This window comes from Streptomyces sp. NBC_01465 (genome assembly GCF_036227325.1).
Classification (GTDB): domain Bacteria; phylum Actinomycetota; class Actinomycetes; order Streptomycetales; family Streptomycetaceae; genus Streptomyces.
Genome location: NZ_CP109467.1, coordinates 9023707 through 9138776, shown reverse-complemented (window position 1 = coordinate 9138776; position 115070 = coordinate 9023707). Strand labels below are relative to the sequence as shown.

General features: G+C 67.4%; 102 protein-coding genes, 5 pseudogenes and 2 CRISPR repeat arrays (1 of these 109 running past the window's edge). Of the genes and pseudogenes, 45 read left to right on the top strand and 62 right to left on the bottom strand.

Features of this window, described 5'->3' with window-relative positions; all coding sequences use genetic code 11:
* Positions 1-807 precede the first annotated feature (807 nt).
* On the top strand, positions 808-3330 hold the full coding sequence (locus tag OG707_RS42400; protein WP_329112861.1) for a DEAD/DEAH box helicase: 2523 nt from the start codon (positions 808-810) through the stop codon (positions 3328-3330).
* Between the two features lie 298 nt (positions 3331-3628).
* On the opposite strand, the gene OG707_RS42395 is transcribed toward OG707_RS42400, so the two are convergent.
* Positions 3629-3889 (bottom strand): hypothetical protein, encoded by a 261-nt coding sequence (locus OG707_RS42395; protein ID WP_329112863.1) that lies wholly within the window; start codon positions 3887-3889, stop codon positions 3629-3631.
* Between the two features lie 146 nt (positions 3890-4035).
* On the opposite strand from OG707_RS42395, the gene OG707_RS42390 reads away from it, so the two are divergent.
* Positions 4036-5883: a hypothetical protein gene (locus OG707_RS42390; RefSeq protein ID WP_329112865.1), complete on the top strand. Its 1848-nt coding sequence runs from the start codon at positions 4036-4038 to the stop codon at positions 5881-5883.
* Between the two features lie 258 nt (positions 5884-6141).
* Here the strand turns inward: OG707_RS42390 and OG707_RS42385 are convergent, their stop codons facing one another.
* The 3 genes from OG707_RS42385 to OG707_RS42375 all read right to left on the bottom strand — a co-directional run bounded on the left by OG707_RS42385 (position 6142) and on the right by OG707_RS42375 (position 7199).
* Complete coding sequence (locus tag OG707_RS42385; protein WP_329112867.1) at positions 6142-6381, bottom strand: hypothetical protein; 240 nt, start codon at positions 6379-6381, stop codon at positions 6142-6144.
* Between the two features lie 55 nt (positions 6382-6436).
* On the bottom strand, positions 6437-6661 hold the full coding sequence (locus OG707_RS42380) for a DUF6207 family protein (RefSeq protein WP_329112869.1): 225 nt from the start codon (positions 6659-6661) through the stop codon (positions 6437-6439).
* A 124-nt stretch (positions 6662-6785) separates the two neighbouring features.
* Positions 6786-7199, bottom strand: coding sequence for a hypothetical protein (locus OG707_RS42375; RefSeq protein WP_329112871.1), 414 nt, complete (start codon positions 7197-7199; stop codon positions 6786-6788).
* 258 nt (positions 7200-7457) lie between these two features.
* On the opposite strand from OG707_RS42375, the gene OG707_RS42370 reads away from it, so the two are divergent.
* A complete protein-coding gene (locus OG707_RS42370; protein WP_329112873.1) occupies positions 7458-8435 on the top strand; it encodes a tyrosine-type recombinase/integrase in 978 nt (325 codons plus the stop codon).
* Positions 8436-8539: 104 nt separating this feature from the next.
* Here OG707_RS42370 and OG707_RS42365 read toward each other — a convergent pair whose 3' ends face one another.
* Positions 8540-10444, bottom strand: a complete 1905-nt coding sequence (locus tag OG707_RS42365) for a hypothetical protein (RefSeq protein ID WP_329112875.1) — start codon at positions 10442-10444, stop codon at positions 8540-8542.
* Between the two features lie 179 nt (positions 10445-10623).
* On the opposite strand from OG707_RS42365, the gene OG707_RS42360 reads away from it, so the two are divergent.
* Positions 10624-10752, top strand: coding sequence for a hypothetical protein (locus OG707_RS42360; RefSeq protein ID WP_329112877.1), 129 nt, complete (start codon positions 10624-10626; stop codon positions 10750-10752).
* A 101-nt stretch (positions 10753-10853) separates the two neighbouring features.
* Here OG707_RS42360 and OG707_RS42355 read toward each other — a convergent pair whose 3' ends face one another.
* Both OG707_RS42355 and OG707_RS42350 read right to left on the bottom strand, forming a co-directional pair.
* Positions 10854-11042 carry a hypothetical protein gene (locus tag OG707_RS42355; RefSeq protein ID WP_329112879.1) on the bottom strand — a complete coding sequence of 63 codons (189 nt, stop codon included), beginning with the start codon at positions 11040-11042 and terminating at the stop codon, positions 10854-10856.
* 193 nt (positions 11043-11235) lie between these two features.
* On the bottom strand, positions 11236-11493 hold the full coding sequence (locus OG707_RS42350) for a hypothetical protein (RefSeq protein ID WP_329112881.1): 258 nt from the start codon (positions 11491-11493) through the stop codon (positions 11236-11238).
* Positions 11494-11989: 496 nt separating this feature from the next.
* Here OG707_RS42350 and OG707_RS42345 point away from each other — a divergent pair, with 496 nt between their 5' ends.
* The 4 genes and pseudogenes from OG707_RS42345 to OG707_RS42330 form a co-directional block, all read left to right on the top strand.
* Positions 11990-12670, top strand: a complete 681-nt coding sequence (locus OG707_RS42345; RefSeq protein ID WP_329112883.1) for a hypothetical protein — start codon at positions 11990-11992, stop codon at positions 12668-12670.
* Entirely contained in the window at positions 12667-13206 is a 540-nt protein-coding gene (locus tag OG707_RS42340) for a hypothetical protein (RefSeq protein WP_329112885.1), read from the top strand. Before OG707_RS42345 ends, OG707_RS42340 begins: the two co-directional genes overlap by 4 nt.
* A 313-nt stretch (positions 13207-13519) precedes the next feature.
* Positions 13520-13963, top strand: coding sequence for a hypothetical protein (locus OG707_RS42335; protein ID WP_329112887.1), 444 nt, complete (start codon positions 13520-13522; stop codon positions 13961-13963).
* 65 nt (positions 13964-14028) lie between these two features.
* Positions 14029-14283 (top strand): annotated as a pseudogene (locus OG707_RS42330) (IS5/IS1182 family transposase); the annotation flags it as partial.
* Between the two features lie 7 nt (positions 14284-14290).
* On the opposite strand, the gene OG707_RS42325 reads toward OG707_RS42330, so the two are convergent.
* The 3 genes from OG707_RS42325 to tap form a co-directional block, all read right to left on the bottom strand.
* Positions 14291-14506, bottom strand: coding sequence for an e9imm peptide (locus OG707_RS42325; protein ID WP_329112889.1), 216 nt, complete (start codon positions 14504-14506; stop codon positions 14291-14293).
* 117 nt (positions 14507-14623) lie between these two features.
* Positions 14624-15181 carry a telomere-protecting terminal protein Tpg gene (gene tpg / locus OG707_RS42320; RefSeq protein WP_329112891.1) on the bottom strand — a complete coding sequence of 186 codons (558 nt, stop codon included), beginning with the start codon at positions 15179-15181 and terminating at the stop codon, positions 14624-14626.
* A gap of 9 nt (positions 15182-15190) precedes the next feature.
* The gene (gene tap, locus OG707_RS42315; protein ID WP_329112893.1) at positions 15191-17434 is read right to left on the bottom strand and encodes a telomere-associated protein Tap; all 2244 of its coding nucleotides are present in this window, start codon (positions 17432-17434) and stop codon (positions 15191-15193) included.
* Positions 17435-17649: 215 nt separating this feature from the next.
* Here tap and OG707_RS42310 point away from each other — a divergent pair, with 215 nt between their 5' ends.
* On the top strand, positions 17650-17916 hold the full coding sequence (locus OG707_RS42310) for a hypothetical protein (protein ID WP_329112895.1): 267 nt from the start codon (positions 17650-17652) through the stop codon (positions 17914-17916).
* 114 nt (positions 17917-18030) lie between these two features.
* Here OG707_RS42310 and OG707_RS42305 read toward each other — a convergent pair whose 3' ends face one another.
* Positions 18031-18213 (bottom strand): hypothetical protein, encoded by a 183-nt coding sequence (locus tag OG707_RS42305; RefSeq protein WP_329112897.1) that lies wholly within the window; start codon positions 18211-18213, stop codon positions 18031-18033.
* Positions 18214-18817: 604 nt separating this feature from the next.
* On the bottom strand, positions 18818-19531 hold the full coding sequence (locus OG707_RS42300) for a hypothetical protein (protein WP_329112899.1): 714 nt from the start codon (positions 19529-19531) through the stop codon (positions 18818-18820).
* An 872-nt stretch (positions 19532-20403) separates the two neighbouring features.
* Between OG707_RS42300 and OG707_RS42295 the strand changes: the two genes are divergently transcribed.
* A complete protein-coding gene (locus tag OG707_RS42295; protein WP_329112901.1) occupies positions 20404-20631 on the top strand; it encodes a hypothetical protein in 228 nt (75 codons plus the stop codon).
* A 2-nt stretch (positions 20632-20633) separates the two neighbouring features.
* Positions 20634-21560: a helix-turn-helix domain-containing protein gene (locus OG707_RS42290; protein ID WP_329112903.1), complete on the top strand. Its 927-nt coding sequence runs from the start codon at positions 20634-20636 to the stop codon at positions 21558-21560.
* 253 nt (positions 21561-21813) lie between these two features.
* Here the strand turns inward: OG707_RS42290 and OG707_RS42285 are convergent, their stop codons facing one another.
* Entirely contained in the window at positions 21814-22107 is a 294-nt protein-coding gene (locus OG707_RS42285; protein ID WP_329112905.1) for a DUF1330 domain-containing protein, read from the bottom strand.
* Positions 22108-22295: 188 nt separating this feature from the next.
* Between OG707_RS42285 and OG707_RS42280 the strand changes: the two genes are divergently transcribed.
* A complete protein-coding gene (locus tag OG707_RS42280; protein ID WP_329112907.1) occupies positions 22296-23198 on the top strand; it encodes a LysR family transcriptional regulator in 903 nt (300 codons plus the stop codon).
* Between the two features lie 139 nt (positions 23199-23337).
* Here the strand turns inward: OG707_RS42280 and OG707_RS42275 are convergent, their stop codons facing one another.
* Positions 23338-24060 (bottom strand): dienelactone hydrolase family protein, encoded by a 723-nt coding sequence (locus OG707_RS42275; protein WP_329112909.1) that lies wholly within the window; start codon positions 24058-24060, stop codon positions 23338-23340.
* A 404-nt stretch (positions 24061-24464) separates the two neighbouring features.
* Here OG707_RS42275 and OG707_RS42265 point away from each other — a divergent pair, with 404 nt between their 5' ends.
* Positions 24465-25238 (top strand): class I SAM-dependent methyltransferase, encoded by a 774-nt coding sequence (locus OG707_RS42265; RefSeq protein WP_329112911.1) that lies wholly within the window; start codon positions 24465-24467, stop codon positions 25236-25238.
* Between the two features lie 50 nt (positions 25239-25288).
* Here the strand turns inward: OG707_RS42265 and OG707_RS42260 are convergent, their stop codons facing one another.
* The gene (locus OG707_RS42260; RefSeq protein ID WP_329112913.1) at positions 25289-25678 is read right to left on the bottom strand and encodes a GNAT family N-acetyltransferase; all 390 of its coding nucleotides are present in this window, start codon (positions 25676-25678) and stop codon (positions 25289-25291) included.
* 305 nt (positions 25679-25983) lie between these two features.
* On the bottom strand, positions 25984-26916 hold the full coding sequence (locus OG707_RS42255; RefSeq protein WP_329112915.1) for an NADP-dependent oxidoreductase: 933 nt from the start codon (positions 26914-26916) through the stop codon (positions 25984-25986).
* 89 nt (positions 26917-27005) lie between these two features.
* Here OG707_RS42255 and OG707_RS42250 point away from each other — a divergent pair, with 89 nt between their 5' ends.
* The 4 genes from OG707_RS42250 to OG707_RS42235 all read left to right on the top strand — a co-directional run bounded on the left by OG707_RS42250 (position 27006) and on the right by OG707_RS42235 (position 32155).
* Entirely contained in the window at positions 27006-27941 is a 936-nt protein-coding gene (locus OG707_RS42250; RefSeq protein WP_329112917.1) for an AraC family transcriptional regulator, read from the top strand.
* Between the two features lie 138 nt (positions 27942-28079).
* Positions 28080-29351, top strand: a complete 1272-nt coding sequence (locus OG707_RS42245; protein ID WP_329127557.1) for an IS3 family transposase — start codon at positions 28080-28082, stop codon at positions 29349-29351.
* A gap of 359 nt (positions 29352-29710) precedes the next feature.
* Positions 29711-30376, top strand: a complete 666-nt coding sequence (locus tag OG707_RS42240; RefSeq protein WP_329127554.1) for a hypothetical protein — start codon at positions 29711-29713, stop codon at positions 30374-30376.
* 57 nt (positions 30377-30433) lie between these two features.
* Positions 30434-32155 (top strand): hypothetical protein, encoded by a 1722-nt coding sequence (locus OG707_RS42235; protein WP_329127553.1) that lies wholly within the window; start codon positions 30434-30436, stop codon positions 32153-32155.
* Here OG707_RS42235 and OG707_RS42230 read toward each other — a convergent pair.
* Positions 32121-32537, bottom strand: coding sequence for a nucleotide triphosphate diphosphatase NUDT15 (locus tag OG707_RS42230; RefSeq protein ID WP_329128237.1), 417 nt, complete (start codon positions 32535-32537; stop codon positions 32121-32123). The genes OG707_RS42235 and OG707_RS42230 overlap by 35 nt on opposite strands.
* Positions 32538-32570: 33 nt before the next feature.
* Positions 32571-33851, bottom strand: a complete 1281-nt coding sequence (locus tag OG707_RS42225) for a pentapeptide repeat-containing protein (protein ID WP_329127551.1) — start codon at positions 33849-33851, stop codon at positions 32571-32573.
* A 309-nt stretch (positions 33852-34160) separates the two neighbouring features.
* Here OG707_RS42225 and OG707_RS42220 point away from each other — a divergent pair, with 309 nt between their 5' ends.
* A complete protein-coding gene (locus tag OG707_RS42220) occupies positions 34161-35672 on the top strand; it encodes a UvrD-helicase domain-containing protein (protein WP_329127549.1) in 1512 nt (503 codons plus the stop codon).
* 95 nt (positions 35673-35767) lie between these two features.
* Positions 35768-36895, top strand: a complete 1128-nt coding sequence (locus OG707_RS42215) for an ISAs1 family transposase (protein WP_329127547.1) — start codon at positions 35768-35770, stop codon at positions 36893-36895.
* A 136-nt stretch (positions 36896-37031) separates the two neighbouring features.
* Here OG707_RS42215 and OG707_RS42210 read toward each other — a convergent pair whose 3' ends face one another.
* The 5 genes from OG707_RS42210 to OG707_RS42190 form a co-directional block, all read right to left on the bottom strand.
* Positions 37032-37523: a hypothetical protein gene (locus OG707_RS42210; RefSeq protein ID WP_329127545.1), complete on the bottom strand. Its 492-nt coding sequence runs from the start codon at positions 37521-37523 to the stop codon at positions 37032-37034.
* 98 nt (positions 37524-37621) lie between these two features.
* Positions 37622-37822 (bottom strand): hypothetical protein, encoded by a 201-nt coding sequence (locus OG707_RS42205; protein WP_329127543.1) that lies wholly within the window; start codon positions 37820-37822, stop codon positions 37622-37624.
* 282 nt (positions 37823-38104) lie between these two features.
* On the bottom strand, positions 38105-38425 hold the full coding sequence (locus OG707_RS42200) for a hypothetical protein (RefSeq protein ID WP_329127542.1): 321 nt from the start codon (positions 38423-38425) through the stop codon (positions 38105-38107).
* Between the two features lie 299 nt (positions 38426-38724).
* Complete coding sequence (locus OG707_RS42195) at positions 38725-39285, bottom strand: YrhB domain-containing protein (RefSeq protein WP_329127540.1); 561 nt, start codon at positions 39283-39285, stop codon at positions 38725-38727.
* 81 nt (positions 39286-39366) lie between these two features.
* Positions 39367-39765 carry a hypothetical protein gene (locus OG707_RS42190; RefSeq protein WP_329127539.1) on the bottom strand — a complete coding sequence of 133 codons (399 nt, stop codon included), beginning with the start codon at positions 39763-39765 and terminating at the stop codon, positions 39367-39369.
* A 64-nt stretch (positions 39766-39829) separates the two neighbouring features.
* Between OG707_RS42190 and OG707_RS42185 the strand changes: the two are divergent.
* Positions 39830-40063, top strand: a pseudogene (locus OG707_RS42185) (NF041680 family putative transposase); the annotation flags it as partial.
* A gap of 126 nt (positions 40064-40189) precedes the next feature.
* Here OG707_RS42185 and OG707_RS42180 read toward each other — a convergent pair.
* Positions 40190-40417, bottom strand: coding sequence for a hypothetical protein (locus OG707_RS42180; protein ID WP_329127537.1), 228 nt, complete (start codon positions 40415-40417; stop codon positions 40190-40192).
* 294 nt (positions 40418-40711) lie between these two features.
* On the opposite strand from OG707_RS42180, the gene OG707_RS42175 reads away from it, so the two are divergent.
* The 5 genes from OG707_RS42175 (at position 40712) to OG707_RS42155 (ending at position 46179) form a co-directional block, all read left to right on the top strand.
* A complete protein-coding gene (locus OG707_RS42175; RefSeq protein WP_329127535.1) occupies positions 40712-42295 on the top strand; it encodes an ISL3 family transposase in 1584 nt (527 codons plus the stop codon).
* A 159-nt stretch (positions 42296-42454) separates the two neighbouring features.
* On the top strand, positions 42455-42853 hold the full coding sequence (locus OG707_RS42170) for a hypothetical protein (protein WP_329127534.1): 399 nt from the start codon (positions 42455-42457) through the stop codon (positions 42851-42853).
* Positions 42854-42985: 132 nt separating this feature from the next.
* Positions 42986-44080: a DUF4037 domain-containing protein gene (locus OG707_RS42165; RefSeq protein WP_443071466.1), complete on the top strand. Its 1095-nt coding sequence runs from the start codon at positions 42986-42988 to the stop codon at positions 44078-44080.
* Between the two features lie 307 nt (positions 44081-44387).
* Complete coding sequence (locus OG707_RS42160) at positions 44388-45590, top strand: M20 metallopeptidase family protein (RefSeq protein WP_329127533.1); 1203 nt, start codon at positions 44388-44390, stop codon at positions 45588-45590.
* Between the two features lie 283 nt (positions 45591-45873).
* Positions 45874-46179: a hypothetical protein gene (locus OG707_RS42155; RefSeq protein WP_443071465.1), complete on the top strand. Its 306-nt coding sequence runs from the start codon at positions 45874-45876 to the stop codon at positions 46177-46179.
* A 52-nt stretch (positions 46180-46231) separates the two neighbouring features.
* Here OG707_RS42155 and OG707_RS42150 read toward each other — a convergent pair whose 3' ends face one another.
* From OG707_RS42150 to OG707_RS42095, 12 genes are all read right to left on the bottom strand, one after another.
* Positions 46232-46528: a hypothetical protein gene (locus OG707_RS42150; protein WP_329127531.1), complete on the bottom strand. Its 297-nt coding sequence runs from the start codon at positions 46526-46528 to the stop codon at positions 46232-46234.
* Complete coding sequence (locus tag OG707_RS42145; protein ID WP_329127209.1) at positions 46525-46719, bottom strand: toxin-antitoxin system HicB family antitoxin; 195 nt, start codon at positions 46717-46719, stop codon at positions 46525-46527. The genes OG707_RS42150 and OG707_RS42145 overlap by 4 nt, the downstream gene beginning before the upstream one ends.
* A gap of 244 nt (positions 46720-46963) precedes the next feature.
* Positions 46964-50526: a CRISPR direct-repeat array (repeat unit 28 nt; unit sequence GGAAGATCCCCGCAGGCGCGGGGTCGAC).
* A gap of 18 nt (positions 50527-50544) precedes the next feature.
* Positions 50545-50853, bottom strand: coding sequence for a type I-E CRISPR-associated endoribonuclease Cas2e (cas2e, locus tag OG707_RS42140; RefSeq protein WP_329127530.1), 309 nt, complete (start codon positions 50851-50853; stop codon positions 50545-50547).
* Entirely contained in the window at positions 50850-51857 is a 1008-nt protein-coding gene (gene cas1e, locus OG707_RS42135; protein WP_329127529.1) for a type I-E CRISPR-associated endonuclease Cas1e, read from the bottom strand. The genes cas2e and cas1e overlap by 4 nt, the downstream gene beginning before the upstream one ends.
* 6 nt (positions 51858-51863) lie before the next feature.
* Positions 51864-52616 carry a type I-E CRISPR-associated protein Cas6/Cse3/CasE gene (gene cas6e, locus OG707_RS42130; protein WP_329127527.1) on the bottom strand — a complete coding sequence of 251 codons (753 nt, stop codon included), beginning with the start codon at positions 52614-52616 and terminating at the stop codon, positions 51864-51866.
* A gap of 5 nt (positions 52617-52621) precedes the next feature.
* Positions 52622-53419, bottom strand: a complete 798-nt coding sequence (cas5e, locus tag OG707_RS42125; protein ID WP_329127526.1) for a type I-E CRISPR-associated protein Cas5/CasD — start codon at positions 53417-53419, stop codon at positions 52622-52624.
* A complete protein-coding gene (cas7e, locus tag OG707_RS42120; RefSeq protein WP_329127524.1) occupies positions 53416-54570 on the bottom strand; it encodes a type I-E CRISPR-associated protein Cas7/Cse4/CasC in 1155 nt (384 codons plus the stop codon). The genes cas5e and cas7e overlap by 4 nt, the downstream gene beginning before the upstream one ends.
* Positions 54571-54661: 91 nt before the next feature.
* On the bottom strand, positions 54662-55279 hold the full coding sequence (gene casB, locus OG707_RS42115; protein WP_329127522.1) for a type I-E CRISPR-associated protein Cse2/CasB: 618 nt from the start codon (positions 55277-55279) through the stop codon (positions 54662-54664).
* A 127-nt stretch (positions 55280-55406) separates the two neighbouring features.
* A complete protein-coding gene (casA, locus tag OG707_RS42110; protein ID WP_329127520.1) occupies positions 55407-57113 on the bottom strand; it encodes a type I-E CRISPR-associated protein Cse1/CasA in 1707 nt (568 codons plus the stop codon).
* Positions 57114-57392: 279 nt separating this feature from the next.
* Positions 57393-60278, bottom strand: coding sequence for a CRISPR-associated helicase Cas3' (cas3, locus tag OG707_RS42105; protein ID WP_329127519.1), 2886 nt, complete (start codon positions 60276-60278; stop codon positions 57393-57395).
* Positions 60279-60518: 240 nt separating this feature from the next.
* Positions 60519-62438: direct repeats of the CRISPR family, unit length 28 nt; unit sequence GGAAGATCCCCGCAGGCGCGGGGTCGAC.
* A 280-nt stretch (positions 62439-62718) separates the two neighbouring features.
* Positions 62719-63711 (bottom strand): hypothetical protein, encoded by a 993-nt coding sequence (locus OG707_RS42100; protein ID WP_329127518.1) that lies wholly within the window; start codon positions 63709-63711, stop codon positions 62719-62721.
* Between the two features lie 8 nt (positions 63712-63719).
* On the bottom strand, positions 63720-64076 hold the full coding sequence (locus OG707_RS42095) for a nucleotide pyrophosphohydrolase (protein ID WP_329127516.1): 357 nt from the start codon (positions 64074-64076) through the stop codon (positions 63720-63722).
* Positions 64077-64168: 92 nt separating this feature from the next.
* On the opposite strand from OG707_RS42095, the gene OG707_RS42090 reads away from it, so the two are divergent.
* Positions 64169-66067: a DNA/RNA helicase domain-containing protein gene (locus tag OG707_RS42090; RefSeq protein WP_329127514.1), complete on the top strand. Its 1899-nt coding sequence runs from the start codon at positions 64169-64171 to the stop codon at positions 66065-66067.
* Between the two features lie 138 nt (positions 66068-66205).
* On the opposite strand, the gene OG707_RS42085 is transcribed toward OG707_RS42090, so the two are convergent.
* Entirely contained in the window at positions 66206-67105 is a 900-nt protein-coding gene (locus OG707_RS42085; protein ID WP_329127512.1) for an alpha/beta fold hydrolase, read from the bottom strand.
* 85 nt (positions 67106-67190) lie between these two features.
* Between OG707_RS42085 and OG707_RS42080 the strand changes: the two genes are divergently transcribed.
* From OG707_RS42080 to OG707_RS42065, 5 genes are all read left to right on the top strand, one after another.
* Positions 67191-67775, top strand: coding sequence for a TetR/AcrR family transcriptional regulator (locus OG707_RS42080; RefSeq protein ID WP_329127511.1), 585 nt, complete (start codon positions 67191-67193; stop codon positions 67773-67775).
* Positions 67772-67936, top strand: coding sequence for a hypothetical protein (locus tag OG707_RS42075; protein WP_329127510.1), 165 nt, complete (start codon positions 67772-67774; stop codon positions 67934-67936). The genes OG707_RS42080 and OG707_RS42075 overlap by 4 nt, the downstream gene beginning before the upstream one ends.
* Positions 67933-68142, top strand: coding sequence for an ATP-binding protein (locus tag OG707_RS42565; protein ID WP_443071464.1), 210 nt, complete (start codon positions 67933-67935; stop codon positions 68140-68142). Before OG707_RS42075 ends, OG707_RS42565 begins: the two co-directional genes overlap by 4 nt.
* Positions 68143-68152: 10 nt before the next feature.
* Entirely contained in the window at positions 68153-68536 is a 384-nt protein-coding gene (locus tag OG707_RS42070) for a barstar family protein (RefSeq protein ID WP_329127509.1), read from the top strand.
* 319 nt (positions 68537-68855) lie between these two features.
* A complete protein-coding gene (locus OG707_RS42065; RefSeq protein WP_329127507.1) occupies positions 68856-70535 on the top strand; it encodes an HNH endonuclease in 1680 nt (559 codons plus the stop codon).
* 479 nt (positions 70536-71014) lie between these two features.
* Here the strand turns inward: OG707_RS42065 and OG707_RS42060 are convergent, their stop codons facing one another.
* From OG707_RS42060 to OG707_RS42035, 6 genes are all read right to left on the bottom strand, one after another.
* Positions 71015-71377: a hypothetical protein gene (locus OG707_RS42060; RefSeq protein WP_329127505.1), complete on the bottom strand. Its 363-nt coding sequence runs from the start codon at positions 71375-71377 to the stop codon at positions 71015-71017.
* A gap of 157 nt (positions 71378-71534) precedes the next feature.
* On the bottom strand, positions 71535-72293 hold the full coding sequence (locus OG707_RS42055) for a hypothetical protein (RefSeq protein ID WP_329127504.1): 759 nt from the start codon (positions 72291-72293) through the stop codon (positions 71535-71537).
* A gap of 580 nt (positions 72294-72873) precedes the next feature.
* Positions 72874-73371, bottom strand: coding sequence for a hypothetical protein (locus OG707_RS42050; protein ID WP_329127502.1), 498 nt, complete (start codon positions 73369-73371; stop codon positions 72874-72876).
* Positions 73372-73444: 73 nt separating this feature from the next.
* Positions 73445-74179 carry a hypothetical protein gene (locus OG707_RS42045; RefSeq protein ID WP_329127500.1) on the bottom strand — a complete coding sequence of 245 codons (735 nt, stop codon included), beginning with the start codon at positions 74177-74179 and terminating at the stop codon, positions 73445-73447.
* 212 nt (positions 74180-74391) lie between these two features.
* Positions 74392-74574, bottom strand: a complete 183-nt coding sequence (locus OG707_RS42040) for a hypothetical protein (RefSeq protein WP_329127498.1) — start codon at positions 74572-74574, stop codon at positions 74392-74394.
* A 223-nt stretch (positions 74575-74797) separates the two neighbouring features.
* Positions 74798-75571, bottom strand: a complete 774-nt coding sequence (locus tag OG707_RS42035; RefSeq protein ID WP_329128235.1) for a hypothetical protein — start codon at positions 75569-75571, stop codon at positions 74798-74800.
* A 274-nt stretch (positions 75572-75845) separates the two neighbouring features.
* On the opposite strand from OG707_RS42035, the gene OG707_RS42030 reads away from it, so the two are divergent.
* Entirely contained in the window at positions 75846-76217 is a 372-nt protein-coding gene (locus OG707_RS42030; protein ID WP_329127497.1) for a DUF6193 family natural product biosynthesis protein, read from the top strand.
* Positions 76218-76574: 357 nt separating this feature from the next.
* Here OG707_RS42030 and OG707_RS42025 read toward each other — a convergent pair whose 3' ends face one another.
* Positions 76575-77696, bottom strand: a complete 1122-nt coding sequence (locus OG707_RS42025) for an NADAR family protein (protein WP_329127496.1) — start codon at positions 77694-77696, stop codon at positions 76575-76577.
* A gap of 59 nt (positions 77697-77755) precedes the next feature.
* Between OG707_RS42025 and OG707_RS42020 the strand changes: the two are divergent.
* Positions 77756-78448 (top strand): annotated as a pseudogene (locus tag OG707_RS42020) (transposase); the annotation flags it as partial.
* A 25-nt stretch (positions 78449-78473) separates the two neighbouring features.
* On the opposite strand, the gene OG707_RS42015 reads toward OG707_RS42020, so the two are convergent.
* The gene (locus OG707_RS42015) at positions 78474-78791 is read right to left on the bottom strand and encodes an Imm51 family immunity protein (RefSeq protein WP_329127494.1); all 318 of its coding nucleotides are present in this window, start codon (positions 78789-78791) and stop codon (positions 78474-78476) included.
* A gap of 159 nt (positions 78792-78950) precedes the next feature.
* On the opposite strand from OG707_RS42015, the gene OG707_RS42010 reads away from it, so the two are divergent.
* Positions 78951-79424 carry a hypothetical protein gene (locus tag OG707_RS42010; RefSeq protein WP_329127492.1) on the top strand — a complete coding sequence of 158 codons (474 nt, stop codon included), beginning with the start codon at positions 78951-78953 and terminating at the stop codon, positions 79422-79424.
* 209 nt (positions 79425-79633) lie between these two features.
* On the opposite strand, the gene OG707_RS42005 is transcribed toward OG707_RS42010, so the two are convergent.
* The gene (locus OG707_RS42005; protein WP_329127490.1) at positions 79634-80014 is read right to left on the bottom strand and encodes a DinB/UmuC family translesion DNA polymerase; all 381 of its coding nucleotides are present in this window, start codon (positions 80012-80014) and stop codon (positions 79634-79636) included.
* A gap of 304 nt (positions 80015-80318) precedes the next feature.
* On the opposite strand from OG707_RS42005, the gene OG707_RS42000 reads away from it, so the two are divergent.
* From OG707_RS42000 to OG707_RS41990, 3 genes and pseudogenes are all read left to right on the top strand, one after another.
* Positions 80319-80654, top strand: coding sequence for a hypothetical protein (locus OG707_RS42000; RefSeq protein WP_329127489.1), 336 nt, complete (start codon positions 80319-80321; stop codon positions 80652-80654).
* 11 nt (positions 80655-80665) lie between these two features.
* Entirely contained in the window at positions 80666-84154 is a 3489-nt protein-coding gene (locus tag OG707_RS41995; RefSeq protein WP_329127488.1) for a tetratricopeptide repeat protein, read from the top strand.
* A gap of 289 nt (positions 84155-84443) precedes the next feature.
* Positions 84444-84865 (top strand): annotated as a pseudogene (locus tag OG707_RS41990) (transposase); the annotation flags it as partial.
* A 266-nt stretch (positions 84866-85131) separates the two neighbouring features.
* Here OG707_RS41990 and OG707_RS41985 read toward each other — a convergent pair.
* The 8 genes from OG707_RS41985 to OG707_RS41950 form a co-directional block, all read right to left on the bottom strand.
* Entirely contained in the window at positions 85132-88704 is a 3573-nt protein-coding gene (locus OG707_RS41985; protein ID WP_329127486.1) for a hypothetical protein, read from the bottom strand.
* A gap of 422 nt (positions 88705-89126) precedes the next feature.
* Entirely contained in the window at positions 89127-89894 is a 768-nt protein-coding gene (locus OG707_RS41980; RefSeq protein ID WP_329127485.1) for a transposase, read from the bottom strand.
* Between the two features lie 7 nt (positions 89895-89901).
* Positions 89902-90240, bottom strand: coding sequence for a hypothetical protein (locus OG707_RS41975; RefSeq protein WP_329127483.1), 339 nt, complete (start codon positions 90238-90240; stop codon positions 89902-89904).
* 133 nt (positions 90241-90373) lie between these two features.
* Positions 90374-90883: an RICIN domain-containing protein gene (locus tag OG707_RS41970; RefSeq protein WP_329127481.1), complete on the bottom strand. Its 510-nt coding sequence runs from the start codon at positions 90881-90883 to the stop codon at positions 90374-90376.
* Positions 90884-91341: 458 nt separating this feature from the next.
* Positions 91342-93540, bottom strand: coding sequence for a hypothetical protein (locus OG707_RS41965; RefSeq protein ID WP_329127480.1), 2199 nt, complete (start codon positions 93538-93540; stop codon positions 91342-91344).
* A gap of 6 nt (positions 93541-93546) precedes the next feature.
* Positions 93547-94353, bottom strand: a complete 807-nt coding sequence (locus OG707_RS41960) for a GrpB family protein (protein ID WP_329127479.1) — start codon at positions 94351-94353, stop codon at positions 93547-93549.
* A complete protein-coding gene (locus OG707_RS41955; RefSeq protein ID WP_329127478.1) occupies positions 94334-97528 on the bottom strand; it encodes a hypothetical protein in 3195 nt (1064 codons plus the stop codon). The genes OG707_RS41960 and OG707_RS41955 overlap by 20 nt, the downstream gene beginning before the upstream one ends.
* The gene (locus OG707_RS41950; protein WP_329127477.1) at positions 97525-98451 is read right to left on the bottom strand and encodes a hypothetical protein; all 927 of its coding nucleotides are present in this window, start codon (positions 98449-98451) and stop codon (positions 97525-97527) included. The genes OG707_RS41955 and OG707_RS41950 overlap by 4 nt, the downstream gene beginning before the upstream one ends.
* 332 nt (positions 98452-98783) lie before the next feature.
* Here OG707_RS41950 and OG707_RS42560 point away from each other — a divergent pair, with 332 nt between their 5' ends.
* Positions 98784-99011: a hypothetical protein gene (locus OG707_RS42560; RefSeq protein WP_443071463.1), complete on the top strand. Its 228-nt coding sequence runs from the start codon at positions 98784-98786 to the stop codon at positions 99009-99011.
* Between the two features lie 198 nt (positions 99012-99209).
* Here the strand turns inward: OG707_RS42560 and OG707_RS41940 are convergent, their stop codons facing one another.
* From OG707_RS41940 to OG707_RS41920, 5 genes are all read right to left on the bottom strand, one after another.
* A complete protein-coding gene (locus OG707_RS41940) occupies positions 99210-99974 on the bottom strand; it encodes a hypothetical protein (RefSeq protein WP_329127476.1) in 765 nt (254 codons plus the stop codon).
* A 277-nt stretch (positions 99975-100251) separates the two neighbouring features.
* Positions 100252-105072 carry a putative T7SS-secreted protein gene (locus OG707_RS41935; protein ID WP_329127475.1) on the bottom strand — a complete coding sequence of 1607 codons (4821 nt, stop codon included), beginning with the start codon at positions 105070-105072 and terminating at the stop codon, positions 100252-100254.
* Complete coding sequence (locus tag OG707_RS41930; RefSeq protein WP_329127474.1) at positions 105072-105686, bottom strand: hypothetical protein; 615 nt, start codon at positions 105684-105686, stop codon at positions 105072-105074. Before OG707_RS41930 ends, OG707_RS41935 begins: the two co-directional genes overlap by 1 nt.
* Entirely contained in the window at positions 105683-106117 is a 435-nt protein-coding gene (locus OG707_RS41925) for an SseB family protein (RefSeq protein WP_329127473.1), read from the bottom strand. Before OG707_RS41925 ends, OG707_RS41930 begins: the two co-directional genes overlap by 4 nt.
* Before the next feature lie 201 nt (positions 106118-106318).
* The gene (locus OG707_RS41920) at positions 106319-107302 is read right to left on the bottom strand and encodes a hypothetical protein (RefSeq protein WP_329127471.1); all 984 of its coding nucleotides are present in this window, start codon (positions 107300-107302) and stop codon (positions 106319-106321) included.
* 163 nt (positions 107303-107465) lie between these two features.
* Between OG707_RS41920 and OG707_RS41915 the strand changes: the two genes are divergently transcribed.
* From OG707_RS41915 to OG707_RS42550, 5 genes and pseudogenes are all read left to right on the top strand, one after another.
* Positions 107466-108494, top strand: coding sequence for a NucA/NucB deoxyribonuclease domain-containing protein (locus OG707_RS41915; protein ID WP_329127470.1), 1029 nt, complete (start codon positions 107466-107468; stop codon positions 108492-108494).
* A gap of 69 nt (positions 108495-108563) precedes the next feature.
* On the top strand, positions 108564-108779 hold the full coding sequence (locus tag OG707_RS41910; RefSeq protein WP_329127469.1) for a hypothetical protein: 216 nt from the start codon (positions 108564-108566) through the stop codon (positions 108777-108779).
* An 18-nt stretch (positions 108780-108797) separates the two neighbouring features.
* Positions 108798-109289: pseudogene (locus OG707_RS42555) on the top strand (DUF6461 domain-containing protein); the annotation flags it as partial.
* A 427-nt stretch (positions 109290-109716) separates the two neighbouring features.
* Entirely contained in the window at positions 109717-111087 is a 1371-nt protein-coding gene (locus OG707_RS41905; RefSeq protein WP_329127467.1) for an ISL3 family transposase, read from the top strand.
* The gene (locus tag OG707_RS42550) at positions 111023-111352 is read left to right on the top strand and encodes a transposase (RefSeq protein WP_443071519.1); all 330 of its coding nucleotides are present in this window, start codon (positions 111023-111025) and stop codon (positions 111350-111352) included. The genes OG707_RS41905 and OG707_RS42550 overlap by 65 nt, the downstream gene beginning before the upstream one ends.
* 10 nt (positions 111353-111362) lie before the next feature.
* On the opposite strand, the gene OG707_RS41900 is transcribed toward OG707_RS42550, so the two are convergent.
* On the bottom strand, positions 111363-111893 hold the full coding sequence (locus tag OG707_RS41900) for a hypothetical protein (protein WP_329127466.1): 531 nt from the start codon (positions 111891-111893) through the stop codon (positions 111363-111365).
* A gap of 277 nt (positions 111894-112170) precedes the next feature.
* Here OG707_RS41900 and OG707_RS41895 point away from each other — a divergent pair, with 277 nt between their 5' ends.
* Complete coding sequence (locus tag OG707_RS41895) at positions 112171-113364, top strand: HEAT repeat domain-containing protein (protein WP_329127465.1); 1194 nt, start codon at positions 112171-112173, stop codon at positions 113362-113364.
* A gap of 194 nt (positions 113365-113558) precedes the next feature.
* Here the strand turns inward: OG707_RS41895 and OG707_RS41890 are convergent, their stop codons facing one another.
* Both OG707_RS41890 and OG707_RS41885 read right to left on the bottom strand, forming a co-directional pair.
* Positions 113559-113912: a hypothetical protein gene (locus OG707_RS41890; protein WP_329127463.1), complete on the bottom strand. Its 354-nt coding sequence runs from the start codon at positions 113910-113912 to the stop codon at positions 113559-113561.
* Between the two features lie 224 nt (positions 113913-114136).
* Positions 114137-114790, bottom strand: coding sequence for a nucleotidyltransferase domain-containing protein (locus tag OG707_RS41885; protein ID WP_329127462.1), 654 nt, complete (start codon positions 114788-114790; stop codon positions 114137-114139).
* Between the two features lie 198 nt (positions 114791-114988).
* Here OG707_RS41885 and OG707_RS41880 point away from each other — a divergent pair, with 198 nt between their 5' ends.
* Positions 114989-115070, top strand: partial view of a histidine phosphatase family protein gene (locus OG707_RS41880; RefSeq protein WP_329127460.1) — the start only. 569 nt of this gene lie beyond the right edge of the window; the window shows 82 of its 651 coding nt (coding positions 1-82); it begins with the start codon at positions 114989-114991; the stop codon falls past the right edge of the window.

Genomic DNA, 115070 nt, shown 5'->3' with positions numbered 1-115070 from the left:
GCCATGGCGCTGCGCGCCATGCAAGCGAGCCAGGTCGCTGCGCTCCCTGGCCGTCCCCCCGCTTCGCGGGGGATGGCCGGTTCGCTTCGCTCACCGTCAACTGCGGGGAATCGGGCCCGCGTTGCGGGCCCGGGCCGGCCTTCGGCCGGCCTGTGGCTTCCGCTGCGCTGCAGCCACTTCGGGCGGGCTGCGCTTCGCGCAGTCCGCCTGCGGGCCTGTCGGCCCGAGCAGCAGCGAGGCTACTCCCAGGAGCCGCCGTGGATGTTGAGGGCGGCTCTGCAGCTGAAATCGGTGTCGATCGGCACTTCCCACCGGTCAGCGGACTCTTGTAGGGCTCTTCTTACTTCTTCGTGGGGGCGGCCCCAATGGGTGCGGGAGACTTCCTCCCACACGGTCCGGATCTTCATTGCCTGCTCGACTAGGCTTAGAAGATCTGCTTCCGGTGAAGATTTCTCCATCTCGCTCTCCCTTCAAACAGCTGTTCTGGTCTCTCGGGTGTCCTCTCAGCGGGGCGTGCCGATCGGTGGTTGCGAGCCGGAGTGTAGTGGCGTCCGGGATGCGGCAGAAGTGGTTCTGTTCAGGTTCCTCAAGGCGTGTGTTTCATTTTATTGATCGGATAGACTCTGGAATCGGAGCGCACCTCTCCAGGATGCTCGGGAGAAGGTGTAGATCCGCCGAATGGGCTTTGTCGGTGCTCGGCGAGGCCGCGCAGCGAGTGTCAGTCCAACCGGGGCTCTTATTGTCCGTCTACGTGACGGCTTCCTACGCTCCGATCGACCGTATGGCATCCAGGAGAAGGCAGGCGCAATGTCGACCACGCACCGCGCCGATCAGCGGGGGGCCGCCCAGCGGGAAGCCATTGACGCGGTCCTGCGTGCGCTCGAGTTGCCTGCCGGCTCGCTGGTGCCCGAACGAGGGCTTCGCACGCAGGTGATCATGGCGACCGGGTCCGGGAAGACCCGGGTGGCGGTCCGCAGCGCGGAGGAGCTCCATGCGGGCCGTGTGTTGGTGCTCGTGCCTTCGCTGGACCTGCTCGCCCAGACCGAGACCGCGTGGCGTGAGGGAGGCCGGCGGGGGCCGGTGATCGGGGTGTCCTCGCTCCGTGGTGAGGAGGCGTCCTTCCCCCACACCACGGACGTGGACGAGGTGGTGGAGTGGACGAGGGGTCTGGAGAAGGTGACCGTGTACGCCACGTACGCCAGCCTCGGACTCGGCACGCTGGAGCGGGCGCACGCCGCGGGCCTGGCGGCCTGGGACCTGATCGTCGTGGACGAAGCCCACCGCGTTTCGGGCCGGATCGGGAAGCCGTGGGCGGTCGTCCACGACAATCAGAAGATTCCCTCCCTGCGCCGTCTCTACATGACCGCCACGCCCCGGTTGTGGCAGCTCGGGGACGAGGACGAGACCGGCGCGCCGGGCGAGCTGGTCGCGAGCATGGACGATAATCCGGACGGGCCGTTCGGTGGCCGGTGCTTCACGCTGACGCTCTCGGAGGCCATCGACCGGGGTATCTGTGCCCCCTACCAGGTCGTATGCGTGGACGTCACTGACACCGCGCTCCAGGCTGTGCAGCTCCTGGGCGCGGAGGGCCGGTCGGTAGAGGTGCGCGGGGCGCGGCTCGCCGCTCTGCAGACCGCCCTGGTGAAGGCGTCGGCACAGGAAGGGTTCTGCCGCACGCTGGTCTTCCACCACCTGGTGAAGGAGGCCGAAGCGTTCGCGGCCGGCCTCCCCCAAATCGCCGCGCAGCTGCACGCATCCGACCCCGAGCTGTACCCGGCCACGATCTGGGCCAACTGGCTGTGCGGGGATCACAAGCCGCTCCACCGCCGCCGGCTTCTTGGAGAGTTCGCCGCCGGGATCGCTACGGACGGCACCGTGGTGGAGAAGTGCTTCCTGTGCTCGGTGAAGGTGCTGGGCGAGGGTGTCGACACCAAGCACTGTGACTCCGTGTATTGGGCGGATGTGCGCGGGTCTATGCCCGACCTGGTCCAGGCGGTGGGGCGGGCGCTGCGGATGCAGCCGGGCGAGGGCAAGGTGGCTTCGCTCGTGGTGCCGGTGCTGCTCGGACCGGGCGAGAGCGCGGACAGCATGCTCACCAGCCGGGCGTTCGGCGGGCTGGCCAAGCTGCTGGAGGCGCTGCGGGCGCACGATGCCCGGATCGTGGAGACCCTCGCGGAGCAGCAGGCACCAAGTGCCTACAAGCCTGCGGTGCAGGACGAGAGAGGGATGAGCAGGGCGGGGAGCGGCGAAGGGTCTGACGGCGTGAGTGCCCCCGCGAAGGCCCTGCTGAAGTTTTCCACGCCCCGCGATCCCGCTGCCCTGGCTGCGTTCATCAACCTGCGCGTCCTCAATCCGGAACACGAGCACTGGCGGCGCGGCGTGGAAGCGGCCGTCATCTACGCCCGCGAGCGCGGCGACCTGAAGGTGCCGTTCACGTTCCGCGTGCCCGCCGTCGACGACCAGGAGGCGAAGGGCGAGGGGTGGCCGGCCTCGCTCGCGGGGTTCCCGCTGGGGCAGTGGACCGCTGATGCGCGCCGGTCCTACGCCCGCGGGGACATGGACCAGGACCGCGTTGCCCAGCTGGAGAAGCTCGGCATGATCTGGTCCCACTTCGACGTCGCGTGGCAGGAGGGACTTGCCGCCGCGCGCGGGTGGGCCGCCGAGAACGGGCACCTCCTGGCGCCGCTGGGCGCCACCTTCCAGGGCGCAGCGGTGGGCATCTGGCTGAAGAACGCGCGGGCCGCCGCCCGCAAAGCGCAGGACAACGAGCGACGGCGCGCGCAGGGGCTGCCGGTTCAGTCGTCGGCCGGGGCGCTGTCAGAGACGCGGCGCGAGCAGCTGGAGGACATCGACGCATCCTGGTGCCCGTCATGGCCCGTGGCGTGGCAACGGTGCTTCCACCTGGTGCGGCTGCACCTGAACGCGGGCCAGGCGCTGCCCATCGCAGCGGGCGAGGTCCTGCGTCAGGGCGAGGACCTGGGGCGGTGGGTGACGTCGGTGCGGGACAAGTGGGACCAACTCACCAGCGTGCAGCAGTGGATGTGCGAACACGTCCTCGGGATCGAGCCTGCGCCCGAGGAGGAGAAGCCGAAGCGGCCCCGTACGCAGGCCGACAAGTGGACCGCCCACCTTGGTGCGGCCCGGCAGTTCTTCGAGCGCGAGGGCCACCTCAAGGTCCCCCGCAAGCATGTCGAGACCGTGCTCTCCGAGGACGGCCGAGAGGACCAGTACCGCCTCGGGGCGTGGGTCAGCAACCAGCGGAGCCGGGCCGCCGCGCTGACCTCGGAGCGGATGGGGCAGCTGTCCGAGGTCGGGATGCGGTGGTCCTGATGATGGACGTCGTCGTCACCGCGGCCGCCACACTCGCGGCCAGTTAACTGCTCGGGGGCTGCGTCCCTGGCGGCGTACGGGCGACTGGGCGACCGACCAGGTCCGCTTCACCGGAGCGTGGGGCCGAGGCGGCACCGTGCGGCAGGCTCTCGTCGTCCTGGTCCACGTCGTCACCGCGCCGCGCACCAGCTGGCGCATCGGCACACCGGCACACCGGCATCGTCTGGCCCGAAGGCCCGCATCAGCGATGCTGACGCGGGCCTTCGGCGTGGCGCAGGCATGCTCAACGCCGTCGGGGTCAGTCGTCGTCGGGGGCGGTCGGCGAAGGCGGTGCGGTCCGGTTCAGGAGGCGTTCACGGTGGCTGCGCCGGTCTCTCCACCACTCCAGGCGGTCGCGAGAATTCTGGGGAAGTGCGGCCTGCAGGATCAAGGTGAGGGCACCGGGCAGCGAGGCGGCCAGGAGGATCCACCAGGGCGCGCCAGATGCGGAGAGCGCGACGGGCGGTGCGGACGAGGCGAGGCCGGCCCCGAGCAGGGACGTGGTGTTGGGGGCGGGCATGTGGGCCTCCTGACGCTGATTGGAGGGCCCAACGTGACAGTTGCTGCGATAGTCCATTCGAGGTCTTCGGCGTCGTCGCAGGTCGCTGCCGATTAACCACGGACAACCGGCGTATTGGCGCCGGACAAAGCGAACGGGGGCAGGCCATGGCACGGCCGTTAGGACCGCCGAAGGGCCGTACGGCCGCGGCGAACACGTTCGCCATGTGGCTGCGCACGATCATCGGCGACAAGACGGGAGCCGACCTCGAGGAGCGGTTCCACTACAAGAGCTCCGCCTGGTCCGACTACCGCCAGGGCAGGACCCTCATCTCCGAGGAGTTGCTGCGCACGCTCGTCGAGACGTACGTCAGCGGACCGGGTGAACAGGCGGAGGAGTTAGCCACCGGCAAGCGGCTGCTGGATGCGGCGCGGGAGGCCGCACAGCTCCTGGACGCCCCGCCCGGACAGCGCTCCGCGCCGCCGGCGGGCCGCAGCGAGGGCCGGGTCGACCTCGTCGATGCCCTGGTACGCCTCGACAACGCCCGGCAGTTGCAGATCGACGCGATCCAGAAACTCGCCGATTCCGAGCGCACCCGCGACCACTTCGAGCGCATCGCGGCCGCCCTGCAGGAGAGGTGCGACCTCCTGGAGGCCGAACTCAAAACGGTCCGCATCCAAGCCCGCGAGGAAGCCCGCACCGAGCTGCGCAGAGAACTCGACCTGTCGGTCGAATACCGGCGCCAGGCCGACGAGAAGCTCGCGCAGGCCCGACGGACCGAAGAGCACGCCCGCACCCTGCAGGCCACCGCCACCCAGAACGTGACCCGGGAGCGCATCGTGCTGCGCGAGGCCGAACAAGACGAGGCATCCGAGACCGAAGAGGAGCTGCCCGCCCCGGTGGTGTCCATCGCCGAGGAGCTGGGACTGCTGCCCCTGGACCTGATACCCGATCTAATGCGGGTCGGCCAGGAACGGCTCGACGACCAGGACCAGGAACTGGCTGCACTCGACGAGAAGATCGGTCTCAGCACGACAGAGGGCGATGACGGACACGAGAGCGAGGAGAGCGGCGGCACGGTCCTCCAAGGCGAGGTGGCCCGTGACTCCTCATCCGCGAGCGCACCAGCCACAAAAGAACAGGGGGACGTCCACGCCGACGCAGCGGACCAGCCGGATCCGGGAGTTGTCCGCGGAGAACAACCGGAGAACCCGGAGAACTCTGTGACCAGCAACGATCCTGCATCAGGTTCTCCGGACAACGACGATGGGACGACCGGAGAACCGGCCGACCTGCGACAGGACGAAATCCTTCTCGGCCTCCTCGCGGACGCCATCACATGGACCTTGTTCGGCGAGGCCCTGCGCCACCTGCACACCCGGGCAGGGACCGAAGCTCCCTCTCTCACCATCCTGGCCGCGGTCGTACGCGGCGATGGCAACGAGGGAGGCACCACAACCATGCTTGAGCAGCGAGTCGAGAGCTGGCTCAAGGGGGAGCCGATGTACTCGCACCACTTGAGCCGGTTGGTACGGAGCATGGGGGCGAGCAATCTGGAGGCCGAGGCGTTCCTCCTGGCCCGCGAGCGCATTGTCGCCGCCGAGAATGAACAGACGCAGCACCCTCAACCGGCGAACATCTCCGGACTCAGGAGAAAGACGGCCTGGACCATCGCTCTCGTGACGTCCCTGCTGATGGGCGGGCCCACGGCCGCCTGGACGGCCGGTGTGCAGGCGCACCCCGGAATCTCCGTCTGGCAACTGATCCTTTACGCGATCGGCACCTTGGTCGCCTTCTGCCTGGTGGGATTCCTTGGCGTCGGGATGATCATCACTGCGCTGGGGGTGGAAGGCTCAGCGGCCGAGGACGCTCCTGCGACCTTCATCTTGATTGTCGGGCTTCTGGCTGGCCTTGCTGGTCTCGTCGCGCCGTGGGTCATCGGTACGGACGTCCTCGGCCACTGGCTCGCCGACCAGGTCGGGCTGCTCCCCGCACCGTCCGGGAAGCACGGCTGACCCGGGTAGCCGTGAGAGGAGGGCGTGCTCCCCACCCGCGTGCAGCGTCAGCGCCCGCAGTGCGGGCACCGTGTGCTCGCACTGCGCCCTCGGGTGGCGATGGGTTCGCCCATCTCGCGCAGGCGCCCCGGTGGTAGAAGACGGTCGAGGTCGAGAGGCCGACCGCTTCCGCGAGTTCGCGTATGGAGGGCTCCTCGCCGTACTTGGCGACGTACGCACGCGAACTGCGCAGGATCCGGGTCTGACTGTCCGCGATCATCACGAGTTTTCCCCCAGCGCTCCGGTGCGGGCCAGCTCCTTCAGCGCGACCCGGGCCGCGGGCGTGCCCGCCGGACTCTCCCAATAGGGGTGCGAGGCGATCCTGCGGGACAACTGCAGCAGGCGCCGGCGCTGTGCCGCCGAGCCGGTCGACTGTGCCTCGGCGGCGAGCTCGGCGTAGGTGCGATACCAGTGGGTCTGGGCCTCCAGGAGGTCCGCGGGGAACGGGTGCGAGGTCATACATTGATTGCAACACCTGTTCGAATTTGAGGTCAAAGAGACGCGCGGGACCCGACTACTCGGCGCCTTCCTCGGTCTCCGGGGGCAGCGGGGATGCGTCGCCGTACAGGTAGGCCCACACCCCCTCCTCCCCCGGCACTCGGTACGGAGCCGAAGGGCCGGTGAGATTCCGGCCGGAGACCAGGGACCAGGCCACGGCGAGGGTCGTCTCCTCGTCGGCCGACTGCACGGTGATGCGGGCGAGGCCGGGCTGGGACAGATACGCGGGGCGGGGGCTCATACCCGGGCGGACGCAAGGATCCCGTGCCACGGTTCGGGAAACGGTGCGGAGTTCACCCTCTGGTGTAGCGCTGCTGGTCAGGGTTAGTCGGAACCCACGTAGGAAGGGTGCGGTTCCTGGTCCATCAAGTGATCACGAGCAGCATGATCCACATTACCGAGGCCAGGATCGGCAGCCCGTAGACCATGAAGGGCCACGTTCTAAGCCCCGGCTCTCGGCACGCCGCTTCAGTCTCGGCAACGTCAGGAAACCTGTCGATGACGCGCTGCTGGATCGCAGTGCAGAACTTGAGATGCCGATGCCCAACGAAGAGCCATGTCAGGGTCAATGCGATCCCGAACGCTGCCATGACACGTGCTGGTGTGTTCATCCCGTCTGGTTTTGCGATGGTGCTGTAGGCCACGGCAAGCAGCGACTGAGCGATGAGAAACAAGTTGCCCCGCTGGAAAAGCAGGATCTCTTCATGGAGCACGTGTCCCCATAAGCGGGCGTCAGCTGCTTTCTCTTGCTCTGGGTTCGTGTGGCCGTCCGGTGCCATGCCGCAGACGTACCCACTGCGTGATCGGAGGTATCGCTTCCGCTGCGCCTGAGGCACCGCACGACTGGGTCCGCTGAGTAAACGACTCGATTGAATGAGAGCGGTCACCGGTTGATCCTCCCGGCCTCCCCGGTCCCAACCAAGGGTCTCGCATTGCAGATAACTCCCCTGTTATCTGCAGTCCGTGGCTCTCCGACCAGCAGGAACGTCCCCGCCGCACTGCGCGAAGAGGACCTGTTATCTGTGGCAAGGAGATCCGTGGCAACCGTCGTCCCCCTCAAGACCGGCTCCACAGCGGCGACGGTGCGCACCGCCGCCGACCGTTACCTCGACTCCCTCACCGTGGCGAACACCCGCCGGGCCTACACCACGACGCTCGGCAAGGTCGTCCCCGAGCTCGGCGAGGGCCGGCCGCTGACGGCCGTCGCCGACGACGAGGTCGGCCAGGCGCTCGAACAGCTCTGGGGCACCGCGGCCGCCAGCACCTGGAACTCCCGCCGTGGCGCGGTCGGCGGCTGGCTCTCCTGGTGCCACGAGGCGGGCCTGCAGCCGCCGCACATCCCGGCCTGGTGCAAGCGGATGCCCGACCCCGCCTCCGAGACTCCGGTCCGCTCCAAGACCGCCATCGACCGCCTGGTCGCGCGGCGCGATGTCGACCTGCGCGAGAAGACCACCTACCGGATGCTCTACGAGACCTGCGCCCGCGCCGACGAACTGCTCGGCATCAACATCGACGACCTCAACCTCACCGCCCGCCAGGCCCCGGTGAAGGCCAAGGGCGCCAAGGCCGTACGCCGGCGAGGCCAGGCCCGCGAGGACTACGCCACCGAGACGATCTACTGGGACGCCGGCACCGCCCGCCTCCTCCCCCGCCTGATCGGCGCACGCAACCGCGGCCCGCTGCTCGTCACCCACCGCAAGCCCGGCCCCGGCAAACTCCTCACCCCGCGCGACGTCTGCCCCGACACCAGCCTGGCCCGCCTCTCCTACGGCCAACTGCGCGCCCTGCTCGACCGGCACACCTGCGTCGGCGGCGAGGAAGGCACCGGCAGGGACCCCCACGAGTTCCGCCACTCCGGGCTGACTCACCTCGGCGAACAGGGCGTCTCCCTGCTGCTGTTCATGGCGAAGTCCCGCCACAAGTCGGTCAGCGCAGCCCGGAAGTACTTCAAGCCCGGCGCGGCCGCCCTCGCCGAAGTCACCAGCCTGCTCGCCCCCAGCGACAGAAGCCGCTGAACCACACCTCCTTGCCGGCAGGCCTGGCAAGAAGGTGTGGGCCGTCGACAAGTTCCGGCAGAGCTCCTCATTCGCGCCGACCCGCGGCTCTGATCTGTGCCCTTTTACGAGACGTAGCGGGCGAGGAAGCGATGTGATTCCAGGGTGTCGGGGTGGTCGGCGCCCAGGACGCGGGTCAGGTCGGTGATGAGGTCGGTGTACAGCTGGACGGTCTGCTCCCGGCCTCCGGTCTGCCCGACGTAGAAGGCGTGCTGGCGGCGTGCTTGCAGGGTGTAGGGGTGGTCGGGGCCGAGGGCACGGGTCAGTTCAGGGATGAGGTCGGTGTACAGCTGGACGGCCTGCTCCCGGCCTCTGGTCTGCCCGACGTTGAGGGCGTGATGGACGCGTGCTTGCAGGGTGTTGCGGTTGTCGGCGCCGAGGACGCGGGTCAGTTCAGGGATGAGGTCGGTGAACAGCCGCACGGCCAGCTCCCGGCCTCCGGTCTCCCCGATGTTGAAGGCGTGCTGGCGGCGTGCTTCCAGGGTGTTGCGGTTGTCGGCGCCGAGGACGCGGGTCAGGCGGGGGATGAGGTCGGTGTACAGATGGACGGCCTGCTCCCGGCCTCCGGTCTGCCCGACGTAGAAGGCGTGCTGGAGGCGTGCGGTCAGGGTGTTGGGGTGGTCGGCGCCGAGGATGCGGGTCAGGTCGGTGATGAGTCCGGTGAACAGCCGCACGGCCTGCTCCCGGCCTCTGATCTGCCCGACGTAGAAGGCGTGCACGCGGCGTGCGGTCAGGGTGTCGGGGTGGTCGGCGCCGAGGATGCGGGTCAGTTCAGGGATGAGGTCGGTGTACAGCTGGACGGCCTGCTCCCGGTCTCCGGTCTGCCCGACGTTGAGGGCGTGATGGAGGTGTGCTTGCAGGGTGTTGGGGTGGTCGGGGCCGAGGGCGTAGGTCAGTTCAGGGATGAGGTCGGTGTACAGCTGGACGGCCTGCTCCCGGTCTCCGGTCTCCCCGATGTTGAAGGCGTGCTGGCGGCGTGTATCCAGGGTGCCAATTGGGCTGTCGGCGAGTGCGAAGGTGACCCGCCAGTCCTCGTCTGGGTTGTCTGGTGGCTTGTCCTGGACAACCTCGGCACTGGTCTCGTTGAGTTGGCTGGTCACGCGGGTCAGAGCGTCGTTGTCTTCGTCGTTGACCGCGCTGGCCCGGGCGAGGACGGCGTCGATGTCGTCGCCGTCTGGATCTGCTGATCTGGGCTGCTGGAACGACTCCTCGTACAGGGTGGGCAGCGTGTCGAGGGGTGAGGCGGGGTCACCGGCGCGCAGTCGGTCAAGTTCGTCGGTGAGCTGGCGCAGTTGGTCCGTTACGCGCACTGCGAGTTCCTCGGCCTGGCGCTGTTTTTCCTCCGCGCGCTGGAGTTCGGCGTGGGCGCGTTTCTCCTGCTCTTCGGCGCGGGCGAGCTTGCGCTCAGCGTTTTCCAGGGCCTCGCTGCGCGGCTGGGTGCGCAGCTGGTCGCGTTCCTGGGTGAGGTCGGCGACCCGACGGTCCAGTTGGCGGATCATGTTGATCAGGACCATGACGAGCTTGTCGGAGTTGTTCTTTGCCCGCTCGACCTCCGCCTGCTGCTCCAGCGAGCGGGTCAGCCGGTCATAGGTCTCCAGCTGGCGGACCTGCGCGGCGGCGAGCTCCACCGCATACGCCGGACCAGACGCGGCAGGCGTTCCGGGGACGGTGCGAGGGGCGGGGCGCAGCGCCTTCTCCCGCAGGGCCAGTGCTTCTTCCCGGCGGCGCTCACGCAGCTCGGCGCGGACCGTTGACTTGATCAGGGCGGCGATGAACGTCTCGGTGGGGACTTTCCCGGCGAGGTAGACGCCGGTCTGCGCCTTGCTCACGTGGATCTCGGCGCCGAGAGCGGCGAGGGTCTTGCCGCTCGCGTCCACGTGGCCGCGCAGTACGACGGCGAGCTGCCGGGCCGCGGGGTTCTCGGCGCGGATCGGGCCCCACGGCCTGCCACCGCCGGCTTTCGATGTCACGCGAGCCCCCGCCCCGGGGCTGTGTCTTGTCCGGGCTGTCCTGGACAAAAGGCCCCTGGTCCGGAACTTACCTGCGTTGTCCGGCCCCTGACTCCCAGACGACCCAATCGATCCGCACAGTCACCTCCCATCAGCCGCCGGACGCACCGTCCCCGCAGCCCCCAATGGGGAGGCCCGCCATGCACGACACCCTCAACACCGTCATCGAAGCGCTCAACGCCCTGACCGCGCTCGCCCAACTCGCCCTCGAACTCCACCGCGCCCGCAAGACCCAGCGCGACGACAGCGACCAGCACCACGAAGACTGACCGTCACCGGACCCTCTCCCCGAGGCCTCCCCGTCCCCAGCGACTACTGACCTCAAGACGCGACGAAGCCCCGGACCTCTAGGTCCGGGGCTGCACGTGCGTCAGCGCCCAGTGCTGTCCGGGCTGTCGAGTAAGGGCTTCGCATAGGCGACGGCTTCGTCAGGGTGCGTGGCCGTGCGGAGCTTGACCCACGCGGCGTTGTGATCGATGCCCGTCAAACGGGAAAGCCGCCTGGCCTGCCAGGAAGTGATGGGAGAGAAGATCCAGCGACGCTTGGCGAGTTGATTCATGCGGCGATCCATACCCTCACCACACGCCACCGACCGTCAGCCGTCGGACCGGCGTACCCGGTCATCTACCGATAGACCAACCGGTCCATCGATCGATCCTCGTGCAGATCGATACTGCGAAGCAGCGATCCCTACGTAGATCCCTATCGAGCTGTATTGCTACCTCCCTGCCTACTCGATCTCCGCAGGTTGCTCAGCGATCACCGGGATCGGTCGCGGGCGGGGATGCGCGGCTGAGGTGTTCACGGTGGCGGCGCCGATCGCGCCACCACTCAAGGCGGTCCTGGGAGTTCTGCGGGAAGACCGACTGCAGCATCAGAGCCATGGCGCCGGGCAGGGTCGCGACCAGGAGAGCCCACCAAGGTGCTCCGGAGACGGCAAGGGCCGCGGGCGGCACGGAAGACGCTGCGCTGATGCCCAGCAGAGCTGTGGCGCGATGGCGTTGAGGCATGACGACGTCCAAAGAAGAGATCTCTGGACAGGTCAGGAGCTCCATCTTCACCGATGGCGACACATGGCGCGGCAGGTTTGGCCAATTCAGGCGGACGGCATCCCCGTCGCTCGCTGGAAAGCAGCCCCGGCGCGGGGGTCTGCGTCTTCGCTCAGCCATCTCCACCCATGCTGAGTAGTTCAAGCACGGCAGGACGTCCTCGAAGTGACGTCCTCTCGGTGGCATGACTGGTCTGGCTGCCTGGTGCGATACCCCCAGCGCGCCTGCGGCTCTTCCCAGCGGCCTGTGTCGTGTGTACGCAGATGCGGCAGGCGGTTGTTGCGAATAGGCGCGCTGCCGTACTCTGTATACGGAGGCGTCGTTTCGACGGATGGGAGTGGTGGTGGCTGAGTCTGCAGGGTCCCCTACTGTCCGCCCCTGGCCGGTCGTGGAGTGGAGGGATGTCCTCAGTGCCTACACGCCAACGGATCCGCCGACAGAGGCGCGTCTGCGTACGTTGCGTCGCAATGCCATCGTTTCGGAGGGCGTCCAGGGTCTGCTCAAAGCTCACACGGGCCGCTTCAGTGGAAAGCTGTCCCTCTTTTGCGAGCTGAACCTTGACGCGGCTGTGTTGTCACGCCGCGGACTGGCCGATCTCGCAGGGCAGTACCGTGCCGCAGCCAGCGGCCTGGAGGAGGGCCTGCAGCGGCTGCTTGTCGAGCACAGCGTGCAGATAGCCGAACTCATCCGCCCCACCGAACCCCGCAGGCGTGAAGCCTGGCGGGTTCTGGCGCAGTTCAGCGAGGCAGTCGCCGCGGCCCGCGAGCACCTTCAACCGGTCCCTGGCGAGGATGCCGTGCCAGGAATCCTTGAGGCGCGCATGGGGCAGTGGGTGCGCTTCGTCGCTTCCACCGGAACAGGCCGCTACGACGTGCCCTGGCAGATGGTCCGCTCCGCGGACCTCTCGGTCGGTGATCCCGCCGTCCTCTTCCGCGAGCTGCTGCCCAATGGCAACGCGGTCCTGCGTCTGCAGGCCGGCCTCGACATGAGCCAGGCCGAGCAGGCCGATGAGGGCGACGAAGCGCTGCACCCTCTCGAGGCGCGGGCGTTGCGTCGTTCCCAGTCGCCTGCCGCCAGAAAAGCTCTCCTGGCCTCTCTGGAGGAAGAGGAGCCGCTGGTGAGGCGGGTGCTGGGGTGAGCGATGTCCGGTGGCATCCTGCGACCCGAGCGGACCGGCAGGCGCTGCAGCACTTCACCTGTTGTCCCGACACCGACCATCCGCGCAAGGACGCCTGCGAGCAGCCCTGGGCCCACGAGGTCCAGGGCTATCTGCGTCAGCATGCGCTGCCCTGGTGTCTGCGCAACCCTCCGGCGCGTGACCAGCGGCTGCTTCTGCTGGAAGACGGGCCTGCGCTGGTGGGGGCTGCTGTGCACGCGCTGACCGATGAGGACGACCCGCAGGGGGTGCGTGATCGGGCCATCGTCGTCTACGCCGTCGCGCTTGCTTATCAGGGCAAGGAGCTCTCCGACGGGGGGCGAGCTTCCCATGCCGTGTTGGACGCGGTGGTCGAGGACGCCGTCTCCCGCCACGAAGAGGGTGCCTTCATCGTCCTGAATGCCCTGGTGGATCCGTCCAACGTTTCCTCCAGCGCCTGTCTGCGCAGGTACGGGCTACTCCCCCGCGGGCGCGACGAATCCGGAGAGTTCATCCTCCACAGCGGCAGAATCAGCTGAGCCACAACCCCACCCTGCAGCTGGGCGTGGGAGGGCATGAGGACCACGGCCCACCGGGGGCCTCTCCCTGTCCGAGCGTGCGCCTCTGCCTCACTGTGCAGGTGGTCGCGTAGCTGGATCACCCTCACTGCGCTCACCCAGCTGAGCCGAGTGTGACTGAGTCTTTTCGTTGGCCGGTTGAGCGCTTCGCGATACGGCCTTTGCAGATGACAGGGCTCGGGCGTGGCAGGAGCCAGGCTGGGAAAACGAATCGACGGCCCTGCGCTCCACAGGCGAGGATGCGGGACTATCGCTCACCCTGCCCGGAGGGCCCGTGGGATCCAGAGATGCCGACATTGACTTCACTTTCACGTCCCCGACCACCGTGCGGGCCGTTGTGGACACCCTCGCCGGGGCGGGCTGGTCCGCGGTCCTGCAGCCTGGGGGCGTTGCGTACATGCTCAACGATGCGGACGACATGTACGACTGGCACGACAGCGCGCCCGACGGCATCGGCGAGGTAGTAACGCTGCTGGATGCGCCGGAGAACCTGCCCTACGCGGTGGCCCTCAACGTCTACCACCGGGAAGCGGGGACAGGCGGCATGCTCATGTTCCTGCCTGGCCGCACGGACGTCTCCTTCGTGCCCACCATCGACCGTCGCCGCATCCCGGCGGCGCCGGAATTTACCGACCTCGCCTGGTACCTGCATGCCCTTGTCCCGCCCCTCGTCCCGGCAGGGCTCGAAGGGTACAAAGCCACAGAGATCCGGTACTAACAACGCCGGCTCAACTCAGCTCAGCCCCCAGCAACAGGCGCTACACCCATCGTCTTTGCCGCGAGTACCTACAACGTCGCGGCATCCCACACACGATCCCGGAGAAGACCGGCAGCCAAGCCGCCCGTCTGCGCAAAGGCTCACGCGGTGGACGGCCACCCGGCTTCGACGAGGACCGCTACAAGAAGCGCAACACCGTCGAACGGGCCATCAACAAGCTCAAGAACCACCGAGCTGTGGCCACGCGCTACGACAAGCGCGGCGACGTCTTTCTCGGCACCGTCACCGCAGCCGCGCTCGTCATCTGGCTCCGGACCTGAGGCCGTTTCACAGTGCGAACGGCTGGTATGCCAGAGCCCGGTCAACCACCTCCGCAGCGGTTGGCTCCTGCCCGTCCTTGGGCCAGAAGATCAGACCGGATACGTAGCCAGTCGGGCAGGCGAGAGCTCTGTCGAGCCGGTCCAGCACCCGGGCCATCTCGTCCTCGTCGCACTCAACGTCCATGACCTTCTGCACCAGCGTGATCGCCGTCTCGCGAGTCATCGGCAACTGCACCCACCCTTCATGAGCAGCAGCACCCTACTGAGTCACATGATCGGCCGGACAGCTCCCAGGACGCCCAGTCACACCGAGAGACCATCGATGTCACCGTCGCGGCCGTCACAAACCGAGCTCGATGTAGTCGATGTCGGTGAGTTCGACTTGGAGTCCGGCGGCGCGGCGGCCGCGGTCTTTGAAGTAGACCTCTTGGAGTGCTTCGGCGGCGATGTTCTGGAGCTGTTGTTCGGTGGCTCCTTGCTCCTGGGCGGTGAAGAGGCGGGCGGCGTAGGTCGGGGGAAGGTGCTGGGCGATGAGGCGCAGGCGTCCGTCGTCGGTGGTGCCTGGTGCTGCGGTGAATCCGAACCGGGCCCGGGTTTCGATCGTGATGCCGCCTGCTGTTGCGGCCTTCTTCTTGGCCCTGGCTCTCACGCGGGGCTGCCATTTCTTGCGGACCTCCCCCGACAGGCGGGTGGCGAGGTCCTTGCGGGGCCGCTTGAGGGTGCCTTTGAGGTAGCGCTCCACGGTGCGCTGTGAGATGCCCAGGAGCTGCGCTACGGCTTGGGTGGAGCCGGAGTTCTGCTTGACGAGGTAGCGCATCTGCGCGCCGGCGCTTTGGGGGATCGGCCGGGTCGCGGTGCCCGCGATGGCCTTGTCGAGGCTGTCGCCCAGGATGCCCATCTCGGTGTCCTACTCTCCGTCGTCGATCGCGTCGGTGCCCTTGATGTGGGTGGCGGGGTTGTGGCCTTCGTCGAGCATCGTGACGGCCCACATCAGTGGTTGGGTGCCCTGGTGCTTGACCATGCCGGGGCTGACGCCGAGGCGGAATCCGCCCGGGGCGGGCTTGCCGTCGTCGGTGTGCGGGAGGACGTCCAGCGGGGAGGGCCCCTCGGAGAGGTAGACGGCGCAGTCGGACAGGATTGCGATGGGCAGCAGTGCGTCCTCGCCCAGCGTCAGGTGGCCGGCCGGGGGTGCGTCCTGCTGGGTGGCCAGGGCTGTTTTGAGGATCTTGCGGTGCATGCCGGTGCGGGCCTTGGCGATGACTTCGGCCCGGATGTGGGGGCTCCATGCCACGCGCTTGAGGGCCGGCCACGGCTCGCCTGGCGGGATCTTGGTGTCCTTGTTGCGTTCCCTCAGCTTGCCGATGCCGCCCTTGACGGTCGACTTGATCGCGGACAGCACGGCGAGCATCGCGGGGTCGCTGTCCTGGTGCACGGCCATCGCGTCGAGGAACTCCTGCTCCCCCATGCCTGAGACGACGCCGAGGTCGGCCATGGTCGCCTTGTAGGCCTCGGCGAGGCGCTTGTACCAGGGGTCCAGGTAAGGCCCGGACTCGCGGCGCAGGTAGGCCTCGGTCGGGGTAAGGGTGGCGGGCAGCTGGTAGGTGTCGATGAGTTCGCCTGCGTAGGCGAGCGTGGAGGTGGAATACCAGGCAGGTCCCGTCGGGCGCTCACCGCGGAAGGTGAAGGGGTTCGGCAGCCGCGGGTCCATAGTGATCGCGGACAGATCGACCCGCCAGGTCCCGGGAATCGTCTTGTCGAACACCGGACGGGTCACGTGGATGGGCTCGGACAGGCCGACGGTCAACCGGTTGGCGGCGGCGAGGAACGCGGTGTTCACATCGATGCCGACCGCCCATGCCCGGGTGGCCTCCAGGTCGGTGAGCAGTTCCACGTCGCGCACCCAGTCATACGCCTCCTCGTGGAAGACGTCGTCGTCGGTCCGCTCACGGCCCTTCAACGCGGCAACGACCAGCGGGTGCTCGTCGGGTGCTTCGGGCAGAGCGGGCGGCAGAGGGCCGGGCAGGGAGCCGGGCATCGCACCAGAGACCCAGGTGCCGCTCTCCTCGTCCTTGACCGCCCGGGTCGGCGGGCGCAGCGATGTCATCAGTTCCAGGCTCGAGACGGCTGTGGACCCGCGGGGGGTCAGCACCCGTGTCGCGTAGGTGCCCAGGACCCGGGCGACCTCGGGGGCTTGCATCTGGTCGGTGTCGCCCCAGGAGCGGGTGTCCAGTGCGTCCCAGGGCAGGATGGCGAACTGCACGCACTGGCGCTGCTCGCCGCGCCGGAACACCCGCGCCCATGGCCCGAAGCCGCGTTGGGTGAGCTCCCACTTGGCCTGGGTGATCTCCTTGATGACTTTGTGGTTCTCGGGCAGGCGCAGCCCACGCCGGTCCTCCAGGCGCAGTGGCAGTCCCAGGTGCTGGGCGGCGGATGCGGTGAGCACGATCAGTGGGTCGCCGTCCATGCCCGATCGGTGCAGCCGCGGTGAGCCGAGCCTCGCCTCGCGCAGTGTCCACTCGACCAGGGCCGGGATCGTCCTGGCCGGGCATTCCAATACCAACCCGCCGACGCAGTACAGCGAACCGTCGCCATCCAGCACACCGAGCGGACCGTTGGCGAACCGCGGATCAACCGCGTCCAGGGCCGGGGCAGCCTTCGCAGCCACCGCCCTTGTCGGTGGCTGCGCCGTCGACCTGGCTGGCTTCGCTGTCGGCTGGCGGTGGGGCGTCGTCGGCAATCCGGCGACCGCTACAGGTTCCGCCAACTCCCCAGCCACACCTACAGATGCTGCCGTGGGCTGCACCGGGCCACAAGACAGGCCGGTGGTCGGGCCGGGAGGCAGGTCGGTGGACACTTCGGCCGGAGGCGGTGTGGCGGGCGCCGTGGCGGGCGGGGCGGGGAAACGCGCGGCAAGGCCTTCCAAAAGCCGGGCATAGGCAGCCCGCTTCGGCGGCCGCGGATCTGTCCTGCCGCTCTCCCAGTTCCCCACCGCTTCCCGGCGGGCGTTGAGCGCCGCAGCGATCTGGGCCTGGCTCAACCCGGCCGCCTCACGCAGGCGTCTGCGTTCCTCAGGCCCCGGAAGATCGTCCTGCGCAACCTGCTCCAACAGTGCATCGACTGCACCGAACAAGTCGTTCTCACCAGCGGACACCAAGATCACCTCCACCCCCACCCTATACACCAACCGCACATCGCATCGCGCATGAAACGCGCATCAACAACACTGAAAACTCGCGGCGCGCGCGGCAGGTGGCCCGTTTCCAGGCCACTGGAAGTACGCCTTCGGCTCGGAGTTCGCGAGTCAGAGAGAGCTCTTGTCCCACGCCCGGCGGGCGGTGAACGACCCTGGGTACCGGCGCGGTCTGCGTGCTGGTCCTGGCCGCCGTACTGCTGTGCGCCGTCGCCACCGGCGCACTGGCCCACTACGTGGGAGTCGGACCGGCCGGCTGCATGATCGCCGCCTCCGCCGCGGCCGCCGCAGCGAGCGCCCTGACCGTCTTCATCTTCACCCACCAGCGGCCGGCCCCGACCACCACCGCCAACCACACGCCCAAGACCAAGCCCCCGGCGCAGCAAGAGAACAACAAGCCCAAGGGGAAGAAAAACCCCAAGGGCGGCAAGAAGCGCAAGTAGCGCGCACCGCAGAGGCGGAGGGGCCAAGACAGCACACGCTGTCTTGGCCCCTCCGTTTTTTGCCGTCCGTGTTCGCTCCCGAGCGGACGATCTCCTGCCGTGCGCTGCGCTCCTTCACCCGCACCCCCGGCCTCGCGCACCTTCACAGCGCAAGGCCGTCCAGCCGCTCTCGACGACGGCGTCCACAACCGTCTGCGCGTCCAGGGCCAGGGTCCCGCGCACCGGCACGCCCGGCAGCACTCTCATCAAGTCGGGGTCGAAGAAGCGCTTGACGTCGGTCCGCAGAAGACCGGCCACCTCGACCACCACACCACGCCGGGCAGCCCTGCTCCCGTGATCCACCCGGGGGCGCCTGCCTCGAGCCCGACAGCACGATGGACACACGGCAGGCGCTGAGCGAGCAGAACAGCCCACACCTCGGCCCGGACGGCGAAGGCCATCAGCGGCGCAACGAGCCGCGTCCCGACCACCTCCCCCACCCGACCCCAACCACCAACACGACCACCAACACGCGTACGGGCACGACCACCAGCACGGGCACGACCACGCGTACGGACACAGGCATGGGCACGGGAGAGATCGAAAAGACACCTCACGGGGGCGGTACGGACTCGCACCACAGGCTCCCGGCGCGTTCACTGAAGCGAAGCAGCGACGGCCCGCGCGTGCTGAGGCACCTGGTCATCGCACGAAGTGGATCTCAGGCCCCTGCCCCGTTGTTGGTGCCGCTCGACGCCCGCGCCGGCCCGCCGCCACTCCCCCACCGGAGAGATCAGACATCCGGTCATGAATGCCTCATGCCACAAGACGGGGAAGCGCGCCCCGATGCAGCATCACCCTCGCCCCCGTCGATTGACGCAGGAGGACTCCCGGCACCGTGCATGAGGCCCCATGTTCTGCCCTACATGGGATCTTGCATGTTCTTACAGTCGCAGTGCGAGCACGGTTCCTGTTCACAGGGGCGGCCCGGATGGCAGGACCAGTCGTGCCCGCAGGTGCAGAGAATGCCGCCGTGGGCGGCAGAGACCGAGCAGACGTTGCAGGCCGCGGAGTCGGGCTGCGGGCCGGCCGGCTCAGAAAGCTGGCGCGGAAGATCCGCGAGCATCTCGCGGGGCACAGCAGCGCGGCCGCGGTTGAGGAGGATCTCGGTCAGTTCATGCTGCAGCCAGGCCCGGGCAGGGCTGGCCGTTTCGGTGAGCAGCCAGTCACGCAGGCCGGCTGGAACCGTGTCCAGCAACGCCAGGTCACCCGCCTCGACCGTCGCCACAAGACGCCGCAGGCGCGCGGTGAGTTCACGGCCCAACGCCACATCCGAGCCCTCGGCTCTGCGGGCGTTCAGCACGACACCGCTACCAGGAGGCTGAACGAGCAAGTGACCGGGCACCACACCGCCGCCGGCACCGCCCCCTGCTTCCTCGTGCCAGGGACAGGGCCGGTTCAGCACAATCCTGCCGACACACCAGTCAATGAACGCCTGCGGATCCGAACTCTGCCCACTCCGCCCCCAGTCGACGACACAGCCGCACACCTGCTCCAGCGGTGTCCACGCAACCTGCCCCGGCTGCACCGCCTCACCGCTGCGACGCCGCGCCTTGTTCTTCTTCCCTCGCCCCACCACAGCCTCCTCAACCGGAGACCGCCAGCCCCTCGACAACGGGCACCTCTCCGCGCCCTGCCAACGACAAAAGACCGGGACAGAAAGCAACCAGAGCCCACCTTCGTCAATCCGTGTGATTTTCAGTTGGGTGCGGCACCTTCTGAAGTGAGGGGCTGATCAGGGCCGATTGCCAGTGGCGGGTGCCACGATCGCCGCATGGGAGTTGTCTGTGGCTCCTTCGCTGCTACTGACGACGACGATGCGGTCCGGGCCGTGATGCGTGAGGACGAGCCTGTGAGAACGCCCGGGAACACCGCACCGAGGGCGCACGCCGCTCAACACCCTGCTCCCGGCTGGCGGCACCTGTCCGCCGGCCGCGCCCCAAAGCAGCCGGCACAGCGCCGGCCAATACCGAGCAGAGAGCAGGAAGGCGGCCCGGGGAGCAGAGTCCCCGGGCCGCCTTGAGTCCCGGCGTGTACGAACCGCCGATGTTCTCCTGCGAGGCTCTCGCGCCAACGTGGCCACCGCAGTCATCCCGTGTCGAGGTTGGAGCCACAGACCGGAGGGAGTGTCCGTTGCCTCGTTGTGTATCCACATACACAGCGAGGCAATAGCCAGGATCACGGGGTTGGGCGGGGTGCTCAACCGCGTTTGGGATGCTCCTGCGGATTCAGTTATGGATCAAGGTTCTGACGTGCGGGAACCACCTTTCAGCGGCACTTACTGGCTAGTCCCAGGCTGAGCGGCGCGTGCCCGCTATCGCAGCCTGCGGAGGTTCTCCCGACCGGAGTCTGCGCCCGGTACGACAACATCAGGGGGTGCCACTCACACGGGCGACGCCAACCGCCCCCGAGTGCACCCGAGTTGGAGCCACAACCGATGGAGGAACCGTGTCCCACCGTCCCATCCACGCCGAGTGCGTGGAGTCTGGTCCCGCCCCGCTGACCGTCCCCGAGGCGACCGTGGTCGTCATCGTGGTGGTCCTCGCCGCGATCCTTGCTCTGGCAGGCCTGCCGAGCCTGTCAGCCCTCGTTCTGATCGTCGAGGCCGCCACGACCGGCGTGAAGCTGGCCCGCAGGCTGTTCCAGCCCAAGGCGGCCGCGCAGGAGGTGAGCTGACCGTGGGACGACGCGAGAACCCCATCGCCCCGTGCGACAAGGCGCTCCATGCGCTGGCCCAATGGCTGCGGGACCGGCGCGAGGAGGCCGGACTGAACTACACCCAGCCGGCACGCCGTACGGAGCGGGTCCGCTGGATCTCACTGCCGCAGGGCGAGTCGGCCAAGTGCAGTGCCGACACCCTGCTGCGGGCGGCTTCCGGAGCCCGGGGAGTGCCGCGCCGCAAAGCGGTGCTGGCCTACGCCGCCGCATGCGGAGCGAACCTGGCGGAGGCGGACCGGCTGTGGAAGCAGGCCCGCTACCGGCAGGCCCAGGAAGCCGAGCCGCTGAAGGAGAAACCCAAGCACATCACCTACGTGCGGGACTTCGCCGATCTGCATCTGGCCATGGTCGAGCTGTATCGCACATCAGGCTGCCGTTCCTGCCAGGAACTGGAGGACCTCAGCGGCCAAAGGCTCAAGCACTCCACTATCTGGCGGGTGCTCAACGAGCAGACCGGGCGGCCCTCCCGGAGCTTCGTCGTGGAGTTCGCACAGGCCTGCGGTCTGCGCGGGATCGGACTCAGGGACTGGGCGCAGGCCTGGGACCGGGCGGAGGAGCGGCGGACCGGCGACACCAGCCGTAACCGGCGTGGCCCGGTGTTCGTCTCGGGGCGAGGCGCCGGGAACGAGGTCTACCTGGACCGCGGACGCCATCCGGGAGGGCAGGAAGTCTGGAAGCTCCAGACGAAGGCGGTCCCCGAGACGGTACTCGAGCAGAGGATGGAGGAGATCGTTCTTGGGCACCGAGTCCTCTCGCCCGCCGATCTGGCGGCCGCACGCAGCATCATGAACACCCAGCGGACCGCGCGCGCCCTCTCCAGGAAGCGCGCATCCGGGGCAGCCCCCAAATCCCAGGGAGAGCCGCAGCGAAGGGCCCGCGCCGCGTAGCGTGCCGGACTCGCGTACCGGCCGGCCGGGGCAGAGATCAGCGGGTGGCCAGGGCGGCTGCCAAAGATGAGCGGCCGCCAGCAGCTCGGCGCCGGGCTCCGGAAGCCGGGTATCCGCCCCGCAGGGATCAGACCGTCGAGGTCGTCGAGGTCGGTCCGGGGCGCGGGGCGTGGCTTCGGACTCGTCTGGTGAGTCGTCGTTCAGCACTGTGTGTTGCCGGTGACGGAGGCTCAGCGATGGGCGGGCCCACAGGTCAGTCGATGCCTTCGGTGATGCGGAAGTCGCGCTCGGCGCCGTCGGGGAGGGCCACCAGCGCATTCTGGTATGCCTCGCTCTCGTATGCCGCGACGGCCTGTTCAAAGTTGTCGAACTCGATCAGAACGACGCGTTGCGTGATTCCGGCCTCGTGGGCGACGACTCGAGCGCCGCGGGACAGGAGGCGCCCGCCCCCGGCCCGGACTGCCGGACCGGCCAGCTTGTCGTAGGCGGTCAGTCCCTCAGGGTCGGATATGGCGGGGTAGACGCTGACCCAGTAGCCCTTGGCCATGGAGACCTCCTGTGTGCGGCCGGATGCGTCCGGCTTTGAATTGGCACTCGGATCGATCGATCCCGGCGACGGGTAGTGCGGCCGGTTGGATCGTCGTATGCGCAGGTTAGGGCTTGGTGTGCGGTCCGGGGAAAGACCGGTTCGGGATAGGTTCAGAACGGATCGTTATCAATCGGCAGGGAGGGCACGTGGCGCCGGATACGGTGAGTCTGCGGTACTTCCTGGTGCTGGCGCAGGAGTTGAATTTCACCCGCGCGGCGGCACGGATCGGTATCGCACAGCCCGCTCTCAGCGCCCGGATGCGCCGGTTGGAGGCGGAGCTCGGTACGGCCCTGCTGGTCCGCACCACGCGTAGCGTCGTATTGACCACGGCCGGTGCGGCTTTGGCGGAGTCCGCGCCGTCCGCGCTGGCGGCGCTGGACCGGGCATGGGGCACCGCCCGGAGCGCGGCGGCCGGTGAACTGGGCACGCTGCGCATCGGATACAGCCTCAGCGCCGGGGCCGAGACGGCACCGGCCCTGGTGGACAGGCTGATGCGCGACAACAGCGGACTCCAGGTCGGTGCGATCCCAATGGCGACACCGGAGATCTCCCCCGGGGTAGCCGACGGCCGCATCGATGCCGGGATCACCCGTGGTGAACAGCCGGGCCGTGGCGTGCGCCGGTTGATGCTGCGGCGTTTGCGCATCGGGGTCCAGCTGGCGCAGCACCATCCGCTGGCCGACCATGCGGAGATCGAGATCGCCGACGCGGCCGCGTATCCGCTGCGACTCCCGGACCGTGAGGCCAACCCCGTGATCCACGATCAGTTGTCCGAGGTGTTCCGGGACACCCGACCACACCCCCGATTCCACACGCCCGCAGTCTCTTTCGACATGTCCCAGGGCGACCTGCGCGACGGGGTCACCCTCGCCCCGGCCGGAGAGGCCGCGGTCACGGCATCACCGGCCGGTGTCACCTGGCGACCGCTGCGGGGCGCGCCCAGCCTGACGATCCACCTGGTCCTCCCACGCGAGCAGTCGCCACTGCACCGACGCATCCGTGCCGTCGCCACATCCCTGGCGCACGAGTTGCACTGGTTGCCGGACTGACGCGCAGAGGTCAAGCGAGACGGACGCCTGATGATGCCCCCCGGGTCCGGTCCCAGTCGTACGTCGCGGCGAACGTCCTCGTCCAGCCCGAGATCTCGGCGGATGTGGGCCACCACTGCCTCAGGGACGCCGTACGGGGTCACTCCGTTACGGGCAGGCATTCGGCGAGCAGATCGACGATGTCGCGCCAGGCTCGCTGCGCATGTCGTGGGTGGTAGCCGACGCCCGGGGGTGTGGTGTGGTTGACCGGTGGGTGGTGGAAGGCATGCAGAGCCCCGCCGTAGACCACGCAACGCCAGTCGACGCCCGCGTCCCGCATCTCGGCGGTGAACGCTTCCCGTTGCGCGGGCGGCATGATCGGGTCCTCCGATCCGACCCCCGCCCACACGGGGCAGCGAATGCGTGCCGCCTCGCCCGGTCGGCCCGTGGTGAGTGCGTTGACCGTACCGATCGCGCGCAAGTCGACTCCGTCGCGCCCGAGTTCCAGCACAATCGCACCCCCGGTGCCGTAGCCGATTGCGGCGATCCGGTCGAGGTCGGTCCGTGGTTCGGCGCGCAGCACATCAAGTGCAGCATGGCCAATGCCCCGCATCCGGTCGGGGTCTGCGAGCAGCGGCATGCAACGGGCCAGCATCTCCTCGGGGTTGTCCAAATAGCGCCCGCCGTGGAGGTCAAAGGCGAGCGCGACATATCCCAGCTCGGCCAGGGCATCGGCCCGGCGGCGCTCGACATCGCTGAGCCCCATCCCCTCAGGCCCGATCAGGACTGCGGGCCGAGGCTCATCGCCGGCGGGGAGCGCGAGGTGCCCGACCATCGCGAGAGCATCGGCCGGGTATTCGACCGTACGTGTGGTGATCGTCATGAGGCTGGACCGTAGTGAGCATCCAGCCAGGTCGGGCCGGGGTTCACCGTCGGCAGAAGGTGGTCCGTCGCGGCTGGTGGGTTGCGGGCCCTGCCGGCCGGCATGCCCTTGCCGTGCTTCGAAGGCGGACGCCTGGTACTCGTGGTCGACGTGTCGCCCTGGCTGCGCTCGGATGCGCCGTGCCCGGGCCAGCGACTGTTCTGTGTCGTGGACATCAATCCTGGACGTGGTGCGGCTCGGATCCGAGGACGACGTGACAGCCGGCGCCACCGGGCACAGGGGATCTCAACTTTCGGGGGCGATGCTGGCGACGGTAGGCAGGCAGCTCATCACCGCCCCGGACCAAGCGCCCAGTAGTGAAATGGGTGGGTAGACCATCTGTCGCTCTGCCAGGATGACCGGCCATGACCGCAGCGCGAGCTACCGCCCTCTTCGACCAAGTGGCCTCGGTGTACGACGAGGTACTGCCGTTCTTCACCGGGTTCGGTCAACAGCACATGGAGTGGCTCGCTCCGGTGCCCGGCACCCGTGTCCTGGACCTGGGTGCCGGGCGCGGCGCCCTGACTGCTGCCGCTCTCGCCTGCGGCTGCCAGGTGACGGCGGTGGACTGCGCCCCTGCCATGATCGAGCGGATCTCGGCCCAGTTCCCGCAGGTTCACGAAGCACGAGTGATGGACGCTCACCGGCTGGACTTCCCCGACAGCTCCTTCGACCTGGTCTGCGCGGGATTCGTCGTCCATCTGCTCGATGATCCAGCTGCGGCAGCCCACGAGATCCGTCGAGTCCTCACTCCCGGCGGGGTGTTCTCCTTCTCCGTCCCCCGCGCGGTCGAGGACGCGCCGGAGTGGGAGTTCTACAGTGCCCTCTTCCGCGAGTTTCAGCCCCTGATACCCGTCGGCGAAGGACGGCTCAGTCGGCCTTTGGACGCGGAGCAGTTCCTCGCGACGGCGGGGTTCACCGGCGTCGGTGAGACCGCCATCGAGCAGCGTCTTCCCGTCCGCGACGCCGACACGTTCTGGGACTGGGGGCTCTCGCACGGCTCCCGCGCCTTCATCGACGCGCTCCCGGCAGATGCCCGAACCGAGTTCGAAGCCCGCGTACGAGCAGAGCTGTCCTCCGTGGACCCGATCGTATTTGCCGCCGGCGCCGAACTCTGGCGCGGCACCTCACCAGCCTGACCTCGCGCTGACGCCACCGATCCGCAGGCCGCTGGCTGTCCCGTGGTCCGTTACAACTTTCCGGTGCAGCGCGGTTCAACGAGCTCCTCGGCGGCTTCGAGGATGGCGGATCCGTATCCGCGGCGCCTGAACGGGGCGTAGACGTTGATGTCGTAGAGCCAAGCTGAGCTCGTGGTGCCCGCGGCTTGGCGCGGATCGGGGCCGATCCATGCGTTCCCCACAGTCTCGCCTGAACCGTTCTCCGCCACCACGAGATGATGCCCAGCTGTGTCGAGCCCGTCCGGAAGGAACTGAGCGGTGCCCTGCCGGGTCCGCTCTCGTGCCAGCTCCTGGGACATGAACTTGCCGAGTTCACGGGTCGTCTCGGCTTCACGATGCTCAGTCGCCGTGCCGTACTCCGACGGCGTCATCTTCCGCAAGGTGACCTTCTGCGCGTCCATGCCACCATCTTCAACTGGCCGCTGGTGACAGCAACACTGCGTTTTCTTGCCGTGCCCGGCGCTCTCGGATGTTCAGCGGCGCCTCAGCATCATGACGACGAGGATGATGACGAGAATGATGACTACGGTACCGATGCCGATGTACACAGGTTTCTCTCTCCTTCGGACGGCAGAACACCAGCAGGCGCTCCGAGTTGCCGAGTGCCCCCGTCGCGTTCTCTCACCGCCTCTGGGGGAATTCTTTGCCCGACCCCGCCAGGTCGCCCCGGTCAGGTACGCGAGAACCATCGTGACGGTGCCCGGCCTCAGGGGATGAGGACGACCTTGCCTCGGGTCCGGCCGGCGTCGCTGGACCGGTGGACGTCCGCGAGGTCGTTCAGCGGGCGTGACTCGCTGATGTCGAGGGTGACCATGCCCGTGTCCAGGAGTTTTACGAGTTCTGCCAGGTGGGCCACGTCGTTGCGGGCGACCATGTGCATCGCGGTCACTCCGCTGTCGGCAGCCGGTGTGATCGGGGTCGCGATCGATACGATCCGTCCGCCCGGTCGCACCAGAGACACAAGGGCCTGGGCGTCCGGCGGGCTCAACGGGACAAGATTGAGCAGAGTGTCCACCTGGCCGTCGAGCGCGGCACCGACTGGTCCGGCGGTGTAGTCGATCACTTGGTCCGCGCCCTGCAGCAGGACTGCCTCGGTACTGCGGGGACTGGCGGTGGCTATCACCTCGGCCCCGGCGTGCTTGGCCAGCTGCGTCACGAAGCCACCGACGCCGCCGCCCGCACCATTGACCAGTACCCGCTGGCCGGTGGCTGCCTTCCCGTACTCGAACACCGCCTGCCATGCCGTCAGGCCGGCAACGGGAAGGGCCGCGGCGTGCGCGAGAGGGACTGAGTGAGGCGCCGCGACCAGCGTGCCGGCGGGCGCACGCACGTACTCCGCAGCCGCACCGCCGCTGTCGAGCCGGCCGATGACCCGGTCGCCGACAGTGAACTCCTCTACTCCCGTGCCGATCTCGGCCACAGTGCCGGCGACGTCCCAGCCGAGCGTGTAGGGCAAGTCCACGGGGAGGAACGCCTGCAGCAATCCGGCGCGCAATGCGGCCTCGGTGGGATTGAACGAGGTCGCGGCAACTCGGACGAGTACTTCGCCGACGGCGGGTCGGGGTCGCGGAACGTTGTCGTGGCGGATCACGGACGCGTCGCCGTACTCATGGATTCTCGCTGCCTTCATCATCGTCATGCCGCGAATCTACGGCCGCATGCGGAGACGATCCATGCGTGATGAGGCCCAGTTCATACGCGTACGTCTCGCACACGTAGTGTCAGTGCATGGATGTACTCAGCGATGTGATCGCGGTGACCAGGGCCGGGCGGGCCCGGTCGGCACACGTGCGGTGGCATGCCCCGTGGGGGCAGGAGTTCACCTCCGTCCCGGGCTCGGCCGGCTTCCAGGTGGTCCTGCAGGGTTCCTGCTGGCTGCTGCCTCCGGACGCGGAACCCCTCCAACTGGGCGCGGGTGACGTGGTGTTCCTGCCCCACGGCAGCGGGCACACCCTGGCCGACAGTCCCGAATCGCTGGCAACGGCGCCCGCCTGTGGCCCCGGCGACCACCAGCTCTCCGAGCCCTACGCCTCGGACACTGTGGACCGGAGCGGCGACAGCGGTCCGGTCACCACAGTGCTCTGCGGGGCCTACCAACTCGACCCGTCCCGTGCCCACCCGCTGTTGCTGACCCTTCCGGATCTGATCCACTTGCCGGCCGACCCCGGCCACCGTCCCGAGCTGAGCTCGGCTGTGCAGCTGCTGGCCACCGAGGTGGAGAACCCCCGCCTGGGCACGGACGCGGCCGTCCCCGCGCTGCTGGACACCCTGCTCCTGTACATCCTGCGGCTCTGGTTCAGCGAACAGCCCTCCCAGAAAACCGACACCGGCTGGGCCGCCGCGCTGAACGACCCGTCGGTCACCGCCGCCCTCCACGCCATCCACCAAGCCCCGGGATCGCCGTGGACAGTCGCGGGACTCGCAGCGGAAGCCGGGCTCTCCCGGGCACCGTTCGCCAGGCGATTCGCCCTGCTGACCGGCCAACCGCCCCTCGCCTATCTGACCTGGTGGCGGATGACTACGGCAGCGCGCCTGCTGCGGACGTCCAACGCGCCCCTGCGGTCCATCGCCACCCAGGTCGGCTACACATCCGAGTTCGCCTTCGCAGGCGCATTCAAACGCACATACGGGACGGCTCCCGGCGCCTACCGGCGAGCAAGCTGAATCCGAAGGCCGTACCAGTGAGCGCTCCGCGGCCTGCCCGGGACTGCTGCCCGCCGGTAGAGTCAGCCGCCCCGAGACCGCGCCGGACCGACCGGACCCGGCGGCGAACCTCCCTCTCTGCGCCGGCCAGGGGAGACCATGAAGCAGGAGCCGCCCTCGGCAGCGGAACGCACCGTGCGGATACGCCGGCGCCTGGAGCGGCTGATCGGCATCGCGGCGACCGAAGGCAACTCGCTGATACCGCTGCGCAACGGCGACGAGATCTTCGCCGCGATGCTGAGGGGCATCCGCTCCGCCCAGCACACCGTCGACATGATGACGTTCGTGTACTGGCGGGGGGACATCGCCCGGCAGTTCGCCCTGGCACTGGCCGACCGTGCCCGCGCAGGTGCACGGGTGCGACTGCTGCTGGACGGGTTCGGAAGCCGCCTGATCGAGACGGATCAGTTGGAGGCAATGGAACGGGCCGGAGTGCTGGTGGCCTGGTTCCGCAAGCCGCTTTACCTGTCGCCCTTCAAGCAGAACCATCGCTGCCACCGCAAGGTCCTCGTCGTCGACGAGGAGATCGCCTATACCGGCGGGGTGGGCATCGCCGAGGAGTGGTGCGGCAATGCGCGCAACGAGAACGAGTGGCGCGACACGCACGTCGAGGTGCGCGGGCCCGCGGTCGACGGAATCGCGGCTGCCTTCGCCCAGAACTGGGCCGAGTGTCACGACGAACTGTTCGACGAGCGCGACCGGTTCGTCGGCCACGACGCGCAGGGTGATGCGATCGTGCAGGTGGTGCGCGGTTCCGCCAGCGTCGGCTGGCAGGACATGCAGACACTGATCCGCGTCATGCTCGAGTCGGCGGAAGAGCGCTTCCGGCTGGCCACCGCCTACTTTTCACCGGACCCCTACTTCATCGGTCTGCTGTGGGTCACCGACATCACGCAACACCGCACCAGGGAAGGGTGGGTGTACTGCGCGGCGGTCCTGGACGCGTTCAGCCGCAGGATCGTGGGCTGGTCCATCGACTCACGGCAGGACTCCACCCTCGTGGTCAACGCGCTGGACATGGCCATCCACAACCGCCGCCCCAAGCCGGGCGGAATCATTCACGCCGATCACGGCACCCAGTTCACCTCCTGGGTCCTCGGGGAGCGGATCCGCTCCGCCAGCCTTCTACCGTCGTTCGGCACCGTCGGGGACGGCCTGGACAACGCGATGATGGAATCGTTCTGGTCCTCAAAGCAGATCGAGCTGCTCAACCGCAAGCGGTGGAAGACCCGGGTCGAACTGGCCAACGCAATCTTCGAGTTCATCGAAATCTTCTACAACCGCCAGCGACGGCACTCAGCACTGGGCTACCGCACCCCCGTCGAGTACGAACTACTCTCCAAGAACGACACCATCCCGGCTGCCGGTTAGCCACCGCACCTGGAGCCCAAACGGTGGGGCAGGTCAACCTGTCACCCCATCGCGCGGCAGACCCGACCGCCTGCGCGACGCTGATCCACTGTGGCAGGAATTTTCCACGCATGTAGCGGTGTCCAGGGAGGCGGACAATGGGCTAGTGCAAATGCTCCGCAGGTACCTGCACAGTGCCGTTACGCCGAACCTCACGGAACCACGGACACCCCACTAAGTGACGCCTTTCACGCCAGGCTCATTCAAGTCACGGTTCTCAGCTTGCGACGAAAAGCCGCACAAGGATTGGGATCACGGCTACGATTGTGCGCTCCGGGAGGGACGCCCGGACATCCAATGGATCAGACAGGGGCTGACCCATGACAGACGCGTGGCACCTGATCGACGTATTTCCCAACGGGCAGCGATGTTGTCCCGGTTTGCGCATAACTCGAACATTCGCGCTTACTGCAGCACACCAGCTCACCAAAGGGGCTGGCCACAGAATCAAGGCTCGACTCACCCCCAATGGCAAGAAAATAGATGCCGTCGTGGCGAGGCGTCACCTCACGTCCGATCTCGCCTTGCTGAAGCTTGAGCTGAAGGACGAGAACTGCGCCTTAATCGGGGTGCGTTTCGATGATGTACGTCACGACGAGACCTGGCGAACAACCTTTGAGCATCCCGTGACGGGACTCCCCTTGACAGGCACAGTCGACGCGTCGTCAATCCTCTACAGCAAGTCCCAGGACAATATGGAGGTCCAGGCAGCCCGCCTGGAATGCGATGCATCACTGCAGGAGTCGTCCGCTTACGTCGGCAGCCCGATCGAGCGCGCCACTCGGCACCCTCTGCCAGTCGCCCTAGGACTTCTGGTGAAGCGCCCCGAACTGTCCACCGCGCAGCAGGACAAACTCTTCGCCATTACCATCCGAGAGGTCATCCGGTCGTTCGGATTCCTCGGGCTGGAGTCCGAGGCGAATGGCCGGACTCGTCACTCGATCAGCATTTCCGAGTTGTTGAATTCGAGAAGCAGAGTGAGGTGAAGCTGGTTTGGCACAACCGCTTCCCCAAGAACTGACAGGACGAAAAGCGGAGCGCCGATGAATCAGAACCTTGACAGTGCACTCAAGTTGGCGGAAAACGCACGGGGCGGAAAAGCTGGCTTGTCCCCCGCAGATGTCCTGTGGCTCACCCATGAAGTGGCGCATTTGGACGGAGATTCGGCTCCTCGTCATCTCGATTCCTTCACCATTCAAAGACTGGCACACCTGGCTGAAGTCCTGGCCGAACTCGGAATGCAACAGCTCTCCCTGGATGTCGTCGTCCTGGCCCTGCGTAACATGGAGCTGTCCGAGACGGGAAAGGAATGGGAATCATCGGCGGGTCTATGGAATCACCTCGGCGCGCTGCTGGCCGAGCATGACCAGCTGCCCCACGCCCGAACGGTTCTCACCTGCGCACTCCGTCGCGCGGACCGCTACGGCTCACTCGAAACACCGCGCATTCTCTCGAACCTGAGCGCCGTCAGCCTGCGGGCGGGCGATCTCCCGAGCGCCGGAATATGGGCCAAGAAGGTCCTGACGATGATCGGGGCCGACTGGAAGGAGAACCTGGAGGCTCGGCTCGCGGCCCACGCAGTCCTCATTAACGTCGCCACTGCCAGAGATGACATCCCCGGACTGCAGCATGCTGTCCTGGGCTTCCAGGAGGCTTTGAAGGCCCTCGTGAAGAGAGCGGGAGATAACGACGCCCAAGTCATTGCGGCACGCACAACGCTAGCCGACGCGAGATACAAGGTCGCCTCGGCCCTGAACGACACGGATGGGCGCAATCGCGAACTGACCGCCCTCGAGCTCAACTACCTGCATGCCGCAGCGACATTGGGCATGAATCATCGCGAGACCATCGTGGCCCAGGGTGCCCTGACTGCAGCCGAGTTCCACGCCGCCGGCGAGGCCGGCGACGGCGTCGAACGCATGCACGGCCCACGCAGGAGCCAAGCCATCCACATCGCCGAAGCGGCTATGACGCTCACCCAGCAAACAACCGTACTTGGCAGGGAGCATGTGCAGACCCACGCGCTGCGTCGGTCATTGGCCGGCATGCGCGCCGTGGCGAAACCAGAAGCCGATCTCCCGTACCAGATCGAGAAGCTCTACACGCCCTTGCAGAACGGCGAGCGTAACGAGGCGAAGAAGGCAGCGATAAAACGTGAGGAGGGCAACAGCACGATCCGCCTCATCGCGCACGCGGGTGCGTCCTATTTTCTCTACGATCAGAGCTTCTACACTGAGATTGTCAAAGCTCTCGATCGAGGCGTGAGATTCCATGCGATCATCAGCAATCCGTGGAATAATCTCGCCGTCTTAATGCAGCGCGATGCGGCGGATGATCCGCCAAGTGCGCAGAACATCGTGGAGTCAGTGAAACAGAGTACGTACTACGCGGAGACCTTCCGGAAGGTGACCGACTCCTACCAGGGCCTCCGGCGCGAGTACGCAGATCTCGTGGAATTGCGTTTGACCACCGTGGATATCCCTGCCTCGACACTACTCACCTCGGACATCGGTTTCCTTGAGCCCTACATCACCTCCAACCTCGAGGACCGAACCGGTCGCGGGCTTGGTGTTTTCGAGGCAAGGTTTGGGGAGATGAGTCGGTACTACGTGGACAGTCTCAGCGAATTCACGAGGCTATGGAAGCGCTCCAGTACCTGGCAACAGTTCAAGGACAATGAGGAGAGGCACAAAGCGAGCCTCCGCTTCCCCCTTGGACAACCTGCTCAACTCAATCGCGGGGAAGGTGAAAGACCCCGTTCCTGACACTGTTCAGGACACCGACGGACCCCACGAACAGGGCGTCGGGTAGAGAGTCCAGGTGCCAGAACACCCAGCGTTCGCACCGGTCGGGTTCCCGCACCTGGATCTCGCCCGTGCAGTCAGAGATCTCGACGCCGATCTGCATGTGATGGTTGGCCGCCAGGTCCGGGTCAGTGACACAGACGACCCGCGCACACCAGGCCTGGACGCCGGTCTCCTCCTTGAGTTCCCGGCAGGCGGCACCGATCAGCGTCTCACCGACTTCCAAGTGCCCACCGGGCAGCCCCCAGCTACCGGCGCCGAAGGTATTGGCCCGCAGCCCCAGGAGGATTCGGTCACCGGAGCGAACGATCGCCTGGACTCCTACCCGTATATGTGTAGCCATGGACACCTATTCCAGGAGATCGACGCTCAGAGGTCACTCGCTCAGGATAGTCATGAACAGCGACGAGAAAAGAAGAGCAAGGAAACATGCCGACAGTGTAAAAAAGAGCAGGCTGAGGGGAATCATCCACCCATACGGAGAGAACTGGTTCAGCTGTGGACTGACGAGGGAAAGAGCTGCGAACTGAGCCAGACGAATTAGCCCTGAAGCACCGCTTCCCACGCCCTCGCCAGCATTATCATTATGCCCCTCATAGGCCACTCCACTTTTTACTGAAACTGCAGATATCACCCAAGCCGTGAATAGAAATGTCGCATACAAAATGGCCAGGCTCCCGACCATGCGACACGGTCTCACGCCGTAGCCGCTCGAGAATTCAGCCAGATAGTAAAGCGCGGTGCGCGCGCGTCCCACCTTCGTGCGATCTCCAGGAATCTCGGCAGTCAAGACAGTGCGCTTGTAGCGTGAACGCGTGAGGTGACTGCGCGACTGGAAGTGGCACCGAAGAGCAGCGCGCCCATCGTGGTTCTCTCGATAGAGGCGCTTCAGAGTATTAAAGATTTGAGCATGGAGAAGGTGACTCTCGCCGTCATAGAGACTCCGGAAGGTGAAATAATTACCGTTGACTTGATAATCGGAAGCGCACAAATCACTTGAGTCGACCACTTCTCCGCCAAACCTTTTCTCCAGGTATTCAACGCCATCCTTCGCTTCGAAGGTGCCAGAGCGCCTCCGCTTCTCCAGTTGGAAATCCCGCAGGTCAGCATACGTGATGACCGAAGACGACCTGAACTGAAAGCCGTAAGCGAAGGCTCCACGAAATTCTGCGCGGGTTAAATTCGTCGAACCGAATTCAGTAACATAGAGGATCGCCCCCTCGAACTTCGCTTCATAGAGATCAGCACCCGTAAATTTTGCCAAGCTTAGATCGCTGCCTCGAAAGTCGCATGCACGGCAATCAGCACCTGTGAAGTCTGCACCAACAAGATACTTTCTGGAAAAATCTCGCCCTTTAAGATCCATGCCTGCAAACATTCCAGGTTGCCGCCCCCCTGAGAACCTTGGCATGCGCACGCAACCCCCCTTCCAGGCGCCCATCGCGCTGATGGACATAGCGCATTGTTCACCAATCAGCCACGAACGGCGAGGGGGCGTCACCTCTCCAATCCCCAGACCACTCAGTGGAGCTCCGCCGATATGGGCGGCCAGCGCTGCCTCGACCGCGGTCGCGTCCGCATCCTCCGCCGCCCGCGCCACACGCCCGTCCGGCCGTACCAGCACGGTCGTGCGGTGGCCTCTCGTCCAGCGTTTCACTGCGAGTCCGATTGGCGCTCACGTGTCGGATGGACCGCTACAGGATCCGGTACGTGCCGAATGGGTTCACCACGGATACCCGACTGTCCAGAACGCTCCTCGAGCCGACAGCCGTTCCGACCAGTGGGCCGCAGGACGAATCGCTGCTATTCGCACGGCCTTGCGTAGCCCAAAAACGCGTCCAGGGTGAATACGCCAGAGTGTCAGTGGGCACTGCGATGCTGCTCGCGCTCAGCTCGAACCGAAGGTTCCTGAGTAACCGAGACAGTCAACTTGTCTGCCATCTGCGGCAGGTGGAAGGGGTACGACGTGGGATTGAAGGCAACGGCGGAACAGGAGGCGGCGCGGGAGGCGTTCGCTGCGGGACAGGATCTGGCGCTGGTGGCCGGGGCGGGTACGGGGAAGACCTCCACGCTCGTGATGATGGGCTCGGCAACGCAGCGAAGGGGCTTGTACGTCGCTTTCAACCGGCCGATCGCGCACGAGGCCAAGGCCCGGTTCGGGGCGAACGTGCGGTGCAGTACGTCGCACGCTCTGGCCCACCGCGCGGTCGGCCGGCAGTACCAGGACCGGCTGGACGCCACCCAGCACATGCCGTCGAAGCGTACGGCCCAGCTCCTGGGCCTGGACCGGGACTTGGCGGTGGGCAAACGGCGTCTGGGCCCTACGACGCTGGCGCGGCTTGTGATGGAGATGATCCAGCACTTCTGCTACAGCACCGACGAGCAGATCGCGGCCCGGCACATGGGGAGGGTGAACGGGCTGGACGCGGAGGGTGAGCAGTATCTGTCGCAGGTGCTTCTGCGCCGGGCTCGGTGGGCGTGGGACGACATCTGCTCGCACCAGGGGCGGCTGCCGTTCAAGCATGATCACTACTTGAAGATGTGGGCGCTGACCCGACCCGTGCTTCCGGCGGACTTCGTCCTGCTGGACGAGGCTCAGGACACGAATCCGGTGCTGGAGGAGATTTTCCTGGCGCAGGACGCGCAGCGGGTGTGCGTCGGGGATCCTGTGCAGCAGATCTACGAATGGCGCCATGCCAAGGACATCATGAGCGGCTTCCCGGGGCAGCGGCTGGAGTTGACGCAGTCCTTCCGGTTTGGTCCGGAGATTGCGGAGGTGGCCAACCGGTGGCTGCGCAGGGCCTCGGCAAAGTCCTGTGATGTCCGTCTTGGGAGAGCGCTTGGTGTTGGGGTGTGCTCGTCAGCGCAGCGAGTGACGTTTTTGGTGCGGCTCGGGGAGCCCGAACGTCAGCCCGTTCTCGTCGAGGGCGTTGGCGATGGTCAGCTGTTCCTTGGGGAAGAGGAAGCTCACGTCGACCGACCCCTGGGCGGACTTGCTTTCCATCCATTCGATGAGCTCGACGTCCTGGAGGACCTGGCCCTGGAGGGCGTGCAGCTCAGCGCGCGCGTCGTGGCGCCACTGCAGGTCGAAGTCGGGCCACAGGACCGGCTGGTGGGGGTCGATGGTGTTCCAGGTGATGGAGAGGTCGTCGAACTTGTGGTGGTTGATCTCGACCTGCTCCCCGTCGAAGTCGAGCAGGACGGGACAGTCGGGGAACCATTCGTTGTCCTGGAGGTCCCAGACCAGCCAGGCACGGGTCAGCGTGCGGCCGATGAGCGCGCGCAGCCGTTCGCCTTCGGCGGACATGACGGCATTACGGCCGGTCAGCCACTGCGGCCGGTAGCTCTCAATCCCGAAGTTGAACACGCGAGGGTCCTCTCAGGGCGGTGCAGGTCCCGAACGCCCCCCGCCACCCGCCAGTCGGGGTGGGGTAGGACGGCAGAAACGAAGCAGGCACCGAATTCCATGATCATGTGAGTGTCGAGTTCCCATGATCCCTACGGAAGACCGTGCCTGCACCTGCATCCTCCCTGATCCCTCCCGTTCTTGACCAGCTCCGCGATCAGCCTCCCGTGCAGACGGCCGAACATCCTGGCCTGCTGGAACGCCTGGCCGAAGTCCCCGATCCGCGGGCCGCTCGCGGGATACGGCACGCTCTCGTCTACGTCCTGGCACTGGCAGCCTCGGCTGTACTGGCCGGCGCGACCTCGCTCCTGGCGGTCAGTGAATGGTCCGCCGACTCCCCGCAGACCGTCCGGGCCGCTCTCGGCGGACCGCTCGACGTACTGACCGGGCACTACCCGGTGCCCGGAGAGGCGACCTTGCGCCGGGTCCTTTCCCGCGTCAACGGCGACGCCCTCGATCAGGCCATCGGACGCTGGCTCGCGGACCGCCATCAGACCATCCCGCAGGCCACCGGTCTGCGCGGGATCGCCGTTGACGGCAAGAGCTTGCGCGGATCCGCCCGCGCAGGCGGTCGCAAGATCCACCTCCTCGCCGCGCTCGACCACACCAGCGGCCTGGTCCTGGCCCAGCTCGACGTCGGCGAGAAGACGAACGAGATCACCTGCTTCCAACCACTCCTAGACACCGTGGCCGACCTCGCTGACGCGGTGGTCACCAGCGACGCACTCCACACCCAGCGTGAGCACGCCACCTACCCGACTGGACGCGCCGCGCACTACATCGTGATCGCCAAGGGGAACCAGAAGAAGCTCCGCAAACAGCACAAAGCCCTTCCCTGGAAGGAGATCCCACTACAGGACCGCACCCGCGCAACCGGCCACGGCCGCAGCGAGATCCGGCGTATCAAGGTCTGCACCGTGAGCAACCTCCTGTTCCCCGGCGCCCAGCAGGCCATCCAGCTCAAACGCCGCCGCGTGCACCGCAAGACCGGGAAGGTCACCCTGCACACCGTCTACGCGGTCACCAGCCTGACTGCAGAACAGGCGACTCCCGGCCAGTTGGCAACGCTGATCCGCGGCCACTGGTCAGTCGAATCGCTGCACCACGTCCGGGACACCACCTTCGCCGAGGACGCCTCGCAACTACGGACCGGCAACACACCCCGCGCGATGGCCACCTGGCGCAACCTCGCCATCGGCGCCCTCCGACTCGCCGGCGCAACCAACATCGCCGCCGGCCTGCGGTACAACGCCCGCAACGCCCACCGCCCCCTCGCTCTCCCCGGGATCAGATGATCGCGAAACGGGCGAAGTTCCACTTTGCCGAGGCCCTGCCCTGTGACCCGAGGCGACCTATCGCAGACATCCGCTCCGCTGGCCGGGGAAGGCCCCCGGCCAGCGGAGCGGCACTCAGCCAACACCCAAGCAAGCCCTACGCGGCCCTGCGTCGTCCTGGGCTGCGGTCCCATCGCAGCGCGAAGGACTTAATGGAGTCGGCCGTGAACACTGGGCCCGCGCCAATGCGGCCGACAGGGCGTGGAAAGTCCGGATGGCTTCCGTCTAGTTGAGCCACCCTCTGCCGCGACACTTCTAGCGCCTCGGCGGCTTCCCGGTATCCCATCAACTCCTGTTCCCTGGGGTGATCGCGTTCAGCATTGGCCCGTTCCGCAGTGACGACCCGCAGATCCGTCAGCGCTGGAACCGCCCCGAGTACGGCCTCAAACGCCCGATTGACGACTTCGAGGGCATCTTGCGTGGCTGCCGTCAGATCGGATGCCCTCAGCCTCCACATCAGGAAGAGTTGTCGGTACTCCTCCTCGAAGCGGCTGGCGCCGGGGATGTGCTCGTGTAGTTCCTCGTATTGCGCTTCGTCCAAGGCATCGACGGCGTCAGCGGTGACCGACGCCCTCCACTCCTGTTCCATGTCCTTCTCCTTCTGCTTGGACGGGGTGGGTTCGTGTGATGGGTGTGGGATGGGCAGGAGGGCGGGGGCCCGGCCTTCTGGCCCCCGCTACCGCCTGGCTAGTCCTCCGGAGGGAAGACCAGCCCCGCGCCGTTCAGCATCTTGATCAGGTCCAGCCATTCGCCGAACGATTCCGGCGTGTAGTGGTACGTGATCATGGTGCCGTCCCGGGAGAACATCCACATACCGCTACGGGTCTGTCGGCTCTTGAAGCCCTGTGCATCGAGAGCCGCGAGGAGAGCGCCCATCCGATCCGTCATTCCGATTCCACCCCCAAACCTTTCCAATGTCAAGGGATAATGGAGGGCACCGTACCCTCAACCCTTTCCATCAGCAAGGCTTCCAGGTCGGAGCACTGTGCAGCTCCCGCCCATCGTGAAGCGCACCGCCCGCGACATGGCCGCAGGCAGCCCCGCAGACCGAACTTTCACGCCCCTCGCCCGAGCCGCGGCTTCCGTTGTTGTCATCCATGCGGCTTCACTGCGCTGCAGGTGCCGTGTCAGCGCGGGTTCACTGAGCGCCGACAGGCCCATGGGCCCTTGTTAGTACCGGATCTCTGTGGCTTTGTACCCTTCGAGCCCTGCCGGGACGAGGGGCGGGACAAGGGCATGGAGGTACCAGGCAAGGTCGGTAAATTCCGGCGCCGCCGGGATGCGGCGACGGTCGATGGTGGGCACGAAGGAGACGTCCGTGCGGCCGGGCAGGAACATAAGCATGCCGCCTGTCCCCGCTTCCCGGTGGTAGACGTTGAGGGCCACCGCGTAGGGCAGGTTCTCCGGCGCGTCCAGCAGCGTTACCACCTCACCGATGCCGTCGGGCGCGCTGTCGTGCCAGTCGTACATGTCGTCCGCATCGTTGAGCATGTACGAAACACCCCCAGGCTGTGCCACCGCGGACCACCCCGCCCCGGCGAGGGTGTCCAGAACGGCCCGCACGGTGGTCGGGGACGTGAAAGTGAAGTCAATGTCGGCATCTCTGGATCCCACGGGCCCTCCGGGCAGGGTGAGCAATAGTCCCGCATCCTCGCCTGTGAAGCACCGGGCCATCGATCCGTTTTCCCAGCCTGGCTCCGGCCACGCCCGAGCTCAGTCGTCTGCGTAGACCGCATCGTGAAGCGCTCAACCGACTCCCCCATGGCTAAGTCAACCGTTGCGAGGCCGTTCTAGCCGAGCCTTCCCTGACTGATGGTCTGTACGGTGAGCACTGGGTTCATGGGTTCGATCAGTTGTTCAACGGCGACAGCCACAAGGTGGGCTGGGGCGTTGGCGTTCAGCAACGCACTCACGTACTCGAGGGCCTGCGCTGGTGGCAGCACCGGCAGTCTCTGGCGCAGGATACGTACCGCTTGCATGCGTCCACGCATTGCGGCGTTTTCTCGTATTTCATCGTGCAAATCGTCCACAGAGGTGCGGACGGCCTGCCCACGAATACGAACGCGGTAGTCCGTCTCCCAGGCTCCCTCAAGCTCGGAGACCGCTCCAATTTGGTGGAGCCCACCGTCGATGCGGTCGACCAAATAGGGGCCATGGCCGATCAACATCGTGTCGGGGTCCCGAGTGCGGGCGTATTCCTCGGACTGCCAGTACACCTTCCAGACCAGCTCGTGTTCCTCTACACGCAGCACTGCCGTGCGGATCGAGGCCAAGCCCCGATACGCCCACTCCCGGTTCTCTCGGTCCAGCTCTTCCTCAACCATACGAACCGCGGTCTCTCGCTCGATCACGCGTGCAGCATCCACTATGGATCCGGTGCTGACCAGCAGGTTTCTAGGCCTGCAGCGACAACGCACCTTCACAGGCGGGCTCTACCGCTGGAGCTTGTGACCGTCCCCCCGCGAGGGCCGCTCGTTCTTGACGGCGCTGCACGCCAGCAGCTCGGTGCCGGTGGCGTCGAAATACAGGGTGAAGAACCAAGACCGGTCTGCTGGAACGATGTTGCCGGTACGCAAGCGCTCGTCGCGGTGCAGAGCCCGGAGGATCTCAACGCTCTCGTCAAGGCCGAGGGTCGTCAGGCCGATCCTCAACGACCGCCTCAGCCTTGTCGCAGCGATGCCAAGGACCATCCACTGTGGCGGCTGCCCGTCGTAGAGCATTACCTCGCCGCCGCCGGCGATGGCGGCGCGTGCCGCCTTGCAGGCACTGGTCTGGTCCTTGAGCAGCGCGGTGATGTCAGGCTGACTTGGGTTCTCGTCCTCCGTGGCCATGCCGCGACTGTAGAGATCCAACTGCGGCGTTGCTACAGGATTCTGCGTGGTCAAGCACGTCTGCCGCCCTTGGGAAAGCTCAGTGGAACCGAACAGGCTCACCCCAGCCCGAGTCCGCCGGGATTTCAGAAACCTCCGCCCCCACCTGCCCTGTCCGGCCCGTGCACCCAAAACCACTCGACCCGACCCTGGCAGACCCCTCGGCTCGCAAAACCAGCGACCGGCCACCCGCTACAACGTCGGTAAAACGGTCAAGCGACCCGAGAGCATCATCGACCGGAACCGAGCCAGACCCTGACGAGGCCATAGGCGATCGCCTGTTTCAACCTCGGTGGTCACGTCGCGGTGGGGACGTAGGGCGCTGCTGCGACCTGGTCCATCGTCCGAAGATTCACAAAGTAGGAGGCGCAGTACTCCTCGTTGATCAGAGGAACGATCTTGTCGAGGTCGGCGATGCAGCCCAGAGGTAGGCAATGCCAGTGCCGTCGAGCCCGCCCTTCAACTCCCTCTGCACGAGACCGGCGACGTCGGCGTCCAGGAGGACCAGATCCACGCCGTCGAAGTCCACACCGCGGAAGCCGTCGGGGAACAATGCGCGCAGGTGGTCCTCCCACAGACGGGCGAGTCTGCCTTCGAGCTGTGCTCCGTTCACGTCGGCGGCTGTCGCTTCTGCCGCGGACCAAGGGCGTCAACTGCAAGATCAAACTCCTCAAACGGCAGACCTACGGCCTCGCCGGCCACCCTCTCCTTCGCCAGCGGATCCTGCTCAGCTGACCGAAGCGCCGCCGCGATCAACGTCTACGAAAATCTTGGAAGAGCCCCGGATGGCTCATACAAGATTTTGGTAGCCGTTGATCGACTCCGTCAGGTCGTGACATCTCGCTGGTCCGGCGGGATGCTGCAGGTGTGTGATGACGTGTTGAAGTTGTTGCCTCAACTTGCTGCTGTGGAGGTCGGATCGGTCGAGGAGTTCGCGGACGTCGTGGTGATCTCCGCGCGGTCCCGGGCGGGACCGGCCGTGTGCACCGGCTGTGGCCGGGCCTCCGAGTGGGAGCACAGCCGCTACGTACGGCATGTTGAGGACGAGGCTGCCGGCGGCCGTCCGGTGCGAATTGACCTCTCGGTCCGCCGCCTGTACTGCGAGAACCCTGCCTGCTCAAAGACCACCTTCGCGGAGCAGATCGAGGGCCTGACCTTGCGTTACCAGCGCCGCACCGCCGGACTGCAGGCAATCGTCGCGGCCGTGGCGACGGCCCTGGCCGGAACGGCCGGCTCGAGATTGTTGCTCCACCTGCACCACGTTCTGAGCTGGGCAAGCCTGATCACGTGCCTGATGAAGACCCCCGACCCGCCGATGCCGAAGTTGCGGGTGGTTGCCGTGGACGACTTTGCGCTGCGCCGCTCCCGCCGCTACGCCACCCTCATGATCGACGTGGAGACCCGTCTGCCAGTCGACGCCTGGGACACCAGGGATATTGGCCCCACGAGCACCTGGCTCCGCGGGCACCCGGAAATCGAGGTGGTCTGCCGCGACGGCTCGGCGGCCTACCGCGGTGCCATCAGTGCAGGTGCTCCGCAGGCCGTCCAGGTCAGCGACCGCTTTCACCTCTGGCAGAACCTCTCACGCAAGATCTACGAGGTGGTCACCGCGCACCGCAGCTGCCTGCCCGAACCTGATGACGAAACGACCGCACCCCGGACGCCCGGCGGCGTCATGGCCGCCCGAACCCGCCGCACCCACACTGCAGTTCACGCCCTGCTCGCCGAGGGGATGGCACTGCGCGCGATCGGGCGCCACCTGGACCTGGACCGCAACGTCATCCGCCGCCACGCCCGCGCCGCCACCTGGCAGGAGGTCGCTCCGACCTGGCCCCACAGCCTCGGCATCATTGCCCCCTACCAGGGACACCTGCATCGCCGCTGGGCCGAGGGCGAACACAACATCGCGGCCCTCGCCCGCGAGATCACCGCGCGCGGCTTTCGCGGCAGCGAGGCCACCGTTCGCCTATACCTCACCTCCCACCGTGAGGCCCTGGACGCCTGCCTTCCCCCGCCCGCGCCCGCCCGCAGCGCGTTCGAGGTCACCCGGCTGCTGACCACCCGCCCAGAACAACTGGGTGAAGACCAGCGTGTCTTCGTCAAGCACCTGCAAGAACGCTGCCCGGAACTCCGCATCCTCCACGGACTCATAGACACCTTCCGGGAAGTCTTCGACAAGAAGCGCGCCCTCCTGATGGACCGCTGGATCACCAGCGCCCGCCAGAGCGGCATCGCACCGCTCGTCCGCTTCACCGCCGGCCTGCTGGACGACCTCGACGCCGTGCACGCCGCCGTAACCCTCCCTCACAGCTCCGGCGTGGCGGAAGGCAGAATCACGGACCTGAAAATGATCAAGCGCCAGATGGCAGGACGGGCAGGCATCCAACTCCTGCGCAAACGCGTCATCCTCGTCGCCCACTCACGCCGCAGCAGCGAGCCCCCGCCCGACAACGACCTCTGGTCGATCAACGGCTACCAAAATCTTGTATGAGCCACGAGCCGCACCCAACCAAGTTGGCCGTCGATTCCATCGCTGCGGGCTCTGCATAGGCTGTTGGGTGTGGATGTGACGGGGTGTCTTGGGTGTGACCTTCTGACTGGGCGCCGGGAGCTACCTGGCGGCGTCCTACACGAAACTGCTGCTTGGGTGGTGAACCACGTCGTCGGTCCGATGAATCTCGGCACCTTGATCGTCGGACCGCGAGAGCATGTCGTGGCCATCGCGGAGCTCGACGACACGGCTGCTGCGGAACTCGGCCCCTTGCTGCGCGTTACCGCTCGTGTCGTTGAGACGTTGTGCCGGCCTGAGCAGACCCACGTGTGCATGTGGTCGCATGGCCGCGACGCGCGCAAGCACCTGCATATCGCAGTCCAGCCGGTGACCGCCGAGGTGCGGGCCCGGTACGGCGGGCTGCGCTCCGAGCAGCTCCAGGCCCGGATGTTGGCCGACGGTCAGGAGCCTGACACTACGGAGGTCGAGCAGTTCTGCGAGCGGGCTCGTGAGCTGTTCCGAGCGATGACCAGCAGCAGTGCCGCACGCCGCGGCTGATCCTCGCGCGACCTCAACGTGAGGTTGGCAAAGGCTCGCTGCTGAACATTCTCGATAGCCGCTCTGTGTGACCGATGAGGAAGCCAACGTTGCACGATATTGGCTGGCTACTGGTCGCACCGTTCTGTCAGGGTGGCGGCCATAACACGTGTCTTCCTGCCCGGTCTTGAACTGGCGCGGCTGTTTCACACAGAGGTCGTCGCCCCCATCCTCAACACGGCGTTGGGCAAGGTCTCGTATTCGGCAGCTCTGATCGGCTGGGGCTCTGAAGTGCAGGGTTTCGACACCGTACGCTCAACCGACCACGCCTGGGGTCCCAGGCTGCAGGTATTCCTCAGCAGTCGTGACTTCCGCGCCCACGCGGACGAACTGGATGCCCTGCTGGCCCGCGAGTTGCCGCAGTCGTTTCGCGGCTACCCGGTCCGATTCCCCTTTCCTGACAACGCCCCGGCCCGGCACTGGGTTCACGTCAATGACCTCCAGGGCTTCTTCACCGAGCACCTCGGCGAGCACCCAGCCGCTGGCCTGTCGGTGTCCGGCTGGTTGACGACCCCGACGCAGGTGCTCCGCGAACTGACCGGAGGCACCGTATTCCACGACGGGATCAGCCTGCTGGATGCCTACCGCAAGGAACTGACCTGGTATCCGGAAGACATCTGGCGCTACATCCTGGCCTGCCAGTGGATGCGTCTGTCCCAGGAGGAACCCTTCGTCGGACGCTGCGGAGAAGTCGGTGACGACCTCGGCTCCGCAGTAGTGGCCGCCCGACAGGTGCGCGACCTGATGAAGCTGTGTCTGCTGATGAACCGGGTCTATCCGCCCTACAGTAAATGGCTTGGCACCGCGTTCGGAGAACTCTCGTGCGCCACGACGCTCACACCACTCCTCTGCGAGGCGCTGGCGGCGCGAAGCTGGGAGGAACGCGAGCGGCACCTGGCCCCGGCCTACGAGATCGCCGCAGACATGCACAACGACCTCGGCCTGACCGAGCCGCTGGATGCGAAAGCTCGCCACTTCCACACCCGGCCGTTCCTGGTCATCGACGGCTATCGCTTCACCGACGCCCTGATGGCCACGATCAACGACCGCCAGGTCCGGGCGCTGCCTCCCGTCGGCGCGATCGACCAGTACATCGACAGCACTGATGTGACCGACCGCAATTTCGCCGATCGGCGCAGGCAGTACACCACTGGACCGGCGCTGGCCGCGCTACACCGCGACAAGTAGGCAGGCGCGGCGGCCGACAGGACTCTGCCACTGGCCGGGACATGCACTCCATCCGGTAGAGCGCCGATTGCGCACGGAGAGTCGACCCTTGGCGTGCACACTTTGCGCGTTGTCCGCATTCTCGCTGGACTCAGTGCTCACGAGAAGCTCGGAACCTACGCTGGCGACGCGCTGGCTTCGGTGAACGGCATCATCAACGTCCAGCGAGCCCCCGTCCCAATCCTTTCGCCGTCCACGGGTGTCCTCCCACGGCCGCACTCGAACAATTCGGTTGCCAGCCGGCCCACAGCTTCGCGACCTTGGCTCCATGACATTGGACGAGGAACTGATCGAGCTGCGCCGGGAGTTCCATCGCCGACCCGAACTCGCGGGCGAGGAGCGGGAGACGGCCGGGCTGGTCGCGGAGCAGTTGCGTGCGGCGGGGCTGGAGGTGACTACCGGCATCGGTGGACACGGGGTCGTCGGGGTGCTCGATGGTTCTGCGGATGGGCCGACGGTGGCGTACCGGGCGGACATGGACGCCGTGGACGCGACGAGGAACGTCCTGCCCTTCCCGCGCTCGGGTCGGGTGTTCGACGAGGGGTTTGCCTCGCGCGTCCCTGGTGTCGCGCACCTGTGCGGGCATGACCTGCACACCGCAATCGGTATCGGCGTGGCCAGGACGCTGGCCCGCAGCTCCGAACAGGTACGTGGGCGGCTGGTGTTCGTGTTCCAACCGGCCGAGGAGCCCCTGCAGGGTGCCCGCGCGATGCTGGACACGGGACTGGTGCAGCGGCTCGCGCCGCGTGAGTTCTATGCACTGCACTGCAGCCCCTTCCCCACCGGAACCATCGCGGTGTCCCCGGGCCATGGGCTGCCCGGGCTCGACCATATCCGGATCAGTGTTCCCGGTGGCGAGGACGCAGCGACCGCCGTCGCGGCCGAGATCGCCGATCTCGGCACAGTCGGCTTCCCACAGAACCTCGCCGAGTACCAGGCAGGCTTCAATGCCCTGCTGAACCCCGACGTGGCCGCGTCACGCCAGGAATCCGTGTGTATCGGCACATGGACCGAACAGGGGTCTGGCGGGCAGTCCGTCGCCAACATCCTGCTGCGCGTCTGGCCGCAGGAGCGGCAGCCGGAAGTGCGCGCACAGGTCGAACAGCTCGCGACGGCCGCCAGCGGACAAGCCGAGTTCCAGGAAACCGCGTTCCCCGCGCTGGTGAACTCGGCAGAGCTCAGCACGGCGGCCGGCAGGTACCTCAGTACGACGCTAGGGCCGGAGTCCGTCCTGTGGGCCCGGGCATCGTGGCCCTTCAACTGCGAGGACTTCGCGCTGTTCCTCAATGAAGCTCCAGGCGCGCAGCTCTACCTCGGCGTCGCAAACACCGCTTCGGGGCTCAACGGCGCACCGCACTCACCTGAGTTCGCGGCCGACGAGCGCGCAATCGGCCACGGCGTGCAGGCCATGACCGGTCTCCTGACCCATCGGTTGGCAGCCGGGTCCGCCGCTCACCAGCACCGACCCTGAAGAATCCGTACCCGTGTTGAAGCCGACGCAGCCACCGCGCCCAGCGGCGGGCACTGAGGTCAGGCCGTCCGTTGCCCGAGCATCAGCGGGAAGGCATCTTGAAGACCAAGGTGAGGAATCGTTGCTCAGAGAGAAGGATCAAGCGCAGCATTCGTGTCCATACCGCTGCTACGACTGGCCGATGGAACCGGATGAAGTGTGGGTGGCGAGGTCAGGGAAGGTCGGCATATCCAGGGGAACAGCCTGCTGCTTGCGGACAACGACCGCATCAAGTTGAGCCAGCTTGTCCTCGGCTCCGGAAAGGCTGACCTGCAAGCCTTCGATCTCGCCGAGCCTCGACGCGCACGCCGCCTCCCGCCACCGCACCACCGCCGATCTCGAAACACTCGGACGCCGTCACGCCCGCTTCGAGTTCAGCCTCGATGACCTTCGCAACCGCCTGGTGGGAGCGGAGTGGTGGGACGAGCAGGACTTCACCGCCTACGGCCACACCGCCGAGCAGATCGGTGACCTGCGTTCCTGGGCCCTGGCCTGGGCCACCGACCTCGACCAGCGCCTCGCGCAGCACGAGAACCCGGACGACTACTGACCCGCCCACTGAGCAACCGCCCCGCCTCCCGCTGAGACGGCCGGGACGTCGGTCAGAGATCGAGCACGGCCCGCAGCGCGGCGTCCACGCGCGCCATGGCCGCGGCGTCGACGGGCCCAGCCAGCTTCGCACCGTCGAAGCGTGCGGCCTTGAACTGCTGAACGTTCACCGCGACCGCCGTGCACGGGAGCGGGTCGCAGACCACCACGGACATGGCGGTGTCGGGGAAGCGGCCCGAAGGGTGCAGGACGATGGCGAGCACCGCACCGAACGCCTCCTCCAGCCCGTCGAGAGAGACGATCAGGACGCTGCGGTCGTCGGCGAGGGTCCAGATCTCGCCGCGCCTCACAGACTGTCGCCCTCGCCCGCCAGGTCATCACCAGCCCCCAGGGCTGCCAGCTGCCGGGCGGCGTCGAGAGTGGCCTGGCGGCGCGCGGCCAGCACCACGTACGCGTTGACGCTCATGCCGGAGGCCTTGGCCCCGGCGCGGATGGACGGGTCTACCTCGTCAGGGATGCGCAGCGTCATCGTCACAGTCATGCCACCACAATAGACACCGCATGACGGTGGCGTAAGACAGTGGCGGATTCCGTACAGAGTGCTGCACGTCAGGCGTTCCCGTGCCTTGTCAGTGCTTCATGCCACCCTGAGTGGTGCCCGGCGGTGCGTCCGTGAAGCCGATGCTGCCGCCGGGCCTCACTGCGGTCGTATCGTGAGGGCCGACCGGGGCACAAGGCCGTCAGGCCGTGGCCGCGCCTTGATCTGCACACACCCCAGCGCAACCGGAAGATCCCCGCAGGGGCGGGGTCGACGTCGGTGGCGATCAGGTAGGCCCAGGAGACGAGGGAAGATCCCCGCAGACGCGGGGTCGACGGGCCAGGCGCCGGAGTACCGGTGGCGGCACGCGGAAGATCCCCGCAGGCGCGGGGTCGACTTCTTGGCCGCGCGGTACACGGCCCGTACGCCCGGAAGATCCCCGCAGGCGCGGGGTCGACCACAGGCTCGGCAGCGCAGACACTGACCATGCCGGAAGATCCCCGCAGGCGCGGGGTCGACGCCCGCGATCGACGCGGTCTCATCGGAACCGAGGGAAGATCCCCGCAGGCGCGGGGTCGACGAAATGCAATCGCTAACCGGAGAGTACCCCCGCGGAAGATCCCCGCAGGCGCGGGGTCGACCTGCCCCCGAAGTCATCGGTGACCTGGAACAACGGAAGATCCCCGCAGGCGCGGGGTCGACGTCAGGTACTGGCCTCCGATGGACTCGGTCCAGGGAAGATCCCCGCAGGCCCGGGGTCGACATACCGCCCCGGTAGTCCGGCCCCGCCGGCTGCGTGGAAGATCCCCGCAGGCGCGGGGTCGACGCAGACGTACGACCAGACCCGCACCTTGGTCGCGGAAGATCCCCGCAGGCGCGGGGTCGACGTTCGCCTGGTGGCGCATCGCGGCCGGCACAACGGAAGATCCCCGCTGGCGCGGGGTCGACTCACGGTCGCTAGTCCACGGCTACAGCGCCGAGGGAAGATCCCCGCAGGCGCGGGGTCGACAGCAGACGGAGCGTCGGGCACGGGAGTTCGTGCGGAAGATCCCCGCAGGCGCGGGGTCGACGCGTCCCAGGCCGCCGATGTCGCCGCCGTGATCGGAGGATCCCCGCAGGGGCGGGGTCGACGCCGCGTGATCCTCTACGTCGACGTTCCCTGGCGGAAGATCCCCGCAGGCGCGGGGTCGACGGAAGATCTCGGGAATCGGCTGGCCGAGGACCTGGAAGATCCCCGCAGACGCGGGGTCGACATCAGCCACGGGCGGCCGACGGCGTACGACTCGGGAAGATCCCCGCAGGCGCGGGGTCGACAACCCGGCGAACTCACCCGAGCGCATCGACTCCGGAAGATCCCCGCAGGCGCGGGGTCGACCCTTCGGCCCACTTCTCCTCGATAGCGTCCCAGGGAAGATCCCCGCAGGCGCGGGGTCGACATCAGCGGCGCAAGCTGCTTCTTGATGAAGCCAGGGAAGATCCCCGCAGGCGCGGGGTCGACAGCATCCCGGTCGCCGCGATGAGCACGGCCACCGGAAGATCCCCGCAGGCGCGGGGTCGACCGCGTGAGCGCCGACGGGGGCGCCGTTCTCCGGGGAAGATCCCCGCAGGCGCGGGGTCGACGAGGGCGATGGCGCCGCGCCGGTACCAGTCCTCGGAAGATCCCCGCAGGCGCGGGGTCGACGGCGCCCACACCCTCACCCCGTACCGCGGCCAGGGAAGATCCCCGCAGGCGCGGGGTCGACAACACCACGGGGCTGGGGCGTAATTGCTCGATCGGAAGATCCCCGCAGGCGCGGGGTCGACGTTCAACTACAGCCCCGTCACGGGCCTGCTCAGGGAAGATCCCCGCAGGCGCGGGGTCGACGAGGCTTGCGCGTCCGCGCGGAGCGGAAGATCCCCGCAGGCGCGGGGTCGACTTCAAGAGCACCGCGGGGGAGGTCCTCGCCCGGGGAAAATCCCCGCAGGCGCGGGGTCGACCCCCGCAAGGCCGCGCACCAGATGCCACGCCTCGGAAGATCCCCGCAGGCGCGGGGTCGACACCGCGCTCCCGCCCACCTGGCGCCTGGACCTCGGAAGATCCCCGCAGGCGCGGGGTCGACCCACCACACCTACCACCTAGGTCCGCCACCAGCGGAAGATCCCCGCAGGCGCGGGGTCGACACCGTGATCAGCCCCTCGGCTACGAGCCGGTCCGGAAGATCCCCGCAGGCGCGGGGTCGACACCACGTTGCCGTTGTTCGCGACGGAGTTCCCGGGAAGATCCCCGCAGGCGCGGGGTCGACCTCGGCGCCGCGATGGGCACCCTCCTCCTCGACGGAAGATCCCCGCAGGCGCGGGGTCGACATCGGCGCGATCACCGTTGCGAACGCCAGTGTCGGAAGATCCCCGCAGGCGCGGGGTCGACCGTGATCTTGACGAACGCGGCGGGCGTGTGGACGGAAGATCCCCGCAGGCGCGGGGTCGACGGGGCGTCCGCGGCGAACGTGACCGTGGCGGCAGGAAGATCCCCGCAGGCGCGGGGTCGACGCAGTACTCGAACAGCCGTACATCCAGGTCGCCGGAAGATCCCCGCAGGCGCGGGGTCGACTCGCCCCCACCCCCATCAGGGCCCCTGTGGTGCGGAAGATCCCCGCAGGCGCGGGGTCGACTCAAGGCGTCGTCCCCATCGGGGGCTGTCGTGTGGAAGATCCCCGCAGGCGCGGGGTCGACTCAAGGCGTCGTCCCCATCGGGGGGCTGTCGTGTGGAAGATCCCCGCAGGCGCGGGGTCGACGCCCCCTGTGGATCACCGAACCGACCCTGCGTCGGAAGATCCCCGCAGGCGCGGGGTCGACCGCGATCACGCCCGCGATCATGTTTCCGGTGTCGGAAGATCCCCGCAGGCGCGGGGTCGACAGGAACCGGTCGAGCCCGCCGTCCGTGACCCACGGAAGATCCCCGCAGGCGCGGGGTCGACTACGGACGCGCCGGGTCGAGCAGATGCGGCTGCGGAAGATCCCCGCAGGCGCGGGGTCGACGGAGTTGCTGACGCTGGCCGCTCATGACCTGGAGGAAGATCCCCGCAGGCGCGGGGTCGACGACCACGGCACACAACGCGGTCCCGCCCGATGAGGAAGATCCCCGCAGGCGCGGGGTCGACCCCGCCACGACGGGGGATGCATGGCGGGACCAGGGAAGATCCCCGCAGGCGCGGGGTCGACTCCGTCCACTCCGCCGCGGTCTCGTCCTCGGGCGGAAGATCCCCGCAGGCGCGGGGTCGACTCGCCATGCGACCCGCGGTTGTGAGTACGCCAGGGAAGATCCCCGCAGGCGCGGGGTCGACCTCGACCTCGTCGACCCGCGGGCCCCGTTCCACGGAAGATCCCCGCAGGCGCGGGGTCGACATCTGCAAGCTGTGCGACGTCAGGGCGTCCCAGTGGAAGATCCCCGCAGGCGCGGGGTCGACGCCCCGTTCGGAGCCCCCTTTCACGGGGGCCCCGGAAGATCCCCGCAGGCGCGGGGTCGACATGCGGTGGCGCTGGGGTGGCAGCAGGGGCTCCGGAAGATCCCCGCAGGCGCGGGGTCGACGGCTCCTCGGCGCCCATGGACTACGCGCCCCTCGGAAGATCCCCGCAGGCGCGGGGTCGACAGCCTCGGCAGCAGCCACCGCACCTGACCGGGAGGAAGATCCCCGCAGGCGCGGGGTCGACGAGCACCACCATGTCGCCTGCCTGCACCCGGTACGGAAGATCCCCGCAGGCGCGGGGTCGACCCAGCTTGAATTCGCCCATGTCAGTCGGTCACCGGAAGATCCCCGCAGGCGCGGGGTCGACACTTGCTGAGCTGGGCACTTACCGGCCGAGACGGTCATTTTCATTCAGTTGCTTTTTGGGGCGGGCTGAGAGGATCAGCCCGTCGAAGTCGACGGGCTGCCAGCGATCTCGGCCTGCCGTGCGTACAGCCCACCCCTGTTCGTTGGCGGCGGGTTCGATGAGGATGGCTTGGCCGTCCCCGATGCGGGTGGCCAGGAGTTCCCAAAGGCGGTCGCGGACGCGGCGGCTTGGGTTGCCTACGAAGACGCCGGCGCTTGCTTCGACCATCCAGCGGGTGAGGTGTCCACGGAGACCTTCCGGGGCGGCGATGAGAATGATGACGGTCATGGCCTGGGATCGGTTTCATTGATTTCAGGACCGATTACCGCGATGTGGTTGTCGGTCATTCCGTGAGACGAAAGGTCAGGCTGGCTGGCGTAGTTGGTGCCGCCTGGAACGGTGCCGAGGTGTTCGTCCCACAGGAGGTTGGCTTCGGTGTCGTCGTAGTCCATTCCTTCGGGGGTGAGCAGGTGCTTGACGTCAGCGACGATGCGGCTGAGGAGTTTGTCGCGGGCGATGAGATCGCGGAGGCCGAGTCGGGCATCGCGTTCTTCCGTGAGCCCATTTGCGGCGAGGTCGAAGGCGAGCGGAATGGTGTATTCGGCCTTGTAGAGGTCCGCGATATCCATGACGAAGGAGGTGGCTTTGCCGGTGTGGACGAAGCCGAGTCCGGGGCTGGCGCCGAGTCCGATGATGACGGCGTGGCAGATCCCGTAGAGAGCTGCATTGGCGGCAGAGAGGAGTCGGTTGACGTCGTCGCCAGCTGCGTGGGCGTCGCCGGCTTGGTAGACGCGGCCATTCCAGGTGACGCCGGTGCGATCTGCCTGGGCACGGTAGTACTTGCGAATGCGTGTGCCTTCTCGGCCGCGGAGTTGCTGCATGGTGAGCCCGGTGACGTCCTCGTTGGGGAAGCGCATGCCGTACATGGTGCGGGCGACGGCGAGGCGTTCTTTGGGCCGGGTGACGAGCCAGGCCTGGCGGTGGAGAAGGCCGGCTCCCCGGCTGGGGCCGAGGCCGGCTGCGTACATGCGGACGCCTTGTTCGCCGACCCAGCACACCGTGGTACCGGAGTCGGCTAGCAGGCGGACGGCACCGTGGGTGACGCGAGTGCCAGGGCCGAGGAGCATGACGGCCACCATGGCTGCGGGGACACGGACGGTTTGCCGCTTGTTGATGATGACGACGGCATTTTCGTCGCGGTCCAGGTGGCTGCGCTCGACATAGACGCTGGAGACGCGGTCGACAAGGCGGTGCAGATCCTGGGGGTCTGCCTTCCACCAGATGTCGGCCATGGGTGGTCAGGCCCCTTCGGAGAGCGGGGCGAGGGTGAGGAGACCGCATCCGTAGGCCTTGGAGGGGCCAATGCCTGCCAGGAGGCGGTCGGTGAGGAGCGTCGGGTCGGTGATACGCAGCCTGCCCTCGAATGTCACCGCGTTCATCACCACGTGGGCTTCCTTCGTGCTGGCGGCTCCTTTTGTGAAGGAGCGGCGTTGGCGGGTGGTGATGCGGATGTCGCGGGGTGGTTCGTCGTCCGTGTCGTGGGTTCCGGTCTGGTGCGGGGCGGCGGGGACGTCGAAGCCCCAGCGTGCGGTGCGGGAGAGGAACCAGTTGAGCTGTGCTGCGGCGGTGCGGTGGCCGAGGCGGAGGCCGCGCCGCTCGCCGGCGTCGATGCGTTCTTGCTGTCTCGTGGTGGTTTTGTCGGGTCGGTTGGTGTTCTGGACCGGGTTGGCGGTGAGCCGGAAGGCGAAACTGCGGCCTTCTGCCAGTTGCTGCAGGAGGGGGGTGTAGTCGCGTATGGCGTAGTGCTCGCCGTGGGCGTCGGGCCAGCCTGCTTGTTCGACCAGGTGGGTCCAGTCGGGCTTGTCGGTGGTGAGGACGAACAGTTGGGGGCGGTGGGGGTTGTCGGCGTCCAGGCGCCAAAGGGTGCGCTCGTGTTCGGGCAGGCCGGGGATGCCTCCCTGGACTGCGGCGTGCATGGCGCGCGGGCTGGCGAGGAGTTTGCGGCTTTCGGCGCGGAGGGGGTTGATGCGGATGCGGGAGAGATAGGGCATGTGGGTCACCAGCCGAGGAGGGCGAAGGGGTCGTGGCCGCCCGTGGTCGGGGGCTGTGCGGGGTCGGGTGTGAGGCCGGTGGGCGCTTGGAGGTAGGTGTGCCGGGTGCGGCGGGTGGTGAAGGTTCTGGTGGTGGGGGCGAAGGAGAGGGGGACGTCGTCACGGACGTCGTCCCCAGTCGGGTCGTCGAGGGTGGCGGGCAGATCGATGTGGGCGGCGTGGCCGTTTTTGCGTCCCCACCGTGCGCGCACGGCCGGGGTGGCCTGCCAGGGTTCCGAGCGCAGCGCTTCAAGGAGTGTTCCGTTGCGCTGTCCCAGGGTCAGGGGTTGTGTGGGCGCGCAGGAGCGTCGGCCGAGCGCGAGGGGGAAGGCGGGGTGGCGCACGGCGTGTTCGAGGGTGGTGATGAGTTCGTGGGGGCCTTCTACGGCGGCGAGGAAGATCGCGTCTTGCAGGTAGAAGCGGTGGGTGATGTGGGTGCGTTTGGCGGGTGAGGTGGGTTTCTGGACGCCCTTTGCCGTGACCGCAGCGGAGAGCAGTGGCTGGCCGCGGTAGTCGCCGACTGTGTGGTAGTCGCGCAGGATGCTGCCGGGTTGGTCGATGCGGATACCGAGTGCGAGCCCGGCCAGGTCGTCCAGGGCGGCGTGGCGGGAGCGTCCGGCTGCGGCGGCGAGGAGGCCGACGACGCCGGATTTGGTGGGTTCGGGCCGGGTTTCACGGCGGTTGAAGGTGCTGCGGTCGCCCCATGCCTGGAGTGGGGCGGAGAGTCGCAGCAACAGCACCGAGGTGGGCTCCGAGGGTGTCACTGTGTTCCCTCCAGGGCGGTGGTGATGCGGGCGCGCAGGGTGGAGCGGAGGTCGGCGAATGTGAGGGACTCGCCGAAGGCCTGGGTGAGGGAGTCCACGGTGTCCTTGGTGCGGGGTTCGCCAGCGGTGAAGGTGTGGCTGGCCGCCACGCACAGGGGCTCATCGCCCCATACCCGGGTGGCGGTGATGTGCTCTTCGGCCAGGCGGCGGGCGGAGTGGGCCTGGATGCCGGCTTCGGCGGTGACGGGCTCTTCGAAGGCGGAGACCAGGTTGACGGGCTGATCGGTGCGCACGACAACGGCGACGAGGCTGGGGCGGGTGCGGTGGGCGAAGGAGTTCTGGTAGCCGGTCGGTGCGGACAGCGTGAAGCTGTCGACGAATCGGTCCAGGGCGTCGAGGGCTGCGTCGGTGTCGCCGCCGAGGTTGTCGGTGAGCTGGGCGAATCCGACGGTGGCGTAGCGGTAGAGAGTGGCGGAGTTGAAGCCGATGGTGCCGATCATTCCGGCACCGGTTTCGTCCTTCTCGTTCTGATCGTCGACAGCGGTGAAGTAGTCGAACTCCAGCTGTGTTTCGTGGGTGGAGAGTGCGTGGGCCACTTGTACGGCGGCATCGACGTTCAGCTTGGGGATGTCGGCGACCATGCGGCCGAACAGGGCGACGCCCATGGGGTGTCCGGTCTCGAAGTGCTTGGCGACGGGCAGTTCGTTGACTGCTTCGGTGAGGGCCTTGTCGTCCAGGGCTGCGAGGTCGCCGGCGTGGTCGGTTACGAGGGCGGCCACGGCGTCGAGCTGGGCGTTGCCGTAGAAGAGAAGATAGGCAGTGTCGCCGGCTTTCTTTCCCTGGCTGAAACCGAGCTGGGCGAGCAGTTGTGTGGCGATCCTGTCGGCGCCTTCGCGGTCCAGGCTGGTGTTGCGCGTGATCCGGTTCGTCAGTTCCTGTGTGATGCGTTTGGTGCGGGTGGAGCGGTCGGGTTGGGGAGCTTGGGCGTCGAAGTGCTGTCGGGTGGCTCGCTTCCATGCCTGCGACGAGGCGCGGGAGCGGCGGACGCCGCCGTAAATGGCCTCTTTCGGGTTTCCCTGGTCGTCACGGTTGAGGTTGGCGGGCGGGACGGTTTGGACGACATGCACGTCGATGTAGAGGCGCCGGGTCATTTGGTTGCTCCTGGTCGTGTGAGTGAGCGGTGCCGGTCGGAACGGGGCCGCCTTGTTGGGAAGGCGGCAGGCGTATGCGCCGGGGCTGTGGTCAGGCGGGCTGCTGGCCTGCTGCCGGTTCGCGGGGTCCGGGGCGCTGGGTCCAGCCGTAGTAGTCCAGGCCCCAGCGGCGGCGCACGAGGGAACGGGATGAGGGCCGGTTCCAGTCGTGGAGGTCACGAGCCAGCCGGTTGTAGTCGAGGGGCTGTTTGATGTCCTTGAGCTGCGTGATCAATCCGCGTAGCCGGACCTGAAGTGCGGGCATCGAGGTGGCGGAGAAGGCTTGTTGGAAGCGGGAGTCGACTGCCTCGTCGCTGGTGCGGTCGTGGCGCCGGAGTTCACGCATGGCCCGGCCCAGGCCGACTCCGTCCCGGTGCATGGGCCGATCCTGGCTCTGCTGGTGCAGCCCGTAGAGAGCGAGGGCGATGTGTTCGGCCTCTTGCTCGGCCGACACCTCACCGCGGCGGGCGGCGAAGTCGTCGACCGGGCAGGTGTAGAACGGAAACATCTCCAGCACCGTGCCCGCGGGGCGGCCAAGTCCCCGGCGCAGGACCGCAAGATCCTCGCCGGACGGTCGCTGTGCGGCCGCAGTGCCGTCCTTACGCCGCCACGTGCCGTCCGCGGCAATGTAGCGGTGCCAGATTCTCTGCTTCGTACGGTCTTCGCTCATGCCCGTGTCCAGACGTGATGGGGAAGGGATGTCTCGAGATAAGCGCGCGGAGCGCCCGGCCGCCGTGGCCCGGCAGCCCGCGGGCTGAGGTGATGCGCAGATGAAGCACCGCGAGGTGCTCCACCGCCTACGGACTGGCGGGGAGAGGGGAACTGCGCCGGGCGGCTTCGGCCCGGTGGAGGATCTCGCCGCGGCGTGTCAGGAAAGAGGCCTCGGCCAGCGAGACCCGGTACGTGCGCTCGGGTTTCCCCTCCCCCTGGGAGACGGCTCTGCCCACGAACGCGCCCACGGGGACCGCTTGTAGGAGGCGGTCGGCGACCTCCCAGCTTGTGCGCCAGGCGAGTTGCTCCCACGCGAGCTGCCCGGCTTCGATCAGCTCCAGGTCCTCAGCGGATCTCATCCCGGTCAGCAGGCGCCGCACCAGCGGATCCAGGGCGTGCAAAACGAGTTCGCCGGGGCGTTGCCCCTTGTCCCAGGGGATCGGCTCCGCGCCGAGTGAACGCCGCAGGTCTGCCGAGAGGTAGTTGACAGCGGTGGCCAACTGCTCTGCCTGTTCCGTGACTTCCAGGAGTGCGGAGTGGACGTCGCTGTCCGCGCGGAGCGCGGCCAGCGGGAGGGGCAGTGCGTCGAACATCACGTCCTCGATGACGGCCGACTGATTCCCGTACGCGATGCCGGAGAGCTCCACGCGTAGGGGGTAGTTTTCGCCGAGCTCGGGCGCCAGGGCGCCGGCCTGGTCCAGGAGCTTGCTGGTGGCGAACCCGCTCGTTTTCTCCCCGGCATCCTGGGACTGCCGTTCGGGGGCCAGCAGCGCATCGAGCCCTCGCCATGCGGCCTTCCCCGGCTGGAGGCGCAGAGGACGGCGCGGCGGCGCAGTACGTCCTTTGCCCTTCGCGACTCCTCGCCTGCCGGTCGGCTCCACCCGCCACATGGTGTGCGGCTCGATTTCAGGTGTGTACGGCATGCGGTCCCCGGCTGCGACCAGAACGCGCGTCACCCGCAGACCGTCATCGGTAGCCTCGGGGAAGAGCCGGATGCGGCGGGACTGCCAGGTCCACAGGTCCAGGAGCCCTTCGGGCATCCGCTCCTGCCACGGGGAGGCTCCGGCGGAACGTCGGTCTGCAGGATCACGCCTCCGCCACTGCGGCAGGTCGGAGGAGACCGGCGGGGCACCGACGGGAACATTCAGTAGCAGCGTCTCGAACAGTGTCGCCCCGACGAGCAGGGTGATACCCATCTGTCCGAGTGGCCCGGTCGGATTCCCGGTGGTCTTGCCCGCTTTGACCTTCGGGTCTCCCACGGCGCCCGTCTTGATCGCTGCGGTGTCCCAGCACTGCGCGTGCAGCAGCCAGTGCGCCGCCTGCGCCGGCGTTAGCGAGAAGGTGTCACCTTCCGTACGCGAGGCGAACAGTGGCACGTTGTTACCGGTGGCGGCAGTCGCGACGAGCAGCCCGGAGCTCTTCGTCTCGCCCTTGGCCGTGCACAGCCCGGCAACCTGGCCGAAGGGGTTCACCTGGTCGAAGAGGTCGAAGAGAGAACCGTACTTATTCAGGTAGTCCTCAAGCTTCGATCGCTGTTCCTGCGACCAACGCCCCCGGGAGAACCAGGTCATCCACTCACGTTCGTCGGCTGGGCGGCCCAGAGCGTCAAGGACGACAGGGAGCAGAGCCTGGCGGAGCACGGCTGCCCGCTGGGTGGGCATTTCCACCACGAGGTTCCCGAACTCGTGCGCGTCCAACAGGGCGGCGCCTAAAGGGTGTTCTCGCGCAATGCCCCCTGCGGAAGGCGGTAAGAGTAACCAGGGTTGGTCCACCAGCGGAAAGCTCGGAGCCATCAATTCCCCCTCGAAGCAATCTTCTATGTTTTACGCTAGCAGTGTGGTCCGTCAGCGCGCCTGGAATCCGCACAACAAGGCGTGGAAGTACGGCTGTTGACCCTGCCGACGCTGGCCCATCGAGGCCGTCGACGCAGGGATGGTCCCCTTCTGTGTTTACACAGCGGAGTGGTCATCGCCTCGACCCCGCACGCGCGGGGCACGGAGCCGCCGGGGCACCTGCCCCGGCGGCTCCCCCACGCGCCTGGGCCCGATCCCGTCGACATCGCGCGCCGGCCACTACAGCTGCCGGAACCCGAACTCCTCGTCGTAGGTCACCGTGGCATCCCCGAGCTGGGCCCGGTGCGAGGCGTCCAGTACCAGAGCGCGGCACCTCCCCAGCCACGGATGACCGAGCCAGCCCGGCAACGGCTGCAGCTTCAATGCCGGTTCTGTGAATTTCGGCGGGAGCCGGACCACTGATCCCAGCACCTCGTCCAGCACGTCAGGGGCCACATCCCCGTTGACGCTCAACGCCCGCCCGGCCAGCGTCCGAAATACCGCACCCTCAGATTCCTGGGCCACCAGGACCACTTCAACGGACTCCTCGCCGTCGCGAACGGCCGCCTGCAGGGCCCCCTCGTCACTGCCCGCTGTGGAACCGCCGTAGTGAAGACCCACCAGAGTGCGCCTCTCATGCTCACCCTGCGGAGTCAGCAAGAACGTCCGTGCATTCTCAGCCCGGGCCCGGTCCCGGTCCCCCTGCTCCCGGCAGGCCACCTCACCGGCCTCCCGCCAGGCCTCAGGCAGCAGCGAGACATCCGCCCCGTACACCTTCTCCACCAGCCCGGGCACCTCCCCCGGAATCGACCACCCTGCCCCCGCGCCGGGCAGCACGGCAGCGGTCCGCATCAGGAGATGACGCCCGTAGATCATCTCGCTGGCGTACGGGAACGCCGGCTCGCGGCTCTCGCGCGGATCCAAGCCGGTGACGAACACCCGAGGAACCCGCAGCCTCTCCGGACGCCACGTGCCCGCATGCCGGTGCAGCCTGCCCACCCGCTGAAGCAACAAATCGACGGGGGCCAAGTCCGTGACCAGCATGTCGGCATCTACGTCAAAGGACTGCTCCGCAAGCTGCGTTGCCACCAAAATCAGCCGGCCGCCCTGGGGCCGCGGTGTACTCGGGCCCAACAGCCGCAAGCTGTCCTCGGTCAAGTCTGCCCGCCGAGCCACGGTGAACCGAGCATGAAGAAGACGCACCTCATGATGCGCGAATCGTCCGCGCAACTCCTCGTAGAGGGACTGCGCCCGCACCACGGAATTGCGGATGACCAGCGCAGTCCCTCCGTCAACGAGCTCACGCGCCAGCAACTCCCCCACCCGTGCATCGGCTTCGCCCTGCAACCGCTCCCGATCCTCACGCGAGGACCGAACAACAGGCACCGACTCGGGCACGATCCGCACTGCCACCTCGAGATCCTTGCGCCAACTGTCCGTCGACTGAACAAGAACCCGCGGCGCTCCCGCACCAGAGACCCATGCCGTCGTGACGCTCGGATAACCCGCCGCCGCGGGTACCTCAACACTCATCTCCTCACGTGAGGCCGCACCGGTCACGTACGCCTCGACCAGCGCCTGGCGCTGCGCGGGGGCGAGCGTCGCCGACAGGACAACCACCGGCACTCCTGCCTGGCCCAGCCAGCGCAACGCCTCTCGCAGGAACTGGCTCATGTACACATCGCACGCATGGACCTCGTCCAGAATCACGACCTTGCCGCCCAGACCCGCCATCCGAAGCATCACATGCCGTGTCCGGGTCGCCGCGTACAGAAGCTGATCGACCGTACCGACCACGAACGGAGCCAGTAGCCCGCGCTTCGGCCCCAGGAACCATTCGGCCGGCGCCTGCCGCTCGGTGGCGCAGCACGCCTGAGGCCCGACACCGTACGGGTCGTCGCCCAACCCGAACTCGTCCACCCCGCCAAACGCCTCCCCACCAGGAGGAGCGTCGCTTCCCAGCAGGTTCTTCCATTCCTGGTTGAAGGCCCTCTTGCCGTGCAGCAGCACCACCCTGGAGGCCAGGCGCCCGTCAATCGCCCCCACCCAGCGACGCGTACGCGTGAACATCGGGTCGCTGGTCGCCTGGGTCGGCATCCCCACGAACACACCATCCGCGCCGAACCTGGCCGCCAGAACTTCCGCGACCGCCTGAGCGGCCTCCGTCTTCCCCTCCCCCATCGGCGCTTCGATCACCTGGAGCCCCGGGCCGTCCATGTGGCGGGCCGCCTCAACCGCCATGGCCTGGAGCGGCCTCGGCGCATATCCGTACCGCTCCCGAAACGTCTCTGGCCCCGGTTCGGTCAGAGCGCCCCATCCGCTGTGCAGCCCCAGGGCCGTCCACGCAGCCGCTGCTCGCTCACGGGAAGCGTCCAGACTTACCAGTCGTAGATCGTCCATACCCACGAAGAAGCGCTCATCGCTGGCAATCCAGTCCGCCATCACCACCAGGCCGCTGAGCTGCAGCTGGAGTGCTCTGGACGGAACAGCCACCGGCTTCACCTCGTCGAGCGAGCCTAATCCGGCCTCTCGGGTGAACACCTCAAGCGCAGCCTGCTGAACTCGTCGCCACTCTCCGCGCCCCCGCAGCTGCCCCTTCGCGTGACTGGGCTCCTGCACGTCCCGCAGCGTAGGAAACGCACCGTGGTGCCCGGCCACCAAGGGCCACACCCAGTCCACCTGCTCATCTTCCCACCCAGCCTCAGCCAGCACATCACGCGCGATCAGACCACCGGCCCAGTCGTGCCGCCAGCGTTTCTGCTGCCTTGCCCCCGCCACAGCAGCTCGTTCGACCCACGTCATGCCCGCCCGCCGCACAGACTCCGCGCCTTCCGCCCACAACCGCTGATGCGTCGGCGTCGCCTTGCCGCAGTCGTGGATTCCGCAGAGCCAAGCGAACAACCGGCGCCCCTGTCCCGGCCCACCCGCCACCTCATCCAGAGCTGCCTGCACAGAGCGCGCGAGAAAGCTGTCCCACAGCACCTCCGCAACCGCCGCCGTATCCAGGAGATGGGCCATCAGCAGGTTCGTGGTGCCACCAGCCCGCTCCCGCGATTTACCCCACAAAGTCTCCAACGCCCGTACAACAAAAGGCTCGTAACGCTGGCTCAGCTGCAACCTGTCCACGCTGCCCCACCCCTAGTCGGAACTGAGCACCAGAGCGTACGGGCCACCACTGACAATCCCGCGTGAACTGCAACAACGCCCAGATTCCCGGTTCGAGGGGCTACTGCTTCTGACGGGCACACGTGCTGTCATGCGTTCGACGGCGCCCGATCTGTACAGGACCCGCCGAGATTCGTTGCACCCCGGCACCCCTGCCAGTGCGGGGTTGACAGAACCAGCAGCTGCGCGCCACCTGGTACCGGAAGATCCCCGCAGGCGCGGGGTCGACGGGACGAGGAACCCCTTGGGGCCGTACAGCAGGGGAAGATCCCCGCAGGCGCGGGGACGACTGCGCGGCGATGTGGTGTGCTCCGTCGTCCGCCGGAGGATCCCCGCAGGCGCGGGGTCGACACGGCCAGCCAGTCCGCCATGTCCAGCTCACACGGAAGATCCCCGCAGGCGCGGGGTCGACGGCAGCTGCGGGGGCGCGGAGAGTGGCGTCGGGGGAAGATCCCCGCAGGCGCGGGGTCGACTCCGGCTTCATCGGCAGCCTGTCGGGCCCTGGAGGAAGATCCCCGCAGGCGCGGGGTCGACGTGGGGGTGTACGGGGTTTCGATCTCCCCGTACGGAAGATCCCCGCAGGCGCAGGGTCGACCAAGGGGGCGCCTCCGACTCCGTAGCGGTGGCACGGAAGATCCCCGCAGGCGCGGGGTCGACGGCGCACTGTACGAGGACGTCGAGAACGACCGCGGAAGATCCCCGCAGGCGCGGGGTCGACGTTCAGGTCCCGCCCTTTCCCGGCCGCTCCGCCGGAAGATCCCCGCAGGCGCGGGGTCGACTGGTCGATGACCGCGTCCATCGCCCAGTGGTAGGGAAGATCCCCGCAGGCGCGGGGTCGACCGACCGTGACCGGGTGGTGGACTGACCCGGGCAGGAAGATCCCCGCAGGCGCGGGGTCGACCGGCAGTTGCGCCATCGTGTGCAGGTGGCCGAGGGAAGATCCCTGCAGGCGCGGGGTCGACGCCTGGTTGGCGTGGAGTGCGGCATCTGCCGCCGGAAGACTCCCGCAGGCGCGGGGTCGACGACTCGACCGTCCGTCCCTCCACGTCGCCCCACGGAAGATCCCCGCAGACGCGGGGTCGACGTGATCTTCACGCCGGAATCGCTGGTCTGCCTGGGAAGAACCCCGCAGGCGCGGGGTCGACCAGCCGAAACCCCAGATCGACGCGATGTCCGAGGGAAGATCCCCGCAGGCGCGGGGTCGACAGGCCGGCGGGCCAGACCGCGCACGTGAACGGGGGAAGATCCCCGCAGGCGCGGGGTCGACCAGCAGCAGGCGCCCGAGCCTGCCCGTCCTGGTGGAAGATCCCCGCAGGCGCAGGGTCGACATCGTGCGGAGCGTCGCCGGGGCGCTGGAGGTCGGAAGATCCCCGCAGGCGCGGGGTCGACACGTTGCGCGCACGGTCCACGGCTCGCGACTCCGGAAGATCCCCGCGGGCGCGGGGTCGACCTGAACGACGGCGACCTGATCTCGAACCTGACGGGAAGATCCCCGCAGGCGCGGGGTCGACATCCCAATCACTGGCGAGTTTTCCGCACGGCGCGGAAGATCCCCGCAGGCGAGGGGTCGACATCACCCTCGACGGACTGCGGATGCCGAGCGCCGGAAGATCCCCGCAGGCGCGGGGTCGACGCGGCGTCACGGAGTCCGCCGATGACAAGGTCCGGAAGATCCCCGCAGGCGCGGGGTCGACGGGGCCCAAATGGGGCGCGCCTTGCCCCACACCGGAAGATCCCCGCAGGCGCGGGGTCGACAGGACGAGACCGGCCGCCAGGTTGTTGCCCGGGGGAAGATCCCCGCAGGCGCGGGGTCGACCGGTTGATGAGCTCGAACCCGTAGAACCTCGCGGGAAGATCCCCGCAGGCGCGGGGTCGACATCCCCAGCCCGTACGAGTCGGCCCCCGGCCGGGGAAGATCCCCGCAGGCGCGGGGTCGACGGCAACCGGTTCGTCGCCGGGTCCGCCCGCACCGGAAGATCCCCGCAGGCGCGGGGTCGACCATGACAGCGCCCCGTCGCGTGGCCTGGGCGACGGAAGATCCCCGCAGGCGCGGGGTCGACCTCCGGGGTCTAGCTGCCAGGCTCACCCGGAGCGGAAGATCCCCGCAGGCGCGGGGTCGACACTTCTTGAACTGCGAATCTACCGGGTGGGTTGCCTGTTTTCATTCAGTTGCTTCGAGGGAGGGCTGAGAGCTGGCCGCCGCGCCACAGGCACGGACGGTCGGGCGTGGTTCGCTGGTCCAGGCCAAGGATTCGCAGCTGTCGGATCTCGGCGAGGCGCGCGGCACGCCGTGGCTCGTGCAGCAGGCGCGGAGGCAGCGGGACGACCGGTCAACGCATTGAAACGGCCGCTGTTCCTTCCTGCGAAGGGGGAGGATTGGCGGGTGTTGTGGTTCACGTGGTCATGCTGGCGGGCTGTCCTTGAATGTGTGGGTGCGGTGCCACTGGTAGTACTTCTCGCGGTTCTCGTTCCACCAGGTGACTTTCTGGTTGGTGAGCCACTTCTCGATGTGTTCGGCGACTGCCGGGAGGTGCTGGGCGAGCGGGCTTACCTGGATCAGGCCGTGGGGGGCTACGGTGATGTAGCCGTGCTCGTAGAGTGCGTCGCAGCCGAAGGTGCAGGCGAGCATTGCGATGTTGGTGAGGTCGCGCTTCTCTTCGTCGTCGCAGACCGCGCGCTTCTTGATGTGTGCCCCTATGAGGAAGGCGCCTGGGAGGTGGCGTCCGCATAGGGCGCACTCGCCGGTGTTGCCGGGCAAGAGTCGGCGCTTGAGGGCCGCTTGCTCGCCCCGATGGGCCCGCTGAGAGGTGCGCTCCAGCTCTCCGTCGAAGTTGGCGATGGCTGCTTCTTCCTCCTGTTCATCGACGGGCGCCAGCGCGGCTGGGGCTGGGTCGAGTGTCAGGAGTGAGTGGAGGGTGTCGCTGTCGGCGTCGTCGAGGATGGTGATTCCCATGACGTTTCGCTTTTCGTCCCATTTGAGGAGTTTTCGAACTTCCGTGATGGGGATGTCGAAGCCTTGGACGCCGGAGATTGCGTACATGAACTCCCAGGTGCTGCCGTCGTCCTCTGAGTCCCATAGTTGCTTGGCCATGGCTTTGTTGCGCCATGTCAGTGCGATGGTTCCGCCGAGGTACAGCTTGTTCTCGCCGGTGAAGACCACTCCGTCGCCGGGACGCATCTTCTTGATCTTGGAGGCGTTGGCGTCGTTCTTTCCTGGTGCCACTCCCCACATGGGGGCAGAGCCACCGGGGAACAACTGGCGCAGTTGGTCGAGGACATGTGCGTCAAGGAGGTGCGCGTAGTCGTCGAAGACCACCCAGTTCGCGATGGTGTCCAGGTAGTGCTTGTTGACGACCTTCCTCGCGCGCCTTGCCGGCTGCATGACGATGCGCATCGGCTGACTCATCCCCCCAGCTGTGTGTACTTGTCCGCCCGGCCTCGTGCGAGGTGTACCGGGTACTTTCGATCGTTGGTCTTGATCTTCTCAAGGAGGGCCTGCTCCAAGTCAAGATCGAGAACGTCGGCCAGCCTGAGCAAGTACGCGAAGACGTCGGCGATTTCCTCGCGCACCTGCGGCGCTCGGACGGGATCGTCCATCACGGCTGAGGACTCGTCCTGGGTCAGCCACTGGAAGATTGCGAGGAGTTCGCCACTTTCGCCGGCCAGGGCCATGGCCAGGTTCTTTGGGGTGTGGAACTGTTCCCACTCGCGTTCAGCGGCGAAGTCGGCCAGCGACTTCTGCAGTGATCCGATCGTCATGCTCCCAGGAATACCAGGTGGCACTGACATGTGGTCGCGGTCTGACCCTGCGCAGAGTCGAGTTGTCAGTCTCAGCTGGTATACGTCTGGCCATGCATCTTCACGGGGGCAGGGTTGCCGATGTTGCACGGGACGTCACACAGGCTGCGTTCATCGAGGCGTGTGAGCGACGGTTCCTCAAGGTGTTTGGCTTCGCGCCGAGCGCGGACGAGGTGCGCAGCTGGCGGCGTAGCTGGCCGGCCCTCATGTCTGCTTTGTGTAGTGCGGGGTTGGGTGAGCTTCGTGTGCTGCTTGAGTTCTCCCTTCCGGCTACAGGGGAGCGCATTGATGCGCTGGTCATCGGCGAGGCTCCCGATGGTCGTCTGTGCACGGTGGTGATCGAGCTGAAGCAGTGGACCACCGTCCAGACGAGCCGTTTTCGCCCTGGCATGGCGAAGATCGGTCAGCGTACGGTCCAGCACCCGGCGCGACAGGTGCGTGGGTATGTCCGTTACTTGGAGGACTGGGTTTCTCGGGACGAGTTCTCGTTGTGGGTACGCGGGCTGACCGTTCTTCACGATGCCGGCCCGGAGTTGATTGGCCAGTTGCAGGAGGGGGTGGTGGGTGGGGCGGCGGGCGCCTTTCCTCTGCTCGGCCGTGACGACCTTGCAGCCGAGCCTTCGCGTGAGGCTCTTGCCGAGCGCCTGGGATGCGCGAGCTTGCAGCCGGCCTCGCAGGAGAGCGTCAAGGTCTTCTTGGATGCTGAGCATCGCCCCTCCCCCGCTTTGCTGGCCAGGGCGGGCCAAGTAATCGAGGGCAACGATGCGTTCACGCTCCTTGGCGACCAGGACCTGGCACTCCAGGAGGTCTGGCACGCTGTCAAAGCCTCGCAGGAGCGGGGGAAGCGCAGCACGATCGTCGTGACCGGCGGTCCCGGCACCGGTAAAACGGTCATCGCCTGTCGGCTCCTTGGTGAGCTGTGCCGCGAGGCCGGCGCCAATCCGCGGCTGTTGTCGCCCTCCGGCACGCTCACCCGCCAGCTGCAGCGCACGGTCGGGGATACCTCTCGTGGCCTGATCGCCACGTTCACCGACAGGATCCCGGCCGGAGTAACGGCCGACAGCGTCGTGCTGCTCGATGAAGCCCACCGATCCCGCACCTACCCCGACCACAGTCGTGCTGCTTTCCCGTTGACGCTGGGAAAGCTCTTGAACCGGGCGTCAGTTGCCGTGCTCTTCCTCGACGAACAGCAGATCGTGCGGCCCACGGAAGGTGTCACGCTCGACGAACTCACGGAGCATGCCCGCGACCAGGACCGCTATCTCGGGCACATTGACCTCACCACCCAGTTCCGTTGCAACGGCTCCAGTGGCTACCACCGGTGGATCGATCAGTTCCTCCAGCCGCAGGGCCTAACTGCGCCCTGGTCCGGCTCGGACTACGACCTCGCGGTGGCCGGCGACCCCGACCAGTTCACCGCTTGGATCGGCTCCCACACGGACAAGGGCCTGACCGCCCGGATGACAGCGGGTTTTTGCTGGCCCTGGGAATCGCCAGACACTCCCCCGCTTCGCCCCGAAGTCGAGCTCACCTGGAGCGGGCCCCAGGGGCCGCGAACCTGGGTTCGTCCGTGGAACGCGCGTATGGACACGCCGGACCTCGACTACCCGCAGGTGCCGGCTCGACCGTATTGGGCCACTGATGAAGGGGGGCATGAACAGGTTGGCTGTATCTACACCGCGCAGGGGATGGAGTACGCCTACAACGTCGTGATCATCGGCAAGGATCTCGTCCGCCGAGGCGACAAGTGGGTCGCTCAGCCAGAGGAAAGCTGCGACAAGGCGTTCAAGGGCATCTCCCCGGAGCGCTATCTGCGCTTCGCCCTCAACACCTACCGCGTTCTCGCCACCCGGGGAACCAGAGGCACCCGCCTGTGGTCCAACGACGAACAGACGCAAGCCCACTTGGAGGCCCTGTTGCCGCATCATGATCGACGCCCTGGCCAAGGCTGAGTGTCAATCGGGTGCCGTAGGCTCGATCATCGGCTGAAGCCCTTTTCGACTGTGCGGACGGTTGTCTCGCTGGCCTCGGCTGCCCGAGCGACGGCCCGGATCCACCTCGGCCAGCGGAAGTGATCCAAACGAACCGGCCTAGCAGCCGCTGAAGAAGTCGGTGAGGGCGGCGGCGACGGCCTCGGGCTGCTCCTCGGGGATGTAGTGACCGGCGTCGGGCACGATGACGCCGGTCACGTTCTCGGCCCACGGGCTGATGGAGGCCGCCATATCCGGGATCGAGCCGTGGCTGCTGGAGATTCCGAGGACGGGTACGGTCAGTCGCCGTTGCTCGAGTGCCGCGTGGTTCTTGCGCGCGGACTCGGCGGCGTCGCGGTAGGAGGCGAGGCCGGCGCGCAGGCCGCCATCGACGGCGAGGGCAGCACCGTAGTGGTCGAGCTCTGCTTCCTCGAACGCGTCGGGCGCGAGGGACTTGGTCTTCAGGAACCAGCTGATGTACTCCCGCTCGCGGCCGGCTATCAGCGTCTCGGGAAGATCGGGCACCACGTGGAACGCGAAGTGCCAGGTCTTGAACGCCAGAGCCGGGTCGAGAGGGATCGCTTCCGGCATGGTGATACCGGGAATTCCGGCGTCGAGCAGCGCGACCCCGTGCAGTCGGCTCTCGTAGTTCAGGGCGAGGGAGAAGGCGACCCAGGCGCCGATGTCGTGCCCGGCGAGCCAGTAGTCCCGCACGCCGAGAGCGTTCACAGCGGCTTGGATGTGCGCGGCGACCGTGTGCGTGTCGTAGCTGAGCTCCGGATGCTCGGAATTGCCTTGGCCCGGCCGGTCGATCGCTATGACCCGGAACCGATCGGCGAGAGCAGGCATGACCTTTCGCCAGGCCCACCACGTCTGCGGGAACCCGGTGAGCAGGACGACGGCCGGTCCGTCCGGCCGACCGCCTTCGACGGCGTGCAGGCGGACGCCGTCGGCGTCGACCCAGCGGTGCGTGAATCCGGCCAGGTCATGCAGAGGCAGGGCGGGGACGGGGTTGGTCATGGGAATCCTCCATCGAGGCGGGTGGACCGTGATTCGACGCTAACACGTCTTGAACTGATCGGTCCAAGATGGGAGGATGGGCTGCATGGCAGGCAAGAAGCAGTTCGACATGGACACGGTGCTCGACGCCGCGATGATCCAGTTCTGGCGCTCCGGCTACGCCGACACCTCGCTCGACGACCTGTCCCGGGCGACCGGCCTGAACCGCAGCTCGATCTACTCCTCGCTCGGCGACAAGGACGCGCTCTTCCTTCGCTGCCTGGATCGCTACGCCACGCGCTACGGCGCCAAATTCGACGCCGCCCTCTCGTGCGCGGCCGAGGACCCCGTCGCCGCCGTCCGTGCGTTCTTCGATGTCACCCTGAGGCGCATCGCCGACCCCGCCGTGCCCGACGGATGCCTCATGGCCCAGTCGGTCATGGCGAGTCCGGCGCTGAGCCCAAGCGTCGCAGAGCACGTCAAAGAGTTGTTCGGCCTCCAGCGCCCGCGCCTGCGCACCGCGCTGAAGGCCGGCGGAATGTCCGACGAGAACGCCGAGAACTTCGCCGTTCACGTAGCGGCCGTAAACCAGTCTCTCGCGGTGATGGGCAGGGCCGGCTCGAGCCCGGAGCAACTCCGGGCGATCGTCGGTGTGACCCTCGACGCGCTCGCGCGGGCGCCGCGCCGATGATGACGATGCTGGCCGTCACACTGGCCCGCTCCGCGGTCGACGCCGGACACCGCGTCTACTTCCCTGCCGCCACCGAACTCGCAGCCAAGTGCCACGAGGCCGTACTTGAAGGCCGCTGGTCGAGCATCATGAGGTTCTTCGCCGGCCCCGCCTGCTCGTGATCGATGCACTGGGCTATCTCCCGCTTCCGGGCGATGGCACTTCAGCCCTGTTCCAGGTGATCAACCAGAGGTATCAGAAGTCGAGCACGATCCTCACGACCAGTGTCGGTATTGCCAAAGCGCACATGTTGCGGCGAACCCGTGCGAGGTGGTGCCTGAACAGCATGGGTTCGAAACGAATAGGCAGGCCGCCCGGGCGGACGTAGTCTGCGTGCCGTGACGGTGAGATATGTGTTGGACGGCAGCCAGGTCAGGACGCTGGAGGACTTCTGGCGGGTCGCCGGTGAGAGCATCGGCTGCGGCGGATACTTCGGACGGAATCTTGATGCCTTCGCTGACTGCCTCGGCGGCGGCTTCGGGACGCCAGACAGCGGCGACTTCAGGATCGAGTGGCGTGATCACACGGTCTCCCGTCAGCACCTCGGATACCCCGAGACCGCCCGTCAGCTGGAGATGCGGCTCGCTCGGTGTCATCCGACGAACAGGTCCCGTGTGAGCGCCGAGCTCGCAGAAGCCCGTGCTGGACGTGGCCCAACTGCCTTCGACTGGCTGGTCGAAATCATTGAAGAGGAACTTCCCGGGGGCCTGCGCCTTCGTTAGCCAGGCGGACCGGTCACGGAGCTGGCAGTCGGCCCGCATCGACGTGGTCGGCGAGATAGATCACGGCAGCCTGCGGGTCCATACCGAAGGCGGCCGCGACGAGTTGGGGGGTCCATCGTGTTCACCAGGTCGACCGTGATGAGCTTGCCGACGTCGCCGTCGATTCCACAGGCACAGAGCACGACGTACAGGAAGGACCTCTTGGCCTGCTGGTCGGACTGATCGCTCACGCGAGGACTCCCGGTTGACGGCTGCAATGGTGCAGTTCCGGCAGAGTGCGGCGGCGGTCGAGGCAGTGCTCTGCTCTACGGTGGCGGCCATGGCACCTTCTGAGATCACGCGTGCGGGCATCCTGCAGGCGATTGCCGAGCACGACCAACTCGGCCCGGAGGCTTTCCGGGACGCGTACGGCTTTCACGCCGCGGCGATCTACTTCCTCCAGTACGAGGGGAAGTTGTACGACTCGAAGGCCATCGCCGGCGTCGCCCACCGCTACGACTTCGGACGAGCGCTCAAGCCCTCACAGCTCAGCGGGGGCCTCAAGCACGCAGTGGCGTGGCTCAGGAGGGAAGGCTTCACTGTCGTGGAGCCGCCCAAGTCCTTCCACCGGCGGGTGGGAGACGTCCGTCCGGCACGTCGTGCAACCGGCCCTGCTCTGCATCGCCCCATCCTTCTGCTCTGGGCGATCGGACAGGCTATGGCTGGAGCCCCTCGCCTGCAGCCGTGGTCGTTCACTCGAGATGCGTTCGCGCCGCTGCTGGTGAAGTACGGCCAGGCTGAGGACGAAGCGGAGGGGGCTCGTTATCCGTTCTGGGCCCTGGTACGCGATGACCTGTGGATTGTTGAGACGGCGGACGACCTCACCCTGACCAGCCGAGGGCGGCGCCCCACCCTGGAATCTCTCAACGCAGTTGACCCCTCTGGAGGTTTGCGTGAGGACGACTACAACCTGATCCGCTCACAGCCCGAGGTGGCCGCGTCAGCGGCAGCGGGACTGATCATCCGCTACTTCCACCTACTTCCGGCAGGGTTGTTGGAAGACTTCGGCCTCCATGATCTGCTCGCCGGGAGATGGCCCGATGCGCTGCGTCCCCTGCTCGGAGAGACCTTCACAGACAGAGATGCCATCGGGCGGGTCCACGGTGGTCAGAAGAGGGCAGGCATCGGCTGTCTCGCTGATGGCATCTTGAGTGTCTTCTCCGATGACAAGGGGCCCTACGCCGACGGACGCATCCCCGATACCACCTGGATTGCCTATGTGAGTGATGGTCTGTCGGGCGACCAGAAACTCACGGACGGCAATGAGCTCATGGCCGAACATCAGGTCGCCGGACGCCCCCTGCGCTACTGGCACAAGCCGTTCCAGGGACAGTGGAGTTTCGAAACCTGGGCTGTCATCGTGCAGCGCCGACTGCGCTGGGGCACCGGAGACGACAAACAACCCCGCCGCGAGTTCCTCTGGGTCCTGGCGCCCATCCCCTCCCCAGAGCGCGACACCTGGCCCCCCGAGGTCCGTGAAGCTGTTGATGCCGATGCGGGCGAACTGCACGACGATACCGGCAACTACCGTCTGAGCGACCTCACAACCGATCGTGATGAGCCTTCCGACACCGGGGAGAGCGACACGGAGGCCTACAAGCGCCTGGCGCAAAAGGCGGAAGCAAACGCGGAGCGCCGGGGCCAGCTCAAGAAGCCCACACTGGCCGATAAGTACGTCCGCGACCCCAGTGCGCGAGGGGCCGTCCTCACCCGCTGCCAGAACAGGTGCGAGAGCCCTCAGTGCGCAGGCCATCCCAGCGAACGAACCAAAGCCGGGCTGCCGATCCTGCAGGTCGACCACGTCAAGGACCTGGCCAAGGGCGGGCCGGATGTCCCTTCGAACATGATCGCTCTGTGCCCGAATTGCCATGCCCTCAAGACCTACGGGGAGAACAGGGAGAAGCTCGGACGTCTCCTCGCAGCCACTGCACGCCGCCTGCATGAGGAGAAGCTCGCGTGACCCACACTCCACGAGATGTCGGCACCGAACCGGTGAACACCCCGGGCTCGTTGTGCTGACGCGTAGAGACGCCCGCACAGTCGTAGGCGGTGCGGGCGTCTCTACCCGTCAGCACAACGAGCCCGCCGGCAACCAAGATGTCTGGCATTTCCACCAGCATCTCTTCCCCCGCTACCCTGGCGACGATCTCTACGGCACGCCCCCACAGCCCGACTGGCTCCCCGCCGACCGGCGCCGCGCCTACGCGCAACGTCAGCGCACCGCACTCAACCCCTAAACCGCCAGGTCGTTGAGAGCCGCCGGCTGACGATGAACAAACGATCCGCGCTGGTAAAACACGAGATGTTCGTTCCCGGTCTCCGCGAAACAGTCGACTGCTGCCTCGCCTGCTGTCCTGTCCCGCTCAGAGGGAGGCACGGCCAAGGCCTGGCCTGCGGTGCCTCAGATGGAGCGAGTCGTAGGGATGCTGCTTGTCTCGCTCAATCTGAGGCAACTGGTGCCGTTTCGTGTTCGGCGGCGAAAGCGTCGAGGAGCTCGAACAAGACCTTGATCGCCTGCTTCTCGTCCTCGGGCGGTAGGTCCCAGATGCTGTCCCAGCCGCCCGGGATCGCGATGTGGAGGACTTGGCCGGGCCATGCATGGTTGCAGTCACGGCCGCGGCGCGCGACGAGCCATTCATGCCAGCCGGCAAGTCCGTGCCCGCCGTGTCGGAGGGCGTGCTGGTCGTAGCCGGTCAGGAACGCGGTGAGCATGTGGAAGGAGGTCTTGCCGACGAACATGCCAGGGCGTTGCCCGACGTTGGCGAAGTACTCGCGCTCGCTCATCTCCGAGAGCTGTGTCATGCGTTTCTCCTTGGCCTGACGCGCTTCCGACTTCTGGTGACCGGATTCAGCGGCAGGGTGTGCGGCGTTGTGAAGGTACCGGTGCTGGTCATCGCATCGTCGGGAAGATCCTCGATCAACTGGTCGGCGTGGGTGGGCGACAGACGTCGCTGAGCTCTCAGGTTTCCTGTGACTGCGGCATCGGTCCTGTGTCGGATCGGGCCTGGAGCAGTCTGTTGTGGATGTCAGCCAGGTGGATGAGGGCCTGTTCGGATGTGTGGGAAGCGATGGCTGCTTGGACGGCGGCTGTCGCTGGGCCGTTGGAGAGCCAGGACGAGAGTTCGGCGTAGGTCGCGCTCGTGGTGTCCCAGTAGGCGTTCTGTGCGACCAGCTGTCCCTGTCGGATGTCGGTCTGGGTGGTGACGAACTCGTGGAGGTTGGCGATGGACGCCGCGTTGTCGAGGGCGGACCAGGCGTGCAGGTGGTGGGCGATGCTCGGTTGGGCGCTGCCCAGTGCGCAGAGCAGGGTTCCGACGTCGAGCCAGGAGGGGTCCTGGGTGAGGATGTCGGTCCACAAGGCGTCCATCAGCTCTGTGAGGATCGCTGCTTCGGGCCAGGACTGCCAGTTCGCCTGGGCCAGTTTGATGAAGGTCAGTTCGAGGTCCGGCCAGTCCATGCCATCGATGATCAGCGACAGTTCCAGCAGGCGAGGTGCGAAGTAGCGGAAGTCTTCGGCGCTGCCGACCGTGTTCATGACGTTCAGGCCGTAGCTGACCAGATCGTCTGCCTGCAGTTGCTGTCGGGGCGTACTCAGCAGGACGGCGGCTTCCTCGGGCCAGAGGCAGCAGGGGCAGGTGCTGATATCGGTCGGGCGCGGGACGGCGGCGAAAGCGGTGTCGAGGGCCGCGACTACTTCAGCGTGAGGTCGAACCGTCATCTGGATATTCAACCCGAACCGGGTCCTGTTCGGTGATTCACGCTCACGTGATCTGCGCTTCGGGCTACCGGCCATAGGCGATCATCGCTTGGTACGGGCGAGGACGATAATCGCGCCGAGGTCCGTTGCTTGGTGCCAAACGACAGCACCCGCGACACGAAGCAGTGGCGGCCTGTCCCGCACCGCGCAGGACGGCGCCGAACGTGCCCTCCACGAAGCCGCCCATATCACCATGCTCCTGGAGGCCCACTCCCCCGCCCCCGGCAGCACCCCCGCTCCCGCCGCTCCCGCCCTGACCACCGCCCTCCAAACAGTCGGCCGACGAGGCGGCCCAAGCCGTACGCGACCGCCGGATCCCCGCCTGGCACCCGCCCCGCTTCGCGGCTGCGCCGGTTTTCTCCGCCAGGGCCTCAACGCCGTGTCCGCCGGACTCGCCCTTCCCTGGGGTAGCGGCAGCACCGACGGCACCGTTTGCAGAGTCAAGGCGATCAAGCGGCCCATGTGCGGCCGGGCGTCGTTCCGGCTCTTGAGGATCCGGATTCTCACCCGAGTTCGAGCCGACTCGTCCTTCGATCAGTAGTCAGAGCTGGCTGCTGATCTGCCGCGAGAACCCTTCGAGGAACTCCTGAAGAGTGGCCGCAGCGAGGTCGAACTGATCGAGCCAGGAGGCGGTGGTCGACCTCCAGACCTGCCCGGATCCGGCCAGTGCGAACAGATGGCCGCCGCCGTCGCTGGCGAAAACCAGGGCAGGCTCTTCCTCGTCGATCTGGACGGCCCCGTACTCGCGGAAGTGATCCGCGACCAGCGAGGCAGGATGGATGAAGTAACCGTTCTCCACATCGGGCAGGGAGACCTCGTCGACCACCCAGTACATCGTGGTCAGGTCCGAGGGAATCGGCGTCAGCTCCACGAGCGCGTCGGTGGCCTGGTGGCTCTTCTCCGTGGCGAGCACGACCGCGTTCCTGCCTGGCTCGAAGCCGTGCAGTGTTTGGAACGACTGCATCAGCTCCGCGAGCGCCGCATCCGCGTGCTCACACCAGCCGCGGAGCCACTCGGTATCAAGCCGTTCACCAGCCACGATCGCCCCTCAGGCTCCTGGGAAGTTCACCCTCTCGGAGTCGGGAAGAACATAGCAGGAGCGTCCACGCGGATCACGGGATCCAGCGGGCCACCACACGCTCGGCCACCGAGAAGCCGGTCCCGCAGTCCGGGCAGGCTGCTCGCCCGAACAGGCAACGGACGCCATGAGCCAGCCCCTCCTGGCCGTCCGCCATCGCCTGCGTGAACAGCCTCTGCGGCAGCTCTGCCAGCTCCTGCACTCGCGCCGGTTGGAGGGGTGACCTCTGCACTTCCTGCAGCGCGTAGTCGTCGGTGCAGGAGAAGGAGTCCTCTTGCCCGGTCACCACGAACATGTTGACGCCGCAGTGGGGGCAGTCGACCTCGTACTCCCCGGTCTGTAGACCGTCCAGGGAGCGATCCCAGATCTCGACGCCCTCGAAGGAGAGCAGGGCCTGCAGCAGGTTCACGTATTCGTCGGCTGAGGCCGTCTGGTTCAGACGGCGATCGGTGAGCTCGTGCAGAACCGCAATCGGAGCCGAATAGACCGTCAGGGGGCTCGCGGGCTCGGACAGCCCGGGCGAACAGGAGGCGATTGCTCCCGCTGCCAACAGCACCGGGCCCAGAGCCTCCCGGCTGCCCGCGGTCGCGATCTCGGCCAAGCGAGGAAGTGCGGCGAAGCTGGCGGTGAAGGCGGTGTCCCACTGCGGACACAGGTGGTCCATCAGCTCGGACCACACACCGGTCGGATCGGCCTCGAACCGGTCAAGGAGGCCAGGCAGGTGTTCCGCGGAACCGCACGCGTCGGCGAGTGTCGACCAATCCGTCATGCGGTCATCCAACCAGGAGGCTCTGGACGGGTCGCACCGGATACGCGACTCCAAGACCATTCACAACATGCCGGTCAGAGCCACGTTCACACGTACCCCGACAGCCGACCTGAGCTAGCCAGCCCCTCAACTGGGCGCCGCACCCGCATGCGAATGCTTCGGTCACCACCGCTCGTTGATGGCACCCGGCATCAGGTGCCGCACGAGCTGTATCACGCGGCCCGGACGAACCGGGAACGCAAGGCACTCACCCGCCCCTCGATTCCCTGCTGCCCGGTCCGCCCGGCGCGACGGGCGGTGCGACGGGCCCTGCGGGCCTCGCCGACGAGGCGCTGGCGGTCGGCGCTGCGGAGGAGCTCGGCCTGCTGAACCTGGTGGATCTCGTACTCGTACATGATGTGGATTCCCCTGCTGCGAAGGTGTGTTGTCGCTCTCTGCGATGTCTCTACCTTCGTCTCCCAGGGGGTTCTGCCACATCGGGAGAGTGCCCCATCTCCACGACGAAGGGGCCTTAGACGGCATACACGCAAGGGTGCGTACGGCCTAAGGTCCCACGGGGAGGAGTCACCGCCGCCATCCCGTCTGGCCCACCCCAGCGATTGAACCGTGCTGTTCTGATCAGAACGGCGGTTCGGAGCAGTCGCCCAGCCTGGGGGCAGACCGCGGTCGCGGGTGCGAGTCGTCGTGCTCGGGGGCGCAGACCGCAAATGTCTCCCGCTGCCCTTCCAGTCCGGTGGCGTCCTCGCCCCACCTAGTGAGGGCGTCGATGGCCCGCTCGCGGTACTGCCACAACCTGCTCACTCCCAACACGCCACGCAGCAACGGCACCAGAGCGGCCCGGCGAGAGCGCAGCAGGGGGTCATCGAGCAGCGGGATGCAAGCGGCGATGGCGGCCTCGCGCACGTGCAGGTCAGGGTCATCGAGACAGGCAGCGACCGCGGTATGGAGCAGCGGCCGAATCAACTGGGTCTGCACGAACGGCGGGTAATCCTCCGGTGGGAAGCCGTGATGACGGCTGATGGCTTCCGCCTCGTCGCCGGCCTCATCGGCGACCGAACCCAGCCAGCCCAGCAGTTCGGCACGCATGGGTCCGGGAAAGGTCTGCGCCTCCTTCTCGCCAGGCACCGCGGTCCGCGGATCGGCAAGGATCCCCGCGACGTAGAGCGCAGCTGGCACCGTCGCCGAGTACAGCGTGTTCTGGTGATGGACGTCGTAATGAAGATGGTCCAGGGCCCGCGCTCGCCCCCGGGGGTCGTCATCCAGCAACGCGGCCAACCAGCGCGGGGTGTCCTCAGCCGTCCCGTACGCGTGCTCCAGCACACCCCAGTCATACCCCGCCAACACCGCAGCAGGATCGGGCAGACCAGCAGACACCACAGTGCGTTCGTTCATCACTTCCGGAGTATGACAACACCCAACAGCAGCCGAACAAACAGGCCCCAGTGCCACACCACCTGTCCGATCTCAGGAGAAGTGGACCATCGTGAGGCGGTGGGATGGGATCGCGCGCGATCCCCGGGACTGGAAGGAGCACATGGGCCGACTCGCTCAGGACTGGGTGACCTACCAGCGGACGCGTGACTGAACACTCCTCGTGGGTCTGCCAGATGACGGGCGGGTCTGGTGAGGGTTGTGGCCTGGTGAGCTGCTCTGCATGATCGACGGCATGAGTACGGAATCCGTGGTCGAGAAGGCGTGGCGTCTGCTGTTGGCTCGCGACCCCAGCGCTCGCCGGGGCGATCCCGAAGTAATCGAGGCCGCGGCCGCCGAGCCACGTCTGCGTGCGCTGTTCCCGTTCCCGAGCCACGGCTGTCTCACCTTCCACCGGAACACGGACTTCCCCTGGAGCAACGACCTTCCGTTCATCGCAGGTGAAGCGCCGTACAAGGTGTACGCGATGGGATATGCGGAACTCCTCGGTGAGGCGGCAACCGCGCAAGAGGCTGCCGCGCTCCTGGTCGCCCATCTTCCAGAGGACTGCGGGCCGGCCGTCGAGGGGCCCTGGCTGCAGTGCAATGACTACCGTCCGGGCCCGTGACAGAGACAAGTGATGTCTGCCGAGATCTCGCAGCGCTGATGGTGCCGTCGGCGGGGTCTGTGGTGGAGCCGGATGACCCGTAGGAGGCGTACAGGCTTCTGGGTCCGGTGAGGTGGTCGCGCCGGTGGCGGACTACGTGAAGGATCTGCAGGCGACCGGGAGGCCCGCGAAGTCGCAAAGGTCTTATCCGCTGGCGCTGTTGCGGTGGTGTCGGCTCCTTCTCTGCACCAAGTCAGGTGGCAGCTGGTGGTTGATGAAGCGCTCGTTCTCCGAGCGCTTCATCAACCACAGGTCAGCGACGCAGTGGTCGCTCCGCATCCAGCAGTCGCAGCTCGGATTCGAGCGGCGGGCGGCCTTTTACAGGCCTGTGATGCCGGCCTGCTGTGCCTGTAGCTCCGAGCGGACGAGTTCGAGGAGTCGGCCTGCCCAGTTGCGGCCGCGTCCGGCGTTGTCCCCCCAGAAGCCCGAGTCGGCGTCGTCGTAGATCACGGTGGCGTCGTTCGTGGTCAGGAGGATCTCGGCCAGGTCGGGGTGCTGGTGATACTTCGCGCGCAGGAGGTCCGTCATCACCGCGGTGCGGGCGTGCTGCCAGCCCTCACGCTGTGCTGCCGCGGTCGCGGACTTGCGTGCGGCGGCATGGGTCTCTGCCGTGGCGATCGCGGTCCGGACCTCGGGGTCAGCGACTGACAGCGCCCAGTAGGCGTGGGCGGCAGATGGGTAGCCGGCCTCGCCGACGACAATCGGGGCCGGGTAGTCGTTGCGCAGGCCCCGGAATCCCGGGGCATCGACCGGTTTGCTCGGATACGTGTGGTACAGCTTGATCGCCGGGGCGAAGGAGGTCACGGGTCCGTCTGCCGGGGCGCGTGTGGCCCGTTCAGCAACCCATCGTGCCCGTTCCTCGAAGTAGGCGACGGCCCTGTCGTAGTCCTCCTGCATGATCGGCCCCTCGGCCGGGATATACGTTTCGCCGCCGGGTCCCGCCACCAGCACCCGCAGCGGCCAGTCTTTGCTGTCCATGTCGCCCAGTGCGTAGCGGCGCTGCGAGATCGGGATGGCCAGGAAGGCGTTGCGGGCTGCGGCGCGGTTTGCCTCGGTCCGGTCGGCGAGGAAGGTGTCGACGGCGGCGAGGCACCGGCCCGTTGAATCCGGGCGCCCGTTGAGTTGGTCGATGGTGTCTCGTATTTCGGCGACCAGCAGGTCGGGGGTGAGGTGGCTGTGGGGCTCGCTGAAGGTCCAGCTGGCCAGTTCGAACGCGGATGCCTTGGCGCCGTCGGGCAGGGTGGTGGCTACCCAGCCGCTGTCGAGCTTGTTCTGGAACTCCTCAAGGGTGACCAGTTCCCAGCAGTCGATGAGCCCGTCGGCATAGATGAACAGGTCGGTGAGGAAGTGCGTGCCGCCGTTGCGGATGAAGGCGTGGCGCCAGGTGCCGGGTATGCGAACACCGTCCACCGTGCGGTGAGTTGTCTTGTTACCGATCATCCGGCGATTGTGCCGCAGCTGCGGGGACGGGGAATTTCCGCACGGTCGAAGCCCCTCACCGCCGCGGAATCTCCTTCCAACGCACCAAGACCTTGAAGGAGTCCCCGGACCCGGACTTCGACGTCAAACTCGACCAGATCGAGTTCGCGCTCACCGAGCGGCCGGACCGGACATTCGCCCTGGACGAGTTCGGCCCGCTCGGCATCCGCCCGATCGCAGGATCGTGCTGGGCTCCCCAGCCCCATCCGGACCGGCTGCCGGCGACCTACCGCCGCACCCACAGCATCACGTACTTCCACGGCTGCTACTCGGTCGGCGACGACCGGCTCCGGGGAGTTGTCCGCCGCCGCAAGGGTATCGACCACACCTGGACGGCACTGCGGTCGATCCGCGCGGCCCGCCCGGACGGCGCCCCGATCCACGTGATCCTCGACAACCTGTCCGCGCACCTGAACCGGCGGATCCGCCACTGGACCGATCGGAACAAGGTCGAGCTCCGCTTCACCCCGACCTATGCGTCCTGGGCCAATCCGATCGAGGCCCACTTCGGGCCCCTGCGGCAGTTCGCCCTCGCCAACTCGAACCACCCCAACCACACCGTCCAGACCCGGACCCTGCACGCCCACCTGCGCTGGCGCAACGAGAACGCCCGCCACCCGGACGTCCTCGCCACCCAACGACGCGAACGCGCACGCATCCGCAGCGAGAAACACACCCGCTGGGGCGGCAGACCTCTCCAGCTTGCGGCCTGAATCGGCAGACGTGCTGATTACAGCATCAGTCGTCGAACTCGAAGCCTGCCGTCTCAGCGCGGGCAACAATCTCGCGAACCGAGCTGAGGCTCGAGATCACAGGCTCAAGGACAGTCTTGAGCTGCGTGAGGTCACTCAAGCTCCCGAGCGCACAGAACATGCCGCCCTCGCTGTCGAAATCGAGGCGCTCAGCAAGATCCGGCCAGGCGAACTGCACAAGACCTTCCCAGAAGTACCCGTTGGGCTCGTGTCCGGCGCCAACCACCGCCGCATCAGCGGCCAGGTCGCCGGCAGTGAGCGTCAACGAGTGCTCACCATCAAGGTCATGCAGGGTGATAGTCACAGCGCGATCTTCCCACTCCCAGTACACGGGCTGCCCAGCCCATTCAAACTGCTTGTCCGCTCCCAGCCCGGCGAACCTTTCCGGTCACAGCACTAGCGGCTCATCCGGCGCGGGCCCCTGTTCCACGGGTCCGCGACGGTGCCGCCCTAGGGTGGATTGATGATCCATGGCCCGTACCGGTTCTCCGTGGGCGAGAGCCAGTTCTACGTCCTCGAAGACGACGACCTCGACTACCTGAAGAACCGGACCATCACCGCGGCCGACCACGACGGCCTGGCCGCCGGCGGGAAGAACCACCTGTACGTCATCGCGGGCATCAGCGCCGGACACGCCATGATCTCCTTCGATCTCTCCCCCACTCCTCTCGCCCGCGACCAGACCCAGGCGTGGGACGACGTCACCGAGCTGTCCTACACCTCCACCCTGGGCATCGCGCACCTGACCGCCTGCATGGGACCCGACGAGAACAGCGACGACATGGACGCCTACGAGATCAACCTCGCCTTCACCGGCCCCGCCACCTACTGCATGCGCCTCCACGCCCACGGCCGCGACACCAACCCCGACGGCGTCCAAGAACCTGACGAACCCATCGCCGAGCACTACCTCCTCCAGGCCTGGCCGACACCCTGAACCGCGGAAGCCGCGCGAACAGAGCGTCACCTGACCCAGCAGCCCCCCTCAAGGTCACGATGGCCCGCTGCCCCCAGCGCTTCACCCGGGTGGGGCGCTCCCAGCGCCTCACGAACCCGCGATGGGGCGGTCCGTCTTCTCCGCGAGGGCACCGGGTTTGATCACGTGGTGTCCGTAGCGGGCGCGGGCCCGATCCGCGACCGCCTCGATCAGCAGCGGCTTCCCGTCACCCAGGTCGAAGGTGAGCTGGCGGGTGACAAGCTCTGCAGGCCGAGCGCGTCGTACAGCGTGGTGGCGGCGTCGGTAAGGTCGCGGCTGTGGTGGGTCGGCCCGGTCAGGGTGCGGCTGCGGGTGGTGCTGGTGCCATCTGCGTACCGCACCGTCAGGGACAGTCCGCCGGCTGCTTGTTGGTCGCTGCGGCAGCGGGCTCCGAGGTCTTGTGCGAGGGCGAGCAGCGCGCGCCGGTGTTCGGCGGGGTCGAGTTCGTCGTGGTCGAAGCGGTGCTCGCCGCTGACCGAGCGGGCGAGTTGTTCGGGGGCGACGGGGCGCGGAGCGCCAACGACTTCAGCAGCAGGTAGACGTCGCAGCAACCGTCATCGCCACCCTCCTCGCCGAGAATCCCGCCCTCAGTGAGCAACTCGCCAAGCGCTCTGGCGTCGTCGTCCCACTGCCTCTCGCCCGTCGAGAGTGATGTGAACTCGGCCCCACTAGATGAGCTCGGCCGCCGACCGCTGCGCACTGCCAACGACGCCACCCATTCCGTGTGAGGAGCCCAGGAACCATAGCAGCGCAGGGCGCGTTTCTTAAGTCACAGGATTTCGTGACCTGTTGGTACGAATCTTCGGTGCGTCAGCCGGTCTGGCGGGCCGTCGGCAACGAAGGGGGAAGCCCTACATGACCCAGAGACGGAAGATCGCGGTCATCGTGCTGGCGGTGGTGGGAATCCTCTCCACGCCGCTGATCTGGCTGCTGGGCAGCCCCGGTGCCGGGCAGCTGGTCGGCGCCTCCATCCAGGCCGCCGTCGCCATCGCGGCCCTGGTCTGGGCTCTGTTCCAGCACCCGTCCCCGGCCAGCCCCGCAGACAGGGCCACCCGAACCGGCAAGGCCAGCAGAGGCGGTGTCACCGGCATCAGACGGCCCGGCGGCCAGGGTCGCGGCTCGGCCACAGCCAAGCGGACGGGAGAGGCCAGCGGCAAGAACTCCGTCTCCGGCATCGACTACACCGACTAGGACACGCTCCCATGGCGAAAGAGTCATCGCGCAAGGCGCGAGATGAGGCGCCTGAGCCATCAGTGACCGCGGCGGATACCGGCAACGCCCAGGGCACTGACGACAGCACGGCCGTAACCGGCTATCGCGGTCCCGTCCCGGGAACAAGCGGCTCTGCCCCTGCCTCGGTCCACCTGTCCGACACCGGGAATGCGACCGGCGTCAGCGGCGGAATCGCCATCACCGGCCACGTGTCCATCGGCACCTTTGTCCTGCAGCAGCGAGCTTCCCAGGAACCGGCTCCATGGCCGCACCAGGTCGGTGTCATCCCGTCCGCCGCACGATCCTTCCAGCAGCGCGCTGAGGCGGACAGGCTGCGCACCACGGTCCAGCACGGCGGCACCGCCGTGCTGACCCAGCTGCTGACCGGCATGGGCGGCGTCGGCAAGACCCAGCTGGCCGCCGACTACGCCCGCGCCGCCTGGAACGACACCAGTACAACAGGCCGCCTGGATGTCCTTGTGTGGATCACCGCGAGCGCCCGTTCGCCCATCGTGACCAGCTATGCTCAGGCTGGCGTTGAGCTGCACCGGGCCGATCCAAACGACCCCGAAGAAGCCGCCCGCGCCTTCCTGGCCTGGCTCACTCCCAAGAAGGCGGAGGCGGAGCCGTGCCGGTGGCTGATCGTCCTGGACGATGTCGCCGACCCCGCCGATCTGCGTGGACTGTGGCCACCGGTCAGTCCTCACGGCCGCACCCTGGTCACCACCCGCCGCCAGGACGCCGCCCGCGTCGGCCCCGGCTGCCACACCATCGAGGTCGGCCTGTTCACCCAGGAAGAAGCCCTCACCTACCTCACCACCTCCTTGACCGGCCGCGACGAATCCGCCGACGAGCTCACCGCTCTGGCAGAAGATCTCGGACATCTGCCCCTGGCCCTCGCCCAGGCCTCCGCCTACCTCATCGACAACACCGGCGAGACCGTGGCCGGCTACCGTGATCTGCTGGCCGACCGCACTGCCGCCCTCGCCGACACCGCCCCCGATCCCCTCCCCGACGACCAGGCCCTGCCCCTGGCCGCCGCCTGGTCGTTGTCCATCGACCGAGCCGACACCCTGCGTCCGGCCGGCCTGGCTCGCCCTATGCTCCACCTGGCCGCCCTGCTTGATGCCAACGGCATCCCTGAGATCGTCCTGACCAGCCAGCCTGCCCTTGCCCACCTCACCGCACACCGCCCGCGCACCGGTACCGACCCGGCTGAAAAACCGGCCCCAGTCTCCGCCCGGGACGCCGTACGCGCCCTGGGGGCGCTGCACCGGCTCAGCCTCATCCACCACAGCCCCACCACCCCTCACCAGGCCGTTCGCGTCCACCAGCTCGTCCAGCGCACCGTCCGCGACACTCTCACCCCCAAGGAGCGCCACCAGGCCGCGCATTCCGTTGCCGACGCCCTCTTCGAGGTCTGGCCCGCGGTGGAAAACGACACCATCCTTGCTCAGACGCTGCGCGCCAACACCACCGCGCTCGTCTCCTCCGCCGAAGGCGCCCTCTATCAGCCCGACGCTCACGCAGTGCTGTTTCGCAGCGGCACCAGCCTCTCCAACACCGGACAGGCCGCCGCAGCCCGCGATTATTACCAGCGCCTGGCCGACACCATCCGCGGCCATCTCGGCCCGGACCACCCAGACACCCTCAATGCCCGGCGAGACTTCGCACTGTGGCGAGGGCACGCCGGGGATGCAGCCGGCGCCGCGGCTGACTTCGCCGTGCTGCAGGACGATGCGGTACGGGTACTGGGCGAAGACCACCCCGAGATCATCCAAATCCGCCATGAGCTCGCCCGATGGCGAGGAGATGCAGGGGACGCTGCCGCTGCCGTCACCGACCTGATCAAGCTGCTAAAAGACCTTGAGGATGCGCTGGGCCCAGATCATCCGGACACGCTCATCGGCCGCGCTCACCTGGCCCGGTGGCGGGGGCAGGCGGGGGACTTGGCCGGTGCCGTGGCCGACCTGACCGGTTTGCTGGAGCCGATGGAGCGGGTATTCGGCCCCGACCACACTCAGGTGCTCTCCGTCCGACTCAACCGAGCTAGCTTTCGGGGGAAGGCAGGAGATGCGGCCTCTGCCGCATCCGACTTCGCCCAGCTGGTGAAGGACTACAAACGAATAAGTGGCCCCAACCACTACAACACGCTCAACGCCCGGTGGAGCTTGGCCAGTTGGAAAGAGGAGGCTGGAGACGCAGCTGGTGCGTCTGCTGTGTACGCCGAGTTACTGGCCGACCGGGTGCAGGTACTGGGCGCCGATCACCCCGACATCATCCACATCCGCCACCGCCTCGCCAACGCCTACGAGTCGGCGGGAGACCTCGAGCGAGCCATCCCCCTGCACGAACAGAACCTCACAGACGCCCTGCAGATACTGGGTGAGGACCACCCCGACACCCTGATCTACCGCAACTACCTCGCCAACGCCTACGTGTCGGCGGGGGACCTGGAGCGGGCCATCCCCCTGTACGAGCAGAACCTCACGGACGCCGTGCGCGTATGGGGCGCCGATCACCCAGTCACCCTTACCCTGCGTAACAATCTAGCCGAGGCCTACGTGTCGGCGGGAGATCCGGGACGGGCTGGTGCCCTCTTCGAACGGACCTTGAAAGATCGGGTGCGCGTGTTGGGTGAGGACCACCCTGACACCCTCGTCTCCCGCAACAGACTCGCCCACGTCTACGAGGCGGCCGGGGACCTGGAGCGGGCCATGCCCTTGTACGAGCGGAACCTCACGGACGCCGTGCGCGTGTTGGGCACCGACCACCTCGCCCCCCTGATCTACCGCCACAAACTCGCCCACGTCTACGCGTCGGCGGGAGACCTGGAGCAGGCCATCCCCTTGTACGAGCAGAACCTCACAGACGCCGTGCGCGTGCTGGGTGAGGATCACTCCGACACCTTCACCATCCGTAACAATCTCGCCGAGGCCTACGTGTCGGCGGGAGATCCGGGACGGGCTGTTGCCCTCTTCGAACGGACTCTGAAAGATCGGGTGCGCGTGTTGGGTGAGGACCACCCTGACACCCTCGTCTCCCGCAACAGACTCGCCCACGTCTACGTGTCGGCGGGGGACCTGGAGCGGGCCATCCCCTTGTACGAGCGGAACCTCACGGACGCCGTGCGCGTGCTGGGTGAGGACCACCCCTCCCCCCTGATCTACCGCCACAAACTCGCCCACGCCTACGAGGCGACGGGGCACCTGGAGCAGGCCATCCCCCTGTACGAGCAGAACCTCACAGACGCCGTGCGCGTGCTGGGTGAGGATCACTCCGACACCTTCACCATCCGCAACAAACTCGCCGAGGCCTACGTGTCGGCGGGAGACCTGGAGCGGGCCGTCCCCCTGTGCGAGCGGAACCTCACGGACGCTATGCAAGTGCTAGGTGAGGACCACCCGATCTCGGTGAAGGCCCGAGACAATCTCATCACGGCTTTTGCCAAGCGCAACGGCGGCGTCGGACCGTCGTGACCTCTGTCTTCACCACCTGCAACGACCAACGCGGATAGGTGCATTCCGTGGTCGGGTAGCCCGACGGAATCGGGCCCGCGGGACCGAGAACCGCTGGCCCGCACTCCGCTACGACGTGGGCAAGAGCGTCAAACGTCCCGAGACCCTCAAGGCCATCTCTGGTAGGTAAAGGACAAGCTCGGTCCAACGGAGCCATCTTTCCTGACGGTCGAGGACGCTCCTGCCGGTGGGGGTTGGTGTCTCGTGAGACACATGTCAGCCTGGAGAACCGGGACTGACATGGCCCAGCGCCCGCAGGATCGTGGGCTGGTCCATCGACTCACGGCAGGACTCCACCCTCGTGGTCAACGCGCTGGACATGGCCATCCGCAACCGCCGCCCCAAGCCGGGCGGAATCGTTCACGCCGATCACGGCACCCCGTTCACCTCCTGGGTCTTCGGGGAGCGGATCCGCTCCGCCGGCCTTCTGCCTCGTTCGGCACCTTCGGGGTCGGCCTGGACAACGCGATGATGGAATCGTTCTGGTCCTCAATGCAGATCGAGCTGCTCAACCGCAAGCGGTGGAAGACCCGGGTCGAACTGGCCAACGCAATCTTCGAGTTCATCGAAATCTTCTACAACCGCCAGCGACGGCATTCAGCACTGGGCTACCGCACCCCCGTCGAGTACGAACTACTCTCCGAGAACGACACCATCCCGGCTGCCGGTTAGCCACCGCACCTGGAGCCCAAACGGTGGGGCAGGTCAACCTGTCACCCACCCCTGCAGCCCCCCCTACCTCCTCAACGTCGCCATCAGCCGCGCAAAGCGCCGCCTGTTCCTCATCGGAAACCCCGACACCTGGGGGCATCAGCGCTTCTTCGCCACGCTCGCCGACGCACCCCCGGCGCACACCTGGCAGTCATAGAGCCTCATCACGCCTCCCGGCCCCTGACCTGTGTGGCGCGCGGGGCGCATCGGTCGGCGGGCGAGCCCGGTCACCGCTTGTGCTGCTTGCGACCCTTCTGGCGGCGGGCGGCCTGGCGCGGTGGCGTGGGGTCCCAGGCCACGTACGCAGCCGTCAGCAGTCCTGCGGAGGCAGCCACGTGGAAGTGTTCTGCGAAGGCCCGGGGCGAGGCGAACGCGGCGCGCTCCTCGGCCGGTTCCTCCAGTCCCAGCCCGAATCCGTACACCACCAGTACGCGACCCCGGGCGATGGCTGCCTGGTGCCACCGGGGCGGAAGACTGGTCAGCGCGCGCGCCCATACCGTGCCGTCCTGGTCCCGCAGTTCCAGGCGGCCGCCTCTGCGGCGCAGCCTCCACCCGGGGGCAGTGGGGATCGAGATGACCTCGGGGTTCATCCGGCGAAATCCTGCGCCACTGATCCGGTGGACCTGGAACTCCATGGTCCCGCCCTGCGGAGCGGCCGCCGTCAGCGTGTGGCGGGGCTCCATCAGCATGATTGGCGTCGGTGCGTCTGCCATGCTGTCGCCGCTCATCGGGTTCCGGTTGATGCTCAGCGACTGGAATGGGCTCTCGCCGCTGAGTGCGCAGTGGACGAGGATGCGGGCCTCGTCAATGATCCGGCGGATCTCTGCACGCTGCAGGGCCGGCATACGGCTCAGATCGAACAGCCACTCCCCGTTCGCCTGGATCTGGTCGTGGATCTGCGTGCTAACGGTGATCTTGAGCCGGTCCACCAGGGATTGTAGTACCTGCTCCCAAGGGGAGGACGGATCGAGGCCCTCCCTGTCGAAAGGATTGGCGCCCAGTTCTCTCATCAGCGGGAGGAAGACGGCAGTGTCGCTGCGGGCTGCGGCATCGACCGCCTTGAGCAGGGTGAACCGAGCCCGTTCGTGGTCAGGCAGTGCTGCCTCGAGATGCTCGGTACCGCTCTCCGTCAAGACGCGGTGCAGCAGAGCCGCGGCCTGGCTGCTGACGAAGTGGAGCCACGCCAGTGCGCAGGCGAGTCCCACGTTGTGTACGAAGTCCTGGACGGAGGACCGGTACAGGGAGCGGGGGCCGGTATAGACGAGGTACTTCTCGAACTCGGCTTCGGCCTCCTGCCAGCGGTGCTGGTAGGCGAGCGCTTCTATGAGTTGGCGCTGAACTTCCGCAGCGTGGAAGGAGTGTCCGCTTCCGTGGAGCAGATCGCGGGCGGCGTGTGCGACGCCTTGGACGTCACCGTCACCGAACAGGCGCGCTATCCGGTCGCCCTCGATCAGTTCGGCGACGGCTGGGGTCTGGGGCAGTTGGGTGGTCACGGTGGTGAAGGCATTGAGCAGGGACCGCAACCGCAGGTCGTCGGGGTGCTGGTCGGCCAGGTTGTGCAGCAGCAGCCGGACCTTTGTGGCCAGCAGAGCGGCGGCCGGCTCGCCGGCGTCTTCGCGGCGCACGCGGTCGAGGTAGTCGATGAGCGGTGGCAGGAGAGTGAGGGCTTGGTCCGGGGCTTCGGACGATTCCTCGCGTGTGTACAACTGGGCCAGGGAGATGCGGGTCTGGGCGATCAGCAGCTCATTGGGGTCGGCCAGCTCCTCAAGCCAGGCAAGTTCCAGATGCAACAGCCTGAGCGCTCCGCCTGTCTGCCCCTGGACGTGCTCAAAACCGGCGAGGTTACCGATCAGGATCGCGGTGTGGTTGTCCTTGACCGCCTTGACCTGGATGTGGTCCACGAGGACCGCCGCGTGCTGGGCCACCTCCCAGGCCCGGTCGCCGTCGTCGGAGTCCAAGGCGGCACCGAGCCAGCGCGCGGTGTGGAACGCGCTGCGCGAGAGCGCCTCTTGGACTCCCGCTCCCTGTGCCAGGCGCTGGCGCAGCAGATGCTGCAGGACGGTGTTCATCGACACGGTGTCGTCGCTGCCGGGGAATTGAGGATAGAGGACGGGCAGGGGCTCGGCGTAGCGGACGAAGGACACTTGGATCAGCGATCGGATAATCTCCCGTACTGGAACGGTGGATTCGTCCAGGAAAATGGCCTCCGCGCCAGCGGGTACGGCATCGGGACCGATGAACGCAGAAGCCATGGCCAAGTGCACAGGGATGCGCTGGGATGCGAAGTAGCAGAGAAATCCGAGCACTTCTTGTACCTGGTAGGGGAACTCGCTGTCGTCGGCGGTGTTCTGGGCCAGTCGTTCCAGGCTCAGATCGATGGTGGCCGCCAGGGTGCGCGGGTAGCCCGAGGGAACTGATCTGCGGTCGTTCAGGGCTCTGTCGAGCAGGAGTGAGCGGTAGTGGTCAAGCCGCTCGACGGGAATGCTGCAGGTGCGCATGTATCCGCAGGCCAGCTCGATGGCCAGCGGCCATCCCTCCAGGGTGTCGGCCAGCGCGTCCAAACTTTCTTGGTGGGCGGTGGCCGCTTCGTTGCTCAGCAGGAGGCGGCAGGTGAGCAGTTCCACTGCCTGAGCGTGGTTCATCCGCGAGACACCGATGCTGGGGGCATGGTGCCAGCCTGCGCTGTCGATGGAGGTGATCAGTACGTCACCGCGGCCCAGTCGAGGGATCCACGGGTCGGCGGTGGTGGGAGAGGCGTCATCGAAGATGAGCAGCCAGCGGCCGGGCAGCGCGGAGAGCAGTTCGTGGACCTGTTCGCGCAGGTAGGCCGTGCTCGAAGACGTCGAACCGTCCTGCGCATGCCCGTTCAGGTGTCCCCACACGCGCCGGAAGGATGCGGTGAGGGCCTCTTCCGTCGCGGCCTCGATCCAGAAGACAAGGTCGTACCGGTCGGCGTGTTCGGCGACGTACGCGGCGGCCGCGCTGGACTTGCCGATCCCCGAGAGTCCCGCCAGCACACAGGAGTTGACCAACCGGGCATCGGGCGCCGGAGGAGTCAGCACCTCGGCGATGTCGCCGAGCAGGAGCGGGCGAGCGACGTCGGGCACCGGCGGGAGGGAACCGAACACGGTACCCCAGTCCTGCCGGCCCATCGCCCGCACCAGTACGTCGTCGTCGACCAGCGCTGCTGCGGTGAAGTCTGCGATCGTCCAGTACGCCTCGCGGGGTTCGGCTGCGCGGCGCATGATCTCGGCGACGAGATGCCCAATGATCAGGCCCGCCGAGCGGCCGCCCAGGCCGGCACGATGGCGGGCCCGCCTCTGGCGCAGTCGCTCCCGCAGGTCCTGGCGGATGGCCTCGGTGTCCCTGGAGTCGAAGACCATCCTGGCCCGACCCAGCCGTGCCAGGTCCTGTTCGGAGAGGGCCTCCAGGCGGGCCGTGGCCGACGGGGCCCTCTCCAAGAGTCCGGCCAGCACCTCCTTCAGCCGCAGGGGCGAGGAGGATGCTTCGTCCAGGGCCTTGGCCAGGGCCCGGCAATTGCGATCGGGCAGCGCCGCGGTGATCAGCTCATACGTCTCGGCCTCGACCTTGGAGACCAACTCGGCCAGGATCGTGAACGCATCTGGGGCGCTGACCTGGCGTCCCGGCGAGGCGCTCTTGACCTGCGCCGCCAGCACGCAGTCGCCGACCCCGTCCACCAGGTCAAAATCGACCACGTCGACGGCCGAGGTCGACGTGCTGTCGGCGGGCCCTTCGATCCGGCATCCGTGCACCTGTGCACAGTCGGAGGCCGTCAGCATCGCTTCGAGTGTGCGCAAGTACTGGTACTGAAACCCGCGAGCGGCCACCCGGCCACCGTCTAACCGCAGCATCTCGCCCCCTGATCGTCCGACACCGCACAGATCCCAGGAGATTAGCGAGGACCACTGACAACAGCCATGTACCTCACTAATCGCCCGCACAGACAGCCTGCTCCGGTTCCGTGCGCCGGTTCACACCACCTTCCCCTTCACAGTGCCAGGCGGCAGCATGGCGAGCAGGCGGCGGGCCTTCCGGCGGAGGTTCAGCGGCAAGAAGCCTTGCGAGATCGCCGAAGACCTTGCGGTGACGATCTCGCCGTCAACCGAGCCCCGCATGAGCCCGGCGGGGCTTGCTAAAGGTTGTCCCGTAAATGATCTTTGAGGTGTCCGGAGTCCGGTTGGCTGCTGCTGCAACCCGCGGCCTACCCAGCGAGGTTGAGGTTGTGCAGGCGGGCGATGCCGAGTACGGCGTGGTGGACGCCGGCGCCTTTGAGGCGGCAGTTGCGGAGGATCTTCCAGGTCTTCATGCGGGCGAAGACGTGCTCGACGCGGGCGCGGACCTGTTTGTGCGAGCGGTTGTGCTCCCGCTTCCACTCGGACAACTCCTCGCCCGGGGAGCGACGGTGAGGCATGAGAAGCCCGGTGCCCGGATAGCCGCCGTCGGCCATGACCAGGGTGTTGCCCACAGCAGCTTTCGCGCCGGACTCCTCCCATGCCTTGCAGTCGTTGCGGTTGCCGGGCAGAGGCGATCCGACCACGACCACCGCACGGGTATCGGCGTCGATGACGACCTGGTGGTTGGTCGAGTACCGGCAATTCTTCGATTGCTCGGCGATAATGTGGTCCCGGGTGGGAACCAGGGTGCCGTCCACGATCAGCACGGTGTCTTTGCGGAACCGCTTGCGTTGCTGGAGAGCGAGCGTGGGTCCGAGGTGGTCGATGATGCGGTAGGCCGCGGACTTGGACACCCCGAAGAGCGGCGCCAGCTGGCGCAGGGTCAGGTTCGTCCGCCAATACGCCGCGATCAGCAGCACGCGGTCCTCGAGCGGCAGACTCCACGGCCGTCCCTTGCGTAAGGGATCCGCACCTCCGCGCCGCAACGCTGTGATCAGTTTGCTGAACTGACGTGGACTCAGTCCGCTGAACGGGGCTATCCAGGAAGGTTCCGACGCTGTGATCACACTAGTCACTGCGTGATCATTGCACTGCTTCAGGTGCTCCCTGCTCGAACGTGATGCGGCAGCGTTCCACCTGCTCGGCCACATGCTCCATGAACCAGCGCATGATCTCGTAGGGGATGACGCGCTCGTCGTGGCTATGGATGTGGACGGTCGGCTCCAGGTCTGGATCCTCATCGGGTATCACCGCAACCAGGAAGGCCGGTCCAGGCAGATGCGTTGCCGCGTCGGGGATCTCAGCCCAGGCGGCCGGCGCCGCGACAGCCTCGCTCAGCTCCACACACCAGGCATCGTCCGGCAAGGCGTAGTGGAACTGAACAGCGAAGTATCGGCCTGCATGAAGGCGCAGCTCTGGCATGTTCGCAGGTTGCCACAGCCCCGCGTCGAAGTCCCACGACTATCCCACTCACGACCCGGCGCGGGGCCCGGTCGGCCTTTGCGGGACAGCCTTTCGGGTGCTGTAAGTGATGTCGAAGCGTACGGGCGAGTGCCTACTGCTGGTGCCACTTCTGGTAGTGGTCGTCGATGTCGCAGGGCCATGTTTGCACGAGCGTGCCGTTGCCCACGCTGGGCGTCGACAGGCAGTATCCGCTCGAGCGGTTCTGCCAGATCACGTACCACCCTGCGGAAGGGGAGGTGGGGTTGGCCACGTAGAGGGCCCGCCATTGCTGGGTGGTGGCGCCTGCGTTGCAGACGCCCATGATGACCGTGCCGGTGCCCGATGCGGGGGCGGTGATGCAGCGCCCGGTGTGCTGGTTGGTGAAAGTGAACATCTGGGTGGTCGTGTTGATCCCCTGGAGCCACCGTTGCTCGGAGCCGCCGGTGCATGACCACATGTGGAGCTTCGCCGCGTTCTCGGTGGCGTTGTCGAGGCAGTGGCTGGAGTTCCAGATGTTGATCGGGGTGAAGCCTGCGGCCTGTGCCGGGGCGCTGGCCATAGAGAGGGCAAGCAGGGCCAACACCGCGGTGAGGAGCGCGAGCAGCTTGCGTCGAATCGTCATGGGCCTTCTCCGGTTTTCTCGCTGAGAGATGGATGGAGAGCCCGAGCGACACCCGGTTCACGCGAAATGGTTGGGTCTGGGTCCCGCGGGCCGAGAGGCGGAGCGGTGGTCTGGCCGGCGAGGTGCTTCGGCCAGGCGGCCAGAGTCTTGCACCGAGGCCCACCGCAAACAATAGATTTAGAGTTTAATGTCCGATTTTTGCCAACCTTGGCCACCAAGGTGCGGTGCCTGTGAAACTGACGGCTCCAAGGGCACATGCGAGGCCAGTCGCGCCAGCCCGCAGCCTGGCCCGGCACCAAGGGCTACGTCCGCGTCCCGTTTGAACTCTTCCGAATACCGGGTGACAGCCACCTGGACACCTCCTCGTCGGATCCCACGATCCGACCTTCAAGAGATGTCCACATTTCGGGGCAAACCCCACCTTGGAGTTACACCGTAGCCGCTGGCGCGGTGCGCATTCAGGGCACGTTCTCGGGTCCAGGTGTGGGTGCGGATCCGGTTTCGGGCGCGGGGTTGGGCTCCGCCTGGAACATCCGCTGTGCGTCCAGGTTGTCGATGTCGATGCCGTACACCTCGGCGTATCCGGTGAGCCAGCTCATGATCTGGGTGTACAGCATGGTCTTGAAGTTGTGCACCGGGTCGAACGGGCGCTGGGTGACGTCGGTGACGACGATGCGGAAGTCGTCCAGAAAGGCTTCGAAGAGGTCGAGCCTCTTGTCTCCGATCGTGCCCTTCTCTAGCTTGGTCAGCTCGTCCATCTGCTCGATCAGCTTCTGCTCCCGTTCGAGCAGGGGCCGGGTGGCCGCCTGGTCACCCTTCGCCGCCTCGAGTTGGACGCCCAGCTTTCTGCGCTGCTCGATCAGTTCCCGCCACAACTCCAGCCAACGCGCCCGGAGTTTGGGGTACCGCTCGATGAACCTGGCGGTTTCGGTTCCCAGATCGCGGCCGTTCAGACCCGGCATCGGATCCGGCACTCCCTTGCGTGTCAGCGTTTTCATGTGCACCAGGAGGTCCTCGATCAGCTTCTTGACCTTGATCTGCTTCCTGGCGAAATAACGCCGGTCGGACCGCGGACGCTTGTCCGCGCGCAGCTCACGCTTCTCCTTCTCCGTGCCGGTCTCGCCTGTGGGCGGCCTCCTGCCCGTCGCCATTAGGTAGGGCGGAGACGCCACCACACCGCCGCCTTCGGCCGCCGCGGTCCCAGCGCCCCCGGCCACCACCGCTCGGCTCGGGGCCCCCGCGGTCACGGCCGCGGGCATGGGCCCATCCGGCGGCCCGGGCAGCGCCTTGGCCCCCGCTAGGGCAAGGGTGAGCATCCCCGCTTCGAGCCCGAAGGCCACCACCTCGACGAGCAGGCGCCGGATCTGGGCGACCGCGGCGTCCAGATGGCTCTGCGAGAGGTCGTCGACCGGTTTGCCGTCGACCGTGATCACCTTGCTCAAGTGCACTCCGGCGTCGAGCATCATCTGCGCACAGCTCGCGGTGAACGTGATCAGGAAGAACTTGCCAGCCGCGTGCAGGGCCACCATCAGGCCATGGCCGAAGGGCGCCGTGCGCTTGAACCTCTTCAGCACCGTCGCGAGGGCGTGCGCGCACAGAAAGAAGACGAACGGCCCATAGTGTTCGTCGAGCTTCTTCTTCACCGCCTCCTGCCGGTCCCAGTCCCGCATGACCTCCTTGGACGCGAGTTCGCCGTTGCGCCAGTAGCCGTCGATCGCCTCGCCCAGCGCGACGTTCTCGTCGGTCGCCGTCAGCCGCAGCGCGTTGAGGTACCGGGTGACGATGTTGTTCGGCGGCAGCGGGACACGGATCGCGAGATGGCGCCGGAATGCCTGGTAGAACTGGTCGCGCTCCACGCCTGCCTCGTTCATGCAGGGCTGCCCGTCCGGCCCGTAGTACATAAGCGGCCACTGCCGGTGGTAGAGGCCGAGGCCCTCCGCGCCCCGGCGGATCTCCAGCTGGTTGGTCAGCACAGTGGTGTTGTCGTACGCCCCCTGCGTCACCAGGGTCTCGGCCATCAGCGCGAACTGGTCGGGCTTGGCGCCGCGGGCCGCCTCGAACTGGGCCCACGCCTGCGCCGCACGATCGGCCACGGCCTTCGCGTCGGCGGACGCATGGGTGAGGGCCGCGAGCCGCTCGGTGGTCAGCTCGTCGGCCTCGGGCACGCGCACCTTCCCAAACCGTTGCAGCAGGTCGTGCAGCAGCTTGCGCAGCCTCGGGTCGAGGAGCAGCGGACGGTGATCGGCCTTCAGCGGATGTACGCTGCCGCCCTTGCCCTTGACTCCCACCGCGATGACGGAGACGGGCACGGCGCCCGGTGTGCGCTCCATCATTAGGCAGAATTGACGGTAGTTGGTGCCCTCGCCCCCCGTGGACCGCCACAGCAGGACGCCGCCGCGCAGCAGCCTGTGCACGCCCCGCTGGTACGTCCACGAGGCGGGCCCGGGGGCCCAGTCGTGCAGCCCTTCGACCGGGATCAGAAGCACGTCACCGGAGACCGGCGTCACCCGCAGCAGGCCCAGCCCCGTACTCGGCACGCCGAGCATCACGTCGACCCAGCGCACGGCGACGGCCGTGCCCGTGTCCGTGGTGCCCCGGTCCGCGGTCCCGGGGTTCCCGGTGCCGCGTCCCGCGCCGGGTGTCTGTTCGCCAGCCATGTGCGGCTACCAGGTGGGGTAGTCCACCACGGGCACCGGCTGCGCGGCGGGCTCGTCCGTCGCTCCGCGATAGCCCGTTTCGAGCAGCCCCAGCTGCTGCTCGAGCGCGGTGCGCTGCCGGTCCACGGCGTGCGCGGCGGCGGCCCGTCTGCGTTCGAGGTGGCCCCGGTTGAGGATGGCGCGGACGATCTCGCCCTTGGCGGCGGCGTAGGCGAGGCGGGAGGTGGGGTGCTGGGCGGCCGCAGCGAGCTTCTGCTGCCCGTACTCCTCGGCCAACCCCCGGTGCCGGCGCAGCTGTTGGCGCACCAGGAGCAGCCGGTCCCAGGCGGGCGTGGAGTGCGTGACGAGGTGGTAGAGCACGGTCCGCGGGTCGCCCCTGCCGACCAGGAGCATGCCCGGCTGGTTGCCGGCCTTGATGTAGACCCGCCCGGCCGCGAGCAGCGCGGCGAGCAGCGGGCCCACGGCCGAGGGGTCCGGCACGCCGAGCGCGATGTCGATGATGGGCTTGGCTACCAGGCCGGGCACGGAGGTGCTGCCGACATGGGCGATGTCTGCCTCGAGCCCGGCGTCGGCCAGGATCGCCCGCAGCTCGAGCTCTTCCGCGGCGAAGCGGTCGGGCCAGTCCTCCTGGTAAGCGACGACACGCACTTCGTCGCCGCGCAGGCCGGGACTGACGTCGGTGGACGGCACCGCCTGCCCGGGCGGCACCACGGGCGCCGCCTCGCGCACCCGGCGTTCCGCCGCACTCGCGCCGAGCCAGGCCACGGCCCCGCCCCTCAACTCGCGTGCCTCGTCAGACGGTTGCCGGTCCACGGCCGCCGCCCCCTTCCCGTGGCCCACCGTTCGACTCGGCGCGCGCAGTCCGCTCGCCGTCGTCGTCCCCGCCGAGCAGGTCGGCCAACGCGGCCTCGCCCAGCGCCCCTTCGCCGGTGACGACGGTCATCCGCTCGATGTCGGGGTCGCCGAGCAGGCCCTTGGCGAGCCGCTCGTTCAGCCGCTGGTTCTCCAGCCTGCGCCGGTGCCGCTCCTCCAGTTCCTTGAGCACGTCGAGGTAGCGATGCAGCCGTTTGAAGTCCTCGAGCGCCGGGGTGTCGCCGACGTCGAGGTCGACGACCAGGTTGTTGGTGTCGAGCACGGTTCGCCGGGTGGCGCCCCGGGTCATCAGGAATCGGTGGTAGTTCGCCCGGACGACGTCACGCTGCTCCTCGTCCAGCTGCGCCCAGCTCCGCTTGGCCGCGAGGGCGACCGCGACGGCGGGAACGTACCGCATCATCTCCTCGAGCAGCCCAGCGCTGAAGAACCCCGGCTGCTGGGTGAGCGGCGGCAGCGGGTCGGACAGCTTGAGCAGCCGCATTTCTGGGTCGGTGAGTTCACCGGTCACCTGCAGCACGATGCGCACGGTGTCACCGCTGGCCGGGGTGCCGTCGAGCCAGAGGCGCAGCCCGTCCAGATCGAGCCCGTGCCCCACCGCCCGCACATCGACCGGGAGATCGCAGGCCTTGCCGCCGACCGCGCTGACCCGCCCCGTCCACGTACTGCCGGTGGACTTCAGCTCGTACGTTGCGAACGGATAGCGCGGTTCGTACGCGACCGAGTCCAGGCAGACCAGGGACGCGGGCGGCGCCACGGTCACCTCGAAGCGGGCGTATCCGGCGCGCAGCGCGGAGAGCGCCTCGTGCATATTGGCCAGGCGGGCGGAGCCGCGCAGCAGGAACACTGCGTAGTTGCCCGCGTATCCGATCGGCCCGGCCGGGTTGATGATCTCGGTGAGCGGGCGCAGGCTCTCGGTCGCGTAGTCGGCGACGAAGCGGCCGTTGACCGGGTAGCCCTCGCGTGGAACGCCGTCGGGGACGAACACCCAGCGGGTGGGGACGAGTTGCCGCGAGTAGCGCAGCCAACGCTGGTCGGAGTCCTCGTCGGCCCAGACGGCGCGCAGATAGTGCAGGATGTGCCGCCGGATGTGGGCGAGCAGGCCCCCGCGCCGGTGCTTGCGGCGCTGCTTGTCGGCCGACTCGGCGCGTGCCGCCTCCAGGGCGCGGGCATAGGCGTCCTGCCCGGAGGCGAGCAGGTCGGGCATGTAGCCGCCGGTGAACTCCTTGTAGGTGCCGGTCGCGGCGTTCGCCGCCACGGCCCCGGCCTTGAAGACCCCGCCGTCGTCGGGCAGCGTCATCTCGTCGGGTTCGGCGACGATCGCCGCCAGCTCCCCGGCGAAGGCCGGGTCGAGGAGGACCTTCGCGATGATCGAGGCGTGCCGCTGCACCCAGCCGGTCGTCACGGCCCCGGGCGGGATCACCGGTTCCGGAACGAAGACGACGGAGTTGACCTCGGCCAGATGGGTGGTGAGCTCGTAGGCGCGCTGCAGCTTCGAGTAGACGTAGGTGATCGCGATCTCGTCGTTCGGGTTGACGATCTCCGAGACGCGGCTGGTCTCGTCGGTCACCGAGGTCTCCGTCGAGACGACGATCTTGGTATCGCGCTTCATCCGGCTGGCCGTCTTGGCCATGGTCTCGGTCAGATTGGCCTTGGTGTCCTTGCTCGACGAGCCCTGTTCCCCGCCCGCGCCGGCCGACAGCTTGGCGGTGACCGGGCCGAACCCGCCGCTCGCCTCCGCGTCGACATGCCACTTGAAGCTCGAGGAGGCCTGGTCGACGACCTCACTGGAGTCCTTGGTGGCGGTCGAGGAGTCCGTCGTGGTCTCGGTGGAGGTGACGTCCTCGGAGCTGCGGACGTCCTTGGCGGTACGGACGAGCTTGACCGAGACCTTCTCCGACTGCTTGGGGCCGAGCGGTACGGTGCGGACGATCTCGCCCGGCTGGTTGCCGAGCGGCAGCCACTCCTGCCGGTAGACCACGCGCAGCCCGAAGTTCACCCCGCCCGGGTAGGGCGTGAAGCCGTACTGCCCGGTGTCCTCCTCGGGCAGGAACTCCGAAGGCTCCGCGTTCGGGAACATCTTGTCGAACAGCGCCAGGACCTCCTTGGCGGCCTTGAGCCAGCGGGCCGGGTCGTCGAACGACGCGGCGATCTTGCCCGCGTTGTACGGCGTCAGCCGGCACAGCTCGCAGACCCAGTGGTCGAACGCCGAGAGCACGTCGTCCATCGGGATGTGCGAGCTGTTGGTGTACGGCAGGATCAGCGCGGCCTGCAGCTCGTACAGGTCCTCCGCCAGGAAGCGCAGGAAGAGCCGGTAGAGGGTGTCGATGAAACCGGGGAAGTACGGGGTGTAGGAGATGCTCGTGTACGGGCCGGTGTCGAGCTCCATGACGCAATAGGCCCACACCGCGTTGCTGATGATCTCGTGCGCGCGGTCGAGGAAGCGCTCGAGGGTCGGCGGGGTGACCGTGGCCGGGGTCCCGAGGCCGATGCTCGACCACGGGTCGCGGACGAACTGGTACTCGGCGAAGTCGTGGAAGGCGCTGCCGGGCACGATCGGGCCGCCGAAGAGCGGTGCGCGCACGGGGCCGCCGAGGAGGGTCAACGCCCGGGTGAGGAAGTCCGCTTCGGTGGCGTCGTGTGGCGTGTCCGCGCTCTCCTGCCGGTCCGCCAACGCCCGGCCGGCCACCTGCTCGGTCGCGGCCCCGTCCGTCAGTGCCTCGGCCGAGTGGGCCAGGGCGGACCGGGCGGCATGGCGCAGCACCAGCCGCTCGGCGGCGGTGCCGTGCAGGTCGCCGGCGTCGCCCGCGCCGAGGGTCCGCTCTAGGCCGGCGATCGCCTCGCGGGCGGCGTTCAGGCCGACCGCCGCGGCCCGGTTCGTGGCGGACATCGAGGACAGCGCGTCCGGGTCGACGAGGTGCGCGGGCGTGACGATCCGCCGCACCGCGACCTTGTCGCCGTCCTCGTGCGGCAGGCGGCTGGTGCCCAGCCATGCGCCGAAGGACTCCGACGGGGGCGGCTGCGAGGCCATCCGCCGGATGGCGGCGATGGCGGCCCGCACCGGCAGCGCGCCCGGCCCGCTCACCCGGGGCCCTTGGGTGAGCCGTTCGTCGGTCATGTCCTGGTGCCGTTGCCGGCCCGGTCCCCGTCGGTCTTGGGGCGGGCTGCCTTCAGCGTGGCGTGCCAGGTGTAGGCCCGGGTGATCAGGGCGTCCAGTTGCTCGTCGCCGTCCTCCTCGCGGAATTGCAGGACGGCCGCGAGGGCTTCGGCGCCGCGCAGTGCAATCCGTTGGCGTACCCCGAAACTCTCCCGGGTCAGCGGCTGGGCGGCACCAGTGTCGAGCTGCCCGGCGATCTGCTCCACCACTTTGTCGCCGTTGGCGTCCTCCCGGTACGGCCAAGCAGGGCCGGGCGGCTGGTTGAGGCCGAACACGGCGATCACGCCACGCTCCCTGAGGATCGGATAGGCGACGCGTTCGGCGAGGCCTCCGATGACCTGGCGGCTCCAGTTCACCGACGAGCCCCGTAGGCCGAGCAGAAACTCGCGCAGTGGACGGTGCGTGGTGCGTACCCGTTCGCGCAGCATCGGAATGCCGGAGGCCTGACTCCACTGGGCGAAGGCGGAGGCGGCCTCGAGGAAGGGCTCGCGCAGCCGAACGAAGTCGCCGCCAGCCTCCGGGTCGCCGAACAACGGCGTGAACAGGGCCCTGCGCTGGGCCGGGGCCAGGTAGTACTCATGGCTGCCGGACCGCGACTCGAGGCGGGCCAGCTCGGTGAGCACTTCGCTGTCGCTGATGTCGGTGTAGAGCTGGGGGCGTACGAAGAAGTCGTGGGCCACCAGTTTGGCCAGATCGACCAGGCAGTCGAGGTTGGCATAGGCGTAGAGCGCGGCGAGTTGACGGTCGTCGTCGGCCACGGCGGCGAAGCTGCCGGCGTCGTTGATGAAGGCGGGCGCGAGGGCCACCGTCATGGCGTCCTCGGTGCGTTTGGGCTGTTCGTCGGTCGTCTGGCGGTCGGCCGCGGATTCTTCCGAGTCGTTCACAGGGACCTCCCCGCAGGGTGGCATCGACAATGTGGAGCGGAAATGGGAGCGGGAGGCCCGCCGGAGAGAGCACGGCGGGGGCCGCCGACCTTTTGCCAGGTTCCTCGCGTTATCTGGGCGTTCGGGTCGCTCCAGTAGAGCCGAGGTTGGGGGCGTCGGCTAGTCCCGCGCCGGACATCCGTCTTCGCGCCGTACCGGCGCGTGCGCGCCTTCGCCCACCGCTGGCAGATCACGGGCCTGCTCACCGAGCTCCACGACCGGCTGCGCGACAAGACCCGTGAGAGGGAAGGCCGTTCACCGGTCCGACAGCCGCGATCATCGACTCGCAGTCGGTGCGGGCGGCAGCGAACATCCCGCGCTCGACGTCGGGATGGGATGGCGGGAAGAAGGTAGGCGGCAGGAAGCGGCACCTGCTCGTGGACTGCCTCGGCCTGGTCCTGGCCGTCCCGTTGCTCGCGCGGCTGCGGAAGATGTACTTCTCATCCGCCTCGTCTGGGCGGACGGCGCTTACTCCGGGAGCCTGGTCGACTGGGCGCGACAACAGTGCACTCATGGAGTGACCTGCCCCACCGTTTGGGTTCCAGGCCCGGTGGCTAACTGGCAGCCGGGATGGGTTGCGTTCACAGGTTGCCAGCGGACGTGGGCGGACTCGAAGCCCACCAGGGGGCGGAGGCTCGGGAACCGCCCCATGGCGGGCCGTGGCCTCAGGTCCTGAACACACGAGACCCTGGAGCGGTCGTGAGCCGAGATGAAGTCGGCTACTGCAGGTTGACCTTGTGCTCGTGCCTCGGGTCCGCGGGGCACGTGAAGATCCGCAGGGAGCCTGACCGGCCCACCAACACCTTGGTCGGGGTGCTGGCCCCGCGCACGTTGAGGGCGTCGCGGTCCTCGACCGGCACCCAGCTGCGGTTACCTCCGTCCCACTCTGAACTGGCGATGGTCACAAGTACCTGCATGGGGGTCCCGCAGTCGCAGACCATGGGGTGCGGGTCAGTTACATGCCATGACGCGAAGCCGCCAACTTTCCAACCCGGCGGGATGGAAAGGTCGTACTGGTAGAGCGGGGCGTCATCATCAGCCTCTTCGCTCGCCTCGTCCCATTCTTCGATGCGTTCCCGCAGCTCATCGTCCAGGAGGCCCAGGTACTCATGCTCCTGCACTTCTTCGGGATGCAGCACGCAGGGTTCTGGTACATAACCTGCATCGCCGACCACTGCAGGGGAAGGCGGTTCAGTCAGGAGTTCCCTGCGCTCTGATGCCTTGCGCCATTTCAGATGGACTCCGGGAGTCCTGGGGAATCCGTGTGCATCGAAGGGGCACCACAGAATCTGAAGCAGGTCGCAACCGTCGGGAGCTGTGAGGCCCGGAATGTCTTTGGTGTAGAGCTGCGCGAGCGGCAGGAGCGGGGTGGGGTCCGTATCGCGCAGGCCCTCGACGTGGTGCTCTTGCTCCAGTGATGTCAGGGTCTCCTGCTCTATATCGGTCAGTCCCGGTTCCGGGCTGCGATGCTCGGATTCGTCCATGATGTGACGCCACCGGTGGATATCTCCCATACGCCTGCCGGTATTCCGCTCGTGGGGTACCGAGCACTCCGGCCACGGCTCGTCCGCGGGCCACAGCAGGGGGCCGCCCACCGAGCTGTCGGCCGCCTCGGGTGTTCCGGGGCGTGGGTGGAGTCGCGTGCCGGTCCTCCGGTAGGCGGCCAGTTCGGGGAACTGCGCCTCAATGTCTACTGGGCGGGAAGGAGTTGTGCGTGTCACGTTCGTCCTTGCATCGCGTCGGAGGGTTTACCGGGACAGCCTACCGGCCGGTCCGTACGCCTGAAGCGGGATTCTCCAGGGGCTCATTCAGGTAGAACCCGCGGTCTCCGTGCGCCACCAGATCAATTCTGATGGGGACAGGATTCGCCCCCGCATAAACGGGGGTTACCGAATACTGCACGTTTTCCCCTCGGTCGACGGCCCGGTACACCTGGTCCTCAAATCCCTTCATGACGGGCGTGTTGACCGGATCCTGGGTGAGTGTGATGAGGTTCTGGTACGCCAGGGATCCCTTCCCTGGTCCGCCGAGACGATTGGCCAGCAAATGCCCCCGGGCCTCGTTGAAGGCCGTTCCGTGACCATTCCAGCCGGGCGGTTTTATCGTGCCTGCTTCGCTTCCTTTGTCCAGCATTTCCTTCCGGAGTGCTGCCCAGACTCCGGTGGGCCGGCCGAGGCCGTCCAGGGCCCCGTACCTGACGCTCCCGCCCCACCCGTATCTGTCGACCTTGCAGGCTTTCGGGGCCAGGCCGAGGGGATCGCTCGCCGTGTGGGGGTTGGAGACGTACGTGGCCGGGTTCGGGGCCGGCTCCAGACCGAGAGGGTCGGAGGTGAGGTATCGGGCCGTTTCGGGATCGTAGGTGCGGAAGTAGTTGTAGTGAAGTTCGGTCTCCGGGTCGAAGTACTGGCCGGGAAAGCGGAGAGGGGTGTGCGTGGTGGCGTCCCGGTTCCAGACCGTGGTGCCCCACAGGGTGGTGCGGGTGCGGGCTGCGATGGCACCGTTCTCGTCCAGGAGTTCGGTGGGGGTGCCGACCAGGTCGGTGACGATCGCGAAGAAGCGCTGGTCGATTTCGTGTTGAGGCAACTGAAAATCGGTGAGCCGTTCCCGTTGGATCAGGGGATACAGCCCCAGGTGGTCCCAGGTCAGAGCCAGCTGGGTTTCCCCGTCCGGGCTGCGCGTGCTCTGCTCGCAGAGCGCTGTGGCATCCCACGTGAAGTCGGTCTGCTCCAGCACGCTCTGGGAGTCCTTGTCGAGGCGCTGTTTGGCTATGCGGCGGCCGAGCGGGTCGTAGAGGTAGCGCCAGAGGGTGCCGTCGGGGGTGGTGCAGGCAGTCAGCCGGTCCTCGGCGTCCCAGATGTAGCGCCACGTCTCGGGTTTGCGGGAGAGGCGGGTTTTCTGGCGCAAGGTGGTGCGGCCGGCGGCGTCGTACTCGTAGCGGACGTTGCCTGCGCGGGTGATGCGAGTGCCGGTGTATGTGCGTTCGCCCCGGGCCTCGGGGGTGGGGGTTTTGTCGGGCCAGTCGGCGTGGGTCTGGTTGCCGGCCGCGTCGTAGGCGTACGTCTCGGTCCATCTCCGGGCTTCGACTGTGGTGACGCGGCCTGCCGCATCGAGCGTGAAGCGGCGCGGTCCGTTGAGGTGGTCGTCGACGGCGGTGAGGTTGCTGTCGTCGCGATAGGTGTAGTCGCGGCGCTGCACTGTTTCGGCGCTCGGGCCTGCCACGTGCTGGGCGATGAGGCGGCCGAGGGGATCCCAGGTGCTGGAGAGCGTGGTCGAGCCGCCGAGAGAGCGGGTCACCTCCCGGCCGAGTGCGTCATGGGTGAAGTCCATGATCCGGCCGGACGCGATGAGACGGTTGGGGCTGCCCACTACGTCGTACGTCCACTGGCTGAGCGCGCCGGCCGGCGTGGTGCGGGACGTGGGCCGCCCCAGCACGTCGTAGGTGTAGGCGACCTTGCGGCCGTTTGTGCTTTCGGAGGCGGTGCGGCCCATCGGGTCGTATGTGTAGGTCAGTTCGGCGTCCGGGCCGCTGATGCGCAGGGGGCGGCCTTCCACGTCGTAGGTGAAGTGTGTGTGCGCTCCGGCCGCGTTCTTGGCGGTGATGTTGCCGAGTGGGTCATAGGTGAGGCTGATGGTTTCGCCCAGCGGGGTGGTGCGCGAGGCGAGGCGGCCTGCCGCGTCATGGGTGTAGGTCCGGGTGCGGGTGTCGAAATCTGTCTCCGCGACGAGGCGGCCTGCCGGATCGTAGGTGTAACTCCAGTTCATGCCCTGGGGGTTGGTGACGTGGGTGAGCTGGAGTTCGGTGTCGTGCGTGAAGGCATGACGGGTGCCGTCGGGGTCGGTCCGGGCCGCCAGGAGATCGAAGTGGGTGTACTCGTAGGTGGTCGCCCGGCCCAGCGCGTCGGTGTGGCGTGTGCAGTTGCCCTCGCCGTCGTAGTTCCAGGTCTCCGTCGTGCCGTCCGGGGCGGTGGTGCGGGCGAGATGTCCGTCCGCTGTCCACTCCATGGCCGTGCGCTGGCCGAGCGCGTTGGTGATCGCGGTGGTGCGGCCGAAGGCGTCGCGCTGGTAGGTGATCGTCGCGCCCAGTGGGTCGGTGATCGTCCGGGGTAGCCCGGTCCGGTCGGTCGACACCGTGACGGTCTCGCCGAGGGGATTGGTGATCGCCGACAGGTGGCCCTCGTTGGTGTAGGCGTAGCGGGTCGTGGCGCCGGCGGGGTCCGTGGCGGTGGTGAGGCTGCCGCGTGCGTCGTAGGTGCGGTGCGCAACGGTGCTGTCCGCGGAGGCGATGGTGGTGGGCAGGCCCAGGTGGTTGTGGGCGGCGCTGGTGTAGTGCCCGTCCGGGCGGATCACCAGGTTCAGGTGTCCCGCCTCGTCGTAGCCGAACTGGGTGGTGTGACCGAGCGGGTCGGTGACGGCCTGCACCTTGTCGAAGCGGTCATAGACGGTGCGTGTCGTCGCTCCGGTCGGTCCGGTGGTGGTGACGATCTGACAGCGTTCGTTGACCTGGTAAAGGGTGGTGTGTCCCAGGGAGTTGGTCACGGCATTGGTGCGCAGACCGGTGTCCGGGTCCGGCTCGCTGTAGGTGAAGGTGTTCGCCATGTGGCCCTGGGTTCCGCCCTGGCTGACGCAGCGGTCCTGTTCGTCATAGACGTAGGCGTAGGACGATTGGTTGGTGTCGGTCCACGTCGTGATCCGGCCCAGCGCGTCGTTGGTGAACCGAGCCGGCGGGCCCGAGAACGCCGATACTTCGCAGAGATGGCCGCCCTCGTCGTAGCCGAAGCGGACGATCTCTGAGTCGCTGCCGTCGTCCGCTGCGGCCTTCAGGTGCAGAGCGGCGATCCGGCCGCCCTCGGTGGTGACCTTCAGGTGGTAGCCGGCGCTGTGGGCTATCGACGCAGGCGCGCCCTCGGCGTCGTACGAGAAGGTGATCCACTGGCCGGTGCGGTCGGATATCTGCGCGAGCAGTGCAATGCCGTCCCGGCCGCCGGTGGGGGCATCGAAGTGCCAGATGCGGCCTGCTTGGGGGTCGGTGAGTGTGTACTCGCCGTGTACGTCGATCTCCAGCGGCCAGCGTGCTCCCGCCGCGGGCAGCACCGGAAGTCCAGGAGCGGGGTGCGGGTAGGCGAGCAGGGTGCCGTCGGCGCTGAGGAAGATGACGCCCTCGGCATCGACCTCCAGCCGCTGGTCTGCGGTCGAGGTCCAGGTGGGGCCGAACCAGCGTCCTGCCCGGTAGGACGATTCGAAGTACCGCTCGAAGACCAGCGGCAGCAGGGCCGGCAGTGCAACATCGGTGTGCGGTAGCAGCATCCGGCCGGTGGCCGCGTCGACGGGGTCGCCGCACTCGCTCTTCTTGGCCAGCTGGCGGGCATTTTCAGCGAGCGTGTCCTTGAGGGACTTGCGTGCGGAGTTCTCCGCCGCGTCCTTGGCCCCCGCCTTCATCGCGCCCTTCAGCCCCGCCTTCGCGACGCCGCCTGCGCCTTTGCCGCCGATCAGGTTGGTGAGGAGGACCCCGCCGGCTTCGCTGGGGTCGCTGCTCCACCCGGAGCCGATGATCGATTTCGGGAGCTGTTCGGGGTGCGAGGCGATGCCGGTCAGTCCGGCCAGCACCATCTGCTGCTGGCCCATCATCTGGAAGGGGTGGGTGAGGTTGTAGGGGTCCAGCGGGTTGAAGGTGCGCGCCAGCTTGACCATGTCGGTGACGCCCTTGACGACGCCACCCGCCACATGGACACCGCTCAGCACGTTGCCGGCGACGAAGTCCTGGCCGTCCAGCTTCATCCGGTCGGTGAAGTCCGGCTTCTTCGGAGCCTGCTCCAATGCCGCGGCCACTTGCCGCTGGGCGTCCTGGCCCGCGTCGTTGCGCTGACGGCGCGCCTCGACGAGCAGATGCTCCGCAGCCGCCCGGCCCTCTTTGCCCGGGTCGGTGAACGGTCCGGGTTTCACCGGGGCACCGTCCGGCGAACCACCTTGCTCAAGGGCCTGGTTGTACTCGGCGGCCTGCGTGTTGTAGGCGTCGATGCGGGAGTTGTACTGGCTCACGGCCGTCTTCGAGGACTGCTCGGCGGCCTTCCACTTCTCGATGGCCTCCTGGGCCTGGCCCTGAGCCCAGCGGACCGTGTCCGCGTACGCCTCCAGGGCCTTGGCCGCCGCTTCGCAGGCGTCCGCGGCGGTGATCCACGCCTTGGGCTGGACGTCGAACTTCGCGCGGAAGGCGTCGCCGGCCTTGCCCTGCCAACTGCCCGAGTCCAGGCCGCGCATCCCCTGGCCGACGTTTTCGAACGCGGCGAAGAAGTCCCGCAGATGCTTCGCGGTCGCCTCGATCTTGCCCGGGCTTCCGTGGAGGAGTTCCTTCGGCTCATCGCTCTCGCCGAGGTTGCGCTCGTCGACCTGCGCGCCCAGCCGGTTGGCGACCGACTCACCGGCGTCGCGAACCTTCTCGGCCGCGCCGTCCAGGCCGATGTGGTCCAGGCCGTCCGCGGCCTTGTCACTGGTCCACTCGGCTGCCTCGCCGACCGCCTTCTTCGCCCCGTCGACGGCGCCTTCGATGCCGTCGCCGACCTTGTTGACGAGATCCCCGAAACCCATCAGTCCCGCGCCTCAAAGGTCTTGGTATCGGGGTGGGGAGTGCCGTCCCACTGCCAGTCGATGTCCGTGTCCTGGCCAGCCGCAGCCTCCGCCGCGCCCAGCAACGGCGAGGACTTCGCGTTGTCCGCCGCCTGATCCCACGCCTCGTTCGACTGCTGCTGCGCCTTCTCAGCGGACTCTGCCGAGAAGTCCGGGTTCAGCGCATTGGCCACCGGGGCCTTCAGCGTGTCGCTCCAGCCCTGCTTGGCCACCTCTTCCTCGGAAAGGTACGGATTGCCTTCCGCTCCCTGGTAGGCAACCTTCAAGGTCGTCGAGACGTACTGCTCCTGCTCGTGATACATCCCCGCCGACAACCCGAGCCCCGCCGCCAGCTCGTTCGCGTCCCGCATCAGGGAGTGCACGCCCCAGCCCCACCGGTCGCAGAAGTCCGCGAACGTCTCCGTCAGGCCCGCATGGCCCGACTCCAGGCCGGTCAGCTCCAGGTCGTCGAAGCCGCGCCCGAGATTCGCCTCGATATCGAGCCCCAGCTCCTTGAGCTCCGACATCGCGGCGTTGATCCCGTTGGTGATCTGCTGCAGGGCCGCCGGGTCGACCGCATACCCGTCCCCGCTCATGCCGCTCCCCCGAGATCAACATCCAGGTCCACGGCTGCAGCATCGGGCACGATGCCCACCACCGGCGGGAACAGCGCACCGTCCTCGGACCCCGGATCCAGGGCCACCCCGCACGGAACACCCACCGCGCCGACCGCCTCATCGAGCAACCGCGCACCCAGCACCTTCAGGTACGGCCACTCCCGCTCCGTCTCGCCGCGCGCCTGCGCGAACCGTCCCAGCGCCTCTTCGTGCGAGAACGCACAGATCCACCGCAACCCGCCGAACTCCGCAGACCACAACCCGTCCTGGTCATCCAGCGGCACCAGCACCGCGGTTCGCCGGAACTCTCCCAGCAGCGCCATGAACTCCCGGCGCACGGTTTCAACTTGCTCCTGCGAAACCGCTTCGGCTGCATCCAGCCGATGTTCAGGCCCCCGTATGCCATCCATGACGGACGATCCTGCCATGCGTAACTTCCCGCAAGCAACGCGTCACAGACGATTGACAGCGAGGTCACAGCGGCACATGAGCATGAGCAACCGGATCAGATTTCCTGCACGCTCCGCACCAGCCTGGTGATTCGTGCAGGAGCACGGAACCTGCGGTGTCTCGGTCGTGCCTTGTCCATACAGGGGCTCTATGTCCCACTGCTACCAAGTGCGGAACGTCTGCTGGTACTGGCTCCACCGGCCGAAGCGAGCCATCAGCTCAATGGCCGCGGCCTCGTTCAACCCCAGGGCCGCCGCGACTTGTTCAGGGCTCGTGTCTCCCCTGGAGTCATAGGCCGGCCAGTACGCGACCTCCACGGCAGTCACCTCCAAGCGGCGCGCCGCCCGCACCGCCGCCAGAGGCGAAGTCTTCGCCAATTTCTCAATCTCCTCCTGCAGCTGGGTGAGGAGCGAGGTGACTGTTTCCGGCAACGGGATCGCTGCCTGTTCTACTTCGACGATGTGAGCGTCCCAGTCCTGCGCGCAGTCATCCGCCGTGCCTCCGGCCGCCTCGGACAAGTCCTGCTCGCCGATCTGCTCCCAGTCCAGCCGGCGCTCGCTCCCGCTCCAGCCGCAAGCGCATACGGCCCGCAGGGAGGCGGCTCGCGGACCGTGAAAGCGACGGCCGTCATAGACGCTCCACTGCGACACGCTCCGCCCGCTCCCGCTGGAGTTCAACATGAGAGAAACCGGCGGCGGGACACTCCCGTCGGCCAGGAGCACACCGACGGCTCCTTCGTGCGAGGACCCGAACTCCTCTGCCGTCAGCGTCTCCCGCTCACCCTCGCCCATAGCCGCGCCCTCCACCGTTGATGGCTCCTCGACGCCACGGGCGAGGAGCGCCTTGTGCTGGGTATGACGATGCCGCAGCAAGCGTGAGCCCCACACGGAAACCGATAAAGAATTGAACCGGTGTGATGCCGTGTACTGGCGCGCGGCGCGGCCGCCCCCTACTCGGTGATCGGCTCGTACACCACCGCCGAGACGGCATACGGCTATACCGAGGACCGATAGTGACGGCCGCACGTCCGCGAACGCCTGCGCTGCGGCCCGTGCCATCGGTTCGTCCGGGGCGGTCAACTCCACGCAGATGACTCCCGGCCAACCCAGTGCCTCCGCGATCCGCTGTCTCGTCATCGTCGTCATGCCGGCGGCGACGCTCCCCGCGCGGGCTCGGATCCGGGATGCCCGGCAATCCACTGCGGCGAAGTCGGCAGTGATGCATGACAAGCGCGTCGTTACGAACCGTACGTGCGACGCCATCGCGCCGGCCGCAAGAGCCGCACTCGGCGGCGCGACCAAAGCCTGCGTGGAGACCAAGCCCCTGACCGACCTCAAGGCACTACCAGTCGCCGCCAAGGCTATTGCCGCCAACGATTCCTGCGACAGCACTCAGCCCGGCACCTTCACCGCCACCCGATTAGACATCTGCCTGAACGGCATGGAGGTCACCTATACGCTGCTCAGCGACAAGGGCGCCGTGCTCGGCACCGGCCTGATGAACGTCGAAAGCAGCATGACGCTCAGTGCCTCGAAGACCTCTTGGGACGAGACCACTACGGTCAAGGTCGTCAGCGTCACCGGTGACGTGAAGACCCTCAACATCTCGTACGACGTGGCCTGTACCGGGGGTTGCGGCATGACCGACGCCCGCCCGTGGGACGGGACGAAGAGTCTTGGCTTGGGTGGTACGGCGACCGGAACGGTCACCTACAGCACCCCCGTTGCTTCCGGAACCCGGACCAACGTCACCTCCAAGCACCACATGTATGTGGTCGCCACGGGTGCCATTCCCACCCAGCCCAATATAAACTGGGACAACCCCTGGCCCATCCGCTGCGACAATGAGGTCGGCGCCAACCCCGGCTGCGTTGTCCCGGACGTCCGCGCCAACTTCGAGTTCTCGCTCACCGAGCTCGGCGGCGCTGCAGCCACCTACGGGTGGGCCCAGAACGCACTGCGCGACGGTGCACCCCTGACCCGTGAACCGAGTGAAGCCGCGGCTACCTCGCGGCGCGAGTACACCTGCGGGAGCAACAGCTCCGACCCCTTCGTCTACATGGACGACGTGGTCCCGAACGACTCGTGCGACGAGTTCCCGTTCGCACGGTCCTTCGAGGGAGGCACGAACGGCGCACTGTGCGCTGATATCGTCCCGCTGTTCGAGAACGGGCAGTGGATGATCTACGAGGCGCGGGCGGACAAGCCGGTCACCGGCAATGAGCCCTGCGCCCGCGGGCACGTCGACAACAGCAACACCGGCCTGGCCCTTGGCCGATACGTGCAGAGGGACCGCGTCCTCGACACCGAGAAGTACAACGTCTACGCCGTCAACTAACTGAACCCTGGAGCCCGGGGTGCCCCCAGTCGCGGCAGGGGGCACGCCGGGCCCAGAAGAGGAGTCGCCGTGATCGGCGATCACTGGGACTGGGTTACCAGCCCGCGCTACCCCCTTTGGTGTGTGACGTTCACCAAGAGCCTTGCGCCGCCCGAAGTGCTGCGCCGCTATGGGGCAGAACCCGACCGCGCGCGAACGCTCGCCCACACCGAAGCAAGCGACCTCTACGACATGGCCCTGCGGGACAATGGCACGGTGCTGCGCGTCGGCGAGCTCGGAGAATGAACCTTCTGCTTTGAGGACGTAGGCGGAGACGGCTCTCGCCCAGGACCCCTCAGCGCGCTCTCGCAAGGCACCGAAGTGTTGTCTCTGCTGCGGGGCGGGGACGGCATGAACTGCTTCGCCCACTGGCGAGATGGGCAGCGCACCGAGGAGTTCGAGCCAGGCTTCTCCCACACTGAGCCGAAGCTTCCGCACCCCTGGTGGGATGTAGTGCAGGAACGGCTCGCTGCATCCGGTGAGGAATACCCCGACCTGGTTCCCGTCCTGGAAGCGGTGGCTCACTACATCGGGGCCGTACCCGACACCGACACACTCGAAGGCCCGCTGCTCACCCTGTGTCTCGCAGACAGCAGCCGCACCCCAGACCCGCCGGCTCGCCGCCCTGGACCCTTCCGGCCGCCAGGGCGTGCGCTGGGTCCCGCCCTGCTCAGTCCCCCTCCCCCGCCATCTGTAGGGAGGGCCGCCAACGTCCCTACCACCCAGCGCCCGTACGGGACCAGGATCGAAGAATAGACAACCCTGGTCTCCGTCCCGGCAGGTCATCCAGTCGTCGGCTCTCTCAGCGCGGGCTCCTGCGCGGGTACGAGCGGGGTAGTACGCGAGTACTGCCCCCGTTGTCTCTGGTGGCGTCGGCCAAGAGCCCGGCTGCGGCGAACGCACGGGCCTGGATGCGGTCGATGTCCTCTCTGGCTAGGTCGGCTTCGTCAGGGATCGGGCACGAATTCCGTGAGGACGATCAGAGTGGTTCGGCCTTGGTGACGTGGCGTTGTCTGGGACCGTGGTGCGGTGTGATGACCTGGTCGCCACCGCCGATCTGCCTCGACGCGAGTTGACGAGTTCACTCACGGAATTCGTGCCTGATCCGAAAACGGCTGTGGCGGATATTTCGTGACGGTCAGTTCTAAACATCCCGTGTAGTCCTTGATGCCCGTTCCTCAGCATGGTGTTCGTGGGGGACGAACAGTTCTGGGATCTGGTGTGGCCCGACGTCGAGGGGTTGGGCATCGATGCGATATGCGTCGTTGGGGATGCTGTGTGGATCGATCTGCATGCTCGGCAGCCGACGGTGACGTGCCCCTCGTGCGGCGTGACCGCTTCGCGCGTGCACAGCACGTACACGCGACGCCTGGCCGACCGCCCGCTGGGCGGGCGGCGGGTGCTGCTACGGCTGCGGATCCGCCGATTCTTCTGTGACAACGGCCTGTGCTCCCGCCGGACCATGGCGGAGCAGGTCCCGGGCCTGACCATGCGGTACCGGCGCCGGACCACATCCCTCGCCCGGATGGTGCAGGCGATCGGACTGGCCGTCGGTGGCCGGGCCGGTGCCCGGCTCGCCGCCTACCTGCCGGTGCGGACGAGCCGGGACGTGATCCTTGGGGAACTCCGGCGACTGCCGGACCCGCCGTCCGGCCAGGTCACGGTCCTGGGCATCGACGAGTTCGCGTTCCGCAAGGGCGCCACCTACGGGACCGTGCTGATCGACGTCGAAACCCGGCGGCCGATCGACCTGCTGCCCGACCGCACCGCGGACACCGTGGCCTCCTGGCTCGCCGACCATCCCGAGATCAGGGTGATCTGCCGGGACCGGTGCAGCACCTTCAGCCAGGCCGCCGCCCGCGCGGCACCCGACGCGATCCAGGTGGCAGACAGGTGGCACTTGCTGCACTCGCTCGCCCGTGCCGTCGAACGAACCGCCCACCAGCACCGCGTCTGCCTGCGCAAAGACGCCGAGATCGACGTTCTGGACCAGCGCCAGGGGCCGTCGAACCCCGTATCCCTGGCGGCGCTGATTGGGCCACCGGAGTCGAGCGACCCACCAGACGGGCAGCTCTTGGCCCGCGTCCGCCAGTGGCACACCGACATCCACCAGCTGCGCGAACGCGGCTGGACGATCAGCGCGATCGCCGACCGCCTGGGCCGGGACCGCAAGACGGTACGCCACTACCTGACCACCGACCTCGAGCAGATCCTCGCCTCCGCACGCGAGCGCCGCCCCAACGGCCACATCAACCGCTTCAAGCCCTACCTGCAACAACGCTTCCTTGGTGGCGCGACCAACGCCGCGGCCCTGTTCCGTGAGATTCGCGAACGCGGCTACCGCGGCAGTCGCGTCGTGGTCACCAAGTACATCGCGACCCTCCGTGCCGGCACCGCCGCCCCCGAACCACCGCGGCCGATTCCCAGTCCCCGCCGGATCACGACCTGGATCATGCGCCACCCCGACTCCCTGACCGACAGCCAGCGCGATCAGCTCGACCGCATCCTGGATCGCCTGCCCCGACCTGGCCACCGCCCGCGACCTCGCCCATGAGTTCAGTGCCATCGCTCGCGAACGCCGAGGTCACGACCTCACGCACTGGATGACACGAGCCCTTGACCACGGGCCATCACCGGTCCAGGGCTTCGCCTCCTTCCTCCAGAACGACTGGGACGCCGTCGTCAACGGCCTCACCCTGCCCTGGAGCTCAGGCGCCGTCGAGGGCCAGGTCACACGCATCAAACTGATCAAACGCCGGTCATACGGCCGAGCGTCCTTCTCACTCTTGCGAACCCTCGTCCTCGCACAGCCACCGTGACCTCACAGCTTCAGACGTGTCGCCCGCGTTTGGTCTTCGCGCGCATTCGGTCGCGAAGCTCGGCCTGGTAGAAGGCGGCTTTGTCGCCGCCCAGCTTGAAGTACTCGCAGATGTCGGCGACCGTTTCGGCGTCTTCCGCGGTACCCGTGAGCCCGATCTGGACGAGCCCCCAGAACCCCTCCTGAGCGTGGTGCCTGCATCTGTCGCCCAGACCCGCGCCTTCTGCATCCAGCTCATAGTCGCTGGAGCCCGCGGCCACGAACAACAACGTCTGCAGCAGCACGTCTCGGGCCAGTGTCGAGAGATCGCCCGCCAGCGCGGCCATGATCACGCCAACCGCGGGCGGAGTGCACTCGAAGATGATTGTGTCTCCCTCGACGTGATCATCGAGGGTGTATCCGATCATGTCCCGGGGCGTCTCGGCAGTGATGATCGCCTCGATCAGAAGAGGCACATGCTCCGCAGAATCGCCGCAGCCGCACTTCAACGAAGCCCAATCGACCCGTCGAAGCTCTGCGCGCACCAGCTCACTGACCACCACCGCGGACCCCCAAAAGCCATGCCGGACCCCGAGCCCCGGCGCTAGGGATCAAGCATGACCCAGCTGCCGGCCCCACTGCCATCACGTGCTTCACGAAATATCCGCCACAGCCCTGAAAACGACCAGCCCTGCACCCGGCCTGGCGAATGGCCCATCGGTGACGAACCGTTGGAGGTGGCCACCGAAGGCTGTCGCTTCGTCGGCCGGCCATGGTGTCCCCCGTTCGTCTCTCTTCTGAGAAGAGGGCGTTGTCGGTGGGTGCTGACAGGGTACGTGCATGACAGAGAGCGAGAGTGCCCGCCTGACGCGGATCCTGAGCGGGTTGCCGACAGCGGCCCGAGAACTGCTGTTGGGGACGGACTGGGAGTCTCTCCAGCACGCCTACGGCTCCGGCGAGGACATACCACTCTCTCTGTGCTCCCTCGTGGACGAAGATCCCGAGGTTCGGTCCGAGGCGTTGGCCGCGTTGGACATGGGCGTGCTGCACCAGGGCTCGCTGTACTCCGTCACCGCGCCCGCGGCGCTGTTCGTCGCCGCGATCCTCGACCACCCCGTGAGCCTCACCGAGCACGAGGGGCACTTCCCGTGTGACGACGGGCCGCCACGCAGCCTGCGGGCCGCCCTGCTCGTCTGGCTGGGGCAAGTTGCCGAGTCAGCCGCCTACGGGGAGGATCCGGTGCGCGACCGAACCAACTGGCAGTGGGAACCCTGGCACGACGAGACGCGACGCGAGTACGCTCCGGACGAACTCGCCGCCCTGTACGCGTGCCGGGAGACACGCCCCACGCTGTACGACGCCGTCGAGCCGTTCCTCTCCTCTCCGGATGCCCACGTCCGCGAGGCCGCGCTCGGCGCCGCATTGCCACTCCTCCTCGCTCCAGAGCTCGCCGACCGGGTGCCGTGGGCCGTCACGCTGCTGCGGGCACGGCTGGGCCCCGCGGCGGGGCGAGGGGAGCGAGCGAGTGTGGCGCGGGCCCTCGGCGTGTGGCGGATCGACACCTCTGACCTGCTCGACGACCCGGACCCGGCCGTGCGGGTCTGCGCCGCGCTCGGTCCCGCCCATGTTGATCGGCCACGCGCTCTCGGCGTCCTCCTTGACGCCCTGCGGGACCCGAGAACGACGGACGGCTGGTTCCCTGAGCCTCTGCCAGGACTCGACGGTTGGTTCCGGTTCACCGTGCTGCGCTCCGCGCTCGCCCTAGCCGAAACCTTCGAGGAGGTGGCACCAGTGGCGGTCGCCATTGTGGCCGCCGGCGGCACGTCGGTCACCGACCACGAACGCGGACCGATCCTGCTCAGAGCCTTCCCCGGTGGCTACGACCCGACCCACCCGCTCACCGCCGCCCAACGCGCCCTGTTGCGGGCCTTCGTGGACACCGACGAGACGACGGGCAGCATCGCTGGCAACTGGTTGTGGTTCCGCACGGCCGGGCTGCCCGAGAACCGGGAGGGCATCGCGGCGTTGCTGTGACGTTGCCCGCCACCGAACCCTGCACCCATGACGCTCCCCGCCCCGAACGAGATCCGAGGCGCCGACTGCAAGCAGTGCCACCCGTCCCCGCCTGCCCCCGACGAACTTTAACTGGCGGTCCTGGGGGCTTCTCGTGGAGATCCCCATCGGTCGCGAGCTGCTGCGGCGGGCGGCATGTGTCGAGGGACGGTGGGTCAGGGAGTAGGTGACGTGAAGGTGATGCCGACGTCGCCGGCGGACGTCGCAGCGAGGGCCACCACCTTCCAAATGGCAGCGGGGACGCCGTCGCGTGGGCCGTCCCACGTGTCGTTGAGGAGATCTACTGACAGTCCCACAGATATGCCGTCTGGCCCCTTGGCCGAGAAGCTGACCTTCTGCGCCACCCAGGGGCTCTCCCCCGGCGAGGCAAACTCCACGAGGGCGTGGTAGGCGACGAAGTCTGTCCCGTCCTGGGTGAGGATGAGCGTGCCCTGCTGAAGATCCAGGCCGACATGGACCTGTGGATCATCCTGCGACACAACGGGCTCGCCGTTGGCGCTCCAATCCATGTTGCTCTCCAAGGGAAGGTGGGGCCGTGTGCCGAGCATCGCAGCTGACTGTCCTCCGTGGGAGACGGCCATCCGTACTCGCGTCTGCAGACCTGTCAGCAAACGACCATCCTTGAGAGCAAGAGTCTCTGGACTGAGGTTGCTTCGCGGCACGTTCCCGCGCGCGGCTGGTGCTCGACGGGTCTGAAATCACCGGTGGGACGCGATCGCGCCGTACGCCGCGTCTACACCGGGGGGCCTCCGCCCGCCAGCTTCGCCAGCCACGGATGCCCCGGGTGCACACGCTGCAACCAACCACCCAGGGCATCCCTTCGTGTCCGGCCAAGCAGCGGCAGCACCCCGTCGAAGTCCACGAGGTCCTTGGGCCGTGCCGCCTTCGCCTTGAACAGCAGCACCAAATCCGGTACCAAGTACGGGATCCCGTCCGCGGTGCGCTCGATGACCGCGTCGTACGGCAGCCGCAGCGCTTCGTCCCGCCGACAGATCCACATCCCGTCCTTGTGCGGCTCGCGGAAGACGTCGAACAGGAACTGCCCACTGCCCGGATCCCGCACCCAGGTCTGATGCGTGGCCGCCAGCACGTCGCCTCCCGCTCCTTCCCACACCCGGCCCGAACCCACCGCATCGAACGCGAACTCCGGGAAGCGGTCCCGGATCTCCGCGAACCCCGCCGCGGGTACCGCGATCTCCAGATCGCCGTGCGGTCGCGTCTGTTCCCCGCGAAACAGATCCAGTGCCCACCCCGCCGCAACGCACCAGGGGGCACCGACCCCGTCCAGCCGCTCGGCGACTTGTTCCGGCCGCCAGGCATCTGCCCAACGGGCCTCCAGTTCCTCCGCACCGAGCACAACGCCACCGGGTGGCAGGGATCCAGTCATCGGCCCAACGTACTGCCGCCATCCGACCCGGGTCCGGTCTTTCTCCGCTGCGGCGGCTTTCCCCACGGGCGAGCCATGCCTCTGGCCGGTTCGCCCCCGCTCGGGCGGAGTTGAATCTCTTGATCGGCTCGCGGAGCACCGACGACCCGTAGCCGAGGCCCCCTGCCCGAATCGAGGGCGCGCGGCGAGTATGGCGCCATGCGCCTGATTCTGATCCGCCACGGCCAGACCCCCGCCAATGTCGCGTACACCATGCACACCACCATCCCCGGTCCCGAGC

Excerpts from the sequence above, each read along its gene's own strand:
- OG707_RS42400 (WP_329112861.1), top strand. The coding sequence starts at position 808 with ATGTCGACCACGCACCGCGCCGATCAGCGGGGGGCCGCCCAGCGGGAA.
- OG707_RS42395 (WP_329112863.1), bottom strand. The coding sequence starts at position 3,889 with ATGCCCGCCCCCAACACCACGTCCCTGCTCGGGGCCGGCCTCGCCTCG.
- OG707_RS42390 (WP_329112865.1), top strand. The coding sequence starts at position 4,036 with ATGGCACGGCCGTTAGGACCGCCGAAGGGCCGTACGGCCGCGGCGAAC.
- OG707_RS42385 (WP_329112867.1), bottom strand. The coding sequence starts at position 6,381 with ATGACCTCGCACCCGTTCCCCGCGGACCTCCTGGAGGCCCAGACCCAC.
- OG707_RS42380 (WP_329112869.1), bottom strand. The coding sequence starts at position 6,661 with ATGAGCCCCCGCCCCGCGTATCTGTCCCAGCCCGGCCTCGCCCGCATC.
- OG707_RS42375 (WP_329112871.1), bottom strand. The coding sequence starts at position 7,199 with ATGGCACCGGACGGCCACACGAACCCAGAGCAAGAGAAAGCAGCTGAC.
- OG707_RS42360 (WP_329112877.1), top strand. The coding sequence starts at position 10,624 with ATGCACGACACCCTCAACACCGTCATCGAAGCGCTCAACGCCCTGACC.
- OG707_RS42355 (WP_329112879.1), bottom strand. The coding sequence starts at position 11,042 with ATGAATCAACTCGCCAAGCGTCGCTGGATCTTCTCTCCCATCACTTCC.
- OG707_RS42350 (WP_329112881.1), bottom strand. The coding sequence starts at position 11,493 with ATGCCTCAACGCCATCGCGCCACAGCTCTGCTGGGCATCAGCGCAGCG.
- OG707_RS42325 (WP_329112889.1), bottom strand. The coding sequence starts at position 14,506 with ATGACTCGCGAGACGGCGATCACGCTGGTGCAGAAGGTCATGGACGTT.
- tpg (WP_329112891.1), bottom strand. The coding sequence starts at position 15,181 with ATGGGCATCCTGGGCGACAGCCTCGACAAGGCCATCGCGGGCACCGCG.
- OG707_RS42285 (WP_329112905.1), bottom strand. The coding sequence starts at position 22,107 with ATGGCCAAGGGCTACTGGGTCAGCGTCTACCCCGCCATATCCGACCCT.
- OG707_RS42275 (WP_329112909.1), bottom strand. The coding sequence starts at position 24,060 with ATGACGATCACCACACGTACGGTCGAATACCCGGCCGATGCTCTCGCG.
- OG707_RS42265 (WP_329112911.1), top strand. The coding sequence starts at position 24,465 with ATGACCGCAGCGCGAGCTACCGCCCTCTTCGACCAAGTGGCCTCGGTG.
- OG707_RS42260 (WP_329112913.1), bottom strand. The coding sequence starts at position 25,678 with ATGGACGCGCAGAAGGTCACCTTGCGGAAGATGACGCCGTCGGAGTAC.
- OG707_RS42255 (WP_329112915.1), bottom strand. The coding sequence starts at position 26,916 with ATGACGATGATGAAGGCAGCGAGAATCCATGAGTACGGCGACGCGTCC.
- OG707_RS42250 (WP_329112917.1), top strand. The coding sequence starts at position 27,006 with ATGGATGTACTCAGCGATGTGATCGCGGTGACCAGGGCCGGGCGGGCC.
- OG707_RS42245 (WP_329127557.1), top strand. The coding sequence starts at position 28,080 with ATGAAGCAGGAGCCGCCCTCGGCAGCGGAACGCACCGTGCGGATACGC.
- OG707_RS42240 (WP_329127554.1), top strand. The coding sequence starts at position 29,711 with ATGACAGACGCGTGGCACCTGATCGACGTATTTCCCAACGGGCAGCGA.
- OG707_RS42235 (WP_329127553.1), top strand. The coding sequence starts at position 30,434 with ATGAATCAGAACCTTGACAGTGCACTCAAGTTGGCGGAAAACGCACGG.
- OG707_RS42230 (WP_329128237.1), bottom strand. The coding sequence starts at position 32,537 with ATGGCTACACATATACGGGTAGGAGTCCAGGCGATCGTTCGCTCCGGT.
- OG707_RS42210 (WP_329127545.1), bottom strand. The coding sequence starts at position 37,523 with ATGGAACAGGAGTGGAGGGCGTCGGTCACCGCTGACGCCGTCGATGCC.
- OG707_RS42205 (WP_329127543.1), bottom strand. The coding sequence starts at position 37,822 with ATGACGGATCGGATGGGCGCTCTCCTCGCGGCTCTCGATGCACAGGGC.
- OG707_RS42200 (WP_329127542.1), bottom strand. The coding sequence starts at position 38,425 with ATGCTCAACGATGCGGACGACATGTACGACTGGCACGACAGCGCGCCC.
- OG707_RS42190 (WP_329127539.1), bottom strand. The coding sequence starts at position 39,765 with ATGGCCACGGAGGACGAGAACCCAAGTCAGCCTGACATCACCGCGCTG.
- OG707_RS42160 (WP_329127533.1), top strand. The coding sequence starts at position 44,388 with ATGACATTGGACGAGGAACTGATCGAGCTGCGCCGGGAGTTCCATCGC.
- OG707_RS42145 (WP_329127209.1), bottom strand. The coding sequence starts at position 46,719 with ATGACTGTGACGATGACGCTGCGCATCCCTGACGAGGTAGACCCGTCC.
- cas2e (WP_329127530.1), bottom strand. The coding sequence starts at position 50,853 with ATGACCGTCATCATTCTCATCGCCGCCCCGGAAGGTCTCCGTGGACAC.
- cas1e (WP_329127529.1), bottom strand. The coding sequence starts at position 51,857 with ATGGCCGACATCTGGTGGAAGGCAGACCCCCAGGATCTGCACCGCCTT.
- cas6e (WP_329127527.1), bottom strand. The coding sequence starts at position 52,616 with ATGCCCTATCTCTCCCGCATCCGCATCAACCCCCTCCGCGCCGAAAGC.
- cas7e (WP_329127524.1), bottom strand. The coding sequence starts at position 54,570 with ATGACCCGGCGCCTCTACATCGACGTGCATGTCGTCCAAACCGTCCCG.
- casB (WP_329127522.1), bottom strand. The coding sequence starts at position 55,279 with ATGAGCGAAGACCGTACGAAGCAGAGAATCTGGCACCGCTACATTGCC.
- casA (WP_329127520.1), bottom strand. The coding sequence starts at position 57,113 with ATGGCTCCGAGCTTTCCGCTGGTGGACCAACCCTGGTTACTCTTACCG.
- OG707_RS42100 (WP_329127518.1), bottom strand. The coding sequence starts at position 63,711 with ATGCGCATCGTCATGCAGCCGGCAAGGCGCGCGAGGAAGGTCGTCAAC.
- OG707_RS42095 (WP_329127516.1), bottom strand. The coding sequence starts at position 64,076 with ATGACGATCGGATCACTGCAGAAGTCGCTGGCCGACTTCGCCGCTGAA.
- OG707_RS42090 (WP_329127514.1), top strand. The coding sequence starts at position 64,169 with ATGCATCTTCACGGGGGCAGGGTTGCCGATGTTGCACGGGACGTCACA.
- OG707_RS42085 (WP_329127512.1), bottom strand. The coding sequence starts at position 67,105 with ATGACCAACCCCGTCCCCGCCCTGCCTCTGCATGACCTGGCCGGATTC.
- OG707_RS42080 (WP_329127511.1), top strand. The coding sequence starts at position 67,191 with ATGGCAGGCAAGAAGCAGTTCGACATGGACACGGTGCTCGACGCCGCG.
- OG707_RS42075 (WP_329127510.1), top strand. The coding sequence starts at position 67,772 with ATGATGACGATGCTGGCCGTCACACTGGCCCGCTCCGCGGTCGACGCC.
- OG707_RS42065 (WP_329127507.1), top strand. The coding sequence starts at position 68,856 with ATGGCACCTTCTGAGATCACGCGTGCGGGCATCCTGCAGGCGATTGCC.
- OG707_RS42060 (WP_329127505.1), bottom strand. The coding sequence starts at position 71,377 with ATGACACAGCTCTCGGAGATGAGCGAGCGCGAGTACTTCGCCAACGTC.
- OG707_RS42055 (WP_329127504.1), bottom strand. The coding sequence starts at position 72,293 with ATGACGGTTCGACCTCACGCTGAAGTAGTCGCGGCCCTCGACACCGCT.
- OG707_RS42045 (WP_329127500.1), bottom strand. The coding sequence starts at position 74,179 with ATGACGGATTGGTCGACACTCGCCGACGCGTGCGGTTCCGCGGAACAC.
- OG707_RS42040 (WP_329127498.1), bottom strand. The coding sequence starts at position 74,574 with ATGTACGAGTACGAGATCCACCAGGTTCAGCAGGCCGAGCTCCTCCGC.
- OG707_RS42035 (WP_329128235.1), bottom strand. The coding sequence starts at position 75,571 with ATGAACGAACGCACTGTGGTGTCTGCTGGTCTGCCCGATCCTGCTGCG.
- OG707_RS42030 (WP_329127497.1), top strand. The coding sequence starts at position 75,846 with ATGAGTACGGAATCCGTGGTCGAGAAGGCGTGGCGTCTGCTGTTGGCT.
- OG707_RS42025 (WP_329127496.1), bottom strand. The coding sequence starts at position 77,696 with ATGATCGGTAACAAGACAACTCACCGCACGGTGGACGGTGTTCGCATA.
- OG707_RS42010 (WP_329127492.1), top strand. The coding sequence starts at position 78,951 with ATGATCCATGGCCCGTACCGGTTCTCCGTGGGCGAGAGCCAGTTCTAC.
- OG707_RS42000 (WP_329127489.1), top strand. The coding sequence starts at position 80,319 with ATGACCCAGAGACGGAAGATCGCGGTCATCGTGCTGGCGGTGGTGGGA.
- OG707_RS41995 (WP_329127488.1), top strand. The coding sequence starts at position 80,666 with ATGGCGAAAGAGTCATCGCGCAAGGCGCGAGATGAGGCGCCTGAGCCA.
- OG707_RS41985 (WP_329127486.1), bottom strand. The coding sequence starts at position 88,704 with ATGCTGACGGCCTCCGACTGTGCACAGGTGCACGGATGCCGGATCGAA.
- OG707_RS41975 (WP_329127483.1), bottom strand. The coding sequence starts at position 90,240 with ATGCCAGAGCTGCGCCTTCATGCAGGCCGATACTTCGCTGTTCAGTTC.
- OG707_RS41970 (WP_329127481.1), bottom strand. The coding sequence starts at position 90,883 with ATGACGATTCGACGCAAGCTGCTCGCGCTCCTCACCGCGGTGTTGGCC.
- OG707_RS41965 (WP_329127480.1), bottom strand. The coding sequence starts at position 93,540 with ATGGCTGGCGAACAGACACCCGGCGCGGGACGCGGCACCGGGAACCCC.
- OG707_RS41955 (WP_329127478.1), bottom strand. The coding sequence starts at position 97,528 with ATGACCGACGAACGGCTCACCCAAGGGCCCCGGGTGAGCGGGCCGGGC.
- OG707_RS41940 (WP_329127476.1), bottom strand. The coding sequence starts at position 99,974 with ATGGACGAATCCGAGCATCGCAGCCCGGAACCGGGACTGACCGATATA.
- OG707_RS41935 (WP_329127475.1), bottom strand. The coding sequence starts at position 105,072 with ATGGGTTTCGGGGATCTCGTCAACAAGGTCGGCGACGGCATCGAAGGC.
- OG707_RS41930 (WP_329127474.1), bottom strand. The coding sequence starts at position 105,686 with ATGAGCGGGGACGGGTATGCGGTCGACCCGGCGGCCCTGCAGCAGATC.
- OG707_RS41925 (WP_329127473.1), bottom strand. The coding sequence starts at position 106,117 with ATGGATGGCATACGGGGGCCTGAACATCGGCTGGATGCAGCCGAAGCG.
- OG707_RS41920 (WP_329127471.1), bottom strand. The coding sequence starts at position 107,302 with ATGACGACGATGACGAGACAGCGGATCGCGGAGGCACTGGGTTGGCCG.
- OG707_RS41905 (WP_329127467.1), top strand. The coding sequence starts at position 109,717 with ATGGTGTTCGTGGGGGACGAACAGTTCTGGGATCTGGTGTGGCCCGAC.
- OG707_RS41895 (WP_329127465.1), top strand. The coding sequence starts at position 112,171 with ATGACAGAGAGCGAGAGTGCCCGCCTGACGCGGATCCTGAGCGGGTTG.
- OG707_RS41890 (WP_329127463.1), bottom strand. The coding sequence starts at position 113,912 with ATGGATTGGAGCGCCAACGGCGAGCCCGTTGTGTCGCAGGATGATCCA.
- OG707_RS41885 (WP_329127462.1), bottom strand. The coding sequence starts at position 114,790 with ATGACTGGATCCCTGCCACCCGGTGGCGTTGTGCTCGGTGCGGAGGAA.